We start from the raw sequence: 114,419 nt of genomic DNA on the forward strand, positions 1-114,419 counted from the left end.
GAGAGGACCGAGGGAGTCGCGGGAGCGCTCCCATGGATGTGCGCCAATGTAATCGTTCGGTCATCGGTTTGTGAAGGGGCCAACCCCGACGACACCGGAAGAAGCTCCCCGGACACCGCCGCCCGACCGGACTAGCCTGGATCGATGTCGATGATCGAACAGGTGTCACTCGGGGTGAGCGACGACCGCCGCGCCGGCCGGTTCTGGGCCGAGGCCCTCGGCTACGTCCGCCGGCCACCCCGCTACCCGGGGGACGGGTGGATCGTGCTGGAACCGCCGTCCGGCGTCGCCGGGGTGCCGCTGGCGATGGACGTCAGCGTCAGCCCGGTGTCGGACCTCCCCCGCATCCACCTCGACCTGCACGCGGGCGACCGGGACCTCGACGACGAGGTCGACCGGCTGTGCGGTCTGGGCGCCGAACGGGTCGACTGGCCGCACTACCCCGCCGAGCCGGAGCCAGGCCAACTGCCGTACGTCGTCCTCGCCGACACCGAGGGCAACCGGTTCTGCGTCTCGGGGCACCGTCGGGCCGGCGTCTTCTTCGGCTGAGCGCCACCCCGCCGGCCGAAACACCCACCGACCGTGCGCCCACCGACCGGGAGGCGGCGGCCCCGGGGCGCGGCAGGCCCCGACTGGCGACCCGGAACCGGCCCGGACATGGGCAGGGCCCCCGCACCGGGGGCCCTGCCTGTACACCGTTCTCCGCATCGGAGTTCGGCCACGCACCGGAAGGAAGCCCCCGCCCGGTGCCACACGGGTCGTCTCGATGAGCGGTGCCCGGCGGTCAGCAGATCCCGCCGGTCGTGCTCGTCCGGCGGGGACCGATCACGGCCGCGCCGGGCCGACCGGTCCCGTCGGCGACCGGGCCGTCGCCCACCCGGGCGGACAGCGCGACCGTCACGGTGAGCAGGCTGCCGTCCCGCTCGATCGGCGCGAACCGGCCCAGCCGGGCCACCGTACGCACCATCGGCGTGTTCTCCGCCTGGGTGTGCAGGACCAGCGCCGCGAACCCGGCCCGCTCGGCGTGGGCGAGCAGCCGGCGCAGCAGCCCGGTGCCCAGCCCCCGCCGCTGCCAGTCGTCCCGGACCAGCAGCGCCGCCTCCGCCTCGTCGCCCTCGCCGAGCAGGTTGGCCAGTGCGACGACCGACTCCGCCGCCCCGCCGGAGCCGGTCGTCGTGGCCACCAGGGTCAGCCCCCGGGCGGGTTCCAGCAACCGGCGCAGCCGGGCCGGCGAGGGCAGCGCAGCCCCGCTCAGGTAGCGCCGCTGTCGACTCTGCGCCGAGCAGCGCTCGTGCAGGTCGACCACGCCCGCCAGGTCGTCGGCGGTCGCCGGCCGGACGGTCAGCTCCGCCCCGTCGGGCAGCACCAGGACCACCCGGTCGGCCTCCCGCCGGGCCACCGCCGCCGCCAACTCGACGAGCGCCTGCGCCCGCGCGTACTCGGCCGGGGTGAAGCTGGGCGCCTGCCGGCGCAGTTCGTACGAGCCGCCGGTCGGGTCGGTCAGCAGCATGGTCGTGGTGCCCACCGCGTCGTGCCCCCCGGCAGCCGTCGGACGCCAGGTCACCTCGTCCGCGCCGAGCGTGGCCCGCAGCACCTCACCTGCCAGTTCCGGGTCACCGACCAGCCGGGTGGCCAGCCCGAGCACCCGGGTCGGCTGGTCGGCCAGGCCCCGCGCCTCGCTGCGGGCGACCCAGCAGTCCCGGCCCCGGCCCCGCTCGACGGCGGCGATCAGATCCGCCTCGTCGAGGGTGTCCGGCGCGTCGACGAGGAAGTCGTCCACCGCGCCGACCTCGGTGGTGTGCACCTGCACGGTGAGGATGTTGACCCCCCGCAACGCGAGACTCGCGGTGAGGACCGACAGGTATCCCGGCCGGTCGTCCACGGTCGCGCGAACCCGCCACAGCGCCATGTCCACTCCCTTCCCCACCACGAAGCCTGCCCGCGGCCTGTTGCCGTGGCGTTGCCCGGCGGTGTCGCACCGGCAACCGTTCGCCCAGGTCAGGTGACGGTGGTCACCGACTGCGGGCCGACCATGTCGAGCCGGTCGCCGAGGATCACCGCGCTGGCCCGGACGAGCTGGGCGAGCCGGTCCACCTCGGTGGCGTGGAACCCGGCGGCGGTCAGCGGCTCGGTGTGGTCCCGGGCGACCACCAGCACCAGCCCGGCCCGGCCGAACGGCGCGATCGCGTAGTGCGTGCCGTCGGCCATGGTCAACGTGCGGGCCCGCAGCGGGGTCACCTCGGGCAGCCGGGGCGGCTCGGGCGCGCGCCAGCTGGCGTGCCCGACGGTCGCCGTCCCCGCGCCGGCCCGCGAGGCCCAGTCCACCGGCACGACGGCCGCCACCGCCCAGTCCGCCGCGAGCAACCCGGGCACCGCGTCGACCAGGGTGGCCACCCCGTCGGTGGGGTTCGCCGCCACCTGGGCGAGCAACTCGGCGTCCTGACCGGTGGTGGTCGGCGCGCCGATCGCCCGCCACACCCCGTCGACGCGCACCCCGGGAATGGCGGCCAGCCCCGCGAGCAGCCCCTCGACCCGGGCGGCGCCGGGCCAGACCACGGTGAAGTCGTCCACCGCCCGGCCGCCGAGCCGCTCCAGCACCACGACCTGGACGATGTCCGCCCCGGAGACGCCGAGCGTGCGGGCCACCTGGCCGAGTGTCCCGGGTCGGTCCGGCAGGGTCACCCGAACTCTCAGCAACATGTCTGTCCCTCCGCTCGGCGGGCCGACCGCACACGGCCGGCAGGCTGGTCCCCAGCCTGCCGGTTGACCATTTCGCCCCTGTTGCCGTGGCATGTCCCGGGCGGAAAATCGCTGACCTTGACAACCCGGCTGACCTGCCATCAACTATGCGGATGACCGAGCCGGCCGTCGACGCGTCCCACGACGGCGGAGCCCCCGGCGACCGGACGCCACCCGGGCTGGATCTCGACCGGCTGGCCGGGTGGCTGGCCACCCACCGGCCGGAGCTGGTGGCCGACGGGCCGCTGCGGGCCAGCCTGATCGCCGGCGGCAAGTCCAACCTGACCTACCTGCTGCACTGCGGCGGGCGCGAGCTGGTGCTGCGCCGCCCGCCGCTGGGCCACGTGCTGGCCACCGCGCACGACATGGCCCGCGAGCACCGGGTGATCGCCGCGCTCGCGCCGACCGCCGTGCCGGTGCCCGGGGTGGTGCTGCTCTGCGTCGACCCGGCGGTGATCGGGGCGCCCTTCTACCTGATGCACCGGGTGCCGGGCGAGGTGCTGCGCACCCGGGCCCAGACCGACCCGCTCACCGACGGGCAACGCCGCGACCTGGCCTGGGCGATGATGGACACCCTCGCCGCCCTGCACACCGTCGACCCGGCCGAGGTGGGGCTGGCCGACTTCGGCCGTCCGGAGGGCTACCTCGGCCGGCAGGTACGACGCTGGGCCGGCCAGCTCGACCGGTCCCGCAGCCGGGAGCTGCCCGGGGTGGACGAGCTACGCGACGCGCTGGCCGCCTCGGTGCCCGAGGGGGTGAACGCCGGCCGGATCGTGCACGGCGACTACCGGCTGGACAACCTGCTCACCACGGTCGACCCGGTGTCCGTCCGGGCGGTGCTGGACTGGGAGATGGCCACCCTGGGCGATCCGCTGGCCGACCTCGGGCTGCTGCTGACGTACTGGGACGTGCTCGGCGACAGCGACCTCGCCGAGGGCAACCCGGTCGCCGACGGGCTCGGCCCGCGCGCCGGCTTCCCCACCGGCGGCGAGCTGATCGCCCGGTACGCCGGCCGCAGCGGCGTCGACGTGGGGCCGCTGCACTGGCACCTGGCCCTGGGCTGTTTCAAGCTCGCGGTGATCTGCGAGGGCATCCACTACCGGCACACCCTGGGGCAGACCCTCGGCGGTGGGTTCGACCGGATCGGCGACATGGTGACGCCCCTGGTGGAGCACGGTCTGCGCGCGGTCAGGGGGAACTGATGGACTTCGGTTACGACGCCCGTACCGTCGAGCTGCGGGAGCGGCTCGGCGCGTTCCTGGACGAGTGCGTCCTGCCGGCCGAGGCGGTGCACGCCGCGCAGGTCGTCGCGGCGGGTGACCCGTGGTCGCGGTCCCCGGTGCTCGACGAGCTGAAGGTCGAGGCGCGACGGCGCGGCCTGTGGAACCTCTTCCTGCCCGATCCGCGCTACGGCGCCGGGCTGACCAACCTCCAGTACGCCCCGCTCGCCGAGCTGACCGGGCGCAGCCCGCACCTGGCCCCCGAGGCGGTCAACTGCGCCGCCCCGGACACCGGCAACATGGAGCTGCTCGCCGAGTTCGGCACCGGGGCGCAGCGCGACAGGTGGCTCGCCCCGCTGCTGGCCGGTGAGATCCGCTCGGCGTTCTGCATGACCGAGCCCGAGGTGGCCTCCTCCGACGCCACCAACATCGCCACCCGGATCGTCCGCGACGGCGACCACTACGTGGTCAACGGGCGCAAGTGGTGGTCGTCCGGGGCGATGGACCCCCGGTGCGAGCTGTTCATCGTGATGGGTAAGACCGACCCGGACGCCGACCGGCACCGCCAGCAGAGCATGGTGCTGGTGCCCCGGGACACCCCGGGCGTGCACGTCCGCCGGGGCATGACGGTCTTCGGCTACACCGACGCCCCGCACGGCGGGCACGCCGAGATCGACTTCGTCGACGTCCGGGTGCCGGTGGAGAACCTGGTCGGCGCCGAGGGGGGCGGGTTCGCCATCGCCCAGGCCCGGCTCGGGCCGGGCCGCATCCACCACTGCATGCGCCTGGTCGGGATGGCCGAGCGGGCCCTGGAGCTGCTCTGCCGGCGGGCCAACGAGCGGATCGCGTTCGGTCGGCCGCTCGCCGAGCAGGGCGTGGTCCGGGAGTGGATCGCCGAATCCCGGGTCCGGATCGAGCAGGCCCGGCTGCTGGTGCTCAAGACCGCCTGGCTGATGGACACCGTCGGCAACAAGGGTGCGCACACCGAGATCCAGGCCATCAAGATCGCTACTCCGGCGATGGCCGAGTGGGTGATCGACAAGGCGATCCAGGGGTACGGCGGCGCCGGGGTCAGTCAGGACACCCCGCTCGCCGGTCTCTGGGCCCAGGCCCGCACCCTGCGGCTCGCCGACGGCCCGGACGAGGTGCACCGCGCGTCCCTGGCCAAGCGGGAACTGCGCCGCTGGTCCTGAGCCTGAGCCGCTGGCCTGAACCGACGCCACCGGCGCGTCGGGTCACCCGGCTGAGGGCCGGAGGTGGAGGTCGGAGGTGTCGAAGCGCTTCAGGTGGAGGCACGCTGGATGAGTTCGGTGTCCAGCAGGATGTGCGGGGTGGGGATCTCGTCGCCCCGGATGCGGGCCACCAGCAGCCGGGCCATCTGCCGGCCCATCTCCTCCACCGGCTGGAAGACCGTGGTCAACGGCGGGTCGGCCTGCTGGGCGACAGGCGAGTCGTCGAACCCGATGATCGCCACGTCCTCGGGCACCCGTCGGCCCGACTCGCGCAGCGTCCGCAGCGCGCCGAACGCCATCAGGTCGGAGGCGACGAAGACCGCGTCCAGCTCGGGGCAGGCCTCCAGCAGCCGGCGCATGCACGCCGCGCCGCTACCCTCGCTGAAGTCCCCGTAGGCGATCATGCGGGGGTCGAGCATCCCGACGGTGGACTCCACCGCCTCCCGGTAGCCGACCAGCCGGGCGAGGCCGGCGCCCATGTCCTGCGGGCCGGCGATGGTGGCGATCCGACGGCGTCCCTGCCGGGCCAGGTGCTGCACCGCGTTGCGGGCGCCACCGACGTTGTCGACGTCGACGAACCAGGACGGCCGCGCACCCGGGCGCAGCATCCGGGCCGGCCGACCGCCGAGCACGGTGGGCAGGTCGCGCTCCTCCAGCAGGGTGGGCAGCGGGTCGGAGTCGTGCAGCGACAGCAGCAGGACCCCGTCGACGTGCTGGTTGGTCAGGTGGTTCTCGACCCGTTCCCGTTCGATCGGGGACTGCACCATGGCGAGCCAGAGTTGCAGCGGCGTCTCCAGCAGGCCGGAGCTGACACCCCGGACGATGCCGGCGAAGAACGGCTCGGTGAAGACCCGCTCCCCCGACTCGGAGACCACCAGGGCCACCGAGTCGGTCCGCTGGGTGACCAGTGCCCGTGCCGCCCGGTTCGGGACGTACCCCAGTTCGGCGATGGCCTGTTGGACGGCGGCCCGGGCCTCCGGGCTGACCTGGGGTGAGCCGTTGACCACCCGGGAGACCGTGCCCCGCCCGACACCCGCGCGGGCGGCGACCGCGTCGAGGGTCGGGCGCCCGAGTGACCGGGTGCGTTGCGTTGTCATCGTCTGCTCCTCCGACGTCGGACGGTCCCCGCCGGCCGCCCCCGGGGGCGGGCGGCGCGGCGGGGCCGTCCGGAATGCTGGCTGGCCTCTGCCTATTGTGCGGCCAGACCGTTGCGTCGGATCACCTCGGCGTACCACCTGGCGCTGGACTTGGGGATACGGGCCTGGGTGTCGTAGTCGATCCAGATCATCCCGAAGCGCTTGGTGTAACCCCAGGCCCACTCGAAATTATCCATCAGCGACCACGCGAAGTAGCCCCGCAGGGGCACCCCGGCCTCGATCGCCTCGTGCGAGGCCCGCAGGTGGGCGTCGAAGTAGGCCAACCGGTCGACGTCGTCGACCCGACCGTCCTGCACGGTGTCGACGAACGCCGAGCCGTTCTCGGTGACGTAGAGCGGCAGGTCGGTGTACTCCTCGTGGACCCGCCGCAGCGTCTCCACCAGGCCCGGGGCGTCGATCTCCCAGTCCATGTCGGTGACCGGGACACCCCGGGTGACGAACCGCACGTCCTCGCTGCCCGGCCAGCAGGACGGCGCCCGCCAGTACTTCTCCGGCTCCTCGCCGGCGACCGGCGCGGCCACCACGTGCCGGCTGTAGTAGTTGATCCCGACCAGGTCCAGCGGAGTGGAGATGATCTCCAGGTCGCCGTCGCGGACGTGTCCGAAATCGGTCACCTCGGCCAGGTCGGCGGTCAGGTCCGCCGGGTACGACCCACGCAGCAGCGGGTCGAGGAAGAACCGGTTGGCCAACCCGTCGATCCGGCGGGCGGCGTCGACGTCGCCCGGGGCGTCGCTGGCCGGGGTCACCGGGTAGAGGTTGACCGTGACGCCGAGCTGGGCCTGCGGCAGCTTCGCCCGCAGGGCCTGCACGGCGAGCCCGTGACCGAGCATGAGGTGGTGCCCGGCCCGGACCGAGTCCGCCCCGTCGGACCGCCCGGGGGCGTGCGCCCCGGAGCCGTAGCCGAGGAACGCCGAGCACCACGGCTCGTTGAGCGTGGTCCAGTACTTGACCCGGTCGCCGACGGCGTCCGCGAGCAGGGACGCGTAGTCGGCGAACCGACCGGCGGTGTCCCGGGCCGGCCAGCCGCCCGCGTCCTCCAACGGCTGGGGCAGGTCCCAGTGGTAGAGGGTGAGCCACGGCTCGATGCCGTTGGCCAGCAGCTCGTCGACCAGCCGCCGGTAGAAGTCCAGGCCCTCCTGGTTGGCGCCGCCGGTGCCGCCGGGCTGCACCCGCGGCCAGGAGACCGAGAACCGGTACGACTTCAGGCCCAGCTCGGCCATCAACCGGACGTCGTCGGGCATCCGGTGGTAGTGGTCGCAGGCCACGTCCCCGGTGTGCCCGGAGACCACCCGCCCTTCGGTGTGACTGAACGTGTCCCAGATCGACGGGGTCCGGCCGCCCTCGGCGGCGGCCCCCTCGATCTGGTACGCGGCGGTCGCCGCGCCCCACAGGAAGCCGGGCGGGAAGGTCAGTTCCGGCCCCTGGTCGAGTACGCCGACAGCGGGCGGGTGGGTCGGGTTGCTCACGACTTGACGGCGCCTTCCATGATGCCGCCGATGATCTGGCGGCCGAACACGATGAACACGATCACCAGGGGCACGGTGCCGATGGCGGTCGCGGCGAACACCTGCGAGTAGTCGGTGTAGTAGGCGTAGGACAGGAATGCCAACGACACCTGCAGGGTCGGGTTCTCCGGGGTGAGCACGGCGTACGGCCAGAGGTAGGAGTTCCAGGTCTCCATGAAGGTGAGCAGGCCGAGCACGGCGGCGGCGGGGCGCAACGCCGGCAGCACGATGTTCCAGAAGATCCGGAAGGTGCTGGCGCCGTCGACCCGACCCGCCTCGATCAGCTCGTCGGAGATGGCCTGGATGGCGTACTGCCGCATCATGAACACGCCGAAGGCGCTGACCAGGAAGGGCACGGTCACCGCGTAGAGGGTGTCGTACCAGCCGAGGTCCTGGATCATGCCCCAGAGCGGGATCAGGCCGAGCTGGGTCGGAATCATCATGGTCACGATGATCGTCAGCAGCAGGGCGTTGCGGCCCCGGAACCGCAGCTTGGCGAAGGCGAAGCCGGCCAGCGACCCGGTGATCACCACCGAGACGGTCACCACCGCGGAGACGATCACCGAGTTGAGCAGGCCGGTGAGGAAGTTCGCCGCGTCGTTGTCGAGCACCCGGCCGAAGTTCGCGCCGAACTCGCCGGCCGGGGTGAACGGCGGCGGAACGTCGTTGATCTGGTCGAGGCTACGGGTGGCGATGACCACCATGTAGTAGAACGGGTAGACCGAGAAGAGCACCGCGACGACGAGCGCGATGTAGAGCAGCGGACTGGTGCGCCAGAGGCGCTGGGATGCCTTGTTCACGGCGCGGTCCTCACTTCACCGAACGGCGGACGAGCAGGAAGTTCACCAGCGAGACCAGGGCGATCATGACGAACATGGCCCAGGCCACCGCTGCGCCGTAGCCGGCGGAGCTGAGGTTCTCGATACCGAGCTCGTACATGTACATCGCCAGGGTCTGGAACTCGCGCTGGTCGCCACCGATGATGTTGCCGTTGCCGAAGACCAGCGGCTCGGTGAAGAGCTGGAGCCCACCGATGGTGGACAGGGTGACCACGAAGACGAAGGTGGGGGTCAGCATCGGCAGGGTGATCCGCCAGAACTGCTTCCACTGGTTCGCGCCGTCGATCGCGGCGGCCTCGTAGAGGTCCTTCGGGATGGCCTGCATGCCGGCCAGCAGGATCAGCGTGTTGTAGCCGGTCCACCGCCAGTTGACCATGGAGGCGATGGCCGTCCAGGAGCTCCACTTCTGGGCGTCCCAGTCGACCGCGTCGACGCCGACCAGGCTGAGCACCCAGTTGATCAGACCGAAGTCGCGCTGGAAGAGCATCCCGAAGACGATCGCCACCGCGGCGACGGAGACCACGTTGGGCATGAAGATGGCCATCCGGAACAGCGTCCGGGCCCGCAGGAAGGTGCGGTTGAGCATGGTGGCCAGGAACAGCGCCAAGAGCAACTGGGGGATCGTCGACAGGATGAAGATGCCGAACGTGTTGATCGTGGCGTTCCAGAAGTACTCGTCGGTGAACAGCCGGGTGTAGTTGTCGAACCCGATGAAGCTGTGGTCGCCGATGAGGTCCCAGTCGTGCAGCGACATCCACGCGGTACGCAGCATCGGGTAGAACCCGAAGATGCCGAAGATCACGAAGAACGGCGCGATGTAGAGGTAGGGCGAGAGCTTCAGGTCGAGGCGGTTCAGGGTGATCGCCCGGCTGCGCCGCCGGGGAGGTGTGGGGGGTGGTGCGCTGGGCGACGGCGGCGCCGTCGTGGCCGAGAGGCTCATGCGGGGTCCTTTCCCGGCTCCGGCGGGGCCGGTGAGGCGGGCGGTACGTGGAACGGGGGGACGCCATTGGTGGCGCCCGGGACATGCCCGGACGCCACCGCCGGTGGTGGTGCAGTGATCAGAAGGCGCCCTGGGTCTTGGCGTCCTTGAGGAACTGCTCCCAGGCCTTGTCCTTGGGGGACTGCCCGTTCTCGTACGAGCGCAGGGCCGGCTCGAACGCGTTCTCCTTGATCGCCTGGTGCTTCGGGCCGAGGTGCAGCGGCTGGATCTTCTCGACGCTCTCACCGAAGATCTTGCCGGTCGGCGCACCGCTGAAGTACTCGTTGGTGTAGCTGGTGAACTCCGGGTTCTTCAGCGCCTCGAGGTTGGTCGGCAGCGGGCCCTTGAGCTTGAACGCCTCGACCTGGCTCTTCGCGTTGGTCAGGTACTCGGCGAGCTTGGCCGCCTCCTTGGGGTACTTGCTCTGGGCCGGCACGGCCAGCCAGGAGCCGCCCCAGTTGCCCGCGCCGCCGGGAACCGGCGCCAGGTCCCACTTGCCCTTGTTCTCCGGGCCGGAGTTGTCGGCGACGATACCGAGCATCCACGACGGGCAGAAGGTGGCCGCGAAGGTGCCCTGCTTGAAGCCGGCCGACCACTCGGGCGACCAGGTGGCGCTCTTCGCGGAGATCTTCGCGTCGGACATCGCGACGGCGGTGTCCCACGCCGTCCTCACCGCGGCGCTCTTGTCGGCGATGACGTTGTCCTCCTTGTCGTAGAACAGGTCACCGCCCTGCTGCACCATGACCGCGCTGGCGGCGGTGGTGGCCGAGTCGATCAGGCCCTTGTTGGTGGCCGCCCGGTACTTCTTGCCGGTCTCGATGAAGGCGTTCCAGTCCGGCCAGAGCGCCGCCACCTGGTCCCGCTCGGTCGGCAGACCGGCCGCGGCGAACAGGTCCTTGCGGTAGCAGACGCCGAGGCTGCCGACGTCGGTGGGCAGGCCGATCAGCCGCCCGTCCGCCGCCTTGCCCAGCTCCCACTTCCACGGCAGGTATTCCTTGCTGTGGTCGGCGATCAGCGGCGCCAGGTCGGCCCAGTTCGCGGGGTTGGTCTTGAACTCGTTGAGGATGCCCTCTTCGAGCGCGGTCACGTCCGCGGCGCCCTTGCCGGTGGCCAGCGCGCGGACCACCTTCGGCCGGTACTCGTTGAGCTGCGCGGTCTTGCGCAGCTCGACCTTGATGCCGGTGTCCTTCTCGTACTGCTTGACGATCTCGTCGTATCCGAACTCACCGAAGGTGTCGACGACCAGCTTGCTGGGCTTGCCGCCGGCCTCCTTCGGCTCGTCGTCCTTGCCGCAGGCCGCGAGACCGCCGATGGCGGTTACTGCGGCCAGGGCGGCGACCGCGAACCGGTTACGCCGCGTGGTGACGCTCATCCTGACCCCTTTTCGATGGTGAGGCTGGGTGGTGTGTGGTGGGGGGGTGCTGTCGCACGTCCCGGCCGGTCCGGCGGTGATCGCCGGTCGGTCTGGGATGGTCGCGGGTGATCCGCGCCACGCCCTTGGGAACGCTCCCATGAGATTGCCGGGAGGTGTCGGGGGTGTCAATAGACCGTTGGGAGCGTTCCCAGATCGTTACCAGCTATCGCGTTTACCCCGCCTCATGTGATGGACCCGGCGGAGACGCCGATCAACAGAAGCGGCGCAGCAGGGTGGTCGCCCGCCCGGCGTCGAACGCCGTCGGGTCGTGCCCGGGGCCCGCCCAGTCCCGCATCGTGACATGCTCCGGGTGGTGCGGATCGGCCAGCGCCGCCAGCAACAGGAGCTGCCCGGCCGGGCCGCCGACCCCCTCCGGCGGGCAGGCCCGCGCCCCCTGCGGGCAGCTCGGGTAACGCTCGTCCGGGTCGGCGGCGAGGACGTCCTCCACCACCAGTTCGTGCTCCCACCAGTCACCGAAGTCGTAGACGTAGCCGAACCGGCTGCCCTTGCCGGCCACCGCGTCCAGCCGGGTGTCCAGCTCGTCGTGCACCACCGGCTCGGCGTCCGGGTCCGGTTCGCCGTACTGCACCCCGTCGATCTCGAACGCGTGCAGGTGGCAGTCCCGCCAGCCCATCGCATGCTGCACCACCCGGTGCAGCCGGTCGAGGGTGTAGCCGCCGGGGACCAGCACCCGCCGCCAGACCGACGGGCGCACCCCGGTGAGGGACACCTTCAGCTGGAAGATCTGACGTGACATGCTGCCCCCTCCACCCACCGCATAGGCTGCCGGCATGATCTGCCGAGCGTGCCGACAGCGGCGGCACGACGACTGCCCCGGCCGGAAGTGGTGCGACTGCCAGCACCGTACCCCCGCACCCACCCCTCCGGTCACCGGTCCGGCCGGCGAATGAGCGTCGGAATCCCGATCCGGCGGATCTGGCCCACGCCCGCCGACGGCCCGTTGGACGACGCGGCACTGACCGCGCTCTACGCCCGCGCCGACACCCCCCGGCTGCGGGTCAACTTCGTGGCCAGCGCGGACGGCGCGGTCACCCTGGACGGCTACTCCGCCGGCCTCTCCGGCGCACCGGACAAGCGGGTCTTCGGCCTGCTGCGGATGCTGTGCGACGGGCTGCTGGTGGCCGCCGGCACGCTGCGCCACGAGGGCTACAAGGCGGTGCGGCTCAGCCCGGAACGCCGGGCCTGGCGACGCGCGCACGGCCTGGCCGAGTACCCGACACTGGCGGTCGTCTCCCGGTCGCTGCGGCTCGACCCGGCCCAGGCCGCGTTCGCCGACGCGCCGGTGCGCCCGGTCGTGCTGACCACCGGGACGGCCGTCGCTCCCCCGGGCCTCACCGACGTCGTCGACCTGGTCCGGGTCGGCCGGGACGACGTCGACCTCGCCGCCGGCCTGACCGCGCTGCGCGAGCGGGGACTGGGGCAACTGCTCTGCGAGGGCGGCCCACACCTGTTCGGCGCGCTCACCGCCGCCGACCTCGTCGACGAACTCTGCGTCACCGTCGCCCCGCTGCTGGCCGGGGCCGGCCCGGGACGGATCACGGCCGGCCCGGCCAGCCCGCCCCGCCCGCTGCCGCTGCGGCACACGCTGGCCGCCGCCGACGGCGTACTCATGCTGCGGTACGCCCGCGACACGCCCGGCGTCGGCACCGCCGGGGCCGCGCCCGTCGGCTGACGTCACCCTCCCGTCGGACACGGCGCGGGGCGTGGGCCACCCGGTCGGTGTGCCCACGCCCCGCGGTCGAGGACGTCGGGGCCGGCGGGTCGACGCCGGCCCCGGGGGTCAGCTGACGCTCACGCCCGCCCAGGCGGCGGCGACGGCCTTGTACTCGGCGCTGGTCGCGCCGTACAGGTCGGTCGCGGCCGACAGGCTCGCCGTCCGGGCGCCCTTGTAGTTGGTGGTGGAGGTCATGTAGCGGGTCAGCGCCCGGTACCAGATCGCCCCGGCCTTGGTGTTGCCGATGCCGGCGACAGTGGTGCCGTTGCAGGTCGTGCTGGTGCCGTACGACGAGGTGCCGCTACCCACCGCGAGCAGGTAGAAGAAGTGGTTCGCCACGCCCGAGGAGTAGTGCACGTCCAGGCCGCCGACCGAGCTGCTCCAGCAGTCCGCCGACTTACCGTCCTTGGAGGGCTTGTCCATGTAGCGCAGCGGGGCGCCGGTGCTGCGCAGCTTCTCGCCGATCAGGTAGTCGCCCGGGTCCTTGGCGCTGGCCGCGTAGAACTCGACCAGGGTGCCGAAGATGTCGCTGGTGGCCTCGTTGAGGCCGCCCGACTCGCCGCTGTACCGCAGCCCGGCGGTGTTGCTGGTGACGCCGTGGGTCATCTCGTGCCCGGCCACGTCCAGCGAGGTCAGCGGGTACCAGCCGGAGCCGCCGTCGCCGTAGGTCATGCAGAAGCAGGAGTCCTGCCAGAAGGCGTTGGCGTAGTTGCTGCTGTAGTGCACCCGGCTGTACGCGCCGACACCGTCGTTGCGGATGCCGTTGCGGCCGTGCGCGCTCTTGTAGTAGTCCCAGGTCTTCTGCGCGCCGAAGGCGGCGTCGGCGGCGGCGGTCTGCCGGTTGTTCAGGGTGCCGTCGCCGAAGACGTTGGTGGCGCTGGCGACCAGGGTGCCGGTGCCGATGGTCCGGCCGTTGAGGTCGTAGGTGCGGTGGTTGCCCCGGGCCGGGTCGGCGAGCTGGTAGGTGCTGCCGGACTGGGTGCTGCCGACCGAGACCGAGCCGGAGTGGAAGGTGTTGCCGGTGCCCTCCCGCTGCACGCCCTCCCACGAGTCGCGGACCGCGCCGGTGGTGGCGTCCACCAGCACGTGCAGCTCGCTCGGGGTGCCGTCGGCGTGGGTGCCGGCCACCACCACCTCGTAGGCGAGGGCGGTCGCGGTCGCACCGGCGTCGAAGACCAGCTGCGCGCCCGCGACCGAGCGGCCGGTGGCGGTCGACGCGGCGAAGGCGATCTTGCCGGCGGCGGCCTCGCTGACCTTGGCCTTCGGGGAACGCTGCGGGGCGTTGGCGAGGCCGTGGGTGGCACCGCGCCAGGAGTCGCCCTTGCCGAGGTGGACGACCACCTCGCCGCCGAGGACGGGCAGGCCGTCGGAGTAGCGGTTGAGCCGGACGTGCTCGGTGCCGTCGGCGTCGGTCACCACGTTGCGCGGGGTGAACGTCTGCCCGTCGGCGGCGAGGCCCGCACCGGAGTGGGCCTTGAGCTGGGCGACCGCACGGGTGAACGGGTCGGCTGCGGGGCCGGCGGGGGCGGCGGTGGCCGCGGTGGGCACCGTGACGGCGGTGGCCAGGAGAGCGGCCGTGGCGAGGCCGCTCAGCAGGGGGGTTCGACGCATGGGGGTTCTGCCTCCACAGGGACAGTCGGGGGGGGTGCCGACTGACGGCGGCCCGCCGGTGGTTCACCGTGGACCGGTCACGTGTCCGCAGGTTACGGACGTGACGACCGGCACCGGAGGAAGAAGATCCTCGATGTCGGCTGTGGCTATTCTCAGCCCAACCGGCCGGTTTCTGTCACGCCCTCGGCGGGGATTTTTTTCCCCGGATTTTCGCCGTGCCCGCCACCTGCGCAAACACCACCACCGCGCGGGAAAAAGTCGACCGACGGTGACCGCACCACCCCCTGCGGTCACCGAACCGGCGCGACGACGGTGGTCGGCCCGACGTCGCGGCCGGCCCGCCGGTGGCGTCCGCCGCGTCGCGTGGCAACCTGTCGCACTCCTCGGGCAGTATGCAGGGCGTGCGCCCTGACCGAGACGACCAGCTGACCGGAGCCCGCGGATGACCGACGACCGGACCGACGGCCGGATCGACAGCCCCGGCGAGCCCGTCGGCCGGGTGCTCGGCACCGCCGACGCCACCCCGTTGCAGTTCTGGACGGCCGTCTCCCCCGGCAGCTACCTCCAGCTCGACGACGTCGTGGTCACCCGGCGCGACCTGCCCGACCGGGAGCCGGTCACCATCGCCGGGGTGGTCACCCAGGTCCGCGCCCGGCACGAGGGCGCCCAGTTCGAGTCGGACGTCTTCGCCATCGCCGACGGCACCCTTCCGGCCCAGGTGCAGGAGGCCGCCGAGATCACCACCACCCGGGTCGACCCCGAGCTGTACGTGCCGCCCGCGCCGGGCGCCACCGTGCACCGGGCCGAGGGCGACGCCCGCGCCCGCGCGCTGCACTTCGACCGGATGGAACGGCGCATCCCGATGGGCATGGGCCGCGACGGCGTGCCGGTCTACCTCAACGCCGACTTCCTCGACGGCAGTCGGGGCGCACACGTGTCGATCTCCGGCATCTCCGGGGTCGCCACCAAGACCAGCTTCGCCACCTTCCTGCTCTACTCGGTGTTCCGCTCCGGGGTGCTCGGGGGCGACGCGGTCAACGCCAAGGCGCTGATCTTCAACGTCAAGGGCGAGGACCTGCTCTTCCTCGACCACCCCAACGCCCGCCTCGACGACACCACCCGGGCCGCGTACGCCAGGCTGGGGCTGGCCGCCGGCGCGTTCCCCGACGTCCGGGTGTACGCCCCGCCCCGGGTCGGCGACGCCTCCGGCACCCCCGACGTCAGCAGCCGGCTCACCGGCGTCGACGCCTTCTACTGGACGCTGAGCGAGTTCTGCGCCGACCGCCTCCTGCCGTACGTCTTCGCCGACGCCGACGACGAACGTCAGCAGTACACGATGGTGGTGCACTCGGTCACCGCCCACCTGGCCCGCTACGCCCAGCCCGCCGACGGTGGGGTCAGCGTCGACGGGGTGCGCCTCGGCTCCTACGCCGACCTGGTCGACCACATCGTCGAGCAGCTCAACGACGACGAGACCCGGGGCGACTGGGCCGGCAGCGCGGTCGGCCTGGGCACGGTCAACGCGTTCGCCCGCCGGCTGATCGGCAGCAAGAAGGACCTCGGCCGGCTGATCCGCGGCGACCTGGCGACCCGCCGCCCGCACTCCATCAACACCGCCGAGAGCGCCCAGGTCACCGTGGTCGACCTGCACAACCTGCCCGACCGCGCGCAGCGTTTCGTGGTCGGCGTGACGCTGCGCGGCGAGTTCGAACGCAAGGAGAAGGCCGGCACCGCCAAGCCGCTGCTCTTCGTCGTCCTCGACGAGCTGAACAAGTACGCCCCCCGCGAGGGCTCCTCCCCGATCAAGGAGGTGCTGCTCGACATCGCCGAGCGGGGCCGCTCGCTCGGCGTGATCCTGGTCGGCGCGCAGCAGACGGCCAGCGAAGTGGAGCGGCGGATCGTCACCAACTCGGCGATCCGGGTGGTCGGCCGGCTCGACCCGGCCGAGGCGTCCCGCCCGGAGTACGGCTTCCTGCCGCCGGCCCAGCGGCAACGCGCCCTGCTGGCCAAGCCGGGCACCATGTTCGTCAACCAGCCCGACATCCCGGTCCCGTTGTGCCTGGAGTTCCCCTTCCCGGCGTGGGCGACCCGGGTGTCCGAGGCCGGCCGGGCCCCGTCGGAGACGCTGCGCTCGATCACCGGCTCGGTCGACCCGTTCGCGGTGGTCGGCTCGGGCGGCGTCGACGACGACATTCCGTTCTAGGGGGCCGGCCGTCATGAAGATCCTGCACACCTCCGACTGGCACGTCGGCAAGGTGCTCAAGGGACAGTCCCGGGCCGAGGAGCACAAGCAGGTGCTCGCCGGGGTGATCGAGATCGCCCACGCCGAACGCCCCGACCTGGTCATCGTCGCCGGTGACCTCTACGACACGGCCGCCCCCAGCCCGGAGGCGACCCGGCTGGTCACCCGGGCGTTGACCGCGCTGCGGCGGACCGGGGCCGACGTGGTGGCGATCGGCGGCAACCACGACAACGGCAACGCCCTCGACGCGCTGCGCCCCTGGGCGGAGGCGGCCGGCATCACCCTGCGCGGCGGGGTCCGGGACAACCCGGCCGAGCACGTCGTCGACGGGGTCACCGCCGCGGGCGAACGCTGGCAGCTCGCCGCGCTGCCCTTCCTGTCCCAGCGGTACGCCGTCCGCGCGGTGGAGATGTACGAGCTGACCGCCGCCGAGGCCACCCAGACCTACGCCGACCACCTCGGCCGGGTGCTGGAGAAGCTGACCGAGGGGTTCACCGAGCCGGACCGGGTGCACCTGGTCACCGCCCACCTCACCGTCGTGGGGGCGAGCACCGGCGGCGGCGAACGCGACGCACACACCGTCCTCGGGTACGCGGTGCCCGCGTCGGTCTTCCCCGGCACCGCGCACTACGTGGCGCTGGGGCACCTGCACCGCTCGCAGCGGGTGATCGGGCCGTGCCCGATCCGCTACAGCGGCAGCCCGATCGCCGTCGACTTCGGCGAGCAGGAGAACGTCTGCTCGGTGACGCTGGTCGAGGTGGGCGCGACCTCGGCCGCCCGGATCCGGGAGGTGCCGGTGGCGGCGGCGGTGCCGCTGCACACGGTCCGCGGCACCCTCGCCCAGCTCGCCGAGGCCGACCCGCCGCAGGGCTGGCTGCGGGTGTTCGTCCGGGAACAGCCCCGGGCCGGGCTGCGGGAGGAGGTGCAGGAGCTGTTCCCCCGCGCGCTGGAGATCCGGATCGACCCGGAGCTGCTGCCCACGCCGGGCAGCGGCACCCGGGTCGCCCAGCGGGCCGGCCGCTCGCCCCGGGAGTTGTTCGCCGACTACCTGGGCAGCCGGGGCCACGAGGACGACGGGGTCCGGGACCTCTTCGACGAGCTGCTGGAGGAGGTGGAGCGCTGATGCGACCGATGCGGCTGGACCTGGCCGGCTTCACCGTCTTCCGCGACGAGACCACCGTCGACTTCACCGACGCCGACTTCTTCGCCCTGGTCGGGCCGACCGGTTCGGGCAAGTCGACGGTGCTGGACGCGATCTGCTTCGTCCTCTACGGCGCGGTGCCCCGCTGGGGTGGGGCGCGGGGGCTGGCCAACGCGCTCGCCCCGTCGGCGGTGGAGGCCCGGGTCCGGCTGGTCTTCGAGTCGGCCGGCGACAGGTACGTGGCGACCCGGGTGGTCCGCCGCGACGGCCGGGGCGCGGTCAAGACCGCCAACGCCGGGCTGCAACTGATGCCCCCCGGGTTCGACGTGACCAAGCTCGACACCGGGCTCAGCCCGGAGGACCTGGGCGAGGTGCTGGCCGGCACCCCGGCCGAGATGGAACCGGCCGTGCTGGACGCGGTCGGGCTGCCGTACGAGCAGTTCACCTCCTGCGTGGTGCTGCCGCAGGGGCAGTTCGCCGACTTCCTGCACGCCAAGCCGGCCACCCGGCAGCAGATCCTGGTCAACCTGCTCGGCCTCGGCGTCTACGAGAACGTGCAGAAGCGGGCCACCGAACGGGCCGGGCAGGCCGAGGCGAAGCTGGAGGCGGTCGCCCGGATGCTCGCCGGGTTGACCGACGTCGACGACGAGACGTTTGCCGCCGCGTCCGACCGGGTCGACCGGGTGCGGGAGCTGGCGGCGGCGGTCGCGGCGGCCGTACCGGAGCGGGAGCTGGCCCGGACGGCGGCGCGCGAGGCGACGGCGGCGCTGGCCGCGCTCGACGCCGACCTGGCCGGGCTGGCCGGGGTGCGCGCCCCGGCCGGGGTGACCGAGGTGGCCCGCGCGGTGAGCACGGCGCGGGAGGCGGTCGACGCGGCGACCCGCACCGTGGCGCTGGCCGAGGAGCAGGAGGAGAAGCTGCGCGGCGAGCTGGCCGGCGCGGGCGACGAGAGCGCCCTGCGGCTGCTGCTGCGGGCGCACGCCGACGCGGAACGGCTGACCGGCGAGGCGGACACGGTCCGGGCGGCGCTGGGCGCGGCGCAGGCCAGGCACGACGCGGCGGCGACGGCGCTCGGCGCGGCCCGGGAGGCGGCGGCGCGGGCCGAGGCCGAGCTGGAGGCGGCGTTCCGGGCACACGAGGAGGCCAAGACCGTCGACCAGGCGGTCGCGTTGCGGGCGCACCTGGCCGACGGCGGGACCTGCCCGGTCTGCGAGCAGCAGGTGCCCCGGGTGCCGGCGGTGCCGGCCGGCTCGGCGGTGGCCGCGGCGACCGCCGCCGGCAAGGCGGCGCGGGCGGCCAGCAAGGCCGCGCTGGCGCTGGTCGACGAGCGGGACGCGGCGGCCCGGGAGCAGGAGCGGGCGCTGGTGCGGCTGCGGGCCCAGCACGACCAGTTGCACGGCCGGCTGACCGAGCTGGCCGGTCAGCTCGCCGGGGCAGCCACCCCGACGGCGTTGCGCGACCAGCTCGCCGAGCACGCCCGGCTGCGGCAGGCACTCGACGAGGCTGCGGTGGCGGTGCGCACCGGCCGGGACGCCGCCCGCCGGGCCCGGGGCGCGGCGGACACCGCCGAGGAGCGGCTGCGGGCCGCCTGGCGGGACTTCGACACCACCCGCGACGGGCTGGCCCGGTTCGGCCCGCCGGCCACCGACCGCGACGACGTGGCCGCCGCCTGGACCGCCCTGGTGGGGTGGGCCGGCGCGCAGGCCCGGCAGCGACGGGTCGACCGGGACGGGCTGGTCGCCGCGGTGACCGAGGCGCAGTCGGCCGCCGAGGCGGTGGAGGACCGCATCGGTGGCCTGCTCACCGCCGCCGGGCTGCCCCCCGCCGACGACCCGGCGCAGGCGGTGGCGGTGGCCGCCGAGCGGGCCGGGGCCGACCTGCGGCGGATCACCGAACGCCGGGCGCAGGCAGTCGAGCTGCGGGAACAGCGCGCCGAGCACGAGCGGCAGGCACGCACGGCGCGGGCGCTGGCCGGGCACCTGCGGGCCAACAACTTCGAACGGTGGCTGCTGGCCGAGGCGCTGGACCTGCTGGTCGACGGGGCTTCCCGGATCCTGCGGGAGCTGTCCCAGGGGCAGTACGACCTGGTCCACGACAAGGGCGAGTTCTTCGTGGTCGACCACCACGACGCGGGGCTGCGCCGGGGCGTGCGGACACTGTCCGGCGGGGAGACGTTCCAGGCGTCGCTGGCCCTGGCGCTGGCGCTGTCCGAGCAGCTCGCCGGGATGTCCACCACGGCGGCCAGCCTGGAGTCGATCGTGTTGGACGAGGGGTTCGGGACCCTCGACGCGGCCACCCTGGACATCGTCGCCGCCACCCTGGAGAGCCTGGCCGCCCGGGGCGACCGGATGGTCGGCGTGGTCACCCACGTGCCGGCACTGGCCGAGCGCATCCCGGTGCGCTTCGAGGTCCGCAAGGACGCCCGCACGGCCCACGTCGAACGGACCGGCCGGTGAGCGCGAGGAGCGCAGCGCAGCGGAGCCCCGCAGTCGCGAACGAAAGGCGGGCCCGGTGAGCGCGAGGAGTGCAGCGCAGCGGAGCCCCGCAGCCGCGAACGAAAGGCGGGCCCCGTGAGCGCGAGGTCGGTTCGTGGGGCGGTGACGTGACCGGGCCGCAGCTGTTCGTGGACGCCTGGGACCCGTCCTACGGGGCGTCGTTCGAGGCGACCCCGGGTGGGCCGGTCGCACCGAGCAGCACCCAGGTCGACACCGACGTGGAGCTGCCGGCGGTGGACTGGCGGGCGATCGGCCCCCGCTCCGGGGTGGCCGCCCCGGACGTGGTGCTGCTCGTCGACGGGGTACGCCGGATCGACGCCAGCGTGTGGACGGCCGAGGAGGACGGTGCCTCGTACCCGGGGATCGCCGCCTCGTACGCGGCCGGGGTGGTCCGCTGCGACCTGGAGCGCGGCGCGGCGGAGCTGGCCGGCGCGCGGGTGGGGCGGGGGCTGTTCACGGCGAGCCCGTCGGCGCAGGAGGTGACCTGCGGGCAGGTGCGTTACCCGGTGCACCGGGTCGGTGGCACCGGTGAGCTGAGCAAGCTGCCGGCGGCGGTGCAGGCCCCGCTGACCGCCCTGGAGGTGGCCGTGTCCGACGCGGCCCGCACCGACGGGGACCTGCTGGTGGTGGACGGTCCGCTGCGGGCCCGCCGGCAGTTGCCGCGCACCCTGGGCTACATCAAGACGCAGCACAGCCAGTATCTCGACGCCCGGCTCACCGCCGTGGTCACCGGGCTGGGTTCCGGCCAGCGGTCCCCGGTGTTCCGGCTGGGCACCGCCTGGGGTGGCTGGTCGTGGTACCTGCGGCTGCCGGTGGCGGTGGGTGCGCCCTGGGCCGGGATCGTCCGGTTGGAGTGCTCACCGGACCTCGAACCGCAGGACGCGGTCGCGCTGGCCGACCTGTCGCTGGTCACCCTGCCCCGGTTCGCGTCCTCGCCGTACAAGGACCCGCGCGCGCCGCAGAACCTGGTGCCGATCGCCGGGTTGGAGCGGCGGCTGCGCGGGATGCTGGGCGACGCGCGGCTGCTGCACCGGGCACTGACCATGGCCAGTCGCACCGGCGGGACCCGGTGATGGCCAGCCGCAGCGGCGGGACCCGCTGATGGGCCGCCGTCGGGGTGACGACCGGATCGTGGTGGACGTGTCCACCGGCCGGGCGGAGCTGGTGCCGGACCCGGACCGGCCGCGCTCGTGGACGCTGCTGCTCGACGACGCGCCGCAGTCGCATGTGGACCTGGCCGACCCGACGCACCTGGAGTTCGAGTACGTCAGGCGGCTCGGCGCGGCGCTGGACCTGATCGCCCCGACCGGTGCCCCGCTGCGGGTGCTGCACCTCGGCGGCGGCGCGCTGACCCTGCCCCGGTACGTCCAGGCGACCCGGCCCGGGTCGACGCAGCGGGTGGCCGAGGTGGACGGCGCGCTGGTGGAGCTGGTCCGGCGGGAGCTGCCCTGGCCGGCCGACCCGAGGCTGAAGGTACGCGTCGCCGACGCCCGCGCCACCCTGGAGTCCAGCCGCGACGCGTCGTACGACGTGGTGGTCGCCGACGTCTTCGCCGGTGCGCGCACCCCGGCCCACCTGACCAGCGCGGAGTACGCAGCACAGGTGGCCCGGGTGCTCGCGCCCGCCGGCTGGTACCTGGCGAACCTGGCCGACGGCCCGCCGTTACGGCACACCCGTGCCCAGGTGGCCACGGTCCGTCAGGTGCTGCCCCGGGCCGCCCTGGTCGGCGACGCGGCGGTGCTGCGCGGGCGGCGGCACGGCAACCTGGTGCTGGTGGCCGGGCGGGTCGAGCCGCCGGTGCCGGAGCTGACCCGGCGCGCGGCCGGGGACTGGTTCCCGGGGCGGGTGCTGGCCGGCGCCGAGCTGGACCGGTTCGTCGCCGGTGCCGCCGTGGTCACCGACGCGGACGCCACCGACTCGCTACCGCCGCCGCCCGGAATTTTTTCGGTCCGCCGTTGATCCGCTGGGAAGAGCGGTCCGTATCAACGGTCGGCGCCCTCCCCGTGGGCCCGCTGATGTCGGTGGACAGCAGGAGGTCTGGATGAGTGCGGTCGCGGCCGGCTTGCACGGTGAACTGGCCAGGCCAGGGTGGATGTTCGCCCGGGCCCAGCCGCAGTCGCGTGCGTCGAGGTCCAGCCGGGGGGTCGACGCCGGTCCCACCGATCGCCAGAATGGCCCGGTGACCCCGCGATCGACGCCCGGGCGGCACCAGGCCCCGGCGACGACGCCCGAGGCGAGCCACTCCGACCAACTGGTCCGGCTGCTCTACGCCGAGCACGCCGGCCCGCTGCTGATGTTCGTGATGCGGTTGACCGGTGGTGACCGGCAACGCGCCGAGGACATCGTGCAGGAGACGCTGCTGCGGGCCTGGCGCAACGCGCACCGGCTGGGCGTGCAGGGCCAGGGTTCGCTGCGGCCCTGGCTGGTCACGGTGGCCCGGCGGATCGCCATCGACGAGCACCGCAGCGAGCAGGCCCGCCCACCCGAGACGTACGACCGGGATCTGACGGCGTTCGCCGAGGCGGACAGCACCGACCGGGTGCTGCGCACCATGACGGTGGCGGATGCACTGCGTACGCTGAGTCAGTCGCACCGGGAGATCCTGGTGGCGACGTACTTCCGCGGGCGGACGGTGCCGGAGGCGGCCGAGGAGTTGGGCCTGCCGCTGGGCACCGCCAAGTCGCGGGTCTACTACGCCCTGCGCGCGCTGCGCACGGCCCTACAGGAGAGGGGGGTGACGGAATGAGCCGGGCAGACCACATGGATGTCGCCGCGTACGCGCTCGGCGTCCTGGACGTGCAGGACACCGAACGGTTCGAGGAACACCTCGCCACCTGCTGGGCCTGCGCCGCCGAGTTGGAGACGATGGTCCCGGTGGTGGGGCTGCTCTCCGACATCGACGGCGAGACGATGATGGCGATGGAGCAGACCGCGACGGATCCGCGGCTGCTGGACCGTACCCTGGTCGCGGTCCGGACCCACCGGCGCAAGGCGCGGTTCCGGCAGGTGCTGACGATGGCCGCCGCGGTGGTGGCGGTCGGCGCGCTCAGCGGCATCGGCGTCGCCACCTTCGGCGGTACGGTCGGCGGTGACGGTCAGGTGGTCGCCGAGCCGAGCCGGTCCGCCCCGGTGGACGGGCCGGCGAGCCCGCAGCCGACCCGGTCGGGTCCGGCGGTGGGTGGCACCGAGATCGAGGGCGACCAGTTCGACGCCACCGACGGCAGCACCGGTGTGAAGACCACGATGTGGCTGGACAGCAAGGAGTACGGCACCTGGATCGGGTTCAACCTGACCCGGTTGCCCGGCCCGCGCACCTGCCGGCTGGTGGTGGTCCGCAAGAACGACACCACCGAGGTGATCTCCACCTGGGCGGTGCCGGGGACGGGTTACGGCACCACGGCCAACCCGCAGGATCTCCAGTTGGAGGCGTCCACCTCGGCGCCGCGCGGCGAGATCGCGAAGCTGCAGGTGCAGTCGGTGGATGCCAACGGCGTGGCGAGCCCGCTGGTCACCGTCGTGCCCTGAGACACCTTCCGTCGGAAACGGCGTCGGCCCGTTGTGGGCCGACGCCGTTTCGGCTTTCCGGGCGCGGGGGTGCCTCTGCTCGCGCACACGTACGGCCGGCCGGAACGGTTCAACGACGACGACGTGAAATGGCCCACTGTCGATCGTTCAACCTTGACAGTGGACGCTCCGTACTACTCGGTGAACCGCCAAGAATGAGGAGGGCACGTGGCAAAGATCAAGCGGACGACCGTCATCGTCGCGAGCGCGGTGGTCGCACTTACGGCCTGCGCGCCCGCAGGCTACGACGGAGCGAACTCCAGCGTCGCCGAGCCGGTCGCCGTCGCCGCGGCCGAACCCACCGCGTCGGTCGAGCCGGACACCTCGGCCTCTCCCGGCGCCTCCGGCGCCCCCGCCGCCGACCAGGCGCCGCCGCCGGCCAACGTCCAACTGACCGACGAACTCGTCGGCAAGAAGATCGCCCGGATGGGCCGGGTCGTGGTGGACCAGGAGGGCTTCATCCTCTACCGCTTCGACAAGGACTCCGACGACCCGCCGTCGTCGAACTGCGTCGACAAGTGCGCGCAGGTCTGGCCGCCCGCGCTGACCGACGGCAACCCGCAGTTGCAGGGCGTCTCCGACGACAAGGTCGGCACCGTCACCCGCCAGGACGGCACCCGGCAGATCACCATCGGCGGCTGGCCGGTCTACCGCTACATCGGTGACAAGAAGCCGGGCCAGTGGAAGGGCCAGGGCGTCGGTGGCACCTGGTTCGTGGTCGACCCGAACGGCAAGAAGAACCTGACCTGCCTGCCGACCGGCACCCCGAAGGCGGTCGCCCCGCCGGCGGCCGGCGACTCGGGCGGCTCGAACAGCGGCGGGGACTACACCTACTGATCCTGCGTCAGCCGGGACACGGTGGCCGGTCGCAGCCGGGGAGGGCGCGACCGGCCACCGTCACGATCAGGACCGTCGACGAACCGGCAGCGTCGGACGGTCCGGGCCGCGACGCCGGCCCCCTGGTCGGGCCGGCGTCGCGGTAACCATCCGCCGGACCCTCCCCCACCAGACCCCCGGAACGGACCAGGGCGGTGGACGCGCCACACGCCAGCGGGCGCGCGCCACCGAAGGTCCCCCCAACCCCGCACCCACGGCCGCTCGGGCGGCCGGTCCGCTCCGGGATGGAGACACCGCCGACGCGCAGGGCGTCGGCGGTGTCGTCCATTTCCGCCCCGGTCACCCTCCCCGGCGGTACGGGGCGGGGGCGTCCGTCCCCCGCGACCATGGCACAGTGGCGGGGTGACCTGGGACGAGCCGGCGGCACGCCGGGTGCTGCGACCGCCGGCCGACTACCGGCTGACCGCCTCGGTCCGGGCCCTCACCTTCAGCCCGTACGACCCGTGCGCGCGGATCGTCGCCGGCACCTTCTGGTGGGCCACCCGCACCCCGGCCGGTCCGGCCACCCTGACCCTGCGCCCGGAGGCGGGCGAGCTGCTGGCCGAGGGGCACGGGCCGGGCGCCGACTGGGTGGTCGAGCATGCCGACGCCGTCGCCGGTCTGCGTGACGACCTGACCGGGTTCGCCGAGCTGGCCGCCGCCCACCCGCTGGTGGCCGAGCTGGCCGCCCGGCACCGGGGGCTGCGGATGCCCGCCACCGGGCAGGTCTTCCCCCGGGTGCTGCGCGCCGTCTTCGAACAGAAGGTCACCGGCACGGAGGCGTACCGGGCGTACGCGGCGACCGTGCGGCACTTCGCCGAGCCCGCCCCGGGGCCGTTCCAGCCGCTGCTGCTGCCGCCCGACGCGGCGAGGGTGGCGGCGGCCCCGTACTGGGTGTTCCACCCCTTCGGCGTGGAGCAGCGCCGGGCCGAGACGCTGCGCCGGGCCGCTGCCCTGGCCGACCGGCTGGAACGCTGCGTCGACAGCGCCGAGGCGACCCGGCGGCTCACCGCCGTCCCCGGCATCGGCCCGTGGACCGCCGCCGAGGTGGTCCGGGTCGCCTACGGCGATGCGGACGCGGTGAGCGTCGGCGACTACCACGTGCCGAACACGGTGGCCTGGGCGCTGGCCGGCGAGGCGCGCGGCGACGACGCCCGGATGCTCGACCTGCTCGCCCCGTTCCGCGGCCACCGGGGGCGGGTCTGCCTGCTGCTGGCCGCCGCCGGCATCCAGGCACCCCGGTTCGGCCCCCGGATGCCGATCCGTTCCTTCGCCCGGTTCTGACGCCCGGGGTGGGGCGGGGGCTGTGTCGCCGAGATTGCGGTATCGCAGCGGGCGGATGCCGCTGTTTCGGCCCCGTCGCGTTGGCCACGAGTCCGGCGGCCGGAGCGGCCGTGCCGGGTGGGATCGGTCAGCGGACGAGGCGGCGCAGGGTGTGGGCCAGCCAGCGGGCGTACCCGTGCTGGACGGCGCGTCCGGCGGGCCCGGCGGCGGTCATGAACCAGCGGTCCGGCCGGCTGAACGCGGTGACCTCGAAGCTGACCGCGCCGTCGGCGTCGCGGCGGACCAGGAACGCCTCCTCCCCGCGTTCCGGATGGCCGGGCAGGGTGCCGTAGCCGAAGCCGGCCTCCCGGTCGCTGTCGACCACCCAGACCACCTCGCACGGCCCCCACACCCGCAGCGGACCCACCCCGAGCCCCGGGGTGACCCGGACGCCGGGCGCGGCCCGGACCGCGTCGGTACGCATCCGCACCCCGGCTGCCCGGTGCAACCGCCAGCTCAACACGGCCTCGGCGGCGACCGGGAAGCTGCCGGGCGGCAGCGCGCACCGGTGCCGCAGGTGGTGGTAGCCCGCCGGCAGCGACCCGCCCCGGGTCGCCCCCACCTCGGGGTACGTCAACTCGGACACCGCGCCTCCCAGGGTCACCGTCAGCCTAGGGCCGGTGCCGTCGACCGGCGACCCGACCGGTGGTGCGGGCGCGGCGGGTGGCGGTCGGCCGGTGCCGTCCCGCGCGGTGGTGGAGAGGGACGCCGACGGGTCGCACGTACCCCGGCCGGGGCTCAGCCGGCTTCGCAGCGCCGCCGCAGGCCCTCGGCCTCCAACCGCAGGTAGCGGCGCACCAGCCGGCCGCCGAGCCAACCCACCGGCCCGGCGAGCGGGCCGGTGAGTTCCAGGGCCAGCTCCACCCGGACCCGGCCGGCGGGCAGCGCGACGATCCGGTGCTCGCCCCGGCTGCGTACCCCCGGGGTGGTCGATTCCCAGACGAAGCAGCGGGGCGGGTCGATCTCGGTGACCCGCCAGGACGTCGGGCGGAGCCGGGGCTGTTCCAGCCGGGCGGTGGACCCGAGGACCAGCGGCCCGGCCTCGCCCCGGCGGGCGGTCCGGACCGAGGCGGTCCACTCCGGCCACCGTTCGATGTCGGTCTGCACCGCCCACACCGTGTCGATGTCCGCGTCGATCTCGGTCGCCGTCTCGAACCGCATGCCGCCTCCGTGGTTCCACCGCCGGCACCCGCGTGCCGCCCGGTTCCCCGACGAGCCTGCCGCAGCGATCGTGCCCGGGCCACCCTCCGGTCGTCCTCCCGACCGGTCGCCCTCCCGACCGTGCGCCCACCGGGACGCGGCTCCGGCCGGACGCGGGGACCGGACGCAGCCCCGGCCGGGTGCGGTTCGGGTGCGGCCTCGGCCGGTGCGCGGCTCAGCCGGCCTCGCGCAGGTCGGCCAGGTCGAGCGGGGTGTGCCGGTGGAGCAGGTCGGTCAGCTCGGCGACCGTGCCCACCTCGCCGAGCACGTTCTTGCCGCCGCCGAACCGGTCCGGGTAGCGGTGCACCAGCCGGTAACGGTGCCGGCCCCGGACCAGCTCGACGGTGACCCGCCAGCGCCCACAGCAACCACACCGCCACTCCACCCGGCGAGGCTAGCTCCGAGCGGGGCGGACGGGATCCGTATCCGCGGGGACGGACGGTACGGGCGGGGACACGCCGGACCGGCACCGACGGTGATCTGCCTCACCACTGTCGGTGGCGTCTGGTTGACTGTCGCCGTGGACCTGCCGATCAACCCCCCGGTCGAGCCGATGCTGGCCAAGAGCGTGGCCCGCCTGCCCACCGACCCCGGCCTGACCTACGAGCCCAAGTGGGACGGCTTCCGCTGCATCGTCTTCCGCGACGGCGACGAGGTCGAGTTGGCCAGCCGGGGCGGCAAGTCGATGACCCGTTACTTTCCCGAGGTGGTGGCGCAGGTCCGGGCGCAGTTGCCCACCCGGTGCGCGGTCGACGGCGAGCTGATCGTGATCCGGCGCGACGGTCCGGGCGGTCAGCCCCGGCTCGACTTCGAGCAGCTCGCCCAGCGGATCCATCCGGCCGCCTCCCGGGTGGCCCTGCTCGCCGAGACGACCCCGGCCGACCTCGTCGCCTTCGACCTGCTCGCCCTCGACGACGAGCTGCTGGTCGACGAGCCCTACCCGGCCCGGCGGGAACGCCTGGTGCGGGCGCTGGCCGGGGTCCGGCCGCCGGTGCACGTCACCCAGGTCACCACCGACCCGGAGACCGCCCGGCGCTGGTTCGAGGTGTTCGAGGGCGCCGGCCTGGACGGGTTGATCGTCAAGCCGGCCGACCTGCCCTACCAGCCCGGCAAGCGGCTGATGGCCAAGGTCAAGCACGCCCGGACGGCCGACGTGGTGGTGGCCGGGTTCCGCTGGCACAAGTCGGGCCCGGTGGTCGGCTCGCTGCTGCTCGGTCTCTACGACGACGCCGGGGTGCTGCACCACGTCGGGGTGAGCGCCTCGTTCACGATGGCCCGCCGGCAGGAGCTGCTCGACGAGCTGGCCCCCTACCGGGAGGATGTCGACGCCCACCCGTGGGTGCACGGCGACCACGAGCGCGGCCAGCGCATCCCGGGCGGGGTCAGCCGGTGGACGGGCGACAAGAACCTCGACTGGGTCCCGCTGCGACCCGAGCTGGTGATGGAGGTCGGCTACGACGCGATGGAGGGCGACCGGTTCCGGCACACCGCCCGGTTCGTCCGCTGGCGGCCGGACCGCGATCCCCGGTCCTGCCGCTACGACCAGCTCGACCGTCCGGTGCGCTTCGACGTCGACCAGGTGCTCCGGGGCGATCCGACGGCGACCGTGCCGCCGGCCGCCGGCACCCCGGCGTAGCCTGACTGCTACCCGATCATGGAGGTCCGCCGGTGACCAGCACCGCCCGTCGCAACCGCCGGTTCCGGCTCGCCCTGGCCGGCTTCGTCGCGGGCGCGCTGCTCGTCACCGGGTGCACCATGCCGGCGTTCGCCCCGCGCACCGAGGACTCGTCGGCGGCGCAAACCGGCACCGGGCCCACCTGGCGGGCCTGCCCCGAGGTCGCGCAGGACCTGGTCGGCCGGGGCGCACCGGGCATGCGTTACGAGTGCGCCCGGATCGCCGTGCCGCGCAACTGGGGCACCGGCACGGGGGCGACCGCCGGGCCGGGCAGCGGCGAGACCTTCGAGATCGCGCTGCTGCGGGCCCGTTCCAGCAAGCAGCGGGACCGGATCGGCTCCCTGGTGATCAACCCGGGCGGGCCGGGCGGGTCCGGCGTGGACACCGCCGTCTACCTGTCGTTCGGGCCGTCGTTCGGAGGGCTGCCCACGGCGGTGACCGACCGGTTCGACATCGTCGGCTTCGACCCGCGCGGGGTGTCCCGGTCCAGCCCGGTGAAGTGCATCTCCGACGCCGACCTCGACGCCAGCTTCGGCTACGACCCCGATCCGCGCAGCCAGCAGTCGTTCGACGCCTACCAGGCGCTCAACCGGCGGATCGGCCGGGGCTGCGGCGACCGGTACGGCGACCAGCTCCCGCTCTACGGCACCGAGCAGGCCGCCCGGGACATGGACGCGGTCCGGGCCGCCGTCGGCGACGACAAGCTCACCTACCTCGGCTACTCCTACGGCACCCTGCTCGGCGCGACCTACGCGCAGCTCTACCCGCAGCGGGTCCGGGCGCTGGTGCTCGACGGCGCGGTCGACCCCCGGCAGCAGCTGGTGGCCGGTTCGGAGAGCCAGGCCCGGGGCTTCGAGCGGGCGTTCGACAACTTCGACAGGTGGTGCGCGGCGAACGCCGGACGCTGCCCGATCGCCCCGGACGCCCGGGGCGCGGTCACCTCGGCGATCGACAAGGCGAAGGTCTCCCCGGTACGCGGCGCCGACGGCCGGGAGGCCACCTCCGGGTGGGTCTTCTACGCGGTGATCTCCTCGCTCTACACCGAGTCGGGCTGGGAGGAGCTGGCCCGCGCGATCGACCGCCTCGACGAGGGTGACCCGACCGACGTGTTCAAGCTCGCCGACTCGTACGCCGGGCGGGGCGAGGACGGGCACTACTCCAACCTCTTCGACGCCAACCTGGCGGTGAACTGCGCCGACGAGACCGAGAAGCCCGGCGTCGACCAGATCCGCCGGTTGCAGTCCGAGTGGCGGCAGAAGTATCCGCTGTTCGGGCCGGCCCTGGCGGTGGGCATGTTCGGGTGTGTCGAGTGGCCGGGCGGGCGGGACCCGTATCCGACCGGCCGGGCCGACGGCGCGCCGCCGATCGTGGTGGTGGGCACCACCGGTGACCCGGCCACCCCGTACGAGCAGACCGCCCGGCTGGCCGACATGCTGGGGGTCGGGCGGGTGCTCACCTGGGAGGGCGAGGGGCACACCGCCTACCCGCAGACCTCCTGCATCACCGAGGCGGTGGACGCCTACCTGATCTCGCTCACCGTGCCCCGGGAGGGGCTGCGCTGCCCCGCCCGCTGACCGGGGCGGCAACCGCCACCGGGCCACGGGACTCCCCCACCGGGCGGCTGTCGCCGCACCGGCCCGAGCGGCCGCCGTCGGTGGGTCAGCGGCGGTTGCGGCGTCCGCGCAGCCGTTGCCGGACGAGGGTCGCGTGGTCCGGTGGGGCCGGTGGTGGCGGCGGTTCCGGCAGCACGATGCCCTGCCGGGCGGCCAACTCCTCCAGCAGCGCCCGCATCCGCCGCACGTCGTTCTTCAGCTCCTCCTGCTCGACGTGCTCGAACGCGTCGTCGTCGACGATGAGCCGACTGGCGAAGTGCGCGGTGATCAGGGGGATGACCAGCAGCACCATGGTGGAGATCAGCAACGCGGCGAGGGCCCGTCCCGCCCAGGTGGTCGGCGAGATGTCGCCGTACCCGACGGTGGAGGCGGTGACCACCGCCCACCAGACGGCGTCGGCGGCGCTGCGGTGCTCCACCTGGCCGTAGATCACCCCGGCCACCACGATCATCAGCAGGTACGACGTGATCAGTGTCCGGGGCGAGTTGGCGAAGTACACCAGGCCCCGGTAGACCCACCGGAACGGCAGCAGCAACAGCTCCATGTCGCACCATGCTGCACCCCGGCCGCCACCGCCGCCCGGCGGGCGTCCGACGACCGACCGCAGGCCGCGACACCCACCTGCGCCCGGCGACCGGGCGGGGTGCTGTGACAGGCTGCCGGTCATGACCGACGTGACCCTCCGCGAGGCGGTCCGGGCCGACCTGCCCGCCATCCTGACCCTGCTCGCCGACGACGTGCTCGGCCGCACGCGCGAGCACGCCACGGTGGACGAGGCGTACGAGCGGGCCTTCGCCGACATCACCGCCGACCCGCGCAACCAGCAGCTGGTGGCCGAACGGGACGGGGAGGTGGTCGGCTGCTTCCAGCTGACCTACATCCCGGGGCTGGGCCGGCACGGCGCGCAACGGGCGCTGGTCGAGGCGGTCCGGGTCCGCGCCGACCTGCGCGGGCAGGGGGTGGGCGAGGCGATGATGACCTGGGCGATCGACCAGGCCCGGCGGCGGGGCTGCGGGTTGGTGCAGCTCACCACCGACAAGTCCCGCGCCGACGCGCACCGGTTCTACCGACGCCTCGGCTTCGTCGCCAGCCACGAGGGCATGAAACTCCCCCTCTGACGGGGCGGGCGCGGGGCGGGCGGGCGCGGGTCAGCCGGGCGCGTCAGTCGTCGGCCAGGCGGCCGTCGCGCAGGGTCAGCGTCCGGTCGGCCACCTCGATCAGCGCCGGATCGTGGGTGGCGACCAGCGCGGTCATCCCCCGGGCGTGCACCACCGCGCGGAGCAGGTCCATGATCGCCCGGCCGGTCTCGGAGTCGAGCTGGCCGGTCGGCTCGTCGGCGATCAGCAGGTCGGGTTCGTTGGCCAGGGCGCGGGCCACCGCGACCCGCTGCTGCTGCCCGCCGGACAGCTCGTAGGGGCGCTGTCGGGCGTGCGCGCCCAGACCCACCAGTTCCAGCAGCACCGCCACCCGTTCCTCGCGCTCCGCCGCCGGGACCCGGGCCAGCCGCAGCGGCACCCCGACGTTCTCCGCCGCCGACAGGATCGGCACCAGTCCGAAGGTCTGGAACACGAAACCGACGGTGCCCCGGCGCAGCCGCAGCAGCTCGGCCTCACCGGCGGCGGTGACGTCGTGCCCGGCCACCCGCACCCGGCCGGCGTCCGGTCGGTCCAGCCCGCCGACCAGGTTGAGCAGGGTGGTCTTGCCGGCGCCGGAACGTCCCCGCACCGCCACCAGTTCGCCCCGGGCGGCGGTGAAGGAGACCTCGCGGACGGCGTGCACGGCATGCCGTCCCCGGCCGAACGTCCGGCTCACCTGCTCGACCCGGACCACCTCGTCGGTGACCGGGTCGGCGGCCCGGACGGAAACCTGCTCGCTCATGCGTCACTCCCGTTCGGTTGCGGCGTCCGGTCGCCGGGGCGGACCTGCACGTGGTCCGGGGCGAGGTCGAGGCGGACCCGGTCGCGCAGGGCCAGCGCCTCCACGAAGGGCGCCGGTAGCTGCATCCGGCCGGTCCGGTCCAGCACCGCGTACTCCTCGCTGACCAGTTCGGTGCTGCCGTCGACGCCGACGCGGGCGGTGCGGCGTACCTCGGAGGCGGTCCGGCCGTCGCGGATCGCGACGGTGCGGCGGACCTGGTCGGCGACGGCGTGATCGTGGGTGACCACCACCACGGTCACCCCCAGTTCGGCGTTGATGGTGCGCAGCGCCGCGAAGACCTCCGCGCCGGTCGCCTCGTCCAGCTCCCCGGTCGGCTCGTCGGCGAAGAGCACCTCCGGGTCGTTGGCGACCGCCACCGCCACCGCGCAGCGCTGCTGTTCGCCGCCGCTGAGCTGGCCGGGTCGCCGGTCCGCGCAGTACCCCACCCCGACCAGTGCCAGCAGTTCGTCGGCGCGCTGCCGGCGGGCCCGTGCGCCACCGCCGCGCCGGGCCAGCCGCATCGGCAGTTCCACGTTCTCCCGCGCGGTCAGGTACGGCAGCAGGTTCCGGCTGGTCTGCTGCCAGACGAACCCGACGGTGCGTCGCCGGTAGGCCAGCCGGCGGCGGGCCGACATCGACAGCAGGTCGTACTCGGCGACCCGGGCGATGCCGGCGGTCGGGGTGTCCAGCCCGGAGAGGATGTTGAGCAGGGTCGACTTGCCCGAGCCGGAGGCCCCGACGATCGCCACCAGCTCACCCCGGTCGATCACCAGGTCGAGTCCCTGGAGGGCGACCACCTCGACCCCCTCGGTCTTGAAGATCCGGACCAGCCCGTCGCAGACGATGTGCCCGCGCAGCCGGTCCTGCCCGCCGGCCCGTTCGGCCGCCCGCTGTGCCGCCCGGCGTTGCAGGTCTGCCAGGTCCGGGACGACGGGGTTCGGGGCGGTCGTGGTCATCTCAGCTCTCCTCTCCGAGCCGGAGCACCTCGCCGAGGCGCATCCGACGGTTGTTCAGGGCCTCCACCGCCAGGGCGAAGCCCAGCGCGACCGCGCCGAGCCCGACCGTGGCGGCGACCGGACCGGGGGCGAACCCCACCCGCACCGGCGTGCCGTTGGTGAACGCGGCGAGACCGAGCAGCGGGGTGAGCAGCAGCGGCAGCAGCACCCCGACCAGTGCGCCGGTCAGCACCGCCACCCCGACCAGTGGGGCCAGCTCCACCAGCAGCAGCCCCCGCCACTGCCGGCGGGACAGCCCGAGGGTGCGCAGCCGGGACAGCACCTCGCCCCGGGCGCGGGCCCCGGCCAGCACGGTGAAGGCGACCGCGAGCAGCGCCAGCACCCCACCGGCCACCGCACCGGTGGTGAACCCGAACGCCAGCAGCCCGTTGGCGCCCCCGCCGCCCAGCCGCAGCCGGGTCTGTGACCAGGTCTGCACCGCCACGCCCCGGGGCCGTTCCCGGCCGGTCACCGCGCCGCCGGTCTGGTAGCGCTGCTGACCCTCGTCCCCGGCCTGACGCAGCGCCCCGGCGTCGAGCCGGTCGCCGGCCACCAGGAACCCGGTGGGCACCGGCGGGCCGTCCCGCCGGGGCAGCGCCTGCCAGGGCAGCACCACGTACCGGCTGGTGTTCGGCCGGGCCAGCGGGAAGTCGGCGACGGTGTCGGCGGGGGTGAACTCGTACCGCTGGCCCTGCACGGTGACGAAGGCGGACCGCAGGCCGGCGTCGGCGAGGTCGGCGGCGACCGCCGGGGAGACCACCGCCGGCAGCGGGCCGTCGCCCGGCCGGGCGTCGCGTAGCGGGCCGGGCACCGGGACGTCCCGGCCGGCGGCCCGCGCCGTGCGGGCCAGGCCGGGGCCGTCGACCAGCAGCACGCTGGTGTCGCGCAGCCGGGCGTCGGTGCCGGCGGCGTCGGTGGCCAGCCGCTGCGCCGACTCGTCGACCAGTCCGGTGGCGGCCCGCACCCCGGGCAGCCGCTCCAGCGCCGGCCCGGTGTCGGGGGCGAGCCGGTCGCCCCGGATCAGCGCGTCCGCCGGCACCGCCCGGGTGGCGACGTCGTCGCGGGTGTCCTCGATGCCGGTGGCGACCACCGCGCAGAACGCGGCGGTGGCGACCGCGAGCACCACCACGACCAGCGGGGTGGCCGCCGCCGCCCGGCCGGCGCGGGCCGTGCCGAGGAAGGCGACACTTCCCCGGGTACGCGCGGCGAGCCGCCCGGCCAGCCGCACGGGCCACGGGTACAGCCGCAGCGCCAGCACCGACGCGGCGATAGCGACCAGCGCCGGCACCGACACCAGCAGCGGGTCCACCGTGCCGGGGGTGAGGCCGCGCCGCCGCAGCAGCACCACCGCCAGCCCGGCCAGCAGCACCAGCGCGGCCTCGGTGGTGGCCCGTCGGGCGGACGGCCGCAGCCGGCCCAGGTCCCGCCGCCCGACCACCCCGGACGGTACGGCCAGCGTCGCCACCGGCAGCGCCAGGGTGACCAGGACAGTCGCACCCACGGCGAGCGGCCCGGTGCCGCCGGGCGCACCGGGCAGCAGGCCACCGAGCAGCCAGCCGAGCCCGGCGGCGGGCGGGACGACCAGCAGCGACTCGGCGAGGCTGCGCCGCAGTCCGGTGGTGGTCCCGCCGCCCCGGGCACGGATCAGCACGAACTCGGCGCGGCGGCGGCGTACGGCCAGCGCGGCGGCCAGCACGACCAGCCCGGCCAGCGTCGCCAGCACCCCGGCGGCGATGACGGCGAGCAGGGTACGCGCCGAGGTGACCGCCCGGCTGAACTCGCGCAGCGGGACGTCGACGCCCTGGGTCAACTCGGTGTCGGTGGCGGTGCTGGCCCGCGCCAGCCGTTGCACCCCGTCGACGAGCTGGTCGACGCGCCGCACGTCGATGCCGTCCGCGCCGAGCCGGTAGCGCCAGGTGAAGGAGATCGGCCGCCCCTGCCCGGCCAGCCGGTCCAGGGCGGCGACGGCGACCGCCCCGACCAGGATGAACGGTTGACCGTCGCCCTCCGGCTCACCGACCTGAAGCAGCGACGGCAGGGCGTCCCAGCTTCCGTCGGCGGGGTCGACGGGGCGGAACGTCCCGACCACGGTCAGCGGGGTCGACGGGTGTTGCGGGTCGGGGGCGGCGAGGCGGAGCCGGCTGCCGACGCGCAGCCCGAACCGGCCGGCGACGTCGGCGTCGAGGGCGACCTGCACCGGGGCGTCGTCGTCGGGCGGGACGGCCGGCCAGCGTCCCTGCACCAGGGTGCCGGTCGTCTCGATGCCGGGGGCGGCCCGCAGGCCCAACTCCACCAGGTAGTTGCCCCGGGCCAGGTCGGGGCCGGTGACCAGGTCGCCGGGGGTCTGCGCGGCGTACCAGCGGTGCGCCACGGCGGCGCGCACGTCGGCGGGCATCCGCTGCTGGAACGTGTCGAGGTCGGCGGCCCGGCTGCTGGCCGGTGGCGCGCCGACGACGGGTCGGGTGGTGTAGGTCAGGTCGCGGCGGGCACCGGGCTCGGCGGCGAGGTGTTCCCGCAGCCCCTGGTCGGCCAGCCGGTTGGCCACCCTCGGCACCCCGCCGACCAGCAGGGCGATCACCAGGGTCAACGCGGCCAGCAGCAGGAACTGCCCGCTGTGGGCGCGTACCCGACGGATCACGACGCCGATGTTCATCGCTGGTCCTCCCCGTGGTGCAGCGGTCCGGTCGTCGTGGTCCTCACCGGTCTCCCCCGGTGCGCAGCCGGGCGGCGGCGACCCGCTGCCGCAGCCCGGCGGCCATCGCCGCGCTGCCGGCCAGCGCGGCCAGCAGCAGCCCCGCCACGGTCCACCCGATCGGGGCCCAGGCCAGGGCGAACGCCGGCTGCTGGCCGGTGGCGCGCCGACGACGGGTCGGGTGGTGTAGGTCAGGTCGCGGCGGGCACCGGGCTCGGCGGCGAGGTGTTCCCGCAGCCCCTGGTCGGCCAGCCGGTTGGCCACCCTCGGCACCCCGCCGACCAGCAGGGCGATCACCAGGGTCAACGCGGCCAGCAGCAGGAACTGCCCGCTGTGGGCGCGTACCCGACGGATCACGACGCCGATGTTCATCGCTGGTCCTCCCCGTGGTGCAGCGGTCCGGTCGTCGTGGTCCTCACCGGTCTCCCCCGGTGCGCAGCCGGGCGGCGGCGACCCGCTGCCGCAGCCCGGCGGCCATCGCCGCGCTGCCGGCCAGCGCGGCCAGCAGCAGCCCCGCCACGGTCCACCCGATCGGGGCCCAGGCCAGGGCGAACGTCGGCGCGGGCACGGGTCGCCCGGCGGCCGGGGTGAGGATCACCAGGGGTGCCATGGTGGCTCCGACGACCGCGCCGAGCAGCAGGCCGACGCCGACGCCGATCCCGGCCAGGAAGGTCTGTTCGGCGAGCAGCGCGCGGGCCAGCAGCCGGGGGGACGCGCCGAGGGTGTGCAGCACCGAGAACTCGCCGAGCCGGTGCCGGGCGGTGGCCCACACGTCGACCACCAGGCCGACCAGGGCGAGCAGCACCGAGCCGAGGGCGGCGGCCAGCAGCCCGGTCCGGGCCCCCTGCCAGTACGGGTCGTCGGCGGCCACCGCGGCGGCCTGCCGGCGGTCCAGCAGGGTCGTCCCGGGTAGCGCGGCGGCGGCCCGGGTCGCCTCGGCGTGGGCGGCGGCGTCGGTCCGCAGCCACCATTCGGGTACCGGCCGGACGGTGCCCGAGTTGCGGATCAGCCAGTCGGTGGCGGCGGGCAGGTCGAGCAGCACCCCGTCGCCGGCGGTGGCGGGCAGCGCGGTCACCTCCCCGAGCAGGCGCACCGGCAGGGAGACCCCGGACAGGGTGAGCTGCACGGTTTCCCCGGGCCGGACGTTGAGCGCGGCCCGCACGGCCGGGGTCATCACGGCCGGTACGGCGGTGTCCGGGCCGTCCGGCACCACCGCGAAGCGGGACGCCGGCTGGTAGGCGTACCGGCCGCCGTCGAGGAACCCGACGGGGTGGGTGGCGGTCAGTCCGGCGCCGTCGGCGGTGGCGGTGCTGTTCGCGGCGGACTCGGCGGCGGCCACCCGCCACCGGCCGGTGAGCGGGAGCGTGGTGGAGCGGGCGTCCGGGCCGACGGTGCGCAGGTCCCGTACCTTCAGCGCGTACGCGGCGCCGGCGACGTCCCCGCCGTCGGCCGCGAACCCGGCCAGCCGCAGTCCCGCGACGGCGGGCAGGTCGACCCGGAACCCGGTGGCCCGCCCGTCGCTGCCGGTGCTCGCCACGGGCAGCCGGTAGGCCAGCCCGTCGGCCCGGGTGAGCAGCACCGACACGGCGATCCGGTGCGGGACGACGGCCTGGTCGACGGGGGTGCTCACGGTGCCGGTGAGGCTGCGGGCGTCGGCCGGCAGCGGCTGCCCGAGGGCCGGCCCCCGGGCGGCGGTCAACCGCGCGAACAGTTCCCGCGCGGGCCGGTCGGCGAGCCGGTCGCTGAACTTGGCCACCTCGGCTGCCTGTGCGGTGTCCAGGCCGAGCACAGTGGCCTGCCGGTCGTCGCGGCCGACCCGGATGTCGTCGCGCCAGGCCGGCAGCGCCCGGTCGACGCCGGGCAGCACGGCGAGCGCGGCGGCCCGGTCGACGGGGGCGACGCCGGTGCGTTCGACCAGCCGCAGGTCCGCGCCGACGCGGTGGTCGGCCTGGTCGACCTGGGACCGTTCCCCGGTGGCGACGAGCGACCAGGCCAGCGTGCTGCCGCCGACGGCGAGGGCGAGCAGCAGCACCGGCCCGGCGTGTGGCCGCCGGCCGGCCTGCCACATCCCGAAGATGGTCGCGGTCCACGGTCGCCTGTCGACGAACCGTTCGGCGAACCGGGTGGCCGGCGGGAGCAGCCGTAACGCCACCACCGCCCCGGCCAGCACCCCCAGGGTCGGCGCGGCCACCAGCAGCGGGTCGACGCCGAGGTCGTTGCCGGCGCCGGCCAGCGGTGAGGAGTAGCGGCGCAGTTGCACCCAGGCGAGGACGGCGAAGGCGACCAGGGCCAGGTCGAGTCCGGCCCGGCTGACGGTGGTGACCCGGTCGGGGCGGGACCGGGCGGCCAGGTCGGCCACGTAGGTGCCCGCGCCGCGCAGGGTGGGGGCGACCATCGCGACGAGGCAGCCGGCGGCGGTGGCCAGGGCCGCCGCCCAGACCCACGGGCCGCCGCCGACGGCACCGCCGAGGTCGACCGGGCCGTCGGCGGCGACCCGGCGCAGCGCCCCGCCGGCGAGCAGGGGCCCGAGCAGGGCGGCGGGGACGACCACCAGGGTCGCCTCCCGGGCGGCCAGGCCGGCGAGTTGCCGGCGGGCCGCGCCCCGGGCCCGCAGCAGGGCGGTCTGGGCGCGCCGGTCCTCGTGCAGCAGGGCGGCGATCAGCACCAGCGCGTACCCGCCGAGGACCACGATCAGCAGCAGCGGGGTGGCCAGGGCCGAGCGGCCGGCCAGGTCGGCCCGGCTGATCCGGTCGATGAGCCGGTCGAGGGCGGTGGCCGCCTGGGCCGACGAGCCGAGCCCGGCCGTCTCGGGCACCCCGGTCGCGGCGGTGGCGACGGCCCGGCGCAGCGCCGGTAGCCGGTCCCCTCCGACGGCGGTCAGGTCGGGCGCGACCACCCAGGCGGCGGAGACCGAGCCGGGGAAGGTGGCCGCGAAGTCGGCCGGGTCGAGCACGAACGGCCCGTGCGTGGCGTCGCTGTCCGCGTCGGTGCCCAGTCCGGGGGCGAGCCGCCAGTACGGGTCGGCCGGGTCGCGGGGCCGCCAGGTGCCGGCGAGCACCACTTCGGTAGGCCGGTCGGCACTGCGGTCGCGCATCGGCACCCGGTCGCCGGTGCGCAGGCCCAACGCACCGGCGACCTTCTCGGGCAGGGTGGCCTGGAGCGGGCCGGCCCCGGCGGTCGGCCAGGCGCCGTCGACGAGGTCGGCGTGCCCGGCCAGGTCGTCCAGGGTGGCCAGGGTGGCGAAGACCGGTTCCTTTCCGGTCCGGATGCCCGGCCCGAGGGTGCCGGTGAGTTCCCGGCCGGTGCCGTAGCGGGCGGCGGAGACCCGGATCGGGGTGCCCTTGAGGGCGGTGGCGAAGCCGTCCCGGACGGCCCGGTCGCGGGTGGCGTACTCGGTGCGGTCGCGGCCACCGGAGCCGCTGACCAGCAGGCTGCGTTCCTCGACGGGCGCGGCGGTGATCAGGGCGCGCTGCCCGGCGTCGACGGCCCGCCGGTTGTAGTCGGCCAGCCCGGTGACCAGTGCGATCGCGACCACCGCGGCGGCGACCGCCGCGAGCAGCAGTCCCCGCGCCTCGTGGGCCCGCCTCCACACCAGCTTCATCCGTTGCCTCCCCCGGGCCCGGGGTCGGGCCGACGGAGAGCAAGAGCGGTGACCCGGCGGGAAAGGTTCGCACCCGTTACTTGATCGTTATCCTGGCCCGCCGGTTGGCCCGCAGGCGTGGATCTGGTGTGATCGGCGGCATGGAAACCGCGCTGATGCTGTCGACCCTCGCCCTCGTGCTGGCGCTGGTGATGCAGTTCCCGCTGCGCAACCGCCGCGACGACGTGTCGTTCCGGCTGGTGGAGATCGAACGCCGCCAGCGGCTGATCATGGAGCACCTGGGCGTCGTGGACCGGGGCCCGGCCCTGCCCGGGGTGCGGGAGCACCTGGCCCGGGGCGACAAGATCAGGGCGATCAAGGCGTACCGGGAGGCGACCGGGACGGACCTGCGCACCGCCAAGGAGGCGGTCGAGGCGATCGCCGCCGGACGCTGACCCCATGATCGACTCAAGTGGGCCGAGGTTGCGCGATCACACGGCTTACATGCCGCAACATCAGCGACATTGAGTTGATCAGCCCGGTGATCGCAGCGCGGTCACACCGGCCACTGAACTCAAGATCGACTCAAGTGGGCCGATATTGCGCGGTCACACGGCTTACATACCGCAACATCAGCGACATTGAGTTGATCACCCCGGCGGTCGCAGCGCGCGCCGGCCCGGCGTCGATTATGGGGCCGGCGTCCAGGCCCGGCCGGGACGTCTTACGACCGGGCCAGGGTCAGCCCCGGACCGGCGCCCGGCGGGCCGGCCGGTACATGGAGCAGACCAGCGGGCCGCCCTCGATCGTGGTGCGCGCCGTGACCGCGAAGCCGAGACGTTCGTAGAGGCGGACGTTGCGCTCGTCGGAGGTTTCCAGCGCGATGCCGTTCGGGTCGCCGGAGGCCTCGACGAGGGTCACCCCCGCCGCGGCGACGGCGGAGCCGAGACCGACGCCGCGCCGGTCCGGGTGGACGCCCAACGTCGCGAGTTCCCACGCGCCGGGTGGCCGCGCCGGCAACTCGACGGCCATGAGCGCCGCCAGCCGGTCACCGTGCAGCTCCGCGATCCGCGCCTGGAGGTCCTCCCCCGGCGCGGGCGCGTCACCCGGCAGGAACGCGGCGACCGCCCGAGCGTCGTCAGCGACGAGGACGAGGCCGTACACGAGGGCGTGCCCCAGGTAGAGGGCCTGTAGCTCTTCGAGTCGACGCGGGTAGTCGTCGGCCGGGATCGACCACCGCGTCCACGGGTAGTCGTGGAAGGCGACGGCGAGCGTACGCGCGGCGCGGGGCAGGTCGGGGGCGGTGGCCCGGCGGATCTGGCTGGTCATCGGCCCGAGCCTAGTCAGTCCGTCGTCAGCTCCGGCCGGTGCTCGCGGATCCACGCCTCGACGTCGGCCTTCCGCCACACCTTGCCCATCGCCAGCACCGCCACGGGTTCCGGGAAGTTCCTCTGGTTGGCGATCACGGACGCGCGCTGGCGGGAGACGTTCCCGAGCATCGCCCTGATCTCCGACACGCCGACGAGGTCCACGGGTTGACAATGACAGCACTCATCACTCTCGACGCCGACAACTACGGAAGCTATTGACGCAGACAACGATCAGGGTCACGATAGTGGCGTGACCGAGTCGAACGTCTCGCCTGTTCATGATCGGCAGCGGCGGCCCGTGGGCGGGCATCCGCCGATGCGCCCGCTGTGGCGGTGCCGGACGTGCGCCGCCCCCTGGCCGTGCCAACCCGCCCGACTGCTTCTGACCAGGGAGTACCGGCGGGACCGGGTGGCACTGTCGATCTACATGGCCAGCCAGTTGTTCGAGGCCACCGCCGATCTGGTGCGACTCAATCCGCACCCGGCCCCGTCCCCGGCGGAACTGTTCGACCGTTTCCTCGCCTGGACGGCCCGACCGTCCACCCGGGCCGCGAACGCGTCCGGGCCGGACGACCGGCGCCGACCCGGGGCCGCGACCCCGGAACCGAAACCGACTTCGGCTGCGGCTGCGGCTGCGGCTGCGGCTGCGGCTGCGGCTGCGGCTGCGGCTGCGGCTGCGGCTGCGGCTGCGGCTGCGGCTGCGGATCGTCCGGCCGACCGCCTGCCGGAAACTACCTGACGAGCAGGGTCAGCAGTCCGGTGAGGGCGACGAGGACCGCGGCCACCCCGGTGAGCACGGCCGGCAGGATCTTGAGGTATTCGAGGATCACGGAATGCCGGCCCGGCACCCCGCTGATCCGCTGCGTTCGTCTCGTCGTGGCCGCCATGGTGATTCCCCTGTCCGGTGCCCGCGTCCGGTCGGATGAATCGGAGCCGCTGACCGGCGAATCGACTGTCGCCGCCGGGAAGCAGCCGACCGGACACTCCACAGCGAGGGCATAAGCCCTGGTCACACGAGTGCAGCCGACTTCCGCGCATCCTACCTTTCATATTCGACCGTAGGCGTGACGACCAGTCGAGCGCAATCATCAGTACCGGAAAGAGTGCGGAGGAATGCCATTTTCACGCGTGGGAGTGGCATGCCGAGCAACTGATTTCGGATTACCGGCGGGCACCCCGTGCCAGCACCACCGCCGGCATTCCGATTTCCGCCGGTGGCGTGGTCGGTTGTCAGGCGGTGGCGTCGTCGGCCGGGCGCTTCGCCCGGCTCGGCTGCACCCGTTTCGGTTCACCGGGCATTTTCGGATGGTCGGGTGGATAGGGCAGGTCGCCAAGGCCCTGCCCGGCGTCCCGCTCGGCCCAGTCGAGCAGGGGGGTGATGTCGACCGGATCGTCGTCGATGCCCGCGTGCGGGTCACCCCGCTCGGCCAACCGGACCGGCACCGTACGCAGATCGAAATCGTCGGGATCGACGTCGGGCAGCTCGTCCCAGGTGACCGGGGTGGAGACGGTGGCCCGCGCGTTGGCGCGCAGCGAGTACGCGCAGGCGATGGTGCGGTCCCGGGCCATCTGGTTGTAGTCGACGAAGACCCGCTGCCCGCGCTCCTCCTTCCACCAGGCGGTGGTGACCAGGTCGGGCCGACGCCGTTCCAGCTCCCGGGCCAACGCGATGGTGGCCCGGCGCACCTCGGTGAACGTCCACCGCGGGGCGATGCGCAGGTAGACGTGCAGCCCCCGGCCGCCGGAGGTCTTCGGCCAGCCGGTGACGCCCAGCTCGGTGAGGATGCCCCGCAGCTCGGCGGCGGCCGTCGCCGCGTCGGTGAAGTCGGTGCCGGGCTGCGGATCGAGATCCACCCGCAGCTCGTCGGGATGGTCGACGGCGGCGGCCCGGACCGGCCACGGATGGAACACCACCGTGCCCATCTGCGCGGCCCAGGCGACGTGGGCGAGGTCGGTCGGGCACAGCTCGTCGGCACCCCGGCCGCTGGGGAAGGTGATGCCGACCGTCTGCACCCACGGCGGCACGCCCCGGGTGGGCACCCGCTTGGAGAAGAAAGCCTCCCCCGCGATGCCGTCGGGGAAGCGTTGCAGGGTGGTCGGCCGGTCGGCCAGCGCGCGCATGATGCCCTCGCCCACCGCGACGTAGTAGTGGAAGACATCGGCCTTGGTGAACCCGCGCTCCGGGAAGATCACCCGATCCGGGCTGCTCAGCCGGACGCTGCGCCCGGCCACCTCGACCTCGGTCGCCGTCGTCTTCCCGCTGGCCGCCATGGCGCGACCATATGCGATGCCCCCGACATCCGACGTACGGTTGACCGGTGAGTCTTGACGAGAGCGAACTGCCCCGCACCGAGGACGAGTGGCGGGTCCGGCTGACCCCGGAGGAGTTCCGGGTGCTGCGCGAGGCCGGCACCGAACGCCCCTTCACCGGCGAGTACGTCGACACGAAGACCCCCGGCGTCTACCACTGCCGGGCCTGCGGGCTCGAACTGTTCTCCAGCGACACCAAGTTCGACTCGCACTGCGGCTGGCCGAGCTTCGACGACGCCATCCCGGGCCGGGTGCGGGAGATCCAGGACACCAGCCTCGGCATGGTGCGGACCGAGATCCGCTGCGCCCGCTGCGACAGCCACCTCGGGCACGTCTTCCACGGCGAGGGCTTCACCCCCAAGGACACCCGGCACTGCGTGAACTCGGTGTCGATCCGACTGGAACCGGAGCAGGGCTGAACCCGAGCAGGGCTGAACCGACGCCGGGCCGAGGCGGAGCCGGACCGAGACCGGGCGGTCAGAGCAGGAGCAGGCTGCCCTCGTCGTCCACCCGGTCGGCGGCGGAGTCGTCGAGCCAGACACCCCCGGTGGCGAGGTAGCGGAACCGGTGCTCGCCGGGACCGAGCCGGACGGTCACCGTCCGCGTGCCGTCCCGGCGTGGCACCAGCTCGTGCCGGCCCGGCTGCCAGTCGTTGAAGCAGCCGACGACGCTGACCGTGCCGGGCGGGGTGTCCCGGGGCAGGCAGAAGGTGACCCGGGTCTGGGTGCCGAAGAGTCTGCTGCGCTTGATCACGTGATCCTCCCGGGGCCGAGGCGTCCTACCGGGTCCAACGCCCGACACGCCGGGGCGAAACGCCGTCCGACCCCACCGATAGGGGCATTTCGCCCTGCGCGACCGCCGCCCTGTCGCACTCTGGGGGCAGATGTCCGATTCGGGGGGTGTGACAGGTGGCTACCTGCGAGGTCTGCGGCAACGACTACTGGATGGCGTTCGAGGTGCGTACGGTCAGCGGTGACGTACACACCTTCGACTCCTTCGAGTGCGCGGCGCACAAGCTCGCGCCGATCTGCGAGCACTGCCAGGTGAAGATCATCGGGCACGGGGTGGAGGTCGGCGGCCGGTTCTTCTGCTGTGCGCACTGCGCCCGCGCCGTGGAGTCCCTGGGTGCGGAGATCCGCGACGCGGTCGGCGCCCGCCCGGCCTGACCCGGCTGACCCACCCGGCCTGACCCACCCGGCCAGCCCCGACGCCACGGGGCGTGCCGGGTCGGCAGGCGGGGCCGCCTACCATCGCCTGATGGCACCGCAGACCGTCGACGTCCACGTCGCCAGCTTCACCGAGCTGGACGTACGCACCTTCCACGACCTGCTGCGGTTGCGGATCGACGTGTTCGTGGTGGAGCAGCACTGCCCGTACCCGGAGCTGGACGGGCGGGACGTCGAACCCGGCACCCGGCACCTCTGGCTGGCCCACGACGGCGTCGTGCGGGCCTACCTGCGGCTGCTCGCCGACCCCGGCGGGGTGGTGCGGATCGGCCGGGTGGTGGTGGCCCCGGCGGCCCGCGGCGGCGGGCTCGCCGGCCGGCTGATGACCGAGGCGTTGCGGCTGGTCGGCGACCGGCCCTGCGTGCTGGAGGCGCAGGCCCACCTGGCCGGCTTCTACGCCGGGCACGGCTTCACGGTGACCGGCCCGGAGTACGTCGAGGACGGCATCCCCCACCTGCCGATGCGCCGCGGTGGGCAGACGACCTGAAACATTGACGGATACCGCTTTCCTATGCAAGCCTGCGGGGGCAGAGCCGTCGTGGGAGCCGACAGCAGGCATGGGAGGGGCAACTCCCGGCCGTCCGGGCGTCGTTCGACCGACCCCTTCACCTCGGAGGCTCCATGTCCACCGTCCTACGCAGACGACCCACCGCGCTCGCGGGGTCGCTGCTCACCATCGGCGCGATCATCGCGCTGCTGCTCACCACCGCCCTGGCCAACTCGGCCTCCGCGCACGGCGCGGTGGTGAACCCGGGGTTCCGCGCCTACAGCTGCTGGGAGCGCTGGGGTGCCGAGTTCCAGAACCCGCGCATGGCCACCGAGGACCCGATGTGCTGGCAGGCCTGGCAGGCCGACCCGCAGGCCATGTGGAACTGGAACGGCCTGTTCCGCGAGGGTGTCGCCGGCAACCACCAGGGTGCCATCCCGGACGGCCAGCTGTGCAGCGGCGGACGCACCCAGAACGGCCGCTACAACGCCCTGGACACCGTGGGCGCGTGGAAGACCACGTCGGTCGCGAACAGCTTCCGGCTGAAGTTCTTCGACCAGGCCAGCCACGGGGCCGACTACATCCGGGTGTACGTCACCAAGCAGGGCTTCAATTCGGCGACCACACCGCTGGGCTGGGGCAACCTGGAGCTGGCCGGGCAGATCGGCAACACGCCGGCCTCCCAGTGGGACAAGGACACCGGTGGCGTGTCGATCCAGATCCCGGTGAACGCGCCGGGCCGTACCGGTCGGCACATCGTCTACACCGTGTGGCAGGCCAGCCACCTGGACCAGTCGTACTACCTGTGCAGTGACGTGGACTTCGGTGGCGGCACCAACCCGACCACCCCGCCGCCCACCACCGCGCCGCCGACCACCCCGCCGCCCACCACGGCCCCGCCGACCACCCCGCCGCCCACCACCGCCCCGCCGACCACCCCGCCGCCGGCGACCGGTGGCTGCACCGCGACCTACCGGGTGACCTCCACCTGGAACGGCGGGTTCCAGGGTGAGGTGGACGTGACCGCCGGTGCCTCGGCGATCAAGGGCTGGACGGTGAACTGGACGTACTCCGGGGGCCAGCAGATCAGCCAGGCGTGGAACGCCACGCTGACCAGCAGCGGATCTGCGGTGACCGTCCGCAACGTCAACTACAACGGCGCGTTGGCCGCCGGCGGGAAGACCACCTTCGGCTTCCTCGCCTCGGGCAGCGGCGCCAGCCCGACCCCGGTCTGCACCGCGACCCTCTGACCGTTCGGCACGGCACAGCAGACGCGACAGCATGGAAGTAGTGGCCTCCCGCGCGGCGGGAGGCCACTACTTCCGTGATCGGGCACGATCCTGACCGCCGGGGCACCACGACCCGGGGCGGGCGGGCGTCAGACCAGGCAGTTGACGATGTCGGCGACCGAGCGACGCCGGCCGGTGTAGAACGGGACCTCCTCGCGGACGTGCCGCCGGGCCCCGGAGGCCCGCAGGTCCCGCATCAGGTCGACGATCCGGTGCAGCTCGTCGGCCTCGAAGGCGAGCATCCACTCGTAGTCGCCGAGGGCGAACGAGGCGACCGTGTTGGCCCGGACGTCCGGGTAGCCGCGCGCCATCTTCCCGTGCTCGGCCAGCAGCTCCCGCCGCTCGGCGTCCGGCAGCAGGTACCACTCGTAGGACCTGACGAACGGGTAGACACACAGGTACGGCCGGGGCGCCTCGTCGGCGAGGAAGGCCGGGATGTGGCTCTTGTTGAACTCCGCCGGCCGGTGCAGCGCCAACTGCGACCACACCGGGGTCAACGCCCGCCCCAGGGTGGTCCGGCGCAACCGCAGGTAGGCGTCCTGGAGGGCGTCGCTGGACGACGAGTGCCACCAGATCATCACGTCCGCGTCGGCGCGCAGCCCGGCCACGTCGTACATGCCCCGGACCACGACGTCCTTGCCGGCCAGCTCCTCGAAGAGCGACTCCACCTCGCCGGTGACGTTCTCCCGCAGCGCCGGCAGGGTGCCGGTGGCCCGGTAGACCGACCACATGGTGTAACGCACGGTGGCGTTCAGCTCCCTGAGCCGGGCCGCGTTGGACTGCTCGGTGCTCTGCTCGGTCATGGACCCGATCCTCCCAGTGCTTCGATGATCTCGTCGGCCGCGCTCTCGCCGGAGCGGACGCAGACCGGGATGCCGACCCCGTCGAAACCCGCGCCGGCCACCGCCAGGGTGGGGTGCGACGCGCGCAGCGCCGCCCGGACGCCGGCCACCCGCCCACTGTGACCCGGGGCGTACTGCGGCAGCGCGCCGCCCCAGCGCTGCACGTGACCGGCGACCGGCGTGGGCAGCGCCACCCCGAGCACCCGGGTCAGCTCCCGGTGCACGGTGGCGAGCAGGTCGTCGTCGGTGACCTGGAGCGAGGTCTCCTCGCCGTACCGGCCGACGGAGGCGCGGACCAGGGCCAGCCCGTCCGGCGCGGCCAGGTGGCCCCACTTGGTGGTGAAGAAGGTGGACGCCTTGATCAGCAGCCCCTCGGTCGCCGGCACGAGGAAACCGGACAGTCGGGGCAGCGCCGGCGCGGGCAGCGCCAGGGTGACCAGCGCGACGCTGGCGTAGTCCAACCCGCCGACGGTCGCCGCCGGCGACGCGGCGAACCCGGCGAGCAGCCGGGCGGTGGGGCGGGCCGGCACGGTGAGCAGCACCGCGTCCGCCTCGACCGACTCCGGGTCGCGGGTCGGGCCGACGGTCAGCCGCCAGCCGCCGCCGACCGGGGTCAGCTCGCGGACCGCCGCGTTGCGGCGGATCGTCGCGCCGCTGGCCGTGGCCGCCGCCTCGACCAGGGTGCTCAGCCCGCCGTCCAGGGTGCCGAAGACCGGTGCGCCGGGGGCGCGGGGCGCGGCGGCCTGCGCGGCCCGGACCGCCCCGACCAGGGTGTGTTCCACCCGCGCCGCGCGGGCCAACGCCGGCATGGTGGTGACCAGGGACAGGTCGTCGGCCCGCCCGGCGTAGACGCCGCCGAGCATCGGGTCGACCAGCCGCTGCACCACCTGCTCGCCGAACCGGGCCCGGACCAGCGCGCCGACCGAGACGTCCTGGTCCGCGTCGAGCAGCGGCCGGCCGCCGTCGCGGTCGGCGTCCGCCGTGGGCTCGGCGACCGTCGTCACCGCCGCCAGATCCCCGGGTACGCCGACCAGGGTGCCGCCGGGGATCGGGCGCAGCCCGCCGTCGACGACGAGCGCCGCCTGCCCGACGGTGGGGTGCACGATCCGCCCGGCCAGGCCGAGCCGGCGGGCCAGGGCCACCGCGGCCGACTCGCCCCCGGCCGGGTCCCGCATCAGGAACGACTCCGCGCCGAACTCCACGGGCCGGCCGGCCAGCTCACCGGTGCGCAGCTTGCCACCGAGCCCGCCGGACTGCTCGTACACGGTGATCTCGGTGTCGGCGGGGGCGCGGTCGCGCAGCCGGAGCGCGGCGGCCAGGCCGGTGATCCCACCACCGACCACCGCCACCCGCCACGGTCGCGCCCGCACCGCTCAGCCCTGCTCGTCCCGGCGCGCGGACACCTCGTGCACCAGCGCGACCACCCGGGTCAGCACCTCGGGGTCGGTCTCCGGCAGCACGCCGTGACCGAGGTTGAACACGTGTCCGGGGGCGGCCCGGCCCTGCTCGACGATCCGCCGCACCTCGGCCTCGATCACCGGCCAGGGGGCGAACAGCACGGTCGGGTCGAGGTTGCCCTGCACGGCCCGGTCCGGACCGATCCGGCGGGTCGCCACGTCCAGCGGGGTACGCCAGTCGACGCCGACCACGTCGGCCCCGGCCTCCCCCATCGCACCGAGCAGTTCGGCGGTGCCCACCCCGAAGTGGATCCGGGGCACCCCCGCGTCGGCCAGGCCGGACAGCACGGCGGTGGAGTGCGGCAGGACGAAGCGGCGGTAGTCGGCCTCCGACAGGGCCCCGGCCCAGGAGTCGAAGAGCTGCACGGCGGAGACCCCGGCGTCGACCTGCACCCGCAGGAACGCCAGGGTGACCTCGGCGAGCCGGGCGCAGAGCGCGTGCCACAGCTCGGGCTGGCCGTACATCATCGCCTTGGTCCTGGCGTGGGTCCGCGAGGGCCCGCCCTCGACCAGGTAGCTGGCCAGGGTGAACGGCGCGCCCGCGAAGCCGATCAGCGGGGTGTCGCCCAGCTCGGCGACGAGCAGCCGGACCGCTTCGTCCACGTAGGAAACGTCGGTGCGGTCGATGCGGCGGACCCGCTCGACGTCGGCGACGGTGCGCACCGGCTCGGCCACCACCGGCCCGGTGCCGGCGACGATGTCCAGGTCGACGCCGGCCGCGGCGACCGGGACGACGATGTCGCTGAACAGGATCGCCGCGTCGACGCCGTGCCGGCGGACCGGTTGGAGGGTGATCTCGGCGACCAGGTCCGGCCGGCGGCAGGAGTCGAGCATCCCCACGTTGGCCCGGATCTCCCGGTATTCCGGCAGGGACCGGCCGGCCTGGCGCATGAACCAGACCGGGGTGTGCGGGACGGACTCCCGGCGGCAGGCCCGGACGAAGGGCGAGTGGGCCGGCCCGCTGCGGCGGGATTCTCCGTCTCGGGCGGCGGTGCCCGTGGTGTCGGTGGTCATCGCGGCAATCGTGCCACGCACCCGCGCGGGCCCGACGGGCAGCGCCGCCATTTGTGACCCGCGCCCCCGGCGCGCGCCGGTCGGCGACGGGCCCGGGTGCGCGGCCCGCGCCGGTCGACGGTGGCCGGGTGCACGGCCCGCCCGGCCGACGTGGCCCGGGTGCACGGCCCGCCCGGCCGACGTGGCCCGGGTGCACGGCCCGCCCGGCCGACGGTGCCGCGCGGACCACCGGAACGTCCCGGTCGGCGGCGGGACGCGGCACTTCGGCGTGCCGTCCCGGCGGGCGACGGCGTGTCGGCATAGGCTGCCGGTCATGGCCCCCCCGATCGCGCTCCCGGAGACGTTCGCCCGCGCGGTCGCCGGCCTGCGGTCGGTCACCCCCCGGGCGGAGATCGTCCTGGAGGAGGTCGGCGCGCCCCAGCGGCTCGCCCCCCACGCGTTCGCCCTCTCCGCCACCGTGCTGCGCGACGACGACGAGGTGGCCGACGGGCGGCTGATCCTGCTGCACGACCCGGCCGGGCACGACGCCTGGCAGGGCACCCTGCGGCTGGTCACCTACGTGACCGCCGACCTGGAGGTCGACCTGGCCGCCGATCCGCTGCTGCCCGGGGTGGGCTGGACCTGGCTCACCGACGCGTTGGAGGCGCACCGGGCGTGCTACCGGGCGGCCGGTGGCACGGTCACCCAGACCGTGTCGACCCGGTTCGGCGACCTGGCCGGCCCGCCCGCCGCCGGGGACGTCGAGATCCGGGCGTCCTGGACGCCGCTCGGCGAGGACCTGGGTGCGCACCTGTCGGCCTGGTGCGCGCTGCTCGCCTCCACCGCGGGGCTGCCGCCGCCCGGCGTCACCGCGCTCACCGACCGCCGGCCGGCCGGCGCGGCCTGACCACCGGCCGCCCCGCCGGTAGCGGCGCGACACGCCCGGAGCACAAGCGGATGTCCCCGACGCCCCGGGGACGTCCCGCCCGACGCGGAATGTCTCACCCGCGAGGTGGCCGTCCCCACCGCCCGGACCCCTGCCGGACACCGGGACGACACACACCGGACCGCCTGCGCACACCATGTCGCCCGGGCGCACTAGGGTTGCCAGGTGACCGACGAACCACCCCTGCGCCGTCGGGCCGCCGAAAGCCGTACGGCAGACGTTCCGCCCCCGGCCGTCGCGGAGCCGGCGGACGCGGGCACCGAGCAGCCCTCCGGCGGGCCCGTACCGCTGACCGCGCCCCGCGACGGCACCCCCCAGCCGGTGGCCACCCCCGCCGAGCTGGACGAGGTCGTGGCCCGCTTCGCGGCGGGCACCGGCCCGGTGGCCCTGGACGCCGAGCGGGCCTCCGGATACCGCTACAGCCAGCGGGCCTACCTGGTGCAGCTGCGCCGGGAGGGGGCCGGCACCACGCTGATCGACCCGCTGCCACTGCCCGACCTGACCGCCCTCGACGAGGCGATCGGCGACGCCGAATGGGTGCTGCACGCCGCCAGCCAGGATCTGGCCTGCCTGGCCGAGCTGGGGTTGCGTCCGCGCCGGTTGTTCGACACCGAGCTGGCCGCGCGGCTCGCCGGCTTCGAGCGGGTCGGCCTGGCCGCGCTGACCGAGCAGTTGCTCGGCTACACCCTGGAGAAGCACCACTCGGCGGCCGACTGGTCCAGCCGTCCGCTGCCCGAGTCCTGGCTGACCTACGCGGCGCTGGACGTGGAGATGCTCGTCGACCTGCGCGACGCGCTGGACGCGGAGCTCCAGGCGCAGGGCAAGTCGGCGTGGGCGGCGGAGGAGTTCGCCGCGCTGATCACCTGGGCCACCCGGCCGCCCCGGGTGCGGGCGGAGCCGTGGCGGCGGACCTCCGGCATCCACCGGGTCCGGGGGGCGCGGGCGCAGGCCCGGGTCCGGGCCCTGTGGTACGCCCGGGACCAGATCGCCGTGCGCCGCGACGCCGCTCCGGGCCGGGTGCTGCCCGACTCGGCGATCATCGCCGCCGCCGAGCTGGACCCGAAGGACGAGAAGACGCTGCTGACCCTGCCCGGGTTCGGCGGCCGGTCGGTGCGCCGGCTGGCCCGGTCCTGGCTGACGGCGCTCGACGAGGCCCGCCAGTTGGCCGACGACGCGTTGCCGGTCACCCCGACGGTGGAGGGGCCGCCCCCGCCGCACCGGTGGGCGGAGCGCGACCCGGTGGCCGCCGGGCGGCTGGCGCGCTGCCGGGAGGTGGTGGTCCGCGTCGCCGGTGAGCACCGGCTCCCGCCGGAGAACCTGATCACCCCGGACTCGGTCCGTCGGCTGGCCTGGCAGCCGCCCGACGAGATCACCGTGGACACCGTCACCGAGGTGCTGCGCGGCTACGGCGCGCGCCAGTGGCAGCTCTCGCTCCTGCTGCCCGCGCTCGCCGAGGCACTGCTGCCCGTGCCCCGGGCCTGAGCCACCGCCCCGCCTGCCGGGGACCCGGGTGCGCCGTCACCACCGGCGCACCCGGTCGGCGAGTGTGGGGTGGGCCACACCGGGGGTGGTGACGGCTATGGTTACTGGCGAGTAGCATTCCTCGGGAAACGCCAGTGCCGGCCGACCCTCACCCGGCCCGTGCCGCCCCCGCGGCGCGTCGGCCGGGTCGTGGTCGATAAGGAGGCTCCAAGTGCCCCGAGAAGTTCGGGATGTCGTCTTCGTCGACGGTGTCCGCACCCCGTTCGGCAAGGCGGGTGGCATGTACGCCAACACCCGCGCCGACGACCTGGTCATCCGCTGCATCCGTGAGCTGCTGCGCCGCAATCCGCAGCTGCCCCCGGAGCGGGTCGAGGAGGTGGCAGTCGCCGCCACCACCCAGATCGGCGACCAGGGCCTCACCATCGGCCGCACCGCCGCCCTGCTGTCCGGCCTGCCCAAGACCGTCCCCGGCTTCTCCGTCGACCGGATGTGCGCCGGGGCGATGACCGCCGTCACCGCCGTCGCCGGTGGCATCGCGATGGGCGCATACGACATCGCCATCGCCGGTGGTGTCGAGCACATGGGCCGGCACCCGATGGGCGAGGGCGTCGACCCCAACCCGCGGATCATCGCCGAGAAGCTGGTCGACCCGTCCGCCCTGGTGATGGGGGCCACCGCCGAGAACCTGCACGACCGGGTCCCGCACATCACCAAGGAGCGCACCGACGCGTTCGCGCTCTCCTCGCAGCTCAAGACCGCCAAGGCGTACGCCGACGGCAAGCTCCAGGCCGACCTGGTGCCGGTCGCGATCCGCGACGCCGACGGCGGCTGGGGCCTCGCCACCGCCGACGAGGCGCCCCGGGAGACCTCGCTTGAGAAGCTGGCCACCCTGAAGACCCCGTTCCGCCCGCACGGCAAGGTCACCGCCGGCAACGCGGCCGGCCTCAACGACGGTGCCACCGCCAGCCTGCTCGCCGACGAGGCCACCGCCCGTGAGCTGGGCCTGCCGGTCGCGATGCGGCTGGTGTCGTACGGCTACGTCGGCGTCGAGCCCGAGGTGATGGGCGTCGGCCCGATCCCGTCGACCGAGAAGGCACTGCGCATCGCCGGCCTGAGCATCGACGACATCGGCCTGTTCGAACTGAACGAGGCGTTCGCCGTGCAGGTGCTCGCCTTCCTCGACCACTTCGGCATCGCCGACGACGACCCCCGGGTCAACCCGTGGGGCGGCGCGATCGCCATCGGTCACCCGCTCGCCTCCTCCGGCGTACGGCTGATGACGCAGCTCGCCAGGCAGTTCGCCGAGCACCCCGAGGTGCGCTACGGCCTCACCGCCATGTGCATCGGCATCGGCATGGGCGGCACGGTCATCTGGGAGAACCCGAACTGGGAGGGTGCAGACAAATGAGCCTCAGCGCACCGAACGAGGTCGTCACCCGGGCGCTGCTGCGTCAGGTGAACGTGCCGGGGCTGGACCGGCCCGCCGCCCTGATCACCCTGGACAACGGTCTCGACCACACCAAGCCGAACACCTTCGGCCCGGCCGGCCTGGCCAGCCTCGACGAGGCGATCAGCGCCGCCCTGGCCGCGGAGCCGGCGTTCGTCGCGGTCACCGGCAAGCCGTACATCTTCTGCGTGGGCGCGGACATCACCAGCCTGCCCGCGCTGGCCGACCGGGAGCAGGCGCTGGAGATCGGCCGGCTCGGCCACCGGGTCTTCGCCCGGCTCAGGGACAGCGCCGTACCCACCTTCGCCTTCGTCAACGGCGCGGCGATGGGCGGCGGACTGGAACTGGCCCTGCACTGCCACTACCGGACGCTGTCCGGCGGCGCGGCGGCGTTGGCCCTGCCCGAGGTGTCGCTGGGGCTGGTGCCCGGCTGGGGTGGCACCCAACTGCTGCCGAACCTGATCGGCATCCCCGCCGCCACCCAGGTGATCCTGCAGAACCCGCTGATGCAGAACAAGATGCTCAAGCCGAAGCAGGCCGCCGAGATGGGCATCGCGGACGTGCTGCTGGAGCCGGCCGACTTCCTGGAGCGGTCGCTGGAATGGGCCGCCGGGGTGGTCCGGGGCGAGGTCACCGTCACCCGGCCCGAGGTCGACCGGGACATGTGGGCGGGCGTGCTCTACTTCGCCCGGCAGACCCTCGATGCGCGGCTGCACGGCGCGGTCCCGGCCGCCTACAAGGCGCTGGACCTGCTGGAGACGGCGAAGGACGCCGACTTCGCCACCGGCACCGCCGCCGAGGACGAGGCGCTGGCCGACCTGATCTTCTCGGAGGAACTGCGCAGCGGCCTGTACGCCTTCGACCTGGTGCAGCGGCGGGCCAAGCGGCCGGCCGGCGCGCCGGACAAGAGTCTGGCCCGGACGGTCACCAAGGTCGGCATCGTCGGCGCCGGCCTGATGGCCAGCCAGCTCGCCCTGCTGTTCGCCCGCCGCCTCCAGGTGCCGGTCGTGCTGACCGACCTCGACCAGTCCCGGGTCGACAAGGGCGTCGGCTACGTGCACACCCAGATCGAGAAGGCCGTCAGCAAGGGCCGGATGGACAAGGGCACCGCCGCCAAGCTGTACGGCCTGGTCTCGGGCTCGGTCGACAAGTCCGTCTTCGCCGACGCCGACTTCGTCATCGAGGCCGTCTTCGAGGACCTGGACGTCAAGAAGCAGGTCTGGGCCGAGCTGGAGAAGATCGTCGCGCCGGAGGCGGTGCTCGCCACCAACACCTCCTCGCTGTCGATCACGGCGATGGCCGCCGAGCTGGAGCACCCGCAGCGGCTGGTCGGCTTCCACTTCTTCAACCCGGTGGCGGTGCTGCCGCTGCTGGAGATCGTCCGGGGCGAGCGGACCGACGACGCCACCCTGGCCACCGCGTTCGCCGTGGGCAAGCAGTTGAAGAAGTCCTCGGTGCTGGTCTCCGACGCCCCGGCGTTCGTGGTCAACCGGCTGCTCACCCGCTTCCTGGGCACCGTGTTCGCCGCCGTCGACGCGGGCACCCCGCTCGACGTGGCGGACAGCGCGCTGGACCCGCTGGGGCTGCCGATGCGCCCGCTCGCCCTGCTCCAGCTGGTCGGGCCGGCGGTGGCGTACCACGTGGGCGGCACCCTGCACGCGGCGTACCCGGACCGGTTCGACGTCAGCGAGAATCTCCGTCGGATCGCCGACTCGGGTCAGCCGATCGTCGTCGAGGACCGAATCAACGACGAGGTGGCCAAGCTGCTCGTCGTCGGGGACCAGCCACTCACCGCCGAGCAGGTCCGGCAGAACGCCCTCGACGCGCTGGCGCAGGAGATCCGGCTGATGCTCGACGAGGGCGTCGTCGCCGAGGCGCAGGACATCGACCTGTGCATGATCCTCGGTGCCGGTTGGCCGTTCCACCTGGGCGGGATCACCCCGTACCTGGACCGGACCGGCACCTCCGAGCGGGTCACCGGGCGGCGTTTCCTGCCACGTGGGGCCGCCAGCCTGCGCGCCTGAACCATCCCCGCTCCCCCGCCGATCGCGGTGGCCGCCGATGTCCTCCCCCCGGGATATCGTGGCCACCGCGATCGTCGTTTGCGTACCCTCGTCAGACTCGGGGGGCTGCGCGGCCGGGCTCCGTCTGGCTACCATCACGCGTTCTCACCCTCGCCTGGAGCTGATCTGATGACCTCACCGCCGGTCGATCCCTGGTCCGGGCAGCCGGAGCACGGCTCGCCCACCGGTCACTACTCCGACGGCCCTCCGGTGCCGCCCGAGGGCCCGCACACCCCGCCGCAGGGTGGCGGCTGGCCCACCACGCCGTACCCGTCGGGATCGCAGCCCGGCGGATGGCCCGCCGATCCGCAATCGGGCCCGCCGGCCGACGCCTACCCCGGCCCGCAGTACGGCGGCTGGCCGCAGTCCGACCCGGCGCAGGGCGGCTACCCCGGTGCCCCGCACTCCGGGCCGCCCGCCACCCCGCCGTCGGGCTACCCCGGCGCCCCCCACTCCGGGCCGCCCGCCACCCCACCGTCCGGCTATCCGGGTGCCCCGCAGCCCGGCTATCAGGCGGCCCCGCAGCCCGGCTACCCGGGCGCGGCCCCGTCCGGCTATCCCGGCACCCCGCAGCCCGGTTATCCCGGCCCGCAACCGGGCTACCCGGGTGCCGCCGGGTCGGGCGGCTACCCCGACCCGGCCGCGCAGCGGTACGCCGGCTTCGGCGGCGCGCCGTTCAGCTCCCCGCCGGGCCCCCCGCACGCCCCCGCGCCCCAGCGGTCGAAGCTGCCGCTGCTGCTGTCGCTGGGGCTCGCCGGGCTCCTGGTGCTCTGCCTCGGCGGCGGCGGCCTCACCTGGGTCGCCCTGAGCGACGACGACGACCCGAAGACGCCGACCCCGTCGCCGACGCCCACCGCGGTCACGTCGCCCGCCCCGAGCCCCACCCCCGTCGAGACCGACAGCCCGACCCCCGAGCCGACCCCCACCGAGAGCGCCGACGACCCGGGCCCGATCCGGCTGGTGACCCCGTCGACCCTCGGTGGCCGGTCCAAGAGCACCGACCCGGAGCTGCGCCGGATCGCCGACCAGATGGTCCGCGACATGAAGTCCGAGGTCCGCAACGAGACGGGCGCGGTGAGCGCGTTCTACGGCAGCGCGTCCAGCAGGAACATGGTGATGATGGCCGGTGCGTCCGGCCCGGTCATCCTGCCCGAGCAGGAGCTGGACGACGCGGTCAAGGGGCTGGGCAGCTCGCTCTCGGTCACCAAGATGTCCACCATCGACCCGGGCCCGCTGGGCGGGGTCGCGAAGTGCGGTGACGGCAAGGCGTCCGGCATCGCGCTCGGCGTCTGCGTCTGGGCCGACCACGGCAGCGTCGGCATGATCGTCATGTACTTCTCCTCGGCGGCCAAGGCGAAGTCCGAGTTCGTCGCCATCCGGGGTCAGATCGAGAAGCGGGACTGATCCGCCAAGGGGCGGTCACGGGTCTACCGGACCTCGTGGCCGCCCCTGCGGCTGTCCGCGCCCACCGGCGGTGACCCGGGATGGACCGGGGCGACGACCCCGGGCGGACCGGTCGGGGGCGAGGGATGTCGGTCGGGCTGGCTAAGATCACCCGGCCTCAACAAACGATCTCTGGAGCCGATCTGATGTCCCAGCCCCCGACCACCCCTCCCGCCCACCAGCCGGACGGCGACGCGCCGCAGGGCGGATACCCGCCGCCGGCACCGCAGGGCGGCTTCCCGCAGCAGCCGGGCGGCGTCGGGGCGACCCCGTACGCCGCCGGGCCCGCACCGGCGAAGAAGCGGTCCGTCGGCAAGATCGTGCTGATCGTGCTGGCCGTGCTGCTGGTGCTCTGCCTCGGCGGCGCGGCGATCGCCGCCTTCGCCCTCAAGGACGACGTCAAGGAGGCGGTGGACGCCGCCAACACGACCGTGTCCGCCCCCGCCACCCTGGCCGGCCGCCCGCAGGTCACCGAGCCGGGCCTGAAGGCGGTCGCCGACAGCCTGGTCACCGAGATGAAGAAGTCCGTGCAGAACGAGACGAGCACCGCAGGTGCCTTCTACGGTGACCCGGCCAAGCGGGACCTGCTGATGATCGCCGCCGCGTCCGGTGTGATGGTCGACCCCAAGAAGGAACTCGACGACGCCGTCAACGGCATCTCCAGCCAGCTCAACGTCACCAACATGGCGGCCGTCGACGCCGGCCCGCTCGGTGGCGACGCCAAGTGCGGCGACGGCAAGAGCGAGGGCGTCCCGCTGGGCGTCTGCATCTGGGCCGACCGGGGCAGCGTGGGCCTGATCGTCCAGTACTACAAGTCGGCCGCCGAGCTGAAGTCCGAGTTCGTCACCATGCGCGGGCAGATCGAGAAGAAGGGCTGACCCACCGGGGTCGCCCCGACGGGCCCCGTCCACCGCACGGTGGACGGGGCCCGTCGGCGTCCAGGCCACGGCCCGCCGGCAGCTCAGCCGCGCCGACGGTCAGCCTGAGGTGGCGGTCAGCCGGAGGTGACGGTCAGCCGGAGGTGGCGGCCCGCTCGGCGGCGCTGCGCAGCACGCAGAACTCGTTGCCCTCCGGGTCGGCCAGCACCACCCAGCCGGTGCCGTCGGGCCGACGCTGGTCGTCGACCTGGACGGCACCGACGGCCAGCAGCCGCGCGACCTCCTCGTCCCGGGTCCGGTCGACCGGCTCCAGGTCGAGGTGCAGGCGGTTCTTCACCGACTTGCCCTCCGGCACGGCCAGGAAGAGCACCTCCGGCCCGCCCGGCGGCAACAGCATCGCCTCCGGGTCACCGGGGTGGTCGTCGGGCTGGCGGGGGCACTCGAAGACCTGCGCCCAGAAACCGGCCAGGGCGTAGGTGTCGTGACAGTCGATACCGAGGTTGTGGATCCGTGCGCTCACGGGTCTGCCTTTCGCAGCAGTGGAACGCGCCCCGTGACGTGCGGTGTCAGCGGTGGGCAGGGCGGGGCGCGGGACAGGTCATGATGGACATCTACCGCACCCCCTCTCCTCGGACCGGGCCGACGGTGTGATCATTGCAGGCGTCCCGCCGGCCGGCAAGCCGGTTCAACCCGGAGTCTGGTCGGCCGAGGGCAGCGTGACGGTCACCTCCAGGCCCCCGCCCTTCTGCGCGGTGACCTGAACCGTGCCGCCGTGCGCGTCGCAGACCGCCCGGACGATCGACAGGCCCAGCCCGGAACCCCGGGCCCCGGTGCGTTCCCGCCCGCCCCGGCGGAACGGCTCGAACAGCCCCGGCACGTCGGCCTGGTCCACCTCGAACCCGGTGTTGCGCACCACCAGCCAGGACGAGCGCCCGTCGGTGCCGGTACGCACCCAGAGCCGGCCGTGCAGGTGGTTGTAGCGCACCGCGTTCTCGATCAGGTTCCCGGCCAGCCGGTCCAGCAGGCCCGGGTCGCCGGTCACCGGGGCCGGCCGCAGTGAGGACTGCACCCGCAACCCGATCCGCTCCACCTCGCGGGACATCGCGGACAACGCGTTGGCGGTGCCGGTGGCCAGGTCACACTCCGTACGCCGGGACAGCAGCCGACCCTTCTGGGCCTCGCTGCGGGCCAACACCAGCAGCGCGTCCACCAGACCGTTGGCGCGTTCCGAGGCGTCCCGGACCACGGTGGCCATCCGGCGGTACTCGGCGGCGTCCGCCTCGTCGTCGCTGAGCGTCACGTCGATCTCGGTACGCATCACCGCCAGCGGGGTGCGCAGCTCGTGCGAGGCGTTGGCGACGAAACGTTTCTGCGCCTCGAAGGCGGCGGTGATCCGGTCCAGCATCGCGTCGAAGGTCCGGGCCAGCTCGGCCACCTCGTCGTCCGCCCCGGACCAGCCGATCCGCTGGTCGAGCGTGGTCTCGCCGAGTCGGCGCGCGGTCGCGGTGACCTGGTGCAGCGGGCGCAGCGTCCGGCCGGCCACCCAGTACGCCCCGGCCACCCCGACCACGCTGATCGCCAGCAGCGCCAGCAGGCCCTTGACCAGCAGCTCGTCAGAGGCGGCGTCGACCAGTTGCCGCTGCCACACCGCCGCGTCCAGCGACCGCCCGTCGGCCAGCAGCACGGTGGTGCCCGGCCGCAGCTCGTCGGTGGGCCGCAGCGCGTCACGCACCAGCAGCCAGGCCAACGTCACCAGGATCGCCCCGGCCCCGACCAGCAGCACCCCGTTGAGCAGCGTCAACCGTAACCGCAGGGTGGGCCGCGGCCGCCGGGTCACGACCGCACCCCGGGCCCCGGGCAGCCGCCCCGCCGTACCCGCCCGCTCATGTGCCGGCCTCGCTTCGCGACTGCGGGGCTCGCGACACCGGCTCGCTCCCCGCGCTCATGCGCCGACCGTCCGGTAGCCGGCACCGTGCACCGTCTCGATCAACGGTGGGTCGCCGAGCTTCTTGCGCAGGGTCCGCACGGTCACCCGGACGATGGTGGTGAACGGGTCGGTGTTGGCGTCCCAGACCCGCTCCAGCAGCTCCTCGCTGGAGACCACCGCGCCGCGCGCCTTGACCAGCTCGCTGAGCACCCCGAACTCCTTGTTCGTCAGGTCGACCGGGGCACCCGCCCGGGTGACCACCCGGCGGGCCGGGTCGAGCACCACGTCGCCCACCTGGAGCACCGGCGGGGCGGGCGGGGTGGCCCGCCGGCCCAGTGCCTGCACCCGGGCCACCAACTCGTCGAAGGCGAACGGCTTGGGCAGGTAGTCGTCCGCGCCGAGACCCAACCCCTGCACCCGGTCGGCGACGCTGTCGCTGGCGGTCAGCATCAGCACCCGGGTGAGGGTGCCGGAGGCGGCCAGCTCGGCGCAGATCTGGTCGCCGTGCATGCCGGGCAGGTCGCGGTCGAGGACCACCACGTCGTACCGGGTGACGAAGGCGGCCTCGTGGCCGGCGTCCCCGTCGTACGCCACGTCGACCGCCATGCCCCGCTTGCGCAGCCCCCGCACGATCGCGTCGGCGAGGTTCCGTTCGTCCTCGACCACCAGCACCCGCATTCCGACCTCCTCGCCGACCTGTCCGACAACCTAGCGCCGCCGGCCAAACGCCCGGCCGCAGGTGGGCCCCCCGACACCGTCAGTCCGGCATCCGCCACACACCGATGCTGTTGCGTTGCCGCCAGCAGACCAGCACCCCCTGGGTCCGTGAACAGGCCTCCCACCGGCCGGGCAGCACGTCCCGGACCCGCAGCGTGCCGTCGGTCGGGTCCAGCTCGGCCACCATCTGCCGGCCGCCGCCGACCGGCCGGACGACCAGCAGCGCGTCGGTGGGCGGCCACTGGTGGACCAACTCCCACCGGCCCAGCTCGGCCACGGACCGACCGGTCGCCGCGTCGAGCAGGGCCAGCCCCTGCTGCCCGTCGGCGCTGACCCCGACCATCCGGCCGGCGACCGACGCGACCGGGGCCCACCAGTCGGAGGTCCAGCGCACCCGGCCGGTCAGCGGATCGAGCACCCGGGTCCCGAACGGCTCCCCCAGGCAGACGGCGTCGCCGCAGGACCGGACGGACCAGCCGTCCGGCGTCGGCACCGGCGTGTCCCACCGTCGCCGGCCGGACGCCAGGTCGTAGCCGGCCAGCCGGCCCGGTTCCCCGTCGACCAGCAGCAGGTCACCGGTCGGTTGGGCCACGTGGTGATGGTCGCTGCGGGCGGGCGGCACCGGGAACGCGAGCCGAAGAACGCCGGTGTCGACGTCGTACGCCTCGGCCCGGCCGGCGCTGGTCACCACGACGAGTTCCGCGACGCCGCGCTCCCCCGGCCGGTAGCCGACGGTGGCCGCCCCGGCGGTGACCGTCCAGCGGGCCGCGCCGGTCGCCGGCTCGACCCCGCGTACCGCCACCCGGTCGACGTGCAGGTCCTCCAGCAGCAGCCCGCCGTCGGCGGTCGGCACCGCCACCCCGGGCTGGCGCCACCGGGCCCGCCCGTCGACGTGGTCGAGCACCATGGAGACCGGTTCGCCGCCGGGGTCGGTGGTGACCACCACGTCGTCGCCGACCCCCTCCAGCACCACCAGTTGGTGCCGGGGCGACAGCGACGTCTCCCAGCGGACCCGCCCGTCGGCCAGGTCGATCGCGGTGAGCTGCCGGCTGCCGGCCGGGGACAGCGCCGACGGGTAGGCGAGCACCAGCAGGCCCCCGACGATCAGGTGGCTGGGCTCCGGCACGTCCGGCACGGGCACCGGGGTCAACCGGGGCGGCCCGGGTGCCGCGCCGGCCAGGGTGAGCAACAGGAGCAACGCGGTCAGGGCGACGGTCGCCGGGTGGCCGGCCGACCGCCGGCCCCGGGGTCGGCGGGCCGGCGGGGGCGGCGGCTCGTCGTGGTGACCGACCTCACCCAGGTCGATCACCGTCACCGGGGCACCCGCCAGACCCCGAACCTGCCGTCCGTCAGCCGGCACAGCAGAAGCTGCGCGTCGCTCTGACAGTCGCCGGAGACGGCCGGCAGCACGTCGCGCACCCGGGCCCGTGCGGCGGCCACGTCCAGCTCGGCGACCAGCATTCGGCCCTCGCCGGCCGGGCGTAACCCGATCACCGGCCCGTCGGGGCTGTTCGACGCGGCGAGATGCCAGACGTCCAGTTCGGCGGCGACCCGCCCGGAGGCGACGTCGAGCACCACCATCGGGTGCCAGATGCCCCGGCCCAGGGCGCTCGCCAGCATCCGGCCGCCGCGTTCGGTCCCGGAGAGCCGCCACCGGTTGTCGCGCCACACCGTCCGGCCGGTCGCCGGGTCCAGCGCCCGCACCCCGCCGGCCTCGCCCTGCGCGCAGAGCAACGGTCCACACGCGACGAAGAACACCGGCGTCGTCAACGGCACCTCCCATCGGCGGTCCAGCCCGTCGAGGTCGAACCCGGTGAGTCGGCCGGAGTTCCCCGCGAAGGCGAGCAGCAGGTCACCGACGACGTCGAACCCGGTGTTCGACGGCGTTCCCTCGTGGTCGAGCGGTGCGGTGTGCAGGCGTACCCCGCGTCGGGCGTCCCAGACCTCGGCCGGGCCGTCCGGGCGCACCGTCACGATCCGGTCCACCCCGTCGGCCGCAGGACTGAACAGGACCATCCCGGACGGAACCGGCATCGACCAACGGTCCCGCCCGGTGCTCGGATCGACGGAGTTGATCGTCATGCGCCCGTCCGCGCCGTCCTCGAAGAGCAGGTCGGGGCCGGCGGACCGGCCCGACCCGGTCCGCTGCCACCGCACCCGGCCGGTGTCCCGGTCGTGGGCGAACGTCCGGTACTCCCCGTCCAGCCGGCCGGAGGAGCCGGTGAGCAGCAGCAGGTCGGCGTGCCGGCGCAGCTGCGCGGACCCGCTGACCACCGGCACCGGCATCCGCCACCGGCGTACCGGCCGTGCCCCGGCGGAGGTGGGGACGGTCCAGGCACTCAACCAGCCGGGGGCGGCGGCGGTGCCGCTGGGTTCGAGCAGGAAGACCTCCCCGTCGTAGAGCAGCGCCACCGTGCCGAGCGGGGCGGGGACCACGGCCGCCACCCGCTCCGCCACCGGCGCGGCGGCGGTCGACGCCAGCAGGGTGAGCGCCAGCACCACCGCCAGCCGTAGTGGCCGGCCGACGGCCCGGGGCGCGGGACCGGACGGCGGTGGCAGCGGATCGTCGCGGAGTTCACCCAGATCGATGACCGTCACGCGCACCCTCTTTCGACCGCCATGCCCCGCCGACCGCCCGCCGGCGGACGCGCAGCGCCACGCACCGGGTCACCGGAGCGACCGGTCGTCGCCTGTACGATGGCCCGTCGTGGCCGTGCCGGTGGTAGATCCCTCGTTGAACCCGACGTCCGCGCGCGACGCGGTCGAGCCCGACGCGACCGACCCACCGGGGCGGCCCCGCCGACGGCCGGGCCGGGCCGACGTGCTCGCCATCGGAGCCTATGCGCTGATCGGCGTTCTCGTGTGCCTGAACTACTGGGTGGACGTGCAGCACCGGGTGTCGTCCCACCTGCCGACCGACCACAGCTGGTTCGAGTGGCTGTTCACCCATGGCGCGTACTCGGTGCGGCACCTGGAGAACCCGCTGTTCAGCGCCCGGCAGAACGCCCCGGACGGGGTGAACATGATGGCGAACACCTCGCTGCTGGGCATGACCATCCCGCTGGCCCCGGTCACGTGGCTGTTCGGCCCGCAGGTGACGTACGCGCTCTACCTGGGCGGGGCGCTCGCCGCGACGGCGGCCACCTCGTACTGGATGCTCTCCCGGCACCTGGTGCGCTCGCGGGCCGGCGCGTTCGTCGGCGGCGCGTTCCTCGGTTTCGCCCCCGGCATCGTGCACCACGCCAACGGGCAGCCCAACTTCGTCTCCAACTTCCTGCTGCCGGTGATCGTGACCCGGGTGCTGCTGCTGGGCCGGCCCGGTCGGTGGCGGCGCGACGGGCTGGTGCTGGGGCTGCTGGTGGCGTACCAGGTCTTCATCAACGAGGAGATGCTGCTGCTGACCGCGCTGGCCTGCCTGGTGGCGGTGGCGGCGTACGTGGTGCAGCGGCCCCGCGAGGCCCGCGCGCGGGCCGGCGGCTTCCTGGCCACGCTCGGGGTCGGCGGCGGGCTGGCGCTGCTGCTCACCGCGTACCCGATCTGGTACCAGTTCAACGGGCCGCAGTCCTACCGGGGCCTGCAGGGCGGGGTGTTCCACAACTGGGGCGAGGACCTGATGGCCTTCGTCACCTTCGCCCGGGACACGGTGGCCGGGGACGAGGCGGTCGAGAAGACCATCGGCCTGACCGAGCAGAACACCTGGTTCGGCTGGCCGCTGGTGCTGGTCGCGCTGGCCGCGCTGGTGCTGCTCTGGCGGCGGTCGCTGGCCGCCCGGATCGCCGGGGTGCTGGTGGTGGTCTTCACCGTCGCGGCGATCGGCCCCAAGGTCCGGTTCAACGGGGTGGAGACCACCGTGGACGGCCCGTGGGCGTACATCCCGGACGACCTGCCGCTGGTCGAGATGATGATGCCGACCCGGCTGACCCTGGTGGTGACCGGCGCGGTCGGCGTCCTGCTCGCGCTGGCCTGGGACGCGGTCGGCGGCCACGGCCGGTCCCGGGTGCCGACGCCGCGCGCCGCCGCCGACGACGCCACCGCCGCCGACAGCGCCGGGAAGGCCGCGCCGGCCCGCCGCCGGTGGGTCCGGCCGGTCGGGTACGCGGCGATCGCGCTGGCGGTGCTGCCGCTGTTCCCCCGTCCGTTGCCCGCGCAGCACATCGACCTGCCGCCGCACTTCATCACCGCCGGCGGCTGGCGGCCGTACGTGCCGCAGGGGCGCACCCTGGTCCCGGTGCCGATCCCGAGCAACGTGCACGGCCTGTCCACGCTGCGCTGGAGCGCGCTGACCGGGCACGAGTTCCCGGTGCCGGGGGGCTACTTCATCGGCCCCAACGAGCTGGGCGAGGGCGTCTTCGGCGCGCCGAACCGACCCACCAGCACCCTGATCTACGCCACCATCGACGCCGGCACGGTGCCCGAGCTGACCGGGGAGAACCGCCGGCAGGCGGTGGAGGACCTGCGGTTCTGGCGGGCGTCGGTGGTGGTGCTGGGGGCCCACCCGCGCGAGGCGGTGCTGCGGGACCTGATGACCGGCCTGCTCGGCCCGGCGCAGCGGGTCGACGACGTCTGGCTCTGGGACGTCCGCCCCCTGGTCGACTGACCCGCCGGACCCGACGCGCAGCCCGGCCCGGCCCGGCGCGCAGCCCGGCCCGGCGCGCAGCCCGGCCCGGCGCGCAGCCCGGCCCGGCGCGCAGCCCGGCCCGGCGCGCAGCCCGGCCCGGCGCGCAGCCCGGCCCGACGCGCAGCCCGGCCCGACGCGCAGCCCGGCCCGGCCGGGCCGTGGTCCGGTCGGGCCGGACCGCAACGGTCAGGCGGTGCGGGCGGACAGCGGCCGGACGTCCCACACCCACACGTCGAGTTCCCGGCGAGCGGGGCCGACAAGCTGCTCGACGGTGCGGCGCAGCGGCTCCGCGTTGTGCTGGCGCAGCGGCAGCACCAGCACGGCGGCGTTCCAGTGCCGCAGCTCGTCCAGGCTGCGGCGGCGCTGCCGGTCGTCCAGCTTGGTCGTCCGCCCGGTGGTGGCGACCTCGTCGAGGAGCTGCCCGATGCCGCTGGGCCGCCCACCGAACCGGCCCGGGTCGCCGGTGTTGCCGTTGCGCGGGGCAAGGAAGTAGCCCCCCGGGATCTTGAAGTCCAGGTTGGTGGCCGCCGCCCAGCGCATCCCGTGGGTGTTGCCCATGCTGGGCACGGGCACCGGCACCAGGGTCTGCCCGGGGCCCACGTACTCCCGCCAGCGGTCGGCGGTGATGAAGTCCGGCACCGGCGGGCGGGAGGTCACCTTCAGCGGCATCGGCACGATCGGCAGCAGCGCCAGCACCAGGGCGGCCACCGTGACGGTCTTGGCGTGCCGCCACTGCGCGCCGCGCAGCGTCCAGGCCCGCTGCACCGCCAGCGCCAGCAGCATGCCGATCACCACGGAGGTGATCAGGGCGAACCGGGTGGGCACCACCGCGTCCAGCAGCGGCAGCCGCACCAGCAGCTCCCACGGCCCGGTGACCAGGTCCCGCCCCCACCAGGAGATCCGCTCGCCGAGGGAGAGCAGCGCGAAGAACGCGCCGGTGACGGCGAGCGCCCGGACGAGGCGTTCGCGGCGCAGCCAGAGCACGATGCCGACGGCGATCAGCGACAGGCTCCAGCCGAAGAAGGCGTTCTCCTCGGAGTAGTTCGGGGCCAGGTTGACGTTGGCCCGTTCGTTGCCGCCGAAGGTGGGTGAGCCGGGGGCGAAGAAGGCGGCGATGTCGTTGCCGTAGTCCTGCACCGCGTCGCTGAGCCCGTGGTACGCCATCGGCCCCGCGAACTGGATGTAGAGCGGGTACGCCAGCAGCGCCCCGGCCAGCACCGCGCACGCGGCCACCCCCTTGGCCAGGGGCCGCCACGCCGCCGACCAGAGCGCCGGGCGTTGGGCCACCATGGCGATCAGGAAGATGCCGCAGGCCAGGGCGGTGAAGAGCAGGATCTCCTCGTTGATGAACGCCTGCCCGGTGACCAGCACGGCGAGCAGCAGCCCGTCGCGTACCGGCCGGGTGGAACGGGTCAGCACCATCACCCGCCACACGATGAACGGCAGCAGGAACTGGCTGATGATGTTGGGGTGCCAGTTGGCGTGCGAGAGCATCGCCGGGGAGAACCCGCAGAACCAGCCGCCGACCGCCGCGGCGAACCGCCGCCGCACCAGGTGCCGGGACAGCACGTGGTACCAGGCCGCGGCGGTGCCGGCGAGGCCGAGGGTGACCAGCACCACGAAGGACACCGCCGGCCCGAACAGCAGGGTGACCGGCACCATCGGGATGCCCAGCGCCAGCACCGCCGTGTTGGCCATCAGGTTGACGCCGTCGGGGAAGTTGAACTGGTCGGTGTAGAACGGGAACTCCCCGTGCAGCACCACCCGCACCGAGTGGGCGAGGAAGAACTGCACCTGCGCCGGGTCGCTGCTGTAGAGCGAGGCCACCCGGCCCGCCGGGTCGGCCCAGATCCGGCTGGTCACCCAGAGCGCGACGAGCAGGAAGATGCCGTACACCACCAGGTCCTTGCGGCGGGCGGTCCAGCGCCAGCGCCGCCACCACGCGGCCGGCGTCGCGCCGTCACCGTCCGTGTCCGCAGCCCCCCGCTCCGGTACGACCACCGCCGCCGCACCGTCGCCGTCGCCGTCCGGTGCCGTGGCCGCCCCGTCGGGTGCCGCTCCCACCGGCGGCGCGTCGACCGGCGGCGCCTCGACCGTCCGGTCCACGGGTGCCGGCACGTCGGTGAGGCGCAGGTCGGCAGGGGTGGGACGGGTCACGGGTGGGGGCGCGGTCGCGGTGGCCGTCGTGCCGCGGGCGGAGCCCCCGGAGTCGTCGGGGGCCGGTGCGGAGGCGCCACGGGGCTCGGCAGACGTCACAGTCGGCGGAGTCTACCGGAGCCGGGAAAAAGCCCGAAATTCACTGTGGTGTCCCTTGTGGCCATCGGGACACGGCTGTGGGGCGTCACCGGGCGTTGCGTACCATGTGGGCTTCCGACAACGACGGTGACGCGATCGGGGGCGTAGGGATGGCTTCGGTTCGCCGTCGCGGCACGACGGTCGCCGCGCTGCTCGCCCTGCTGCTGGTGGCCCCGGCGTGCGGCCCGGTCACCTCGCGTCAGGTCCACGAGCTGCGGGTCGGCTACGACAGCCTGGACGGCACCCGTGCGGTGTGGCCGCCGCGCGGAGCGCTCGCCGGGGACGCCGCGGCGACGGCGGCGGTGACCGAGGCGGTCCGCGCCTGGCGCTCCCCGATCGACGACCGGGTCCACCTGCCGTCGTCGGGGATCCTCTGGTCGGGTGCGGTCGACGGTGTGCCGCTGGCCCTGGTCGCCGCCGACGTGCCCGGGGAGAGCGCCTCATGGTTGCTCCAGCTCACCGGCCGTGACGGCCGGTACGAGGTGACCCGCGCGAGCGAGTACACCGACCCGGGTTACCTGGTCTACGCCGACGTCCTCCCGCTGCGCCTGCCGGACGGCCGGCGCTACCTGACCTCCGGCCGGGTGGAGCGGCTGCTCGGCCCGGACGGCCGGGCGCTGATGCTGACCGACGGGCTGACCGGCCCGGTGAAGGTGCCCGACTGCCGGGCGGTGCCGGTGACGGCCACCCTGCGGGCCACCGAGTCGCTGCCCCGGGGGCGGGCCGCCGACCGTCTGCTCGACCTGGGCGCAGCCACCGTCGACCCGAGGTATCCCCTGGTCCGCGACGACACCGGCTCCGGCCGGCGGGCCCTCGACGGGTTGGACACCTGCGTGCTGGCCGACGAGCAGGGGCCGTTCGGCAGCATCCCGCGCCGCATCGGCGACCGGGACGCTCCCCGGTCGGTGCCCGAGTCGTGGCCGATGGAGAAGGTGGCCGTCCGGGCCATCGGCGAGATGACGCTGGGTGGCGGGAACGACCCCGGCGACCTGGAGCAGCTCACCTGGGAGACCGACGCGGGGACGATGACCGCGGTGGTCTACCGTCCGGCCGGCGACGGCACCCCGGTGGTCTCCCCCGCCGACCGGTCCAACCCGCTCCAGACGTACGTGCTGCCGGTGCCGGGGCAGCCGCTGGTGGTGCTGACCTGGCGGGGCAACCGGGACGCCTCCCTGTCGGTGCCCCCGGGCACCCCCCGCCTGGTGGAACGTCCCGGCCTGGTGGTCGTCCCGATGCCCGCCTCCCGGCAGACCTTCAGCCTGGCAACCGCCGAAAAGACCTACTACCGCTCCGCCGGCGGCCGCTGACCCTCCGCCCACCCCGCCCCGCCCTCCCCGACTCCTCGGATCGCCCCGACTCCCCGATTCCCGGATCGCCCCGGCTCCCCGGATCGCCCCGGTGATCAAGAGGTTTGCGTCACTGTGGCCGCTGCCGGTGACGCAAACCTCTTGATCACCGGGGTCAGCGGCGGCGGGCCGAGGGCGCGCGGCGGGCGGCGGGCCGAGGCCGAGGGCGCGCGGGAGACGGGGCAGGGGCGGTCACGGCAGTGCCGTGACCGCCCCTGCGGGGTCGGGGTGGGTCAGTTGGGGGTGGTGTCGGGGGCCGGGAGGCGGACCGTCTCCACGGAGGGGGCGTCGCCGTCCAGGCCGGAGATCCAGCCGGTGACGTCGCGGGCCACGTCCTGCGCGGTCAGCCGCAGGTCGGCCAGGATCTGCGCCCGGGTGCCGTGCGGGTGCCAGTCGGCCGGTACGCCCAGGTCGCGCAGCGGCACCCGGACGTCGGCGTCGCGCATCGCCTGGCCCAGCGCGTCACCGACACCGCCGATGCGGACGCCGTCCTCGACGCTGACCACGAGGCGGTGCCCGGCGGCCAGCTCGACCAGCTCGGCCGGCACCGGACGCACCCAACGCGGGTCGACCACGGTGACGCCGTAGCCCTGCTCGGCCAGCCGGGACGCCACCTCCATCCCGAGCAGCCCGAAGGAGCCCACCGCCACCAGCAGCACGTCGGTACGGGCCGACTCGGCCAGCACGTCGACCGGGCCGACCCGGCGGATGGCCGGCAGGTCGGCGGCGACGGTGCCGGTGGGGAACCGGACGATGGTGGGACCGTCGTCGACGGCGATCGCCTCGCGCAGCTCCTCGCGGAGGCTGGCGGAGTCGCGGGGGGCGGCGATCCGCAGCCCCGGCACCACCCCGAAGACCGACATGTCCCAGATGCCGTAGTGGCTCGGCCCGTCCGGCCCGGTGATGCCGGCCCGGTCCAGCACGAACGTCACCGGCAGCTTGTGCATCGCCACGTCCAGCAGGACCTGGTCGAAGGCGCGGTTGAGGAAGGTCGCGTAGACGGCCACCACCGGGTGCAGGCCGCCCATCGCCAGGCCGGCCGCGGAGGTGGCCGCGTGCTGCTCGGCGATACCCACGTCGTACACCCGGTGGGGGTGCTTGCGGGCCAGGGTGGCGATGCCGGTGGGCTCGGCCATCGCGGCGGTGATGCCCACCACGTCGGGCCGCTCGTCGGCGATGGCGACCAGCTCGTCGGCGAAGACCTGGGTCCACTTCACCGACGGGGCGGCGAGCAGCTTGCCGGTCTCGACGTCGAACGCGCCCGGACCGTGCAGGCAGTCCGCCTCGTCCTCCTCGGCCGGGCGGTAGCCGTAGCCCTTGCGGGTCACCGCGTGCACGATCACCGGGCCGCCGAAGTTCTTGGCCGCGCGCAGCGCCGACTCGACGGCGGCGATGTCGTGCCCGTCGACCGGGCCGACGTACTTGATGCCGAGGTCCTCGAACATGGCCTGCGGGGCGACCGCGTCCTTGATGCCCTTCTTGACCGCGTGCAGCACCTCGTACATCGGCTTGCCGACGAACGGGGTGTTGCCCAGGGCGTCCTTGACCGTGTCGAGGACCTTCTCGTAGCCGGGGTTGAGCCGCAGCGACGACAGGTGGTCGGCCAGGCCGCCGATGGTGGGCGAGTAGGAGCGGCCGTTGTCGTTGACCACGATCACCAGCCGGTTGCCGGCGGTGGCGATGTTGTTCAACGCCTCCCAGCACATGCCGCCGGTGAGTGCCCCGTCGCCGACCACGGCGACCACGCTGCGCTGCTCGCCGCGCAGGGCGTACGCCTTGGCCAGCCCGTCGGCGTAGGACAGGGCGGTGGAGGCGTGCGAGTTCTCGATCAGGTCGTGCTCGCTCTCGGCCTGGCTGGGGTAGCCGGTGAGGCCACCGCGCTGGCGGAGCTTGTCGAAGCCGTCCTGCCGGCCGGTGACGATCTTGTGCACGTACGACTGGTGGCCGGTGTCGAACAGGAGCCGGTCGCGCGGGGAGTCGAAGACCCGGTGCATGGCCAGGGTCAGCTCCACCACGCCCAGGTTGGGGCCGACGTGTCCACCGGTGCGGGACACCTTGGCGATCAGGAAGTCACGGATCTCGGCGGCGAGGATGTCCAGCTGTTCGCCGGTCATCCGCTTCACGTCCTGCGGACCACGGACGGTGCCCAGTAGCCGACCGTGGTTGGCCGTGTCCTCGTCAACACTCATGACGAGAGAGTCTATCGGCCGCCGCACACTCCGCAGCCCTGCCGTGGATCACCGCAGGTGGGAGCCCTGATCGGCGGTGCGACGGCCACCGGTGCCGGTGCGCCCGCCGGGGCGGCCCGGGTCAGCGGAGCACGGCCAGCCGGCGGGGCGGTCGCGGCGCGACCACCCCGTACGGCGGGCCGGACGGGGTCCAGGACCCCAGCACGGCGGCCCGCCGGGCGCCGGTCACCGAGGGCACCGCGCCCGGCAGACCGTGCCAGGACAGCCACCCGAGCAGGGCGAACGCGTACGCCTCCCGGGCCTGGGCGGGCACCCCCAGCTCGTCGGTGGTGCGCAGCGTCCACCGGCCGTCGCCGAGGGCGGACAGCCGACCCCACAGGGCCGGGTTACGGACCCCGCCACCGGCGGCCACCAGCTCGGTCACCCGGTGCCGCCGGCAGGCGTCGACCACGGTCCGGGCGGTCAGCTCGGTCAGCGTGGCGAACACGTCGTCGCGGGCCACCGGTTCCCCGAGCGCCGCCAGCCGGTCGTCGAGGTAGCCGGCGTGGAACAGCTCCTTGCCGGTGGACTTCGGCGGCGTCGCCGCGTAGTAGGGCTCGGCGAGCAGCAGCGCCAGCAGCCCGGGGTGCACCCGGCCGGCCGCCGCGCGTGCCCCGTCGACGTCGCATGGCCGGTCGAGGAACCGGCGGGCCGCCGCGTCGAGCAGGGCGTTGGCCGGGCCCACGTCGTAGCCGAGCACGGGGGCGTCCGGCGCGACCACGGTGAGGTTGGCGATACCGCCCAGGTTGAGCGCCGCCCGTACCCCGCCGCCGGGCCGCCCACCCGGGGCGGCCTCGGCGGCCGGGGCGAGCAGCAGGGCGTCGAAGGCGGGGACCAGCGGCGCGCCCTGCCCGCCGGCGGCGACGTCCGCCGACCGCAGGTCCGACAGCACGGGTACGCCCACCCGGGCGGCGACCCGGGCCGGCGCGCCGAGTTGGAGGGTGCCCCGCACGGTGCCGCCGTCGACCCAGTGGAAGACGGTCTGCCCGGGTGAGACGACCAGGTCGGCCGACCCGCCGGCCAGCTCGACGCCGAGCGCGGCGGCGTCGGCGAACACCGCGCCGAGGGCGTTGTCGAGCCGGCAGACCGCCTCGACCGTGGTCGGCCGCGGCGGCAGCACCGCCTCGATCCGTTCCCGCAGCTCCGCGTCGTAGCCGCACTCCCGGTGCCCGAGCGGACGCATCCGCAGGGTGTCCCCGGCGGTGGTGAACTCGGCGGCGACCACGTCCACCCCGTCGTACGAGGTGCCCGACATCAGCCCGACGATCTTCATCGGGCCAGGGTAGTCAGCGGGCCGGGGGCAGGAACAGGCCGACGAGTTCGACGTGCTGGGTCATCGGGAACAGGTCGTAGCCGCGCAGGGTCGCGAGCCGCCAACCGGCCCGGCCGAAGGTACGTACGTCCCGGGCGAAGGCGGCCGGGTCGCAGGCCACGTAGGCGATCGCCCGGGGGGTGGCGGCGATCATGTCCCGCACCACCGCCGCGCCCGCGCCGGTGCGGGGCGGGTCGAGCACCACCAGGTCGACCGGGCCGATGATCCGGCGGCGGGCCAGCGCGGTCTCCACCCGGGCGGCGACCACCTCGACCCGGGACAGGTCGGCCAGGTTACGCCGGGCGGCGGCGACCCCCTCGGCGGCGGACTCGACCACGGTGACCCTGGCGTCCGGGCCGACCCGGGCGGCGAGCGCGGCGGCGAACAGGCCGGCCCCGCCGTACAGGTCCCAGACGGATTCGCCGGGCCGCGGGTCGAGCAGGTCGAGGACCGCGTCGACCAGGGTGTCGGCGGCGGCCGGGTGCACCTGCCAGAACCCGCCGGCCGGCACCGTCCAGTCCCTGCCGGCGGCGACCTCCCGTACCGTCGCCGGGGCGTCGCCGGCCGTGGGCCCGCCGGGGGCGACGGCCGGGGCCCCGGGAAGGTCGGTCGTCGCCGGCCCGCCGGGGAGGTCGACCGGGGTGGGCGTCCCGTCGGCGAGGGCGGTGACCACGACGTCGCCGCCGGTGGAGGCGACCGTCGCCACCGCGTCGGCCGCCGGCCAGTTCTGCCCGAGTACCGGCAGCGTCTGGATCGCCGGGTGGGCGATCAGGCAGCGGTCGATCGGCACCACCTCGTGCGAGCGGTGCTTGAGCAGCCCGGCCCGGCCGGTGGCGTCGACCGCGTAACGGACCCGGGACCGCCAGCCCAGCGGGCCGCCGGGCAGCGGCGCGACGGTGACCCGCAGCGCGTCGATCTCGGCGTCGGTGAGCCCGCCGAGCCGGCTGAGCTGCTCGCGCACCACGGCCGTCTTCCAGTCGAGCTGGGCGGCCGGGGCCACGTGTTGCAGGTCGCAGCCGCCGCAGCCGCCCGGCCGGGCGTACGGGCAGGGCGGGGCGACCCGGTCCGGTGACGCCTCGACGATCTCGACGGCGTCGGCGCGGGCGAACCCCCGGTGCAGCTCGGTCACCTCGGCGACCACCCGTTCCCCGGGCAGCGCGTGCCGGACGAAGACCACCTGGCCGTCGACCCGGGCCACGCAGTGCCCGCCGGGGGCGACCGCGTCGACTGTCAACTCGACCCGCTCGGCCTCCTCCAACCCGGGCCGCTGGTCCTCGCCGCCCGGCCGGTCCGGCCGGGCGGTGCCGGCCGGCGCGGTGCGGTCGGTGGTCGCGGAACGGGCGGGGCCGGGGTACGCGGTCACGGGCGGTCTCCGGTCGACGGGCCGGGCTCGCCGGACGGGGCGGTCACCGGCGGGACGGGCGGCGGCAGGGTGCTGCGCGGCGCGACCCGGGGCCCCCGGGCGGGGGTACGGCTCAGCGTCTCGTCCAGCCGGTCGAGGTTCTTGGTCGCGGTGGACGCCAACTGCCAGGGCACACTTGTCACCATCACACCGGGCTCGAAGAGCAGCCGGCCCTTGAGCCGCAGCGCGCTCTGGTTGTGCAGCAGGTTCTCCCACCAGTGGCCCACGACGTACTCGGGGATGAAGACGGTGACCACGTCGCGGGGGGACTCCCGGCGGGTGTTCGCCACGAAGTTCAGGATCGGCCGGGTGATCTCCCGGTACGGCGAGTCGACCACGGTCAGCGGCACCGGCAGTTCCCGCCGCTCCCACTCCTGCTGGAGCTGCCGGGTGTCCTTCTCGTCCACGTTGACGGTCACGGCGGTCAGTGTGTCCGGCCGGGTGGCGCGGGCGTACGCGATGGCCCGCAGGGTCGGCTGGTGCAGCTTGCTGACCAGCACGATGGCGTGGTTGCGGGCGGGCAGCACCCCGCGTACCTCGGTCGGTTCCAGCTCGGCGGCGATCCGGTCGTAGTGCCGGCGGATGGCCAGCATCAGCACGTAGATCACCGCCATCGCGGCGATGGCGATCCACGCGCCGAGCAGGAACTTGGTGATCAGCACGATGACCAGCACGGTGCCGGTCATCGCCATGCCGAACGCGTTGATCGCCCGGGAGCGGAACATCCGCCGGCGGGCCTGCGGGTCACGCTCGGTGCGCAGGTGCCGGTTCCAGTGCCGGATCATGCCGGCCTGGGAGAGCGTGAACGAGACGAAGACGCCGACGATGTAGAGCTGGATCAGCCGGGTCACCTCGGCCTGGAAACCGACGATCAGCACGATCGCGAAGACGGCGAGGAAGACGATGCCGTTGGAGAACGCCAGCCGGTCGCCCCGGGTGTGCAACTGCCGGGGCAGGTAGCGGTCCTGGGCGAGGATCGAACCGAGCACCGGGAAACCGTTGAACGCGGTGTTCGCGGCCAGGAACAGGATCAGCGCGGTCATCCCGGCGACCACGTAGAGCAGCACCGACCCGCCGCCGAAGACGGTCTCGCCGAGCTGGGTGGTGACGGTCTTCTGCACGTACCCGTCGGGGCCGGAGAGGATCTGGGTGTTCGGGTCCTCGACGAACTGCAGGCCGGTCAGCCGGGCCAGCCAGATGATGCCGACCAGCATGGACACCGAGATCGTGCCGAGCAGCAGCAGGGTGGTGGCCGCGTTGCGGCTCTTCGGGGCCTTGAACGCCGGCACCCCGTTGGAGATCGCCTCGACCCCGGTCAGCGCGGCGCAGCCGGAGGAGAAGGTCCGCAGCAGCAGGAAGATCAGCGCGAAGCCGGTCACGCTGTGCTCGGCCTGGATCTCCAGCCCGGCGCTGGGGGCGCGCAGGTCGTCGCCGAGGATGAAGTACCGGACCAGCCCGGTGAGGATCATCCCGCCGATGACGATCACGAAGCCGTACGTGGGGATGGCGAACGCGGTGCCGGACTCGCGCAGCCCGCGCAGGTTCATCGCGGTCAGCAGCACCACCGCGCTCACCGCGATCAGCACCTTGTGGCTGGCCACGAAGGGCACCACCGACCCGAGGTTGGCCACCCCGGAGGAGACCGACACGGCGACGGTCAGCACGTAGTCGACCAGCAGCGCGCTGCCCACCGCCAGCCCCGCCCGGGGACCCAGGTTGACGGTGGCCACCTCGTAGTCGCCGCCGCCCGAGGGGTACGCGTGCACGTTCTGCCGGTAGCTGGCCACCACGGTCAGCATGACCACGACCACCGCGAGGGCGATCCAGGGGGAGAACAGGAACGCCGACGCCCCGGCGATGGAGAGGGTCAGCAGGATCTCGTCCGGGGCGTACGCGACGCTGGACAGCGCGTCGGAGGCGAAGACCGGCAGGGCGATGCGCTTGGGCAGGAGGGTGTGCTGGAGCCGGTCCGACCGGAACGGTCGACCGACGAGGAGTCGCTTCAGCAGCGAGGTGGGACTGGCCACAAGCGCTAAGGGTACGACCACCGGATCGTGGTCGCCGGGGGGTGCCTGATCCCCTTCCCAGGTCCCGGCGCGGTACCGTTCGGTCCCCCGTGGTCGGGGTGGACGTGGCAGGCTCGCAGACGACAGTCGCCGGGAGGCGGGCACACCTTGGGAGGGACACCGTGCACGTCGTGATCATGGGCTGTGGGCGGGTCGGCTCGACGCTGGCCCAGAGCCTGGAGTCCCGGGGGCACTCGGTGGCCGTGATCGACCAGGACGCCGACGCGTTCCGCCGCCTCGGCCCCGACTTCGCCGGGATCACCGTCACCGGTGCCGGCTTCGACGGCGAGGTGCTGCGCCAGGCGGGCATCGAACGGGCGGACGCCTTCGCCGCCGTCTCCAGTGGCGACAACTCCAACATCATCTCGGCCCGGTTGGCCCGCGAGACGTTCGGCGTCTCCCGGGTCGCCGCCCGGATCTACGACCAGCGCCGGGCGCAGGTCTACGAGCGGCTCGGCATCCCCACCGTCGCCACCGTCCGCTGGACGGCCGACCGGATGCTGCGCCACCTGGTCCCCGAGGGCAACGTGGAGATCTTCCGGGACCCGACCAGCACCGTGTCGATCATCGAGGTGCCGGTGCACAAGGACTGGATCGGCCGGCCGCTGCGCCAGTTGGAGGAGGCGGCCGGGACCCGGGTGGCGTACCTGACCCGCTTCGGCATCGGCATGCTGCCCACCGCGTCCAGCGTCGTGCAGGAGGGTGACCAGCTCTACCTGATGGTCACCGACGACATCGCCGCCCAGGTCACCGCGGTGGCCGCCACGCCGCCCGAAGGAGGGCACTGAGCCATGCGGATCGCCATCGCGGGCGCCGGCAACGTGGGCCGGTCGATCGCCCAGGAGCTGATCGACAACGGCCACCAGGTGATGCTGATCGAGCGGCAGCCCCGGATGCTGCGCCCGGACCGGGTGCCGACCGCCGACTGGGTGCTGGCCGACGCCTGCGAGCTGGCCAGCCTGGAGGAGGCGAACGTCGCGGGCTGCGACGTGGTGGTCGCCGCCACCGGCGACGACAAGGTCAACCTGGTGGTGTCCCTGCTGGCCAAGACCGAGTTCGCGGTGCCCCGGGTGGTGGCCCGGGTCAACCGGGCCGAGAACGAGTGGCTGTTCACCGAGCAGTGGGGCGTCGACGTGGCGGTCAGCAAGCCCCGGGTGATGGCCGCGCTGGTCGAGGAGGCGGTCACCGTCGGCGACCTGGTCCGGTTGATGACCTTCCGGCAGGGTGAGGCGAACCTGGTGGAGATCACCCTGCCGCCGACCGCGCCCTACGTCGGCCAGCCGATCCACGCCGTGCCGCTCCCCCGGGACGCCGCGCTGGTGGCGATCCTGCGCGGCAAGCGGGTGCTGGTGCCCAGCCCCGACGACCCCATCGAGGCCGGCGACGAACTGATCTTCGTGTGCACCGCCCAGGTGGAGGACGAGGTGCGCGGGGTGATCCTCGGCCCGGACAGCGTGGAACGGACCCGCGGCGCGGGCTGACCGTCCCACCCGGCGGGTGCCGGACGGTTGCCTGCCGGCCCTGGAGGCCCCGGTTGCCGGCCCTGGCGGTCAGCCGCCGGGCAGCGGCTGTGGTGCCGACTCCCGGGTCACCCGGCGTACCACCCACACCGTGATCAGCAGCAGCAGCGCGTAGGGCGGGTAGCCGAGGGCGAGCCGGGCCACCCCCAGCGCGGTGTCCTGGTGGGCCAGGTAGAGCCCGGCCTGCACCCCGACCTTGGCCAGCCAGACCACCCCCCAGAGCACGGTGAGCTGGGTGAAGGTACGCACCAGCCGGGGGTCGTCGCGCCACTCGGAGCGCCCCTTGGCCACCAGCACCGACCAGATCCACCCGACCAGGGGCTGCCGGATCACCGCGGAGAGCAGCAGGGCGATGCCGTAGCCGATGCCGTAGAGGATGCCCGGGAGGTAGAAGTCCCGCTCGTCCCCGGTACGCCAGGCGATGGCCGCGCCGACCGCGATGCCGAACAGCCCGTTGACGGCGTGCCGGACCGGACGGCGCTGGACCAGCCGGACGATCGCGATCAGCACCGCCACCCCGACCGAGGCGATCACCGCCGGCCGTAGCTCGCCGACCACGTTGGCCAGCACGAAGACCACCACGGGGATGCTGGACTCGACCAGCCCGCGCCAGCCGCCGAGCTGGTCGGCCATCTGCTCGGCGAGGCTGGGCAGCCGTTCGTCGTCCGGCGGGGTGGTCTGCGGCTCGGTGGCCGGGGGCTGTCCCGTCGTCACTTCGGCGACTCCAGCTCGTAGTACGGGTTGTAGATGACCTTGCGGTCGTCCCGGACGGCCACCCGGCCCCGGGCGGTCAGGTGCCGGCCCGGCTCGATGCCGGCGATGTGCCGTCGACCCAGCCAGACCAGGGTGACCACGTCACTGCCGTCGTAGAGGTCCGCCTCCAGGGTGGGCAGGTTGGTCCGGGGCGTGTAGACCACCGTGCGGAGCCGCCCGGCGACCGAGACCACCTGCCCCCGCATGCACTGCCGGGCCAGCACGCCACCGGACTCGGCGCTCTCCCGGCGTAGCTCCTGCGCCTCGATCTCGGCCTCGCTGGCGGTGAACCGGCGCAGGATGCCCCGTAGCGACATCCGGCTCTCGTCGGTCGACATGACCTCCGCGTCACCCTCTCCACGCTGACCGGTCGGCACCGGCGTCACCCGGCCCCGGGTGGGACCGTGCCGCCAGCGTACGCCGATCCGGCCCCGCTGCGTCGTTCCGGTGCGGCCGCCCCCGGTCGGCACCCCACCGGAACGCCGCCGCCCCACCGGAACGCCGCCGCCGGCTCGTGGCCGGGACGCGCCGCCGACCTCGGCCGGGTCGCCGGGGGCGGACAGCGGTCCGGGCCGGACCCGGCCACCTCAGGCGGCGGGGTCCGGCCCGGACGGGTCGGTCAGGCCTGGTTCGGGGCGGGCGTCGCGGCGTCGCCGCCCTCGGCCTGGTCGGCCATCTCCCGGGGCAGCCGCAGCGGCAGTGGCTCGCGCACCGGCTTCGCCTCCTGCCCCCGGTCGACCACCAGGCCGTCCAGGCAGGTGGCGAGCGGACCGGCCGCGGCCGGGTCGGTGGCGGCGGCACCCTGGTAGACGCCCCGGACCATCCAGCGCGGGCCGTCGATGCCGACGAAGCGCAGGTCGGTCGGGCCGTCCGGGGTACGCACCCGGGCGTGCAGCTCGACGCCGTACTCGCCCCGGGCCTCCTGGGCGGTGGCGCCGTCGGCGATCAGCGACTGCCGGATCTCGTCGCGCACCTCGTCCCAGATGCCCTCGGAGCGGGGCGCGGCGAAGACACCGAGCTGGAGGGCGTTGTCCCCGTGGACGAGCACCACCTGCTGGACGACGCCCTGCGGGTCGGCCTGCACCCGCACCTCGACCCCGGGCACCGCCGGGATGTGCAGGCTGCCCAGGTCGAGGCGCTGCACGTCGTCCGGTGCCTCGGCGACGTCGTACGGGCCACGGGCCGGGCCCGCCGTCTCGTACGCGTCGGGGCCGCCGGCCCGCTCGTCACGGGCGTGCCGCCCGTTGTCGGCCCGCTTTCGGGAGAAGATCACTGCGCCCACCCTCCGCTGTTCGCACTCACCCTGCCACCTCTTCCGTCCGTTCGCCGACCCGATCGGTGTCCGCCGCCCGGGTCGGGCCACCGGGCGGGGGCACGAGCCCGGCGTGGCCACCGGTCGACCCGTGTCCGCCGGTCCCCCGTCGGGACCCGGGCAGCACCGCCGCCGGCTGGAAATCGGCCCGCTCCACCCGCTGGACAACGAGTTGCGCGATGCGATCGCCACGGGAGATCTTCGCCGGTGCGTCCCGATCGTGGTTGATCAGGTTGACCAGGATCTCACCCCGGTAGCCGGCGTCGACCGTACCGGGCGCGTTGAGCACCGTCACGCCGAGCCTGGCGGCCAACCCGGAGCGTGGGTGGACCAGGCCGACGTAGCCCTCCGGCAGGGCCAGCGCCACGCCGGTGGGGACCAGGGCCCGGCCGCCGGGGGGCAACTCGACGTCCGCGGCGGCCACCAGGTCGGCACCGGCGTCGCCCGGATGGGCGTACGCGGGCAGCGGCAGCTCCGGATCGAGCTGCCGGACGGGCACGGGTACGGCGTGGGTCACGGGTCTGCCTCTTCCGTCGACGTTCACGGGGTGCCCTGCCATCCTGCCGGGTCGACCGCCCGTCGTGTTCCGTACCCTCGAGGTGTGAGCCTGTCGCCTTCCCCGTCGTCGCCGACCCCGCACGTCGCGGCCGTCCCGGCGTACTCCGAGCGGCTGGGCCTGCCCTGGTGGTGCTGGGCAGCCGGGGTGGCCCTGGCCGGGTTCGCCGCGGTCGAGCTGTGGATGGGCGCCGGCGGGATACGCGCCTGGCTGCCCTTCGCGCTGCTGCTGCCGGCCACCCTGGCCGGGTTGTGGTGGCTGGGCCGGGTCCGGGTCGCGGTCGCCGACGGTGAGCTGTGGGTCGACGACGCCCACCTGCCCGTCCGGTACGTCGCCGACGCCGTCCCGCTCGACGCCGGTGGCCGGCGCGAGGTGCTCGGGGTGGGCGCGGACCCGCTGGCCTTCGTGGTGCAGCGGCCCTGGATCGGCGGCGCGGTGCAGGTGGTGCTCGACGATCCGGACGACCCCACCCCGTTCTGGGTGGTGAGTTCCCGCCGACCGACCGAGCTGGCCGCCGCCCTGCTGGCCGCCCGCGACACGGCCTGAGCGAGGCCCGACGCGCCGCCCGGACCGGTCGGCCGGGGTCGGTTCGGGGCGGTTCGACGTCGGGGCTGGCCGGGTCAGGACTTGCCGGGGGCAGGCAGGGCGGGTGGCCCGCCGGGCAGCTCCCGGCGCTGCCTGCGCAGGTCGCGGCGGAGCTGGTCGGCCAGGGACCGGGTGGCCCGACGGTTGAGGTAGCTGGCCACGGCCGCCCCGGTGAGGAACGGGCCCAGCGTGGTCAGGTTGCGGCCGAATCGCTTGAGCAGCGTGTCCCGCAGCTCCTTGCGGGCGGCGGTGCCGAGCACCGCGCTCACCCCGACACCCGGCATCATCGGGTTGATCCCCCGCTGGCTGGCCCAGGACTGGACCAGGGCGATGGTCCGGGGGGTGCCTCCGGTGGGCAGCGGTGCGCCGTAGATCTCGTGCAGCTCGCCGATCAGCTTGAGTTCGATCGACACCACGGCCACCGTCTCGGCGGCGAGCAGCACCGGCGCGGACAGCAGGGTCGGGGCGACCGCCCACTCCACCGCGGCGACGCCGCCTCCGGCCGCGCCCACCCCGGCGGTGGCCCGGGTGGCGTTGCGGACCAGCCGGTCGGCGAGCGCCTCGTCGTCCAGGCCGGGGAAGTGCCGCCGCAGCGTCGCCAGGTCCCGGACGGGGATGTGCGGCGCAACGTCGGCGACCGTGTCGGTCATCCAGCGCAGCGCCGCCCGTGGCTTGAACAGGTCGGCGATCCCCCGGCCCCGGGCCTGCCCGACCAGCCGGGCGAGCAGTTGCCGACGGCGGGCGGGCGCGATGTCGTCGGCGGTCAGCGCCGCCACCGTGGCACCCAGCTCGTCGCCGGCGGCGGTGACCGCCCCGGCATCGGCCGGGGTGTCCCCGACCATCAGCGTCGGATCGGTGCCGGGCGGGGCGGTCGGATCGGTGCCGGCCCGCCCGTCTCCGGGAACGACGACGGGCGGGCCGACGTCGGACTTCGGACCGTCCGGATCGGACCCGCCGTGCTCGTTCATCCGTCTGCCCCTCCCGTGGTGTCCACCGGTCCGGTGGACGCGCCTACCACGAGTCAAGCAGTAACCCGCCGTACCCGCACGGCGGCTCGGGCAGCGGCGGCCCCGCAAGGAGGCCGCCGCTGGTGTGGTGGGTGCTCAGACGCACTCGCGGCAGATCAGGTCGCCGTTGCGCTCGACCGCCAACTGGCTGCGGTGGTGCACCAGGAAGCAGCGTCCGCACCGGAACTCGTCCTGCTGCATCGGGAGGACCTTCACGGTCAGCTCCTCGTCGGCCAGGTCAGCGCCGGGCAGCTCGAAGCTCTCGGCCACCTCGGCCTCGTCGACGTCCACGGCGCCCGACTGTGAGTCGACCCGCCGGGCCTTGAGCTCTTCCAGGCTGTCCTCGCCGAGGTCGACCTCGTCGCGACGCGGGGCGTCGTAGTCGGTGGCCATCGGTTTCACTCTCCCATATCGATGTTGTCGCTTCCGGTTGTAACGCCGGGCGACGCTGTTTCGGTTCCCACTGGCCGGCCACCAATGTGTGTCGGTCGCCCGACCCGACGGCCTCTGGATCAAGGTCGCCGGGGGCAGGACCCGACGAGCGCGGTACCTTACCCCCTACCGGGCGAGGCATGTATACCGCCCTCGCGGCAGACATGTACGCCCCAGCGGCCCAAGATGTTCCCAATGTGACTCAGGCGACACGAAGATAGGGGTAGTAGTACCCCGTTCCCGGTTGGCGCGCCGGCATGTCGGACTGTTTCCACGCGTCCGCCGGACAACCGTTAACCTCAGCGGCGTACTCGACGGCCGACGGCGCCGGCCGACGCCGACGTTCGCCGCCACCACCCACTGTCCGGGGAGCACCCAGATGAGCTTTGCGCGAGTGCGAGCACTCGTTGTCGTCGGCCTGCTGGCGGTCGTCGCCCTGGTCATCGTCATCGTCGCCGTGGTCCGCGACACCCAGGGCAGCGGTGCCAACGCCAAGGGCTGCCCCGAGGGCTGGCCGCTGGCCGACCTGTCCCTGCGCACGTACAAGGATGTCAAGATCAACATCCTGAACGGCACCGGCGAGCCGGGCCTGGCCAGCAGCGTGGGCGACGACTTCCGCAACCGGAAGTTCCAGGTCAAGAAGGAGGGCAACGCCCCCAAGCACTTCGACGGCGTCGCGCTGCTGCGGTTCGGCCCCAAGGGGGTCGGCTCGGCGCACCTGCTGCGCGCCTTCTTCCTCAACAACGCCGAACGCGACTACGACCCCAAGCGCCAGGACGACACGGTCGACGTGGTGCTGGGCGACAGCTTCCAGCAGCTGGCCACCACCACCGAGGTCAACCAGTCCCTCGGCGACCTGGGCGCGCCGGTCGCACCGGAGGGCTCCTGCCCGATGCCGGTGGAGGACAAGTAACCGGTCCCGCCACCCCCGGCGACCGCCCGGCCCCACCGCCGTTCCCCGGCTGCCACCCGGCTGTCGCGCCATGCTCCGGCAGCCGGGTGGCGGCCGGCCGGGGAGCGTTCAGGGACCGCCGGAGGCGTCCAGCGCGGCCAGCCGGGTGTGCAGCGGCGTGAAGAGCGCCGGTGGGGCCGCGATGACCAGGTCGGGGCCGGCCGGACGACCGTTCAGACCGGTCACCCGCAGCCCGGCCTCCGCGGCGACCAGCCCGCCCGCGGCCAGGTCCCAGGCGGCCAGCCCCTTCTCGTAGTAGGCGTCCAACCGCCCCTCGGCGGCCAGGCACAGGTCCAGCGCCGCCGCCCCCATCCGCCGGATGTCCCGCACGTCCCCGATCAGCTCGGCGACCACCCTGGCCTGGTGCCGGCGGCGGCCGGCGTCGTAGCCGAACCCGGTGGCGACCAACGCCTGCCCCAGCTCCGTCTCCGTGGAACAGCGCAGCCGCTGGCCGTCGCGCCAGGCCCCACCACCGGCGGTGGCGGTCCACTCCTCGCCGGTCGCGACGTTGCGCACCACCCCGGCGACCACCCGGCCGCCCACCTCAGCGGCGAGCGAGACCGCGCAGTACGGCAGCCCGTACAGGTAGTTCACCGTGCCGTCGATCGGGTCGACGATCCAGCGCACGCCGTCCGCGCCGGCCTCGGCGCCGCCGTACTCCTCGCCGTACACCACGTCGGCCGGTCGGGCCGCGCGCAGGGCTGCCACGACCTGCCGCTCCACCGCCCGGTCGGCGGCGGTGACGACGTCGGTGGCGGTGCTCTTGGTCGCCGCGACCGAGACCCCCTCGGCCCGCATCCGGGCCGCCGTGTCGGCCGCCTCCCGGGCCACCTCGACGGCGATCCCGAGCAGTTCCCGCGCGGTGGGCGTCGAACCCGTCATCGAACCCTGCCCCCTTCGCGGCCGCCGGGCGCGCACCGGGCGTACCGGTCGGGAGCCGACCGCGTCCCGCCCCCGCCGTCCGGCGCGGCGCGTGCCCCGCCGCGCGTCGTCGATCTCGTCCGGACAGCATAGGCAGGCGCCGTCGCGGCCGGACGCACCCGGTGCGACAGGCGGTTTCCGGCGTCGACCGACCGACCGGCGGGACGGGTCGATAAGCTGGCCGCAAAGTCGACATCCGTGCCGAACCGGTGGTACAGACGGCCGGTTGCCGTGCGCCGCAGGATGATCGCGCCAACCGGGGTTACAATTCACCCTGCCCACGCGCCACGGACCACCGCCGCACAGCCGGCCCGGGACACGGGGGCCACTCAACGACGTCGACGGCACGGCATGCCACGCTGCGCCGGACGACTCCGGCCGTGCTCGCTCTTCGCCTCCGGAAGGTCATTCGTGACAGAACCCCGCCAGCCCGGCGCCGACGTTCGCTCGCTCACCGACACCCTGATCGCCCACGCCCAGAGCGCCGGTGGTCAGTTGACGTCGGCCCAGCTCGCGCGCACCGTCGAATCCGCCGAGGTGACCCCGGCCCAGGCCAAGAAGATCCTGCGGGCGCTCTCCGAGGCGGGCGTCACCGTGGTGGTCGACGGCTCCGCCAGCACCCGCCCCCGCCGGGTGGCCGCCGCCCGGTCGGCCACACCGGCCTCGCGGGCCACCACCGCCAAGACCACCAAGAAGGCGGTCGCGCCGGCCCCGAAGCAGGCACCCGCCGCCGAGGAGGCCACCGCGCCCGCCCCGCGCAAGGCGGCCCCGCGTAAGGCGGCCACCGCCACCGGGGTGGCCGCGAAGGCCGCCATGCCGGCCGCCAAGGCGACGAAGTCGACCCGGGCCACCAAGGCGACGGTGGCCGCCGCCGGGGCCGGCAAGGCCGCCACGAAGGCCAAGGGCGAGGGCGCCGAGGGCGAGATCGATCCCGAGCAGCTGGCTGCGGAGATCGAGGACGTGGTGGTGGAGGAGCCGGCCGAGCTGACCCGGGCCGCCGAGACCGACGCCGCCGCCTCCGCCACCGACAACGACTTCGAGTGGGACGACGAGGAGTCCGAGGCGCTCAAGCAGGCCCGTCGGGACGCCGAACTCACCGCCTCCGCCGACTCGGTCCGGGCCTACCTCAAGCAGATCGGCAAGGTTCCGCTGCTCAACGCCGAGCAGGAGGTCGAGCTGGCCAAGCGGATCGAGGCCGGGCTCTACGCCGCCGAGCGGCTGCGTGCCGCCGACGACGGCGAGGAGAAGCTGACCCGCGACATGCAGCGCGACCTGCTCTGGATCTCCCGGGACGGCGAGCGCGCCAAGAACCACCTGCTGGAGGCGAACCTCCGGCTGGTCGTCTCGCTGGCCAAGCGGTACACCGGGCGGGGGATGGCCTTCCTCGACCTGATCCAGGAGGGCAACCTCGGCCTGATCCGCGCCGTCGAGAAGTTCGACTACACCAAGGGCTACAAGTTCTCCACGTACGCCACCTGGTGGATCCGGCAGGCGATCACCCGGGCGATGGCCGACCAGGCCCGCACCATCCGCATCCCGGTGCACATGGTCGAGGTGATCAACAAGCTCGGCCGCATCCAGCGCGAGCTGCTCCAGGACCTGGGCCGTGAGCCCACCCCGGAGGAGCTGGCCAAGGAGATGGACATCACACCCGAGAAGGTGCTGGAGATCCAGCAGTACGCTCGGGAGCCGATCTCGCTCGACCAGACCATCGGTGACGAGGGTGACAGCCAGCTCGGTGACTTCATCGAGGACTCGGAGGCCGTGGTCGCGGTCGACGCCGTCTCGTTCTCCCTGCTGCAGGACCAGCTCCAGCAGGTCCTGCAGACGCTCTCCGAGCGGGAGGCGGGGGTGGTCCGGCTGCGTTTCGGCCTGACCGACGGCCAGCCGCGTACCCTCGACGAGATCGGTCAGGTCTACGGGGTGACCCGGGAGCGGATCCGGCAGATCGAGTCCAAGACGATGTCCAAGCTCCGGCACCCGTCGCGCTCCCAGGTCCTCCGGGACTACCTGGACTGAGCCGGTCGCGTCAACCCGTCGTGTCGGTTTGATCACCAGGCGTAGAACATGCGATGGTGACCCGTCCAATACGTGTTTGTGATCGTTGACGTGGCACCCTGGGTGCACGGCACACTGTCCTTCCCGCCAGGTGTGACCTCGGTCCCCCGCGGGCACACTGGGAAGGCGGGGCCCGGTAAGGGTGTTGCACGATGAGTGAGCAACGACCGAAGAGAGTGTTCATCGGTGACGACCAGAGGAGGAAGGCGATGACCCCGACCCTCACGCCGCCGCCCGAAACGGTGGCTCCCCCAGCCGCCGATGAACGGTGCGACCGCTGCAATGCTGCCGGCAAGCTCCGTATCACTCTGGCGGGTGGGAGCGAGTTGGTGTTCTGTGGGCACCACGCGAACAAGTACGCCGAGGATCTCGTGAAGATCACGGTGAAGTTCGCGACGGACCCGGAGTTCAGCTGGCGAGGCGCCGATCTGATGGCGAACTGACCCGAACCCCTACGACGACGCAGCCGGGCGGAGGCACCCACAGGGTGCCTCCGCCCGGCCGTTCCCGGCTGCACCCACTCCCCCACCCCTCCCCGCCCTCGGCTTCCCCCGCCACCGGACCGGTGATCAAGAGGTTCGCGTCACCATCCCACCGATTTCCGACCCGAACCTCTTGATCACCGGCAAAAGCCGGGGGATCCGGGGCCGGGGAGAACGGGACGGGAGGGCGGGAGGGAACGGGGGCCGTCAGAGGGTCTGGACGGTGGCTATGCGTTCTTCGAGCTGTTCGATGGTCGCCTGGGCGCTGGGCGGGCCACCGCAGAGTCGGCGCAGCTCGGCGTGGATCTTGCCGTGGGGCAGGCCCGTACGGTGGTGCCGAGCGGCCACCAGAGCGTTCAGTTGACGCCGTAGCGCCACCCGACGCTGGGCGGCACTCAGAGGTACGGCGGGCGCCGCCGGGGCCGCAGCGGCCGGCTCAGCGGCCTGGACGGCCGCCCGACGCCGCTGCGCGGCGAGCTGGTCGGCCTGCCGTTTGGTCAACAGCAGCGACACCTGGTCGGCGGTGAGCAGACCGGGCAGCCCCAGGTACTCCTCCTCCTCCGGGGTGCCGGCCTGGGCGGCGGTGCCGAAGGACGCCCCGTCGAAGATCACCTGGTCCAGTTCGGCGGTCGCGGACAGCGCGGTGAACCGCTTCTCCAGCTCGCCGCTGGCCTGCTCGTCGCGCTGGGCCCGCTCCAGCAGGTCGTCGTCGAAGCCCTCGCGGTCCTTGGGCTTGCCGAGCACGTGGTCCCGCTCGGCCTCCATCTCGCTGGCCAGGCCGAGCAGGTGCGGCACGCTCGGCACGAACACCGAGGCGGTCTCGCCGGGGCGGCGGGCCCGGACGAACCGGCCGATGGCCTGCGCGAAGTACAGCGGGGTGCTGGCGCTGGTGGCGTACACCCCGACCGCCAGCCGGGGGATGTCGACGCCCTCGGAGACCATCCGGACCGCCACCAGCCACCGCTGCTCGGACGCCGCGAACGTCGCGATCCGGGCGGACGCGCCCTGGTCGTCGGAGAGGACCACGGTGGCCTTCTCCCCGGTGACCTGTTCGATCAGCTTCGCGTACGAGCGGGCGTTCTGCTGGTCGCTGGCGATGATCAGGCCACCGGCGTCGGCCATCCCGGCGTTGCGCAGCACGGTCAGCCGGGCGTCGGCCGCCCGCAGCACCTGCGGCATCCAGTCCCCGGCCGGGTCGAGTGCGGTCCGCCAGGCCTGGGCGATCAGGTCCTGGGTCATCGGCTCGCCGAGCCGCGCCGCCAACTCGTCCCCGGCGTTGGTACGCCAGCGGGTCTCCCCCGAGTACGCCAGGAACAGCACCGGGCGCACGACGCCGTCGCGCAGCGCGTCGGAGTAGCCGTAGACCGAGTCGGCGCGGGACCGCAGCAGCCCGTCGCCGCCGCGCTCGTAGGTGACGAACGGGATCGGGTTGTCGTCGGAGCGGAACGGCGTACCGGTGAGCATCAGCCGGCGTACCGCGGGTTCGAAGGCGTTCTTGACCCCGTCGCCCCAGGAGCGGGAGTCCCCGGCGTGGTGGATCTCGTCGAGGATGACCAGGGTGCGGCGGGTCATGGTGCGCCGCCGGTGCACCTGGGGGGCCATCCCGACCTGGGCGTAGGTGACGACCGCGCCGTGGAAGTCGGCGGCGGAGTGCAGGTCGGCGTTGCGGAACGCGGAGTCGAGCTGGATGCCGACCCGGGCGGCGGCCTGCGCCCACTGGGTCTTCAGGTGCTCGGTGGGGGCGACCACGGTGACCGCCTCGATGGTGCCGTCGACCAGCAGCTCGGCGGCGATCCGCAGGGCGAAGGTGGTCTTGCCGGCACCGGGGGTGGCGACCGCGGTGAAGTCTTCGGTACGACGGCGCAGGTACTCCACCATCGCCTTGCGCTGCCAGGCGCGCAGGGGCGGGAACGTCTCCAACGCCGGCAACCGGGGTGCCACCCGAGGCTCCTCTCCGACCGCACGAGGCGGATCCGGGCCGAGGGCCACGGTACCGCCGCCCATGAAAACGCCTCCGCGCAGAGCATGCCGCGAAGGCCGGCCCAGCATAACCAGCCGGGCCCGGCAACCCCAGCCGACACCACGCCGACCGGTCCCGCCGCCGGTCAGCGGGGTGGACGACCGAGGCCGGTCTCCGGCGGACGCATCGTCGCCACCGGCGCCGACCACCGTCGCCGCAGCGCCACCAGGCGCAGCACGAAGACCAGCAGCGCCGCCGCGGTCAGCCCGCCCGCTCCGGCGTATCCCAGCGCCGACAGCAGCACCACCATGATCGAGCCGGCGAGTGCGGCGACGGCGTAGATCTCCCGGCGCAGCACCACCGGGATCTCGGCGGTGAGCAGGTCCCGGCCCAGCCCGCCGCCGATCGCGGTGAGCATGCCGATCACCACCGCGCCGACCGCCGGCACCCGGGCGTCGAGCGCCTTGAGCGTGCCGGTGACGGTGAACAGGCCGAGCCCGGCGGCGTCGAGCACCAGCACGGTGGTGCGCAGCCGGGCGAGCTGCGGGTGCAGCCAGAACACGGCGCTGGCGGTGACCGCGGCGGTGGCGGCGTAGCGCCAGTCGGCGAAGGCGAGCGGCGGGACCTCGTCGATGACCAGGTCGCGGAAGATCCCACCACCCAGCGCGGCGACGAACCCGACGAAGACGACGCCGAACAGGTCGAGCCGCTTCGCCACCGCCGCCGAGGCGCCGGAGGCGGCGAAGACGGCCACCCCGGTCAGGTCGGCCAGGAGCAGGGCGGTGGAGGTGGTCACACCGCCGAAGGTTACGGGGGCGGTCCGGCGGACCGCCCGGATCACTCGCGGTACGAGTCGTAGATCTCCTTGCACTTCGGGCAGACCGGCGAGCCGGGCTTGGCGGCCTTGGTCACCGGGAAGGTCTCGCCGCAGAGCGCCACCACGTAGGTGCCCATCACGGCACTCTCGGCGATCTTCTCTTTGCGTACGTAATGGAACATCTCGGGACCCGTGTCGGCGTCCTTCAACTCGGGACGCTCAAGAACCTCGGTACTCACAGTCACACCTCCAACTGCACAAGTTTGGCAGGTCGGCCGGGTCCGGTCCACCGCAGCCCACCCCGACGGCGGCCAGTTACGGTAGCTGACGTGACCACCTTTCACATCCGGCCCGGTACCGAGGTCGACGAAGCCCTGCGTGACGGCCGTCCCGTCGTCGCCCTGGAGAGCACGATCGTCTCGCACGGTCTGCCCCGACCGGACAACCTGCGGGTCGCCCGGCAGATCGAGCAGACGGTACGCGACGCCGGGGCCGTCCCGGCCACCATCGGCATGATCGCCGGCGAACTCGTCGTCGGCCTCGACGACGCCGAGCTGACCCGGCTCGCCACCGTCGATCCGGTGGCGAAGCTCTCCGTCCGCGACCTCGCCGTGGCCGCCGCCACCGGTGCCGACGGGGCCACCACCGTGGCCGCCACCAGCGCGGTGGCCGCCGCCGTGGGGATCGGCGTCTTCGCCACCGGTGGCCTGGGCGGGGTGCACCGGGAGGCGGCACAGACCTTCGACGAGTCGGCCGACCTGGTCACCCTGGCGCGTACCCCGATCACGGTGGTCTGCGCCGGGGTCAAGTCGATCCTCGACGTCGGGGCGACCCTGGAGCGGCTGGAGACCCTCGGCGTCGGGGTGGTCGGCTACCGTACCCGGCGTTTCCCCGGCTTCTACCTGACCGAGTCCGGGTTCGACCTGGACTGGTCGGTGGACTCCCCCGAGCAGGTCGCCGCGGTGCTCGCCGCCCGCGAGCAGCACGGGGTGCACGGCGGCGGCCTGATCGTGGCCAACCCGCTCCCGGTCGACGAGCAACTCGACCCGGCGCTGCACGACCGCACCCTCGCCGAGGGTCTGGCCCGGTTGGGCCGCGAGGGCGTCACCGGCAAGGCGGTCACCCCCTTCCTGCTGGCCTACTTCCACTCGGCCACGGAGGGCGCCAGCCTGGCGGTCAACGTCCGGATCATCCTGCGCAACGCCGACCTGGCCGCCCGGATCGCGGTCGCGGCGGCCGGACGCGCCGCCGCATGACCGCTCCCGGTCGGATCGTGGTGGTCGGCGACCTGATCACCGACGTGGTCGCCGTGCTGGCCGGAGCGCTGGCCACCGGCTCGGACACCCCGGCGACCATCAAGGTCACCGGCGGCGGGCAGGCGGCCAACACCGCCGCCTGGATCGCCGCCCAGCACGCGCCGGTGACGCTGGTCGGGGCGGTCGGCGACGACAGCGCCGGCCGGGACCGGGTGGCCGAGCTGCAACGGGCGGGGGTGGACTGCGCGGTCGAGGTGCACCCGCAGGCCACCACGGGAACGGTGATCGTGCTGGCCACCGCCGACGAGCGGACCATGGTCACCGAGCGGGGGGCGAACCTGCGGCTGACCGCCGACCATGTGGACCGGTCCCTGGCGGCGCTGCCCGACGCCACCCACCTGCACCTGTCCGCGTACTGCCTGCTGGACGCCGGGTCGCGACCGGCCGGACTGCGCGCGTTGGCCGCCGCCCGCGAGCGCGGGCTGACCACCAGCGTCGACGCCGCCTCCGCCGCGCCGCTGCGGCGCATCGGTGCGGCGGCCTTCCTGTCCTGGGTACGCGACGTCGACCTGCTGCTGGTCAACGCGGACGAGGCGGGGGTGCTGGCCGGCGGGTTGGATCCGGCGGCCCAGGCACGGGCGTTGTCGGCGGCGGCCCGTCGGGTGGTGGTCAAGCGGGGCGGGGCGGGCGCGATCTGGGTGGACCGGCGGGCCACCGTCGGGGTGACGCCGTCGTTGCGGGTCGCCGTGGTGGACGTCACCGGGGCCGGGGACGCCTTCGCGGCCGGCCTGCTCACCGCCTGGACCACCGGCGCGACCCCGAGGGCCGCGTTGACCCGGGCCGCCGACCTGGGCGCCCTGGCGGTCTCGATGGTGGGTGCCCGGCCGGAGGCGACCGGCGGGTAACGGTGCCGGCCACGCCCGCACCGGCCGGCCCCGTCAGGGTTCGGCGTCGATGATCCGGTGCGGGCGTTCCTCGGCGGTGAGGCTCATCGGCGGGGTCTCGTCGCGGTGCCGGGGCTGGAACCTGGTGGCCAGCCGGTGTTCCTCCTTGGGCGGGCGGTCGTTGGCGAGCAGCACCGCCAGCCAGGGGATGAGGATCATGCCCAGCGCCACCAGGGGCAGCCAGAGCCAGAGCAGCGGGGCCTTCGTGCCGACCAGTACCGCTCCGGCGATCACGCAGGCCACCCGGATGCCCATCATCAGCACGTACCGCTTCTGTCGGCTGGTGAGCTGGTCGTCCTGGCTGCGCGAGGCGTCGGTGATCAGAATCGGCTGGTACGCCTGACGCTTCACCATGGACCTCCTGAGGGGATTACCCACCATCCTGTCACCGCATCACCTTGATCAGCGAAAATCGACGCATACCGGAATCGTGTTACGTCCGTGGTACGCTCCGGCGGTGGGCAGCCGGTTCAGCTTCACCGAGGAGGCGTTGGCCAACCTGCGGGTCTACGACGTCACCCCCGGGGAAGTCTGGGAGGCGCTGCACAGCACCCGCCGGGTGATCCGGCACCTCGGCGAGGACCTGACGGTCGTCTACGCGGCGAGCGGTCGCGGCCGGCGGCTGGCCGTCCTGCTCGCCGAGGCCGACGGCACCGACCACGACTGGGACGTCCTCTCCGCCCGCGACCTGAGCGACGTCGAGGCCAAGCGCTACGACGAGACCGTGCGGAGAACGCGCCGATAGAGGAGGCGACGGCGATGAACCGTGACGAGGCCATCAAGCGATTCCACGGCGGCGACGACACGTTCGCCGAGCTGATCGACGACAGTCAGCCGGTGGAACTGCCCGCCCCCGACACCGACGTACCGATGGTCAGCCGTTCGGTACGCCTGCCGATGGACACCTACGACCGGGTCCGGGCGGCGGCCGAGGCGCGCGGCATCGGCGTCACCACCCTGATGCGGCAGTGGATCGAGGCCGGCCTGGCCGACCTGGACGATTCGGCCACCGTCTCGCTCGCCGACGTACGCCGGGCGCTCGCCTCGCTGTCCCGCCCCACCGCCGCCTGACCGGCCCGGCTCACAGGGCCGGGTGGGGCTGCTCCGGGGCCTGCCCATACGCCCGGCGGTAGTCGGCGACGGTGATCGCCGCCAGCACGGCGGCCGCTGCGGCCAGTGCCACCACGGTCGCCGTCCGGGTCACGACGGGCACCAGCGCGGCCAGGGCGAGCACCCCGACGACCCGGGACCGGGAGACCCGCCCGAAGATCTCGTACTCGAAGCGGGCGCGGGCGACCAGGAAGACCGCCGGGCCGCCCATCATGAAGACCGCCCAGGACGGTTCGGTGCGCTGGTACGGGTGCACGATCGCCAGCTCGTAGCCGACGGCCGTGGCCAGCACCCCGGCGACGATCACCAGGTGGGTCCAGCTCACCGACTCCCCCAGCCGGCCGGGCCGGTCGGCCACCCGGATCGCCTCGGTGAGCAGGTGACCCGCCCGGTGGAAATAGATCCGCCAGAGCAGCACGGTGGTGACGAAGGACAGCAGGAAGGCCCCCGAGCTGGCCCCGGAGAAGCTGTACCCGCTGAAGGACAGCCCGATGATGAGGATGTTCTCGCCGAGGGCGATCAGGAAGAACTGCTGGTAACGCTCGGCCAGATGCTCCCCCAGCACCGCCCAGGTGGAGGTGCGGGTCGCGCCGAGCCGGGGCACCGGCCAGCCGAACATCAGCCCGGCGTAGTCGACGACGACGGCCAACGACCAGCAGGCCAGCCGCCACGGCCCGGTGAACACCGCGCCGAGCACCCAGGGCACCGCGCTCATCACCGCCCAGGCCACCACCCGCACGGTGACCAGGCGTCGTGGATGCCCCCGCAACGCCAGCGTGAGGAAGAGCGGTCGCCCCACCTGCACCGCCACGAACGCGAGGGCGAAGGCCAGCCCCCGGCTGTCGAAGGCCCGTGGGGCGGCGACCGCCATCACCATGCTGCCCAGCATCGAGTAGACCACCACGAACTGGATCTCCGGACGCTCCGGCTCGTACCGGCTGGTGACCCAGGCGGTGAACGTCCAGACCGCCCAGAAGGCCAGAAAGATCACCAGGGTCTGGGTGATCTCGGCCAGCAGATCCTGACGGACGACGCTCAGGTCGTCGATGATCCGCTGGGACACCCGGGTCAACGCGAAGACGAACACCAGGTCGAAGAAGAGCTCCAGGAAGGTGGTCCGGGGTGAGCTCAGCCCGCCGCGCAGCAGCGCCGCCCCCCGCTCGTCCGCCATCGTCCACCCGTCGCCGCTGTCGCGGATCTCAACGAACCGACCCGGTTCCGGTTGCGTCAGCCCCTGTCCGCCTTCGCCGCCGCCTTCACCTGCTGCTTGTACTCGCGCACCCGGCGCAGCGACTCCGCGTCGGTGACGTCGGCGACCGAGCGGAAGGTGTCCGGGCCGCCGTACCCGCCGGCGGCCTCCCGCCAGCCGTCGGGGCGCACGTCGTACCGCTTGCCGAGCAGGGCGACGAAGATCTGCGCCTTCTGGGTGCCGAAGCCGGGCAGGTCGGCGATGCGGCGCAGCAGTTCCCGCCCGTCGCCGACGTCCGCCCAGAGCCGGCCGGCGTCGCCGGCGTACCGGTCGACCAGCACCCGGCACAACTCCTGCACCCGGCCGGCCATCGCCTTCGGGAACCGGTGCAGCGCGGGTGGCCGGGCGAAGACCTCGACCAGCTCCGCCGGGTCGTAGTCGGCCAACTCCCGGGCCTCCGGGTCGTGCCCCAGCCGCTGGGCGAGCACGTACGGCGAGGAGAACGCCTTCTCCATCGGCACCTGTTGGTCGAGCAGCATCCCGGTCAGCAGGGCCAGTGGGCTGCGCTCCAGCAGCCGGTTGGCCTCGCCGTCGATGGGCAACGAGAGCGTCATGCCCCCATCCTGCCCGTCCCGGCCGTCCGCCCGACCGACATCCGCCTCCGGCCCGCCGGGCGGGAGGCGTCCGGGCGCAAAGCGGCCCGGTGGACACAGCGCGGCCCGGTGGACACGGGTGTCCACCGGGCCGTCGGTGCCCGAAGGCGTCAGTTCACGACGTAGAGCAGCCGGTTCGGCGACCCCGAGCCGGGGCTGGTCACCACGTTCGGGGTGGCGCTGCCGGTCAGCGAGCTGGCGACCTGCGCCGGGGTGTACGAGGGGTTGGCCGACAGGACCAGGGCGGCGGCACCGGCGACGTGCGGGGACGCCATCGAGGTGCCGCTGATCGAGTTGGTGGCGGTGTCGTTGGTGTTCCAGGACGAGGTGATGTTCGAGCCCGGCGCGAACAGGTCGACGCAGGTGCCGTAGTTGGAGTAGGAGGCCCGCGCGTCGGTGTTGGTGGTGGCGCCGACGGTGATCGCCGAGGCGACCCGTGCCGGGGAGGAGCTGCAGGCGTCGGCGCTGGAGTTGCCGGCAGCCAGCGCGTACGTGATGCCCGAGCTGATCGAGCTGGCCACCGCGTTGTCGATGGCGGTGCTGGCCCCGCCGCCGAGGCTCATGTTGGCCACCGCCGGCTTGACCGCGTTGGCGGTCACCCAGTTGATGCCGTTGACCACGGCGGTGGTGCTGCCGCGACCCCGGCAGTTGAGCACCTTCACCGCGACCAGCTGCACGCCCTTGGCCACCCCGTACTTGGTGCCGCCGACGGTGCCCGCGACGTGGGTGCCGTGGCCGTTGCAGTCGGTGTTGTTGGAGTCGACCGCGTTGGTGCCCCAGGTGGCCCGGCCGCCGAAGTCGGTGTGGGTGGTCCGGATGCCGGTGTCGATGATGTACGCCCGCACGTTGGTGGCCGTGTTCGGGTAGGTGTAGCTGGAGTTCAGCGGCAGGTTGCGCTGGTCGATGCGGTCCAGGCCCCAGGACGGCGGGTTGGTCTGGGTCGCCTGGACGGTCATCACCCGGTCCTGCTCGACGTAGGCCACCGACGGGTCGGCGGCGAGCCGGCGGGCCTGACTGGCGCTCATCTTGGCGCTGAACCCGGTGAGCGCGGCGCTGTAGACGTCGGCGACGTTGCCGCCGTACCGCTTGGTGAGGCTGGCGGCGCGGTCCGGCACGGCGGTCCGGGCGGTGCGGCTGTTGGCGGCGCCGACGGCCTCGCCCTTCAGCACGACCAGGTAGCTGCCGCTGATCGCGTCCGGGGCGGAGGCGTAGCGGATCTGGCCGGTGGGGGCGGCGAGGGCGGGGGCGCCCGCGGCGACGGAGAGGGCCGCGGCGGCGGCCGCGACGGCGACCGCGCGGATCGCGCGACGCCGGGGGACGGACACGTCGGACATCGTCTGAACTCCCTACCGGGTCCGTCCGGGCAGGCAGGGGCCGTCCGAACGTCCCATCGACGGATGTTGGAGGGAATGCTAACGAGACATCGACGTACGTAACAGAGATAACGGCCGGGGGATTGAGCTGGTGTTATGGAAGTCAACGGGTGCCCGCCACCACCGGCCCCCGGCCAGGCAGGATGACGAGGTGGACCGTTACGACATGCTGCTCTCCCCCGCCGGCGTCGATGCGCTGCGCACCGCGCTCACCAGCGCCGACTTCACCGCCAACGGCATCGCCGGCCGGCTCGGGCCGCAGGCCACCGGCGGGGTCGCCCGCAACGACTTCCGGGCCGCGCTGCGCGCCACCGAGGAGCGGGACCCGCTGGCCGCCCTGATCCGGGTGTTCGTCTGCGACCAGACCGAGCCCGAGTCGGCGGTCGCCGCCGCGCTCGCCCCGCTCGACCTCGCCGAGGCCGTCGCCGCCGGCCTGGTCGAGCCGTCCGGCGACGGGCTACGCGCCGGGGTCGACCTGGAGCCGTACGGGGACCACTGGTGGGTGCTCGCCGACGTGCCGGCCAGCGCCCGCCCGGGCCGGCCGCTGCCCAGCGAACACGTGCTCGGCATCGGCGGGGCCACCCAGACCCTGATCGGGGCGACCGTCCGCCGCCCGGTGGACACCGCGCTGGACCTCGGCACCGGCTCCGGTGTGCAGGCCCTGCACCTGGCGACCCGGGCCCGGCGGGTCACCGCCACCGACGTGTCGCAGCGGGCGCTGCGCTTCGCCGCCACCACCGCCGCCCTCAACGGGCAGGACTGGGAACTGCTCCGCGGCGACCTGGTCGCCCCGGTGGCCGGCCGCCGGTTCGACCTGGTGGTCAGCAACCCCCCGTTCGTGGTCGGGCCGGGCACCACCACCCACGTCTACCGGGACTCCGGCCGGGTCGGTGACGCGATCGGCGCGGAACTGGCCGCCGCCGCCCCGGGCCTGCTCACCGAGGGCGGCACCATGCAGTACCTGGCCAACTGGGTGCACGTCGCCGGGGAGGACTGGGCGGAACGGGTGACCGGCTGGTTCGCCGGCACCGGCCTGGACGCCTGGGTGATCCAACGCGAGGTCGCCGACCCGATGGCGTACGTCAACCTGTGGCTGACCGACGTCGGCGAGGCGGCCGACCCGCACCGGGCGGCGGCCTGGCTGGACTGGTTCGACGCGCACAAGATCGAGGCGGTCGGGTTCGGCATCGTCTCGCTGCGCCGGGGCGGACACACCGATCCCGCTGTCCGGGTGGAGGATCTGCGCCAGCGGGTCGAGGCCCCCCTCGGCGACCAGGTGGCCGCCTGGTTCGACCGGCAGGACTTCCTGCGCGCCCGGGGCACCGACGGGGTGCTCGACGCCCGCTACCGGGCCGCCCCGGGGCTGCAACTGCGGCAGGAGGCGACCATCGGCGACGAGGGCTGGTCGGTGGACCGGCAGGTCCTGACGATGCCGCACGGGCTGCGCTGGAGCGAGGAGATCGACCCGCTGGTGCTGGCCCTGGTCGGCGGCTGCGACGGGCGATTGCCGCTGCGCGACCAGCTCGCCCTGCTCGCCGCCGCGCACGACGTCACCACCGACGAGCTGGCCGAGGCGGCCGGCCCGATCGTGGCGCACCTGGTCGAACGGGGCATCGTCGAGCCGGTGACCGACTGATGCGGGCGGTGGTGCAGACCGTCGGCCGGGCCAGCGTCACCGTCGACGGCGAGGTGGTCGGCGCGATCACCGACGGCCTGCTGGTGCTGCTCGGGGTCACCCACACCGACACCCCCGAGCTGGCCCGCACGATGGCCCGCAAGGTGCACGAGCTGCGCATCCTCGACGACGACCGCAGTGCCGCCGACACCGGCGCCCCGATCCTGCTGGTCAGCCAGTTCACCCTCTACGGCGACACCCGCCGGGGCCGTCGGCCGAGCTGGACCGCCGCCGCCCCCGCCGAAGTGGCCGAACCACTTGTCACCGCCGTGGTCGAGGCGCTGCGTGCCCGGGGCGCGACGGTCGAGACGGGCCGCTTCCGCGCCCACATGCTCGTCGAGAGCATCAACATCGGCCCCCGCACCCTCCTCCTGGACCTCTGACCCGCCCCTCCCACCCCCGCCACCCGCCCCAGCCCCGTCGCCTCCCTCGCCCCCTCCGCCCTGCCCGCCCCGCGCCCGCCTCGGTGATCAAGAGGTTTGCGTCAAGTTTGATCTTCAGGATGACGCAAACCTCTTGATCACCGGGGCGAGGCGAGGCGGGGCAGGGCAGAGGAGGGGCGAGGGCGGGAGGCGGGGTGCGGTGGGGCGGGGTGGGTCAGGAGAAGAGGCCTCGGCGTTGGAGGGACTGGCGGAGCCAGCCGTCGAGCTGGGCGGCCCAGTCGGTGCGGTCGGCGTTGGCGTGGTCGACGGTGAACCGACCGAAGGTGTCCCGGCCCTCGGTGAACAGGCCGCCGCGCTTGTCCAGCTCCAGCACCACCTGCATCTGGTGCGGGTCGGTGACGAAGGTGACCTCGAGCTGGTTGATCGCCCCGGCGTACTGCGGGGCGGGGTAGAACTCGATCTCCTGGTAGAACGGCAGGCTCTGTCGTACGCCGTAGATGTGGCCGCGTTCGACGTCGGCGCGGGCGAACCGGAAGCCCAGCCGCAGCAGCGCCTCCAGCAGCCGCTCCTGGGCCGGCAGCGGATGCACCGACACCGCGTCCAGGTCACCCTTGTCGACCGCGCGGGCCACCTCCAGCTCGGTACGCAGCCCCATCGTCATCCCGTGCAGCCGGTGGCCGTACAGGTCGGTCAGCGGGGTCTCCCACGGCACGGCGAACCGGAACGGGATGTCGTACCGCTGGCCCGCCTCCAGCCGGAACGGGCCGGTGACCTGCTGCCGGGCGAACTCCTGGGTGGTCTCGTACTCGGAGTCGGCGCCCTCCACCTCGACCCGGGTGACCAGACCGAGCGCCACGTACTCGATGTCGGTGGCGTGGTCGCCGCCGGCCACGTGCACCCGCCCCTCCAGCACCCCGCCCGGACGGCAGTTCGGGTTGGCGAGGACGGTCTCCACCGACGGACCGCCCACCCCCATCGACTGCATGAGCCGCTTGAAGACCACCACGTCCTCCATTGCCTGTTCGCGTGCCGACCACCATGGTCAACCGCTGGCACGGTAACCGGACCTGGCAAGACCCACCACGGCCAGCCCCGCACCTGACCGAATTGGTGTCGGTTCCCCGATCACCTCACCCCCGTTTCACGTCCCGGTTGGAAAGCTGTTCGTCACCGGGGCCGATGGCGTCGGTACGCGACACGAAAGCGGACACGGGGAGACACAGAGATGGCCCTGCAGATGATCGATAACAAGACGCGCCCGGCCACCACCATCGACGCCGAGCACGGCACCGAAGCCCTCACCGACCTCGACGCCACCGACGAGCGCGGGGTCTCCACCGACCTGGTCCGGGCCTACCTCAACGGCATCGGCCGGACGAAGCTGCTCACCGCGGCCCAGGAGGTGGAGCTGGCCAGGCGGATCGAGGCCGGGCTCTTCGCCGAGGAGAAGCTGTCGACGTGCACCCCCGTCTCCGGCGACCTGCACGCCGACCTCGCGCTGATCGCCCGGGAGGGACGCGCCGCCAAGGACCACCTGCTGGAGGCGAACCTGCGGCTGGTGGTCAGCATCGCCAAGCGCTACACCGGGCGGGGGATGGCCTTCCTCGACCTGATCCAGGAGGGCAACCTGGGCCTGATCCGCGCCGTCGAGAAGTTCGACTACGCGAAGGGTTACAAGTTCTCCACCTACGCCACCTGGTGGATCCGGCAGGCGATCACCCGGGCGATGGCCGACCAGGCCCGCACCATCCGCATCCCGGTGCACATGGTCGAGCAGGTCAACCGGATGGTCCGGGTCCGCCGGGAGCTGTCGGTCACGCTGGGCCGCGAACCGATCGTCTCCGAGGTGGCGCGGGCGATGGAGATCCCCGAGTTCCAGGTCATCGAGCTGATCTCGTACGACCGGGAGCCGGTCAGCCTCGACCAGGCCGTCGGCGAGGACGGCGAGAGCGCCCTGGGTGACTTCGTCGCCTCGGTGGACCCGCGCACCGAGCCGGGAGACGCCGCCGCCAACGGCGAACTGCGCAACGAGGTACGCATCGTGCTCGCCACCCTCTCGCAGCGGGAGCAGGCGGTGATCCGGCTCCGGTTCGGCCTCGACGACGGCCGGCAGCGCACCCTCGACGAGGTGGGCAAGGAGTTCGGCCTGTCCCGGGAGCGCATCCGGCAGATCGAGAAGGTCACCCTGCTCAAGCTGCGTGACCCGGAGCGGGCGCAGCGGCTGGAGGCGTACGCCTGCTGAGCGGGACGGTTCGCGGTCAGGCCCCCGGCGGTTCGCCGGGGGCCTGACCTTCTCTGCGGTGACCGCCCGCCGGGTGTCCGGCCGGCGGCGTCGGTCAGAGGCGGCGCGGGCCGGTGTCGGGGCGGGCCCCGGCCGTGCCGACCCCCACCGCCGCGTGCAGCACCGAGATGCCGTCCGGGCGGGCCAGCACCGGGTTGAGGGTGAGCGCCCGCACCCGGGGCTGCTCGTCGGCGAGCCGTCCCACCCGCAGCAGCAGGTCGGCCAGGGCCGCCCGGTCCACCGGGGCGGCACCCCGGTGCCCGCGCAGCAGCGGCGACGCCCGGGGCTCGTCGACCAGTTCGGCCGCGTCCCGGTCGGTCAACGGCACGGCCCGCCAGGCCCGGTCGCCGAGCAGTTCGGTGGCGACACCCCCCAGCCCGAAACCGACCACCGGCCCGAACGCCGGGTCCTCCCGCAACTCCACCACGCAGGCCACCCCGGGCGGCACCATCGGCTGGACCAGCACCTGCGCGCCGAAACCCGCCGCCAGGTCCGCGTACGCCCGGCGCAGGGCGACCGGGTCGGCCAGGTCGAGGCGGACGGCGCCCAGGTCGAGGCGGTGCCGCAGGCCGGGCGCGGCGGCCTTCATCGCCACCGGCCACCCGCAGCGGTCGGCGGCGGCGAGCGCCTCGTCGACGCTGCCGGCGGGCACCGACCCGACCACCTCGACGCCGTACGCGGCGAGCAGCGCGACCGGGTCGGCGGTGTCACCGCGCAACGCGGCCCGCCCGGCGGCCCGGTCCACCCCGATCAGCTCCGGCACCGTGCCCGGGTCCCGCCGCAGCCACCCGGCGTACCGGCCGACCCGGCCCAGCGCCCGCACCGCCTCCTCCACGCTCGGGTACGCGGGCAGCCCCGCCGGCACCCGCCCGGCGAGGAACGTCACCACGGTCGGCTTGCCGGCGGCCAGCGTCGCCGGCAGGGCGGCGGTGACGTCCGCCTCCTCGACGGTGAGCTGCCCCGGCAGCGGCGGGGCGAAGACCGCCACCAGCGCATCCACCCGGTCGTCGGCGGCGGCCCCGGCCAGCGCGGCGGTGAACTCGGCGACCCCGGCGTGCGGGCCGATGTCGCGGGGGTAGCCGTCGGCGACGGTGAGGCCCTGCCCGACGCAGGCGGCGGCGGCCAGCCCGGTCAGCGCCGACGAGTTGCCCACCACCGCGACCCGGTCACCGGCGGGTAGCGGCTGGTGGGCCAGCAGCACCCCGACGTCGAGCAGTTCGGCGACGGTGTCCACCCGGATCACCCCGGACTGGGCGAACAGCGCGCTGACGGCCGCCTCGTCCAGCGCCGGGCCGGCCGGGCGGGCCAGCGAGGCCAGCGCCACCACCGGCTTGGCCCGGCCGATCCGGCGGGCCAGCCGGGCGAACTTGCGCGGATTACCGAAGGTCTCCAGGTAGAGCAGGATCACGTCGGTGCCCGGGTCGTCCTGCCAGTACTGGAGCAGGTCGTTGCCGGACACGTCGGCCCGGTTGCCGGCCGAGACGAAACTCGACAGGCCCAGCCCGCGCCGCTGCGCCTCGGCCAGCAGCGCCACCCCGAACGCGCCGGACTGGCTGAAGAAACCCACCCGGCCGGGGGCCGGCAGCACCGGGGCCAGGGTGGCGTTGAGGCGTACCCGCTCGTCGGTGTTCGCCACCCCCAGACAGTTCGGGCCGACGACCCGCATGCCGGCGGCGTGCGCCGCCCGGACCAGGGACCGTTGGGCCGCCGCGCCGGCCGGGCCGGCCTCGGCGAAGCCGGCGGAGATGACCACCACGCCGTGCGCGCCGGCCGCGGCGGCGTCGGCCACCACCCCGGCCGCCGCGTCGGGGGGCACCGCGACGACCGCGAGGTCGACCGCCACCCCCGCGTCGGCCGCCGACGGGTACGCGGGCAGCCCCGCCACCGTGCGCGCGCCCGGGTGCACCGGCACGACCGCCCCCGGGTAGCCGCCGTCACGCAGGTGCCCGAGCAGCGCCGCGCCGACGCCCTGACCGGTGGCGCTGGCCCCGTAGACGGCCACCCCGCGCGGGGCGAGCAGCCGGGCGATGGACCGGGCCTCGGTGCGGTGTTCCCGGCCGCGCTGCACCGCCAGGGTCGCCTCGGTCGGCGCGATCGGGAAGGTCAGGTGCACCACCCCGTCGGCGAACTGGCGCTGCACCTGGTAGCCGAAGTCGGCGAAGACCCGCAGCATCACCCCGTTGGTGGGCAGCACCTCGGCGACGAAGTGCCCGATGCCGGCCCGCCGGGCGGCGTCGGCCAGGTGCTCCAGCAGCACCGAGCCGATCCCCCGGCCCTGGTAGGCGTCCTCCACCACGAACGCCACCTCGGCCTCGGGGGCAGCCGGCCCGAGCCGCTCGTACCGGCCGACGGCGACGATCCGGTCGCCGGCCAGCACCACGAACGCCTCCCGGTCCCGGTGGTCGACGGTGACGAAGCGGTGCAGGTCCCGTTCCGGGATACGCGGGTACGGCGAGAAGTAGCGCAGGTAGCGGGTGCGTTCCGAGAACCGCCCGTGCATGGCGACGATCTCCGGGGCGTCCTGCGGCCGGATCGGTCGCAGTCCGACGGTGCTGCCGTCGCTGAGCAGCACGTCCACCGGTTGGTCGACAGTGGTCACCGGTCCCTCCCCAGGTCCCCGGCTCAGTCTCGCGGGTCGTACGGGTCCAGCCCGAGCAGCGGGAACACCGCCTTGCGGGTGGCCGCCACGGCCCGGTCCACCGAGTTCGGCTCCCCGGTCGGCTGCCACGGCCGGTGTTCCGGGTCGACGTCGTCGGTCATCCGCAGCGGCACGTCATGGCCGGGTCGCCGGTGGGCGGCCAGCGTGCGCCAGCCGGGCGGGGTGAGGGTGGCCGGGTCGAGCGGGTCGCCGGTGGCCACCGCCAGCAGATGGGTCCAGGCCCGGGGCACCACCTCCACCAGGGCGTACCCGCCGCCACCGGTGGCCACCCAGCGGCCGTCGCACAACTCGTCGGCGAGCGCCCGCAACGCCAGGTAGGTGGCGCGCTGCCCGTCCACCGACAGGTGCAGGTCGGCCAGCGGGTCCATCCGGTGCCCGTCGGCCCCGCACTGGGTGACCAGGATCTGCGGCCGGAACGCGCGCAGCACCGACGGTACGATCGCGTGGAAGGCCCGCTGCCAGCCGGCGTCGTCGGTGCCCGGCGGCAGCGGCACGTTGACCGCGCTGCCCTGCGCCCCCGGCCCGCCGGTCTCGTCGGGGAACCCGGTGCCGGGGAAGAGCGCGAGCGGGGTCTCGTGCAGGCTCACCGTGAGCACCCGGGGGTCCCGGTAGAAGATCTCCTGCACGCCGTCGCCGTGGTGCACGTCCACGTCGACGTAGGCGACCCGTTCGGCACCGAGGTCGAGCAGGCGGGCGATGGCCACCGCCGGGTCGTTGTAGACGCAGAACCCGGCGGCCCGGTCGGGCATCGCGTGGTGCAGCCCGCCGGCCACGTTGACCGCGCGGCGGGCCTCGCCCCGCCAGACCGCCTCGGCGGCGGCCACGCTCGCCCCCGCGATCAGCGCGCTGGATTCGTGCATCCCGTCGAAGACCGGATTGTCCGAGGTGCCCAGTCCGTACCCGGCGAAGAGCGGATCGCGCGGCGCGGCCCGGACCGCCTCCAGGTAGTCGGGCCGGTGCACCCGGGTCAGCGTCGCGTCGTCGGCGGGCTCGGGTTCGACCAGCCGCACCCCGGGCCGGTCCAGGACGCCCAGCTCCCGGGCCAGGGCCACGGTCAGTTCGACCCGGACCGGGTCCAGCGGATGCTCCCCCATGTCGTAGTCGAGCAGGGACTCGTCCCACACCACCAGCGTGTCGTCCGACATGGGGTCATCGTCGCACGACGGTCACCGCCCGCCCACCACACGTGCAGGTCAGCCGCCGGGTGTCGGGCCGGTCGCGACCGGCCGGGACCCGTCGGCGACCCACCCGCTCCACGATCCGACGTAGAGCGCGGCGTCCGGCCGGCCCGCCAGGTGCAGGGCCAGCACCGCCTGCGCGGCGGTCACCCCCGACCCGCAGTACGCCCCCACCGGCGCGTCGGCGCGCACCCCGACCGCGGCGAACCGGTCCCGCAGCACGTCGGCCGCCGGGTAGCGCCCCTCGGTGACGTACCCGGGGGCGGGCAGGTTGACTGCGCCCGGCACGTGCCCGGCGACCGGGTCGATCGGCTCGGTCTCGCCCCGGTAGCGGGGCGCGGCCCGCACGTCGATCAGCACCCCGTCGTCGGCCGCCGCGAGGGCCGCCGCCGCGTCGGCGTCCAGCACCGGCAGCGCGCCCGGCCGGACGGTCACGTCACCGGGCGTGACGGTGGGCACCTCGACGGTCTGCGGCAGCCCGGCGGCGCACCAGGCCGGCCAGCCACCGGCCAGCACCCGGACCGGCCGGTGCCCCGCCCAGCGCAGCGTCCACCAGGCGCGGGCGGCGGCCAGGCCGTCGCCGCCGTCGTACACCACCACGGGGTGGCCGGTACGCACCCCGGCGGCCCGCAGCGCGGCCTGGAGGGCGGCCGGGTCGGGCAGCGGGTGCCGGCCCGCCGCGCCGGGCGGACCGCACAGGTCGGTGTCCAGGTCGACGAAGACCGCGCCGGGCAGGTGCCCGGCGACGTAGTCGTCGCGGCCCGGCGGGCCGGCCAGCCGCCAGCGGACGTCCAGCAGGGTCGGTGCGTCGGGTCGGGCCAGCTCGTCGGCGAGCCGATCCGGCTCGATCAGGGGGTCATCGGTACCGGACATGACGTCCAGTCAACACCATCGGCGCAGCGACCTCGCGTTTCGGCGCAGGTCGATCTTCGCGCGCCGGGGTAGCATCGACCACCGGGAGGCCGCTGACGTGAAGCATGACCTGGTCGACACGACCGAGATGTACCTGCGCACCATCCTCGAACTCGAAGAGGAGGGCGTGCCACCGTTGCGTGCCCGGATCGCCGAGCGGTTACGGCAGAGCGGGCCGACCGTCAGCCAGACCGTGGCCCGGATGGAACGCGACGGGCTGCTCACCGTCGAGGGCGACCGGCACCTGGCGCTCACCGAGCTGGGCCGGGGCAGCGCCGTGTCGGTGATGCGCAAGCACCGGCTCGCCGAGCTGCTGCTGGTCAACGTGATCGGGATGCCCTACGAGGAGGCCCACGAGGAGGCCTGCCGGTGGGAGCACGTGATGAGCGACGCGGTGGAGAAGCGGGTGTACGACCTGCTCAACCGCCCCACCCGCTCGCCGTACGGCAACCCGATCCCGGGGCTTGAGGAGCTGGGTCCGCCGCAGGCCGGGGCCAGCGAGCCGGTCGAGGGTGAACGCAACCTCGCCTTCCCCGGGCTGACCGGGCAGGTGGTGGTCCGGCGGATCTGCGAGAGCGTACAGACCGACGCCGACGTGCTGCGGCAACTGCACGCCGCCGGGGTCGACCCGGGCGCCACGGTCACCGTCGCCCAGGAACGTGACGGGGTGTTCATCGACCGCTCCGGCGAACGGGTCCGGCTGCCCCGCGAGGTCGCCTCGCGGGTCTTCGTCGCCGCCCACTGACCGCCCCGGCGGCGGCCCGGCCGTAACCGCGACCGGCCGTCACAACGACCGGGTGTCGAGCGTCCTGGCCAGGTCGACGAGGTGGTCGGCCACCTCGTCGGCGGTCGCCCGGTCGTCGCCCGGCCGGCAGGTCCAGCGGAGCGTGGCCAGCCGGTCCTCGGTGGCGAGCCAGCCCACCTCGGCCGTCGGGCCGCGCTTCGCGGTCTTCGCGCCGGTCCGGCGGTAGGCGGCCTGGCCCAGCTTCGACACCTTCTTCGCCCCGGCGGGCAGCACGTCGGCGGTGAAGGTCGGCACGTCGATCGAGGTGTCGGTGACCGTCAGGGTCAGCTCCGGCCAGGTGGCGTCGGTGGCCCGTACCACGCAGGTGCGGGTGTCGTCGCGCTCGGTGGCGGCGGCCACGTCGAAGCGGGCCCCGGTGTGTTCCTCGATCACCGCGAAGTCGAACAGCCGGCACGCCCCACCGGACGAGGCGGCCCCCACCTGCACGGTGGCCGGTTCCCCGGTCGGCAGCGGCACCGGCTCGACCTCCGACGCGCCACAGCCCGTGGTCAGCAGCACGCCCATGCCGGCCAGCCAGATCCGCCCGTGCACGGGCACACCTCCGTGATCGTCGGCGGGGAACCCGCCGGTGTCCGTCGGAAACCGTACGGGTTGGGGTTGCCGGACGGAAGACCCGGGTGGTCCGCCCCTGCGGCGTCAGCCCGGCGGCAGGTCGCGCAGGCTCCGCAGTGGAGACAGCACCACGAACAGGGCGGCGCTCCAGGTGCCGAGCGCGCAGACCACCAACGCCGGCCGCAGTCCCCAGTGGCTGCCGAGCAGGCCGCCGGTCAGCGCCCCCAGCGGAACCACCCCGAAGCAGACCCACAGGAACGCGGCGTTCACCCGGCCGAGCAGCTCCGGCGGGGTGATCCGCTGCCGGTACGACAGGATCGACACGTTGAACAGCACCGCGTTGGCGGAGAACGCGGCCAGCCCGACGACGTAGAGCGCCAGCCCCCACCCGGGTCGGGCCAACGGCACCAGCAGGTAGAGCGGTCCCGGCACCGCCATCGCCACCCAGATCACCCGGGCCGTGCCGATCCGGCGGGACAGCGGGGCGGCGAACGCGCCGGTGACCAGACCGCCGACCGCTCCCAGGGAGAAGACCAGCCCGACCGTGGCCGGGCCGGCCCGCAACTCCCGGACCAGGAAGCTGACCTCCAGCGCGGTGGTGCCGATGGCGAAGAAGTTCGAGGTGGCGGTGCAGGCCAGGATGCTACGCAGGATCGGACGCCGGCCGACGAAGCGCAGCCCCTCGGTGAGGGCGACCCGCACCGGCACCCGGTCGGTGAGCCCGCGGTCCCGGACCACCGGACGGACCGCCGCCAGCGTCGCCGCGCTGAGCAGGAACGCCAGCGCGGTGCCGAGAAACGTACGGGCGGCACCGACCAGCCCGGCCAACACCCCGCCGGCGGTCGGCCCGACCAGCGCGGCGGTGTCGGCGGTGACGGTCAGCCGGGCGTTCGCCTCGACCAGCCGGTCCGCCGGGGCCAGCGCCGGCACGATGCTCTTGTAGGCCACGGTGAAGAGCACGGTGAGCACCCCGCACAGCCCGACGACGACGTACAGGAAGGCCAGGGTGAGCCGGCCGACCAGGGCGACCACCGGCAGCGACGACAGCAGCGCGGCCCGGCCCAGGTCGCAGCCGATCATCAGCCGGCGCAGGTCGACCCGGTCGGCCAGCAGCCCCGCCGGCAGCGCGAAGACCAGGTACGGCAGCCAGGCCAGCACGGTCAGCAGGGAGACCTGGAACACGCTGGCCCGCATCGGGCCGGCGGCCAGCAGCGGCACCGCCACCCCGGACATCCGGGTGCCCAGCTCACCGACCGTCTGGCCGGCCCAGAACAGGGCGAAGCTCCGGTCCCGCCACAGCGGTGGGCGTACCGCCCGACCGTCGGTCAGTTGCGCCGTCATCGATCCCCCGTCGGTCCGCCCCAATCTAGGGGGGCGGGGCAGCCGGGGCCGCCGAATTAGTCGTCGACGTACGGGCAGTGCCGACAGCCCCGCCCGCAGCAGGTGCCACGCCGGGCCAGAAAGCCGGCGGTGAGGACGAACAGGCCGGTGGCCGGGTCGGGATAGCCGGCGTCCCCGGCGGCGAGCGCAGCGGCGTGTGCGGCCAGGATCCGTGCCCGGTCGGGGTGCTCCGGCGGCAGCCGGGACGGGTGCGGCTCGGTCAGCGGCCGGTCCGCCAGCGGACGTCGTTCGCCACTCACCACGAGGAGTCTACGGACCCGGCGGGTTCACTGCCCCGGGCCGGCGGTCTCGGCGCGGACCCGGGTCAGCAGGTCGACGAAGGGGCCGGGCCGTTGGTAGAGCGACCGGTGTCCGGCGTCGTCGAGCACCACGTGCTCCTTGTGCGGGGCATCGAGTTGGGCGTACCACTGGCGGGTCAGGGTCAACCGGCCCGGCACCTCGTGCGCGCCGTCGACCAGGTAGACGGGCACCGCGAGCCGCCTCACCCGGGCACGCAGGTCGACCTGCTGGACCTTCGGGTAGAGCACGTCCCAGCCATCCAGACCGCCGCCGAGCACGTGCGCCTTCTCCAGCAGGGTGTACTCGGCGACGCCGAGGTTCTCTCCCGTCCCGCCCCGGCCCTCGTGGTTGCCGGTGCGGTCGAAGTCGAAGGCGGCGGCCTCGTTGGCCAGCAGCGGCTCGTAGTGGTACATGTCCGGATACGGCGGCGGCCCCAGCTCGGTCAACTGCCGCACCAGATCGGCCCGGCCGGTACGGCCTGCCCAGGCGACGGTGTCGGTGTACTGGCTGCGGTCGGCGTCCCGCAGGTCGACCGCCTGCCCGACCCCGACGTAGGCCCGGAACAGCTCCGGCCGGCGCTGCACGGCGACGGCGGCGACCAGCGTCCCGCCGGAGTGCGCCACCAGGTAGACGTCCGGTCGACCGAAGCGCTGCCGCAGCCGGTCGGCGACGGCGAGCAGATCGGCGACCTCGCTGTCGAGGGTCAACGACGAGGAGGGCGGGAACGCCGCCCACGACCGTGCCGCGCCCCGCCGGTCCACGGTAGCCACCACGAACTGCCGTTCCAGCCCGGCGAGGTGCCGGCGGACCGCCCCTACCTCGGAGCTGCCCGGCCCACCGGGCAGGAAGAGCAGCACCGGGGCCCGCCGGTCGGCGCCCCGCAGCAGCACCCCCAGCTCCCGGTCGCCGCCGCCGCGCACCGTGGTCAGCTCGGCGATCCCACCCGGTACGGCGGCCGTTGCGGCCGGCAGCGCCACCGCGACCGTCACCAGGGCGACCAACGCGGTGAGCAGGCCCACCCCGGCCCGCCCCAGCCAGGTCCACACCGGACGGCGGCCCGCCGTCGGGGCGGCCCGTCGCGCCAGGCCCGCGCCGTACGCCGCGCCGACCAGCAACGGCAGCAGGGACAGCAATCCGTGTACGCCCCGGCCCAGCAGGAGCGCTCCGACACCGAAACCGCTCAGGTGCGGGGCGTCCACGGTCGGCCCCCGTAGCGGCCAGCGGACCAGCTCGACGGCGAGCGCGAAGAGCACCGGAGCCGTGAACATCGCCCCACGGGACCGGCTCGCCCAGCCGGCGAGCCCACCTACCGCGAGACTGACCAGGATCGACGTCACGGCCTCGGTATTGGTGCCGGGACCACGCGGGGTCCACCAGCCGACCAGCAGACCCCAGCCGAGCGGGGCGAGGCCGGCGGCGAGCCACCGGACCGTCGGGGTCGACCGGGCACGGCTGAGCAGGGCCGGACGGGGCAGCGACGGCTTCGCCATGACACCTCACCGGAGTCGTCGGCACCCCAGCCTAGTGATGATCGATGTCATCCGCAGTCCCGTAACACTCACGGAACGTCATGGCCCGCCGCACGTCCCCACCGGACCGAGCCGGTCACCCGGGGTCAGCCGAACCAGTGCGCCTCCTGGCCGTGCGAGCGCATCCAGGCCAACGGCGTCCCGTCGAGGGCGAGCACGTTGTGCAGCGTCCCGTCGGGCGGGGCCGGCAGCGCGTCCACGTCCCAGCCGAGCACGTCGGCCGCCTCGGCGGACACCCAGTGACCGGGCAGGGCGCGGACCAGCGCGACGAAGGCCTCCCGGCGCGGCGGCGGCACCTGGTAGAGCACGGAGGTGTGCAGGACCACCAGCGTCGCGCCGGCCGGTGCCCGCGCGGCCAGCGCCGGCAGGTCGTCCACCAGGTCGCCCCGGACCAGTTCCGGTGGGTCGGCGGCGGCCACCGCCGCTGCCGCCCGCAGCCGGGCCCTTCGATGGGTGTGCTCCGGCCAGATCAGCGCGTCGAGCCAGCCCACGTCGGCCGGGTCGGTGACGTCGAGCGGGTTCAGGTCGAGGCCGGCCCGCCACACCACCTCGGGGCGGGTGGTCGGCGGCCCGGTCCCGCTCAGCGTGCAGTCGAGGACCGTCTCCCCTGCCCCGAGCAGGTGGTCGCCGTAGCGGTAGGCGTACCGGTCGGGGTAGAGGCAGAGGCCGGCGGACGCCCCGACCTCCAGCAGCGCCAGCGGCTGCGGCAGGGCGGCCAGCACCGGCAGCAGCGCCGCACAGCGGCCGGCCTCGTTGGTCTGTACCGCCCGGGTGAGCATCGCGGCCCGGACGGCGGCCCAGTGCGCCTTGGTGTGGGCGCGGAAGGCGGCCGGCTCGTCGACCGGCCCACCGAGCCAGCGGACCACGCCGAGGAGCAGTTGCGGCTGCCGCTTGGCCGGCGGCAGGCCGTCCAGCAGGGCGAGCAGTTCGTCGTCGCGGGCGACCGCGTGGGCCAGCCGTTCGTAGGCCGGGGAGACGCCGTGCGCCTCCCGGGTGGCGAACTCGACGTACCGGCCGGCGGTGGTCATGCCCCGATCATCCCCGCCGCGCCCGTCCGGCGCGGCCCCCGGTGCGCCGCCGTCGGCGTGATCCGCGCAACGGCAGCGAGGTGGCGGTGTCCGGGTAGGACCCATGCCGCTACCTCGCCCCACCGGGGTCGATCATGGCGACGGGACGCGGGAGGGCCGGCACCCGTCGGATGCCGGCCCTCCGTGCGACGCGTACGTCAGCTGCAACCGCTGGTGGAGCCGCAGCCCTCGCAGACGTAGCAGCTACCTGCCGGGCGCATCTTCGTACCGCAGGTGAAGCAGAGCGGCGCGTCGGCGGCCTTGCCGATCACGGCCTCCAGCAGCTCGGTGGAGGAGCCCACGGCGGGCGCCGGCTTGACGGCGGCCACCCCGGCCAGCTCCTGGGCCGGCTGGGCCACCGGTCCGGTCTTCGGCTCGGTCGCCTCGACCGGGGCGGAGGACGCCATCGCCGTCAGGTCCGTGCCGGCGGCCTCCGCGTCGGCCTCGGCCCGCAACTGCGCGGCCCGCTCCTTGGCGGTGAAGATGCCCAGCTCGGCACGGCGCTCGTAGGGCAGGAAGTCCAGCGCCAGGCGACGGAAGATGTAGTCCATCACCGAGGCGGCCATCCGCACGTCCGGGTCGTCGGTCATGCCTGCCGGCTCGAAGCGCATGTTGGTGAACTTGCTGACGTACGTCTCCAGCGGGACGCCGTACTGCAGGCCGATGGAGATCGCCACCGAGAAGGCGTCCATCACCCCGGCCAGGGTGGAGCCCTGCTTGGACATCTTGAGGAAGACCTCGCCGAGGCCGTCGTCCGGGTAGGACGAGGCGGTGAGGTAGCCCTCCGCGCCGCCGACCGAGAAGGAGACCGTCTGCGAGGGGCGCTTCTTCGGCAGCCGCTTGCGCACCGGGCGGTACTCGACGACCTTCTCCACGGCCTTCTCGACCTCGGCGGCCGGAGCCGCCGTCTCGGCCGCGCCCTTGTTGGGCTTGGCCACCGACAGCGGCTGGCCCACCTTGCAGTTGTCCCGGTAGATCGCCAGCGCCTTGAGGCCGAGCTTCCAGCCCTCGAAGTAGATCTTCTCGACGTCGGCGACGGTGGCCTGCTCCGGCATGTTGACCGTCTTGGAGATGGCCCCGGAGATGAACGGCTGGACGGCCGCCATCATCCGCACGTGCCCCATCGGGGCGATCGACCGCTCGCCCATCGCGCAGTCGAAGACCGGGTAGTGCTCCGGCTTGAGGCCGGGGGCGTCCACCACGTGTCCGTGGTCGGCGATGTGCTCGACGATCGCCTCGACCTGCTCCTCCGGGTAGCCGAGGCTGCGCAGGGCGCGCGGCACGGTCTGGTTGACGATCTGCATCGAGCCGCCGCCGACCAGCTTCTTGAACTTCACCAGCGCCAGGTCGGGCTCGACGCCCGTGGTGTCGCAGTCCATCATCAGGCCGATGGTGCCGGTCGGGGCGAGCACGCTGGCCTGCGCGTTGCGCCAGCCGTTGCGGTCGCCGACCTTGTTGCCCTCGGTCCACTGCCGGGTGGCCTCGCGCTGGATCGCGGTGGCCACGGTGCCGGCCGGCTTGATGGCGTCGTTGGCGGCGGCGTGCTTGCGCATGACCCGCTTGTGCGGCTCGGCGTTACGGGCGTAGCCGTCGTACGCGCCGACGATGCCGGCCAGCTCGGCCGAACGGCGGTACGCGGTGCCGGTCATCAGCGACGTGATCGCCGCCGCCACCGACCGGCCCTGCTCCGAGTCGTACGGCAGGCCGGAGGCCATCAGCAGCGCGCCGAGGTTGGCGTAGCCGATGCCGAGCTGCCGGTAGGCGCGGGTGGTCTCACCGATCTTCTCGGTGGGGAAGTCGGCGAAGCAGATCGAGATGTCCATCGCGGTGATGACGAACTCGACCGACCTGACGAACTTCTCCACCTCGAAGCCGCCGTCGGCGCGGAGGAACTTCATCAGGTTGAGCGAGGCCAGGTTGCACGAGGAGTTGTCCAGGTGCAGGTACTCCGAGCACGGGTTCGACGCGGTGATCCGGCCGGTCTCCGGGCAGGTGTGCCAGTCGTTGATGGTGTCGTCGTACTGCAGGCCCGGGTCGGCGCACTCCCAGGCGGCCTGGGCGATGGTGCGGAACAGCTTCTGCGCGTCGATGGTCTCGATGGTCTGCCCGTCGAGGCGGCCCCGCAGGTCGAAGCCGCCACCGTTCTCCACCGCCGTCATGAACTCGTCGGAGACCCGGACGGAGTTGTTGGCGTTCTGGTACTGGACGCTGACGATGTCGTTGCCGCCGAGGTCCATGTCGAAACCGGCGTCCCGCAGCGCGCGGATCTTGTCCTCCTCGCGCGCCTTGGTGGTGACGAACTCCTCGATGTCCGGGTGGTCGACGTCGAGGATGACCATCTTGGCCGCGCGCCGGGTGGCCCCGCCGGACTTGATCGTCCCGGCGCTGGCGTCCGCGCCGCGCATGAAGCTGACCGGGCCGGAGGCGGTGCCGCCGGAGGAGAGCAGTTCCCGGGAGGACCGGATACGGGACAGGTTGACCCCGGAGCCGGAGCCACCCTTGAAGATCAGCCCCTCCTCCTTGTACCAGTCCAGGATGGAGTCCATCGAGTCGTCGACGGCGAGGATGAAGCACGCGCTCACCTGGGCCGGCGACGGGGTGCCGACGTTGAACCAGACCGGCGAGTTGAAGCTGAACACCTGGTGCAGCAGCATCCAGGTCAACTCGTGCGCGAAGACCTCCGCGTCGGCCGGGTTGGCGAAGTAGCCGTGCTGCTCACCGGCGGCCCGGTAGGTCTGGACGACCCGGTCGATGAGCTGCCGCAGCGACCACTCCCGCTCCGGGGTGCCCACCGCGCCCCGGAAGTACTTGGTGGTGACGATGTTCGCCGCGTTGACGCTCCACGACTCGGGGAACTCCACCCCGCGCTGCTCGAAGTTGATCGAGCCGTCCCGCCAGTTGGTCATGACGACGTCGCGGCGCTCCCACGCCACCTCGTCGTACGGGTGCACGCCCTCGGTCGTCCAGACCCGCTGCACCTTGAGGCCCGTCACCGCGCCGTTCTTCGCCGCCCGCGACCGGCTTGTTGTCACGCCGTCCCCCGCCATCTCATCGGCCCCCTCGTCTGCGCGGCCACCCGCCACGCGTCGTCACTGTCAGAATCCAGGTCGTTGCTGTCGGAAAAGAGTCAGTCGGTACGGTCGGTGGCCCCGGCCGCGTCGGCGCGGGCCTGTGCGGCGGCCCGCAGCGTCTCGATCTCGCGTTCGAAGTCGGCAAGCGAGTCGAACGAGCGGTAGACGCTGGCGAAGCGCAGGTAGGCCACCTCGTCCAGGTCGCGCAGCGGGCCCAGGATCGCCAGTCCCACGTCGTGGCTCGGCAGTTCGGCCGCGCCCTTGGCCCGGACGGTCTCCTCGACCTTCTGGGCCAGCAGGGCGATGGAGTCCTCGTCGACCGGCCGCCCCTGGCACGCCTTGCGCACCCCACCGATGATCTTGGTCCGGCTGAACGGCTCGGTCACGCCGCTGCGCTTGACCACCGCGAGCACGGCCTCCTCGACGGTGGTGAACCGCTTGCCGCACTCCGGGCAGGAACGCCGCCGCCGGATGAGCTGACCGTCGTCGGCCTCACGCGAGTCGACCACCCGGGAGTCGGCGTGCCGGCAGTACGGACACCGCATCGCCTGACCTCCTTGATCGGCCGGGGCCCGCCCGCCCGCCTCCGGGCACGCGTCGGCCCGGCGGAGCCGGCTCCGCCGGCCGTCGCCGTGGTCGACGATACGGGAGTGCGGTGGGTAGTCGAACCCAACCTGTGGGCAACTTACGCCCATGTGACTACTACATCTAGGGGTCGACCGTAGGCCGCCGAGGGGGTCGGGTCAAGTTGCCGGCGTGTCCGGCGCGTCACCTCCGACCACCGGCGGCGACCCGTCGTCCCGGGGACACGCTGGGTGCAACCGACGGGGCCCACGGGAGGTTACCGGCCGCCCGGACA

The 114,419-nt window shown here is 74.0% G+C and carries 103 protein-coding genes; 43 read left to right on the top strand and 60 right to left on the bottom strand.

What is annotated here, in order from left to right; translation table 11 throughout:
- Positions 1–144: 144 nt before the first annotated feature.
- Positions 145–549 carry a VOC family protein gene (locus ACN265_RS22735; protein WP_421409381.1) on the top strand — a complete coding sequence of 135 codons (405 nt, stop codon included), beginning with the start codon at positions 145–147 and terminating at the stop codon, positions 547–549.
- A gap of 235 nt (positions 550–784) precedes the next feature.
- Here the strand turns inward: ACN265_RS22735 and ACN265_RS22740 are convergent, their stop codons facing one another.
- Together ACN265_RS22740 and ACN265_RS22745 are read right to left on the bottom strand one after the other, a co-directional pair.
- Complete coding sequence (locus ACN265_RS22740; protein ID WP_421409382.1) at positions 785–1,909, bottom strand: GNAT family N-acetyltransferase; 1,125 nt, start codon at positions 1,907–1,909, stop codon at positions 785–787.
- Between the two features lie 89 nt (positions 1,910–1,998).
- Positions 1,999–2,700, bottom strand: a complete 702-nt coding sequence (locus ACN265_RS22745; protein ID WP_204924037.1) for an amino acid-binding protein — start codon at positions 2,698–2,700, stop codon at positions 1,999–2,001.
- 152 nt (positions 2,701–2,852) lie between these two features.
- On the opposite strand from ACN265_RS22745, the gene ACN265_RS22750 reads away from it, so the two are divergent.
- Together ACN265_RS22750 and ACN265_RS22755 are read left to right on the top strand one after the other, a co-directional pair.
- Positions 2,853–3,941: a phosphotransferase family protein gene (locus ACN265_RS22750; protein ID WP_421409385.1), complete on the top strand. Its 1,089-nt coding sequence runs from the start codon at positions 2,853–2,855 to the stop codon at positions 3,939–3,941.
- Positions 3,941–5,152, top strand: a complete 1,212-nt coding sequence (locus tag ACN265_RS22755) for an acyl-CoA dehydrogenase family protein (protein ID WP_421409387.1) — start codon at positions 3,941–3,943, stop codon at positions 5,150–5,152. Before ACN265_RS22750 ends, ACN265_RS22755 begins: the two co-directional genes overlap by 1 nt.
- An 89-nt stretch (positions 5,153–5,241) precedes the next feature.
- Here ACN265_RS22755 and ACN265_RS22760 read toward each other — a convergent pair whose 3' ends face one another.
- The 6 genes from ACN265_RS22760 to ACN265_RS22785 all read right to left on the bottom strand — a co-directional run bounded on the left by ACN265_RS22760 (position 5,242) and on the right by ACN265_RS22785 (position 11,842).
- Entirely contained in the window at positions 5,242–6,288 is a 1,047-nt protein-coding gene (locus tag ACN265_RS22760; protein ID WP_088645450.1) for a LacI family DNA-binding transcriptional regulator, read from the bottom strand.
- Positions 6,289–6,380: 92 nt separating this feature from the next.
- Complete coding sequence (locus tag ACN265_RS22765) at positions 6,381–7,814, bottom strand: GH1 family beta-glucosidase (RefSeq protein WP_421409390.1); 1,434 nt, start codon at positions 7,812–7,814, stop codon at positions 6,381–6,383.
- A complete protein-coding gene (locus ACN265_RS22770; protein WP_204924033.1) occupies positions 7,811–8,653 on the bottom strand; it encodes a carbohydrate ABC transporter permease in 843 nt (280 codons plus the stop codon). Before ACN265_RS22770 ends, ACN265_RS22765 begins: the two co-directional genes overlap by 4 nt.
- Positions 8,654–8,663: 10 nt before the next feature.
- Positions 8,664–9,632 (bottom strand): carbohydrate ABC transporter permease, encoded by a 969-nt coding sequence (locus tag ACN265_RS22775; RefSeq protein ID WP_204924032.1) that lies wholly within the window; start codon positions 9,630–9,632, stop codon positions 8,664–8,666.
- Between the two features lie 118 nt (positions 9,633–9,750).
- A complete protein-coding gene (locus ACN265_RS22780) occupies positions 9,751–11,043 on the bottom strand; it encodes an ABC transporter substrate-binding protein (RefSeq protein WP_204924031.1) in 1,293 nt (430 codons plus the stop codon).
- A gap of 253 nt (positions 11,044–11,296) precedes the next feature.
- On the bottom strand, positions 11,297–11,842 hold the full coding sequence (locus ACN265_RS22785; protein WP_204924030.1) for a plasmid pRiA4b ORF-3 family protein: 546 nt from the start codon (positions 11,840–11,842) through the stop codon (positions 11,297–11,299).
- A 150-nt stretch (positions 11,843–11,992) separates the two neighbouring features.
- Here ACN265_RS22785 and ACN265_RS22790 point away from each other — a divergent pair, with 150 nt between their 5' ends.
- Entirely contained in the window at positions 11,993–12,778 is a 786-nt protein-coding gene (locus ACN265_RS22790) for a pyrimidine reductase family protein (RefSeq protein WP_421409395.1), read from the top strand.
- 108 nt (positions 12,779–12,886) lie between these two features.
- Here ACN265_RS22790 and ACN265_RS22795 read toward each other — a convergent pair whose 3' ends face one another.
- Positions 12,887–14,431, bottom strand: a complete 1,545-nt coding sequence (locus tag ACN265_RS22795) for a M4 family metallopeptidase (protein WP_204924028.1) — start codon at positions 14,429–14,431, stop codon at positions 12,887–12,889.
- Between the two features lie 442 nt (positions 14,432–14,873).
- Between ACN265_RS22795 and ACN265_RS22800 the strand changes: the two genes are divergently transcribed.
- From ACN265_RS22800 to ACN265_RS22840, 9 genes are all read left to right on the top strand, one after another.
- Positions 14,874–16,634: an ATP-binding protein gene (locus ACN265_RS22800; RefSeq protein WP_204924027.1), complete on the top strand. Its 1,761-nt coding sequence runs from the start codon at positions 14,874–14,876 to the stop codon at positions 16,632–16,634.
- Between the two features lie 13 nt (positions 16,635–16,647).
- Entirely contained in the window at positions 16,648–17,796 is a 1,149-nt protein-coding gene (locus ACN265_RS22805; RefSeq protein WP_204924026.1) for an exonuclease SbcCD subunit D, read from the top strand.
- The gene (locus ACN265_RS22810; RefSeq protein WP_421409398.1) at positions 17,796–20,270 is read left to right on the top strand and encodes an AAA family ATPase; all 2,475 of its coding nucleotides are present in this window, start codon (positions 17,796–17,798) and stop codon (positions 20,268–20,270) included. The genes ACN265_RS22805 and ACN265_RS22810 overlap by 1 nt, the downstream gene beginning before the upstream one ends.
- Before the next feature lie 146 nt (positions 20,271–20,416).
- Positions 20,417–21,382, top strand: a complete 966-nt coding sequence (locus ACN265_RS22815) for a hypothetical protein (protein ID WP_357928173.1) — start codon at positions 20,417–20,419, stop codon at positions 21,380–21,382.
- 28 nt (positions 21,383–21,410) lie between these two features.
- The gene (locus tag ACN265_RS22820) at positions 21,411–22,268 is read left to right on the top strand and encodes a spermidine synthase (protein WP_420116188.1); all 858 of its coding nucleotides are present in this window, start codon (positions 21,411–21,413) and stop codon (positions 22,266–22,268) included.
- Positions 22,269–22,350: 82 nt separating this feature from the next.
- On the top strand, positions 22,351–23,055 hold the full coding sequence (locus ACN265_RS22825; protein ID WP_088645463.1) for a sigma-70 family RNA polymerase sigma factor: 705 nt from the start codon (positions 22,351–22,353) through the stop codon (positions 23,053–23,055).
- Entirely contained in the window at positions 23,052–23,834 is a 783-nt protein-coding gene (locus ACN265_RS22830) for an anti-sigma factor family protein (RefSeq protein WP_204924022.1), read from the top strand. Before ACN265_RS22825 ends, ACN265_RS22830 begins: the two co-directional genes overlap by 4 nt.
- A gap of 207 nt (positions 23,835–24,041) precedes the next feature.
- The gene (locus ACN265_RS22835; RefSeq protein ID WP_204924021.1) at positions 24,042–24,710 is read left to right on the top strand and encodes a hypothetical protein; all 669 of its coding nucleotides are present in this window, start codon (positions 24,042–24,044) and stop codon (positions 24,708–24,710) included.
- A 402-nt stretch (positions 24,711–25,112) separates the two neighbouring features.
- Positions 25,113–26,033, top strand: a complete 921-nt coding sequence (locus tag ACN265_RS22840) for a DNA-3-methyladenine glycosylase family protein (RefSeq protein ID WP_421409402.1) — start codon at positions 25,113–25,115, stop codon at positions 26,031–26,033.
- A gap of 127 nt (positions 26,034–26,160) precedes the next feature.
- On the opposite strand, the gene ACN265_RS22845 is transcribed toward ACN265_RS22840, so the two are convergent.
- From ACN265_RS22845 to ACN265_RS22855, 3 genes are all read right to left on the bottom strand, one after another.
- Positions 26,161–26,658, bottom strand: coding sequence for a DUF1990 family protein (locus ACN265_RS22845; RefSeq protein WP_421409403.1), 498 nt, complete (start codon positions 26,656–26,658; stop codon positions 26,161–26,163).
- Positions 26,659–26,810: 152 nt separating this feature from the next.
- The gene (locus tag ACN265_RS22850; protein ID WP_420115459.1) at positions 26,811–27,233 is read right to left on the bottom strand and encodes an SRPBCC family protein; all 423 of its coding nucleotides are present in this window, start codon (positions 27,231–27,233) and stop codon (positions 26,811–26,813) included.
- A 214-nt stretch (positions 27,234–27,447) separates the two neighbouring features.
- Complete coding sequence (locus ACN265_RS22855) at positions 27,448–27,657, bottom strand: hypothetical protein (protein ID WP_204924018.1); 210 nt, start codon at positions 27,655–27,657, stop codon at positions 27,448–27,450.
- Positions 27,658–27,792: 135 nt separating this feature from the next.
- Between ACN265_RS22855 and ACN265_RS22860 the strand changes: the two genes are divergently transcribed.
- On the top strand, positions 27,793–28,908 hold the full coding sequence (locus ACN265_RS22860; protein WP_421409405.1) for an ATP-dependent DNA ligase: 1,116 nt from the start codon (positions 27,793–27,795) through the stop codon (positions 28,906–28,908).
- 32 nt (positions 28,909–28,940) lie between these two features.
- A complete protein-coding gene (locus ACN265_RS22865; RefSeq protein ID WP_420115460.1) occupies positions 28,941–30,521 on the top strand; it encodes an alpha/beta hydrolase in 1,581 nt (526 codons plus the stop codon).
- An 85-nt stretch (positions 30,522–30,606) separates the two neighbouring features.
- Here the strand turns inward: ACN265_RS22865 and ACN265_RS22870 are convergent, their stop codons facing one another.
- Positions 30,607–31,104: a potassium channel family protein gene (locus ACN265_RS22870; RefSeq protein WP_357928182.1), complete on the bottom strand. Its 498-nt coding sequence runs from the start codon at positions 31,102–31,104 to the stop codon at positions 30,607–30,609.
- Positions 31,105–31,225: 121 nt separating this feature from the next.
- Between ACN265_RS22870 and ACN265_RS22875 the strand changes: the two genes are divergently transcribed.
- Entirely contained in the window at positions 31,226–31,678 is a 453-nt protein-coding gene (locus tag ACN265_RS22875) for a GNAT family N-acetyltransferase (RefSeq protein ID WP_421409409.1), read from the top strand.
- A gap of 43 nt (positions 31,679–31,721) precedes the next feature.
- Here the strand turns inward: ACN265_RS22875 and ACN265_RS22880 are convergent, their stop codons facing one another.
- The 4 genes from ACN265_RS22880 to ACN265_RS22895 are packed head-to-tail and all read right to left on the bottom strand — an operon-like array spanning position 31,722 to position 39,765.
- Positions 31,722–32,438 (bottom strand): ABC transporter ATP-binding protein, encoded by a 717-nt coding sequence (locus ACN265_RS22880; RefSeq protein WP_204924015.1) that lies wholly within the window; start codon positions 32,436–32,438, stop codon positions 31,722–31,724.
- A complete protein-coding gene (locus ACN265_RS22885; protein WP_421409411.1) occupies positions 32,435–33,433 on the bottom strand; it encodes an ABC transporter ATP-binding protein in 999 nt (332 codons plus the stop codon). The genes ACN265_RS22880 and ACN265_RS22885 overlap by 4 nt, the downstream gene beginning before the upstream one ends.
- Position 33,434: 1 nt before the next feature.
- The gene (locus ACN265_RS22890; RefSeq protein ID WP_421409413.1) at positions 33,435–36,536 is read right to left on the bottom strand and encodes an FtsX-like permease family protein; all 3,102 of its coding nucleotides are present in this window, start codon (positions 36,534–36,536) and stop codon (positions 33,435–33,437) included.
- Positions 36,537–36,579: 43 nt separating this feature from the next.
- Positions 36,580–39,765, bottom strand: a complete 3,186-nt coding sequence (locus tag ACN265_RS22895; protein ID WP_421409415.1) for an FtsX-like permease family protein — start codon at positions 39,763–39,765, stop codon at positions 36,580–36,582.
- 140 nt (positions 39,766–39,905) lie between these two features.
- Here ACN265_RS22895 and ACN265_RS22900 point away from each other — a divergent pair, with 140 nt between their 5' ends.
- The gene (locus ACN265_RS22900; RefSeq protein WP_402890847.1) at positions 39,906–40,199 is read left to right on the top strand and encodes a hypothetical protein; all 294 of its coding nucleotides are present in this window, start codon (positions 39,906–39,908) and stop codon (positions 40,197–40,199) included.
- Positions 40,200–40,485: 286 nt separating this feature from the next.
- Here ACN265_RS22900 and ACN265_RS22905 read toward each other — a convergent pair whose 3' ends face one another.
- From ACN265_RS22905 to ligD, 4 genes are all read right to left on the bottom strand, one after another.
- Positions 40,486–41,073 (bottom strand): GNAT family N-acetyltransferase, encoded by a 588-nt coding sequence (locus ACN265_RS22905; RefSeq protein WP_421409417.1) that lies wholly within the window; start codon positions 41,071–41,073, stop codon positions 40,486–40,488.
- Between the two features lie 14 nt (positions 41,074–41,087).
- Entirely contained in the window at positions 41,088–41,276 is a 189-nt protein-coding gene (locus tag ACN265_RS22910; RefSeq protein WP_421409420.1) for a hypothetical protein, read from the bottom strand.
- A 569-nt stretch (positions 41,277–41,845) separates the two neighbouring features.
- Positions 41,846–42,001 (bottom strand): hypothetical protein, encoded by a 156-nt coding sequence (locus ACN265_RS22915; RefSeq protein WP_363656503.1) that lies wholly within the window; start codon positions 41,999–42,001, stop codon positions 41,846–41,848.
- Between the two features lie 343 nt (positions 42,002–42,344).
- Positions 42,345–43,385, bottom strand: a complete 1,041-nt coding sequence (ligD, locus tag ACN265_RS22920) for a non-homologous end-joining DNA ligase (RefSeq protein ID WP_420115470.1) — start codon at positions 43,383–43,385, stop codon at positions 42,345–42,347.
- Between the two features lie 47 nt (positions 43,386–43,432).
- On the opposite strand from ligD, the gene msrB reads away from it, so the two are divergent.
- Positions 43,433–43,843, top strand: coding sequence for a peptide-methionine (R)-S-oxide reductase MsrB (msrB, locus tag ACN265_RS22925; RefSeq protein ID WP_420115471.1), 411 nt, complete (start codon positions 43,433–43,435; stop codon positions 43,841–43,843).
- A 58-nt stretch (positions 43,844–43,901) separates the two neighbouring features.
- Here msrB and ACN265_RS22930 read toward each other — a convergent pair whose 3' ends face one another.
- The gene (locus ACN265_RS22930) at positions 43,902–44,177 is read right to left on the bottom strand and encodes an isoamylase early set domain-containing protein (protein WP_204924007.1); all 276 of its coding nucleotides are present in this window, start codon (positions 44,175–44,177) and stop codon (positions 43,902–43,904) included.
- Between the two features lie 155 nt (positions 44,178–44,332).
- Here ACN265_RS22930 and ACN265_RS22935 point away from each other — a divergent pair, with 155 nt between their 5' ends.
- From ACN265_RS22935 to ACN265_RS22945, 3 genes are all read left to right on the top strand, one after another.
- Positions 44,333–44,590: a Prokaryotic metallothionein gene (locus ACN265_RS22935; protein WP_204924006.1), complete on the top strand. Its 258-nt coding sequence runs from the start codon at positions 44,333–44,335 to the stop codon at positions 44,588–44,590.
- Between the two features lie 91 nt (positions 44,591–44,681).
- Positions 44,682–45,137, top strand: coding sequence for a GNAT family N-acetyltransferase (locus tag ACN265_RS22940; RefSeq protein ID WP_421409424.1), 456 nt, complete (start codon positions 44,682–44,684; stop codon positions 45,135–45,137).
- Positions 45,138–45,271: 134 nt separating this feature from the next.
- Positions 45,272–46,387: a lytic polysaccharide monooxygenase auxiliary activity family 9 protein gene (locus tag ACN265_RS22945; RefSeq protein ID WP_420115472.1), complete on the top strand. Its 1,116-nt coding sequence runs from the start codon at positions 45,272–45,274 to the stop codon at positions 46,385–46,387.
- A gap of 128 nt (positions 46,388–46,515) precedes the next feature.
- Here ACN265_RS22945 and hemQ read toward each other — a convergent pair whose 3' ends face one another.
- Genes hemQ through hemE form a run of 3 tightly spaced genes read right to left on the bottom strand, consistent with a single transcriptional unit; the run spans position 46,516 to position 49,739 of the window.
- The gene (gene hemQ, locus ACN265_RS22950) at positions 46,516–47,229 is read right to left on the bottom strand and encodes a hydrogen peroxide-dependent heme synthase (protein WP_204924003.1); all 714 of its coding nucleotides are present in this window, start codon (positions 47,227–47,229) and stop codon (positions 46,516–46,518) included.
- Positions 47,226–48,638, bottom strand: a complete 1,413-nt coding sequence (gene hemG, locus ACN265_RS22955) for a protoporphyrinogen oxidase (protein ID WP_421409426.1) — start codon at positions 48,636–48,638, stop codon at positions 47,226–47,228. Before hemG ends, hemQ begins: the two co-directional genes overlap by 4 nt.
- Before the next feature lie 3 nt (positions 48,639–48,641).
- Positions 48,642–49,739, bottom strand: a complete 1,098-nt coding sequence (gene hemE / locus ACN265_RS22960; RefSeq protein ID WP_421409429.1) for a uroporphyrinogen decarboxylase — start codon at positions 49,737–49,739, stop codon at positions 48,642–48,644.
- Between the two features lie 313 nt (positions 49,740–50,052).
- Between hemE and ACN265_RS22965 the strand changes: the two genes are divergently transcribed.
- The 6 genes from ACN265_RS22965 (at position 50,053) to ACN265_RS22990 (ending at position 57,977) form a co-directional block, all read left to right on the top strand.
- Positions 50,053–50,625, top strand: coding sequence for a DUF3000 domain-containing protein (locus ACN265_RS22965; RefSeq protein WP_421409432.1), 573 nt, complete (start codon positions 50,053–50,055; stop codon positions 50,623–50,625).
- 204 nt (positions 50,626–50,829) lie between these two features.
- Positions 50,830–52,146: a ribonuclease D gene (locus tag ACN265_RS22970; protein ID WP_204923999.1), complete on the top strand. Its 1,317-nt coding sequence runs from the start codon at positions 50,830–50,832 to the stop codon at positions 52,144–52,146.
- 211 nt (positions 52,147–52,357) lie between these two features.
- On the top strand, positions 52,358–53,554 hold the full coding sequence (locus ACN265_RS22975) for a thiolase family protein (RefSeq protein ID WP_421409435.1): 1,197 nt from the start codon (positions 52,358–52,360) through the stop codon (positions 53,552–53,554).
- The gene (locus ACN265_RS22980) at positions 53,551–55,617 is read left to right on the top strand and encodes a 3-hydroxyacyl-CoA dehydrogenase NAD-binding domain-containing protein (RefSeq protein WP_421409438.1); all 2,067 of its coding nucleotides are present in this window, start codon (positions 53,551–53,553) and stop codon (positions 55,615–55,617) included. Before ACN265_RS22975 ends, ACN265_RS22980 begins: the two co-directional genes overlap by 4 nt.
- A gap of 168 nt (positions 55,618–55,785) precedes the next feature.
- Positions 55,786–57,060, top strand: coding sequence for a hypothetical protein (locus ACN265_RS22985; protein WP_421409440.1), 1,275 nt, complete (start codon positions 55,786–55,788; stop codon positions 57,058–57,060).
- A 185-nt stretch (positions 57,061–57,245) separates the two neighbouring features.
- Positions 57,246–57,977 carry a hypothetical protein gene (locus tag ACN265_RS22990; protein ID WP_421409441.1) on the top strand — a complete coding sequence of 244 codons (732 nt, stop codon included), beginning with the start codon at positions 57,246–57,248 and terminating at the stop codon, positions 57,975–57,977.
- A gap of 133 nt (positions 57,978–58,110) precedes the next feature.
- Here the strand turns inward: ACN265_RS22990 and ACN265_RS22995 are convergent, their stop codons facing one another.
- From ACN265_RS22995 to ACN265_RS23015, 5 genes are all read right to left on the bottom strand, one after another.
- Positions 58,111–58,497 (bottom strand): VOC family protein, encoded by a 387-nt coding sequence (locus tag ACN265_RS22995; protein WP_204923994.1) that lies wholly within the window; start codon positions 58,495–58,497, stop codon positions 58,111–58,113.
- A 165-nt stretch (positions 58,498–58,662) separates the two neighbouring features.
- Positions 58,663–59,814, bottom strand: a complete 1,152-nt coding sequence (locus ACN265_RS23000; RefSeq protein ID WP_420118731.1) for a sensor histidine kinase — start codon at positions 59,812–59,814, stop codon at positions 58,663–58,665.
- A 105-nt stretch (positions 59,815–59,919) separates the two neighbouring features.
- Entirely contained in the window at positions 59,920–60,582 is a 663-nt protein-coding gene (locus ACN265_RS23005; RefSeq protein ID WP_204923992.1) for a response regulator transcription factor, read from the bottom strand.
- A 79-nt stretch (positions 60,583–60,661) separates the two neighbouring features.
- Positions 60,662–61,936, bottom strand: coding sequence for a PQQ-binding-like beta-propeller repeat protein (locus ACN265_RS23010; protein WP_421409443.1), 1,275 nt, complete (start codon positions 61,934–61,936; stop codon positions 60,662–60,664).
- The gene (locus ACN265_RS23015; RefSeq protein WP_421409444.1) at positions 61,933–63,219 is read right to left on the bottom strand and encodes a PQQ-binding-like beta-propeller repeat protein; all 1,287 of its coding nucleotides are present in this window, start codon (positions 63,217–63,219) and stop codon (positions 61,933–61,935) included. The genes ACN265_RS23010 and ACN265_RS23015 overlap by 4 nt, the downstream gene beginning before the upstream one ends.
- A gap of 121 nt (positions 63,220–63,340) precedes the next feature.
- Here ACN265_RS23015 and ACN265_RS23020 point away from each other — a divergent pair, with 121 nt between their 5' ends.
- The gene (locus ACN265_RS23020; RefSeq protein ID WP_421411592.1) at positions 63,341–65,218 is read left to right on the top strand and encodes a hypothetical protein; all 1,878 of its coding nucleotides are present in this window, start codon (positions 63,341–63,343) and stop codon (positions 65,216–65,218) included.
- Positions 65,219–65,425: 207 nt separating this feature from the next.
- Here ACN265_RS23020 and ACN265_RS23025 read toward each other — a convergent pair whose 3' ends face one another.
- Positions 65,426–67,345 (bottom strand): hypothetical protein, encoded by a 1,920-nt coding sequence (locus ACN265_RS23025; protein ID WP_421411594.1) that lies wholly within the window; start codon positions 67,343–67,345, stop codon positions 65,426–65,428.
- A gap of 299 nt (positions 67,346–67,644) precedes the next feature.
- On the opposite strand from ACN265_RS23025, the gene ACN265_RS23030 reads away from it, so the two are divergent.
- A complete protein-coding gene (locus ACN265_RS23030) occupies positions 67,645–68,841 on the top strand; it encodes a hypothetical protein (protein WP_421409447.1) in 1,197 nt (398 codons plus the stop codon).
- A 272-nt stretch (positions 68,842–69,113) separates the two neighbouring features.
- Here the strand turns inward: ACN265_RS23030 and dxs are convergent, their stop codons facing one another.
- The 4 genes from dxs to ACN265_RS23050 all read right to left on the bottom strand — a co-directional run bounded on the left by dxs (position 69,114) and on the right by ACN265_RS23050 (position 75,849).
- Positions 69,114–71,069 (bottom strand): 1-deoxy-D-xylulose-5-phosphate synthase, encoded by a 1,956-nt coding sequence (gene dxs, locus ACN265_RS23035; RefSeq protein ID WP_421409448.1) that lies wholly within the window; start codon positions 71,067–71,069, stop codon positions 69,114–69,116.
- A 121-nt stretch (positions 71,070–71,190) separates the two neighbouring features.
- Positions 71,191–72,381: an anhydro-N-acetylmuramic acid kinase gene (locus ACN265_RS23040; RefSeq protein ID WP_421409450.1), complete on the bottom strand. Its 1,191-nt coding sequence runs from the start codon at positions 72,379–72,381 to the stop codon at positions 71,191–71,193.
- Between the two features lie 13 nt (positions 72,382–72,394).
- The gene (locus tag ACN265_RS23045; RefSeq protein ID WP_421411595.1) at positions 72,395–73,678 is read right to left on the bottom strand and encodes a class I SAM-dependent RNA methyltransferase; all 1,284 of its coding nucleotides are present in this window, start codon (positions 73,676–73,678) and stop codon (positions 72,395–72,397) included.
- Between the two features lie 101 nt (positions 73,679–73,779).
- The gene (locus tag ACN265_RS23050) at positions 73,780–75,849 is read right to left on the bottom strand and encodes an APC family permease (RefSeq protein WP_204923985.1); all 2,070 of its coding nucleotides are present in this window, start codon (positions 75,847–75,849) and stop codon (positions 73,780–73,782) included.
- 161 nt (positions 75,850–76,010) lie between these two features.
- On the opposite strand from ACN265_RS23050, the gene ACN265_RS23055 reads away from it, so the two are divergent.
- Positions 76,011–76,676: a potassium channel family protein gene (locus tag ACN265_RS23055; protein ID WP_204923984.1), complete on the top strand. Its 666-nt coding sequence runs from the start codon at positions 76,011–76,013 to the stop codon at positions 76,674–76,676.
- A gap of 3 nt (positions 76,677–76,679) precedes the next feature.
- On the top strand, positions 76,680–77,369 hold the full coding sequence (locus tag ACN265_RS23060; protein ID WP_204923983.1) for a potassium channel family protein: 690 nt from the start codon (positions 76,680–76,682) through the stop codon (positions 77,367–77,369).
- 69 nt (positions 77,370–77,438) lie between these two features.
- Here the strand turns inward: ACN265_RS23060 and ACN265_RS23065 are convergent, their stop codons facing one another.
- The 4 genes from ACN265_RS23065 to dut form a co-directional block, all read right to left on the bottom strand.
- The gene (locus tag ACN265_RS23065; protein WP_204923982.1) at positions 77,439–78,122 is read right to left on the bottom strand and encodes a DUF3159 domain-containing protein; all 684 of its coding nucleotides are present in this window, start codon (positions 78,120–78,122) and stop codon (positions 77,439–77,441) included.
- Positions 78,119–78,499 (bottom strand): OB-fold nucleic acid binding domain-containing protein, encoded by a 381-nt coding sequence (locus ACN265_RS23070; protein WP_088646422.1) that lies wholly within the window; start codon positions 78,497–78,499, stop codon positions 78,119–78,121. The genes ACN265_RS23065 and ACN265_RS23070 overlap by 4 nt, the downstream gene beginning before the upstream one ends.
- Positions 78,500–78,780: 281 nt before the next feature.
- The gene (locus ACN265_RS23075; protein WP_421409454.1) at positions 78,781–79,434 is read right to left on the bottom strand and encodes a DUF3710 domain-containing protein; all 654 of its coding nucleotides are present in this window, start codon (positions 79,432–79,434) and stop codon (positions 78,781–78,783) included.
- A gap of 25 nt (positions 79,435–79,459) precedes the next feature.
- Positions 79,460–79,990 (bottom strand): dUTP diphosphatase, encoded by a 531-nt coding sequence (gene dut / locus ACN265_RS23080; RefSeq protein ID WP_307826084.1) that lies wholly within the window; start codon positions 79,988–79,990, stop codon positions 79,460–79,462.
- Between the two features lie 84 nt (positions 79,991–80,074).
- Here dut and ACN265_RS23085 point away from each other — a divergent pair, with 84 nt between their 5' ends.
- Complete coding sequence (locus tag ACN265_RS23085; RefSeq protein ID WP_421409456.1) at positions 80,075–80,575, top strand: DUF3093 domain-containing protein; 501 nt, start codon at positions 80,075–80,077, stop codon at positions 80,573–80,575.
- A gap of 74 nt (positions 80,576–80,649) precedes the next feature.
- Here the strand turns inward: ACN265_RS23085 and ACN265_RS23090 are convergent, their stop codons facing one another.
- Positions 80,650–81,456, bottom strand: a complete 807-nt coding sequence (locus tag ACN265_RS23090) for a hypothetical protein (RefSeq protein ID WP_421411597.1) — start codon at positions 81,454–81,456, stop codon at positions 80,650–80,652.
- Positions 81,457–81,717: 261 nt separating this feature from the next.
- Positions 81,718–82,014 carry a DUF4193 domain-containing protein gene (locus tag ACN265_RS23095; RefSeq protein ID WP_067315205.1) on the bottom strand — a complete coding sequence of 99 codons (297 nt, stop codon included), beginning with the start codon at positions 82,012–82,014 and terminating at the stop codon, positions 81,718–81,720.
- A 433-nt stretch (positions 82,015–82,447) separates the two neighbouring features.
- Between ACN265_RS23095 and ACN265_RS23100 the strand changes: the two genes are divergently transcribed.
- Positions 82,448–82,966, top strand: a complete 519-nt coding sequence (locus ACN265_RS23100; protein WP_204923979.1) for a LytR C-terminal domain-containing protein — start codon at positions 82,448–82,450, stop codon at positions 82,964–82,966.
- A 108-nt stretch (positions 82,967–83,074) separates the two neighbouring features.
- Here the strand turns inward: ACN265_RS23100 and ACN265_RS23105 are convergent, their stop codons facing one another.
- A complete protein-coding gene (locus tag ACN265_RS23105) occupies positions 83,075–83,887 on the bottom strand; it encodes an inositol monophosphatase family protein (RefSeq protein WP_421409459.1) in 813 nt (270 codons plus the stop codon).
- Positions 83,888–84,337: 450 nt separating this feature from the next.
- On the opposite strand from ACN265_RS23105, the gene ACN265_RS23110 reads away from it, so the two are divergent.
- Together ACN265_RS23110 and ACN265_RS23115 are read left to right on the top strand one after the other, a co-directional pair.
- Positions 84,338–85,945, top strand: a complete 1,608-nt coding sequence (locus ACN265_RS23110) for an RNA polymerase sigma factor (RefSeq protein ID WP_421409462.1) — start codon at positions 84,338–84,340, stop codon at positions 85,943–85,945.
- A gap of 248 nt (positions 85,946–86,193) precedes the next feature.
- Positions 86,194–86,427, top strand: coding sequence for a DUF7455 domain-containing protein (locus ACN265_RS23115; protein ID WP_088646450.1), 234 nt, complete (start codon positions 86,194–86,196; stop codon positions 86,425–86,427).
- Positions 86,428–86,673: 246 nt separating this feature from the next.
- Here ACN265_RS23115 and ACN265_RS23120 read toward each other — a convergent pair whose 3' ends face one another.
- The 3 genes from ACN265_RS23120 to ACN265_RS23130 all read right to left on the bottom strand — a co-directional run bounded on the left by ACN265_RS23120 (position 86,674) and on the right by ACN265_RS23130 (position 89,488).
- Positions 86,674–88,407: a DEAD/DEAH box helicase gene (locus ACN265_RS23120; protein WP_204923976.1), complete on the bottom strand. Its 1,734-nt coding sequence runs from the start codon at positions 88,405–88,407 to the stop codon at positions 86,674–86,676.
- A gap of 164 nt (positions 88,408–88,571) precedes the next feature.
- Positions 88,572–89,222, bottom strand: coding sequence for a trimeric intracellular cation channel family protein (locus ACN265_RS23125; RefSeq protein ID WP_363656439.1), 651 nt, complete (start codon positions 89,220–89,222; stop codon positions 88,572–88,574).
- A 41-nt stretch (positions 89,223–89,263) separates the two neighbouring features.
- Complete coding sequence (locus tag ACN265_RS23130) at positions 89,264–89,488, bottom strand: DUF3039 domain-containing protein (RefSeq protein ID WP_176739083.1); 225 nt, start codon at positions 89,486–89,488, stop codon at positions 89,264–89,266.
- Positions 89,489–89,572: 84 nt separating this feature from the next.
- Here ACN265_RS23130 and ACN265_RS23135 point away from each other — a divergent pair, with 84 nt between their 5' ends.
- Both ACN265_RS23135 and ACN265_RS23140 read left to right on the top strand, forming a co-directional pair.
- The gene (locus tag ACN265_RS23135; protein ID WP_204923974.1) at positions 89,573–90,499 is read left to right on the top strand and encodes a pseudouridine-5'-phosphate glycosidase; all 927 of its coding nucleotides are present in this window, start codon (positions 89,573–89,575) and stop codon (positions 90,497–90,499) included.
- Positions 90,496–91,404, top strand: coding sequence for a carbohydrate kinase family protein (locus ACN265_RS23140; RefSeq protein ID WP_421409465.1), 909 nt, complete (start codon positions 90,496–90,498; stop codon positions 91,402–91,404). The genes ACN265_RS23135 and ACN265_RS23140 overlap by 4 nt, the downstream gene beginning before the upstream one ends.
- 33 nt (positions 91,405–91,437) lie before the next feature.
- Here the strand turns inward: ACN265_RS23140 and ACN265_RS23145 are convergent, their stop codons facing one another.
- On the bottom strand, positions 91,438–91,797 hold the full coding sequence (locus ACN265_RS23145) for a DUF3099 domain-containing protein (protein WP_194821888.1): 360 nt from the start codon (positions 91,795–91,797) through the stop codon (positions 91,438–91,440).
- A 103-nt stretch (positions 91,798–91,900) separates the two neighbouring features.
- Between ACN265_RS23145 and ACN265_RS23150 the strand changes: the two genes are divergently transcribed.
- Positions 91,901–92,188: a hypothetical protein gene (locus ACN265_RS23150; RefSeq protein WP_281899565.1), complete on the top strand. Its 288-nt coding sequence runs from the start codon at positions 91,901–91,903 to the stop codon at positions 92,186–92,188.
- Positions 92,189–92,202: 14 nt separating this feature from the next.
- Positions 92,203–92,514 carry a hypothetical protein gene (locus ACN265_RS23155; protein ID WP_204923970.1) on the top strand — a complete coding sequence of 104 codons (312 nt, stop codon included), beginning with the start codon at positions 92,203–92,205 and terminating at the stop codon, positions 92,512–92,514.
- 10 nt (positions 92,515–92,524) lie between these two features.
- Here ACN265_RS23155 and ACN265_RS23160 read toward each other — a convergent pair whose 3' ends face one another.
- The 3 genes from ACN265_RS23160 to ACN265_RS23170 form a co-directional block, all read right to left on the bottom strand.
- On the bottom strand, positions 92,525–93,724 hold the full coding sequence (locus ACN265_RS23160) for a low temperature requirement protein A (protein WP_421409469.1): 1,200 nt from the start codon (positions 93,722–93,724) through the stop codon (positions 92,525–92,527).
- A 56-nt stretch (positions 93,725–93,780) separates the two neighbouring features.
- Positions 93,781–94,356 (bottom strand): HhH-GPD-type base excision DNA repair protein, encoded by a 576-nt coding sequence (locus ACN265_RS23165; protein WP_421409471.1) that lies wholly within the window; start codon positions 94,354–94,356, stop codon positions 93,781–93,783.
- 149 nt (positions 94,357–94,505) lie between these two features.
- A complete protein-coding gene (locus tag ACN265_RS23170) occupies positions 94,506–95,729 on the bottom strand; it encodes a S8 family peptidase (RefSeq protein WP_420116866.1) in 1,224 nt (407 codons plus the stop codon).
- A 190-nt stretch (positions 95,730–95,919) separates the two neighbouring features.
- Here ACN265_RS23170 and ACN265_RS23175 point away from each other — a divergent pair, with 190 nt between their 5' ends.
- The gene (locus ACN265_RS23175; protein ID WP_421409474.1) at positions 95,920–97,404 is read left to right on the top strand and encodes a DUF7059 domain-containing protein; all 1,485 of its coding nucleotides are present in this window, start codon (positions 95,920–95,922) and stop codon (positions 97,402–97,404) included.
- The gene (gene dtd / locus ACN265_RS23180; protein ID WP_421409476.1) at positions 97,404–97,826 is read left to right on the top strand and encodes a D-aminoacyl-tRNA deacylase; all 423 of its coding nucleotides are present in this window, start codon (positions 97,404–97,406) and stop codon (positions 97,824–97,826) included. The genes ACN265_RS23175 and dtd overlap by 1 nt, the downstream gene beginning before the upstream one ends.
- Positions 97,827–98,040: 214 nt before the next feature.
- Here the strand turns inward: dtd and ACN265_RS23185 are convergent, their stop codons facing one another.
- The gene (locus ACN265_RS23185; RefSeq protein ID WP_204924161.1) at positions 98,041–98,829 is read right to left on the bottom strand and encodes a sporulation protein; all 789 of its coding nucleotides are present in this window, start codon (positions 98,827–98,829) and stop codon (positions 98,041–98,043) included.
- Positions 98,830–99,051: 222 nt separating this feature from the next.
- On the opposite strand from ACN265_RS23185, the gene sigB reads away from it, so the two are divergent.
- On the top strand, positions 99,052–100,068 hold the full coding sequence (gene sigB / locus ACN265_RS23190) for an RNA polymerase sigma factor SigB (RefSeq protein ID WP_377687505.1): 1,017 nt from the start codon (positions 99,052–99,054) through the stop codon (positions 100,066–100,068).
- Between the two features lie 94 nt (positions 100,069–100,162).
- On the opposite strand, the gene ACN265_RS23195 is transcribed toward sigB, so the two are convergent.
- The 3 genes from ACN265_RS23195 to ACN265_RS23205 are packed head-to-tail and all read right to left on the bottom strand — an operon-like array spanning position 100,163 to position 104,817.
- Positions 100,163–102,706, bottom strand: coding sequence for a GNAT family N-acetyltransferase (locus tag ACN265_RS23195; protein ID WP_421409479.1), 2,544 nt, complete (start codon positions 102,704–102,706; stop codon positions 100,163–100,165).
- 23 nt (positions 102,707–102,729) lie between these two features.
- Positions 102,730–103,911 carry an acetoin utilization protein AcuC gene (locus ACN265_RS23200; protein WP_204923963.1) on the bottom strand — a complete coding sequence of 394 codons (1,182 nt, stop codon included), beginning with the start codon at positions 103,909–103,911 and terminating at the stop codon, positions 102,730–102,732.
- Between the two features lie 48 nt (positions 103,912–103,959).
- On the bottom strand, positions 103,960–104,817 hold the full coding sequence (locus ACN265_RS23205; protein WP_421409480.1) for a sulfurtransferase: 858 nt from the start codon (positions 104,815–104,817) through the stop codon (positions 103,960–103,962).
- 97 nt (positions 104,818–104,914) lie between these two features.
- Between ACN265_RS23205 and ACN265_RS23210 the strand changes: the two genes are divergently transcribed.
- A complete protein-coding gene (locus ACN265_RS23210; RefSeq protein ID WP_088646456.1) occupies positions 104,915–105,601 on the top strand; it encodes a metal-dependent transcriptional regulator in 687 nt (228 codons plus the stop codon).
- 39 nt (positions 105,602–105,640) lie between these two features.
- Here the strand turns inward: ACN265_RS23210 and ACN265_RS23215 are convergent, their stop codons facing one another.
- The 7 genes from ACN265_RS23215 to nrdR form a co-directional block, all read right to left on the bottom strand.
- Positions 105,641–106,192: a hypothetical protein gene (locus ACN265_RS23215; protein WP_421409481.1), complete on the bottom strand. Its 552-nt coding sequence runs from the start codon at positions 106,190–106,192 to the stop codon at positions 105,641–105,643.
- Between the two features lie 105 nt (positions 106,193–106,297).
- Positions 106,298–107,554 (bottom strand): MFS transporter, encoded by a 1,257-nt coding sequence (locus ACN265_RS23220; RefSeq protein ID WP_421409483.1) that lies wholly within the window; start codon positions 107,552–107,554, stop codon positions 106,298–106,300.
- Between the two features lie 56 nt (positions 107,555–107,610).
- On the bottom strand, positions 107,611–107,853 hold the full coding sequence (locus ACN265_RS23225) for a DUF5522 domain-containing protein (RefSeq protein ID WP_204923959.1): 243 nt from the start codon (positions 107,851–107,853) through the stop codon (positions 107,611–107,613).
- A 27-nt stretch (positions 107,854–107,880) separates the two neighbouring features.
- Positions 107,881–109,383 carry an alpha/beta fold hydrolase gene (locus tag ACN265_RS23230; protein WP_421409485.1) on the bottom strand — a complete coding sequence of 501 codons (1,503 nt, stop codon included), beginning with the start codon at positions 109,381–109,383 and terminating at the stop codon, positions 107,881–107,883.
- A gap of 125 nt (positions 109,384–109,508) precedes the next feature.
- Positions 109,509–110,450 carry a DUF2332 family protein gene (locus tag ACN265_RS23235; RefSeq protein ID WP_421409487.1) on the bottom strand — a complete coding sequence of 314 codons (942 nt, stop codon included), beginning with the start codon at positions 110,448–110,450 and terminating at the stop codon, positions 109,509–109,511.
- A 197-nt stretch (positions 110,451–110,647) separates the two neighbouring features.
- Positions 110,648–113,536, bottom strand: a complete 2,889-nt coding sequence (locus ACN265_RS23240; RefSeq protein ID WP_204923956.1) for a vitamin B12-dependent ribonucleotide reductase — start codon at positions 113,534–113,536, stop codon at positions 110,648–110,650.
- An 80-nt stretch (positions 113,537–113,616) separates the two neighbouring features.
- A complete protein-coding gene (gene nrdR, locus ACN265_RS23245) occupies positions 113,617–114,105 on the bottom strand; it encodes a transcriptional regulator NrdR (RefSeq protein ID WP_420117423.1) in 489 nt (162 codons plus the stop codon).
- Between the last annotated feature and the right edge of the window lie 314 nt (positions 114,106–114,419).

Source organism: Micromonospora sp. WMMD730, assembly GCF_049178955.1.
Classification (GTDB): domain Bacteria; phylum Actinomycetota; class Actinomycetes; order Mycobacteriales; family Micromonosporaceae; genus Micromonospora; species Micromonospora wenchangensis.

What these genes read in the sequence shown, in the direction of transcription:
- ACN265_RS23220 (WP_421409483.1), bottom strand. Translation starts at nt 107,554, where the DNA reads ATGACGGCGCAACTGACCGACGGTCGGGCGGTACGCCCACCGCTGTGG.
- ACN265_RS23090 (WP_421411597.1), bottom strand. Translation starts at nt 81,456, where the DNA reads ATGGTCGGGGACACCCCGGCCGATGCCGGGGCGGTCACCGCCGCCGGC.
- ACN265_RS23105 (WP_421409459.1), bottom strand. Translation starts at nt 83,887, where the DNA reads ATGACGGGTTCGACGCCCACCGCGCGGGAACTGCTCGGGATCGCCGTC.
- ACN265_RS22885 (WP_421409411.1), bottom strand. Translation starts at nt 33,433, where the DNA reads ATGACCACGACCGCCCCGAACCCCGTCGTCCCGGACCTGGCAGACCTG.
- ACN265_RS23155 (WP_204923970.1), top strand. Translation starts at nt 92,203, where the DNA reads ATGAACCGTGACGAGGCCATCAAGCGATTCCACGGCGGCGACGACACG.
- ACN265_RS22830 (WP_204924022.1), top strand. Translation starts at nt 23,052, where the DNA reads ATGAGCCGGGCAGACCACATGGATGTCGCCGCGTACGCGCTCGGCGTC.
- ACN265_RS22750 (WP_421409385.1), top strand. Translation starts at nt 2,853, where the DNA reads ATGACCGAGCCGGCCGTCGACGCGTCCCACGACGGCGGAGCCCCCGGC.
- ACN265_RS22760 (WP_088645450.1), bottom strand. Translation starts at nt 6,288, where the DNA reads ATGACAACGCAACGCACCCGGTCACTCGGGCGCCCGACCCTCGACGCG.
- ACN265_RS23060 (WP_204923983.1), top strand. Translation starts at nt 76,680, where the DNA reads ATGCGGATCGCCATCGCGGGCGCCGGCAACGTGGGCCGGTCGATCGCC.
- ACN265_RS22785 (WP_204924030.1), bottom strand. Translation starts at nt 11,842, where the DNA reads ATGTCACGTCAGATCTTCCAGCTGAAGGTGTCCCTCACCGGGGTGCGC.
- ACN265_RS22825 (WP_088645463.1), top strand. Translation starts at nt 22,351, where the DNA reads ATGAGTGCGGTCGCGGCCGGCTTGCACGGTGAACTGGCCAGGCCAGGG.
- ACN265_RS22940 (WP_421409424.1), top strand. Translation starts at nt 44,682, where the DNA reads ATGGCACCGCAGACCGTCGACGTCCACGTCGCCAGCTTCACCGAGCTG.
- ACN265_RS22800 (WP_204924027.1), top strand. Translation starts at nt 14,874, where the DNA reads ATGACCGACGACCGGACCGACGGCCGGATCGACAGCCCCGGCGAGCCC.
- dxs (WP_421409448.1), bottom strand. Translation starts at nt 71,069, where the DNA reads ATGAGTGTTGACGAGGACACGGCCAACCACGGTCGGCTACTGGGCACC.
- ACN265_RS23095 (WP_067315205.1), bottom strand. Translation starts at nt 82,014, where the DNA reads ATGGCCACCGACTACGACGCCCCGCGTCGCGACGAGGTCGACCTCGGC.
- ACN265_RS22875 (WP_421409409.1), top strand. Translation starts at nt 31,226, where the DNA reads ATGACCGACGTGACCCTCCGCGAGGCGGTCCGGGCCGACCTGCCCGCC.
- ligD (WP_420115470.1), bottom strand. Translation starts at nt 43,385, where the DNA reads ATGGCGGCCAGCGGGAAGACGACGGCGACCGAGGTCGAGGTGGCCGGG.
- ACN265_RS22735 (WP_421409381.1), top strand. Translation starts at nt 145, where the DNA reads ATGTCGATGATCGAACAGGTGTCACTCGGGGTGAGCGACGACCGCCGC.
- ACN265_RS23070 (WP_088646422.1), bottom strand. Translation starts at nt 78,499, where the DNA reads ATGTCGACCGACGAGAGCCGGATGTCGCTACGGGGCATCCTGCGCCGG.
- ACN265_RS23235 (WP_421409487.1), bottom strand. Translation starts at nt 110,450, where the DNA reads ATGACCACCGCCGGCCGGTACGTCGAGTTCGCCACCCGGGAGGCGCAC.
- nrdR (WP_420117423.1), bottom strand. Translation starts at nt 114,105, where the DNA reads ATGCGGTGTCCGTACTGCCGGCACGCCGACTCCCGGGTGGTCGACTCG.
- ACN265_RS23160 (WP_421409469.1), bottom strand. Translation starts at nt 93,724, where the DNA reads ATGGCGGACGAGCGGGGGGCGGCGCTGCTGCGCGGCGGGCTGAGCTCA.
- dtd (WP_421409476.1), top strand. Translation starts at nt 97,404, where the DNA reads ATGCGGGCGGTGGTGCAGACCGTCGGCCGGGCCAGCGTCACCGTCGAC.
- hemQ (WP_204924003.1), bottom strand. Translation starts at nt 47,229, where the DNA reads ATGACCGAGCAGAGCACCGAGCAGTCCAACGCGGCCCGGCTCAGGGAG.
- ACN265_RS23140 (WP_421409465.1), top strand. Translation starts at nt 90,496, where the DNA reads ATGACCGCTCCCGGTCGGATCGTGGTGGTCGGCGACCTGATCACCGAC.
- ACN265_RS22870 (WP_357928182.1), bottom strand. Translation starts at nt 31,104, where the DNA reads ATGGAGCTGTTGCTGCTGCCGTTCCGGTGGGTCTACCGGGGCCTGGTG.
- ACN265_RS23005 (WP_204923992.1), bottom strand. Translation starts at nt 60,582, where the DNA reads ATGCGGGTGCTGGTGGTCGAGGACGAACGGAACCTCGCCGACGCGATC.
- ACN265_RS22985 (WP_421409440.1), top strand. Translation starts at nt 55,786, where the DNA reads ATGACCTCACCGCCGGTCGATCCCTGGTCCGGGCAGCCGGAGCACGGC.
- ACN265_RS23115 (WP_088646450.1), top strand. Translation starts at nt 86,194, where the DNA reads ATGACCCCGACCCTCACGCCGCCGCCCGAAACGGTGGCTCCCCCAGCC.
- ACN265_RS22795 (WP_204924028.1), bottom strand. Translation starts at nt 14,431, where the DNA reads ATGCGTCGAACCCCCCTGCTGAGCGGCCTCGCCACGGCCGCTCTCCTG.
- ACN265_RS23200 (WP_204923963.1), bottom strand. Translation starts at nt 103,911, where the DNA reads ATGTCGGACGACACGCTGGTGGTGTGGGACGAGTCCCTGCTCGACTAC.
- ACN265_RS22915 (WP_363656503.1), bottom strand. Translation starts at nt 42,001, where the DNA reads ATGGCGGCCACGACGAGACGAACGCAGCGGATCAGCGGGGTGCCGGGC.
- ACN265_RS23240 (WP_204923956.1), bottom strand. Translation starts at nt 113,536, where the DNA reads ATGGCGGGGGACGGCGTGACAACAAGCCGGTCGCGGGCGGCGAAGAAC.
- ACN265_RS22895 (WP_421409415.1), bottom strand. Translation starts at nt 39,765, where the DNA reads ATGAAGCTGGTGTGGAGGCGGGCCCACGAGGCGCGGGGACTGCTGCTC.
- ACN265_RS22820 (WP_420116188.1), top strand. Translation starts at nt 21,411, where the DNA reads ATGGGCCGCCGTCGGGGTGACGACCGGATCGTGGTGGACGTGTCCACC.
- ACN265_RS22780 (WP_204924031.1), bottom strand. Translation starts at nt 11,043, where the DNA reads ATGAGCGTCACCACGCGGCGTAACCGGTTCGCGGTCGCCGCCCTGGCC.
- ACN265_RS23040 (WP_421409450.1), bottom strand. Translation starts at nt 72,381, where the DNA reads ATGAAGATCGTCGGGCTGATGTCGGGCACCTCGTACGACGGGGTGGAC.
- ACN265_RS22965 (WP_421409432.1), top strand. Translation starts at nt 50,053, where the DNA reads ATGGCCCCCCCGATCGCGCTCCCGGAGACGTTCGCCCGCGCGGTCGCC.
- ACN265_RS23030 (WP_421409447.1), top strand. Translation starts at nt 67,645, where the DNA reads ATGGCTTCGGTTCGCCGTCGCGGCACGACGGTCGCCGCGCTGCTCGCC.
- ACN265_RS22810 (WP_421409398.1), top strand. Translation starts at nt 17,796, where the DNA reads ATGCGACCGATGCGGCTGGACCTGGCCGGCTTCACCGTCTTCCGCGAC.
- ACN265_RS22980 (WP_421409438.1), top strand. Translation starts at nt 53,551, where the DNA reads ATGAGCCTCAGCGCACCGAACGAGGTCGTCACCCGGGCGCTGCTGCGT.
- ACN265_RS22900 (WP_402890847.1), top strand. Translation starts at nt 39,906, where the DNA reads ATGGAAACCGCGCTGATGCTGTCGACCCTCGCCCTCGTGCTGGCGCTG.
- sigB (WP_377687505.1), top strand. Translation starts at nt 99,052, where the DNA reads ATGGCCCTGCAGATGATCGATAACAAGACGCGCCCGGCCACCACCATC.
- ACN265_RS23165 (WP_421409471.1), bottom strand. Translation starts at nt 94,356, where the DNA reads ATGACGCTCTCGTTGCCCATCGACGGCGAGGCCAACCGGCTGCTGGAG.
- ACN265_RS22850 (WP_420115459.1), bottom strand. Translation starts at nt 27,233, where the DNA reads ATGCGGTTCGAGACGGCGACCGAGATCGACGCGGACATCGACACGGTG.
- ACN265_RS22775 (WP_204924032.1), bottom strand. Translation starts at nt 9,632, where the DNA reads ATGAGCCTCTCGGCCACGACGGCGCCGCCGTCGCCCAGCGCACCACCC.
- ACN265_RS22790 (WP_421409395.1), top strand. Translation starts at nt 11,993, where the DNA reads ATGAGCGTCGGAATCCCGATCCGGCGGATCTGGCCCACGCCCGCCGAC.
- ACN265_RS23205 (WP_421409480.1), bottom strand. Translation starts at nt 104,817, where the DNA reads ATGTCCGGTACCGATGACCCCCTGATCGAGCCGGATCGGCTCGCCGAC.
- ACN265_RS22990 (WP_421409441.1), top strand. Translation starts at nt 57,246, where the DNA reads ATGTCCCAGCCCCCGACCACCCCTCCCGCCCACCAGCCGGACGGCGAC.
- ACN265_RS22880 (WP_204924015.1), bottom strand. Translation starts at nt 32,438, where the DNA reads ATGAGCGAGCAGGTTTCCGTCCGGGCCGCCGACCCGGTCACCGACGAG.
- ACN265_RS23230 (WP_421409485.1), bottom strand. Translation starts at nt 109,383, where the DNA reads ATGGCGAAGCCGTCGCTGCCCCGTCCGGCCCTGCTCAGCCGTGCCCGG.
- hemE (WP_421409429.1), bottom strand. Translation starts at nt 49,739, where the DNA reads ATGACCACCGACACCACGGGCACCGCCGCCCGAGACGGAGAATCCCGC.
- ACN265_RS22745 (WP_204924037.1), bottom strand. Translation starts at nt 2,700, where the DNA reads ATGTTGCTGAGAGTTCGGGTGACCCTGCCGGACCGACCCGGGACACTC.
- ACN265_RS23170 (WP_420116866.1), bottom strand. Translation starts at nt 95,729, where the DNA reads ATGTCCGACGTGTCCGTCCCCCGGCGTCGCGCGATCCGCGCGGTCGCC.
- ACN265_RS22805 (WP_204924026.1), top strand. Translation starts at nt 16,648, where the DNA reads ATGAAGATCCTGCACACCTCCGACTGGCACGTCGGCAAGGTGCTCAAG.
- ACN265_RS23145 (WP_194821888.1), bottom strand. Translation starts at nt 91,797, where the DNA reads ATGGTGAAGCGTCAGGCGTACCAGCCGATTCTGATCACCGACGCCTCG.
- ACN265_RS22945 (WP_420115472.1), top strand. Translation starts at nt 45,272, where the DNA reads ATGTCCACCGTCCTACGCAGACGACCCACCGCGCTCGCGGGGTCGCTG.
- ACN265_RS22890 (WP_421409413.1), bottom strand. Translation starts at nt 36,536, where the DNA reads ATGAACATCGGCGTCGTGATCCGTCGGGTACGCGCCCACAGCGGGCAG.
- ACN265_RS22755 (WP_421409387.1), top strand. Translation starts at nt 3,941, where the DNA reads ATGGACTTCGGTTACGACGCCCGTACCGTCGAGCTGCGGGAGCGGCTC.
- ACN265_RS22740 (WP_421409382.1), bottom strand. Translation starts at nt 1,909, where the DNA reads ATGGCGCTGTGGCGGGTTCGCGCGACCGTGGACGACCGGCCGGGATAC.
- ACN265_RS22905 (WP_421409417.1), bottom strand. Translation starts at nt 41,073, where the DNA reads ATGACCAGCCAGATCCGCCGGGCCACCGCCCCCGACCTGCCCCGCGCC.